Genomic DNA, 115343 nt, shown 5'->3' on the forward strand with positions numbered 1-115343 from the left:
GCATCCTCTGCGTCGGTCGCAGTGCCGAAGATGCGGTAGGCAACAGAGAACAGCAGGTTTCGGTGCTCATCGAACGCCTTCTGGTCAGCGTCCGGAATACGTTGCAGCACTGGCCGTCTCCTTGTCGGACCGTCGAGTGTACCGACCGCCGTGCGGCCAGAACGCCGTCGTCCGAGGGTATTTGGTCATCCTCCTGAAGGTCGGCCACGGGGACGAGGTCACTGTTTCCTTGTACCAGACGGCACGCCGTCCGGTGAGGTACATCCGCCGGGGTGTGTCGTCCGGCTTGGTGAACTGAACCACTGCGTCGCTGCGGCCGAGGCTCAACGGTATGTGGAAATACCCGAAGCGAAAAGGTTTGGGCTGTTTACCTTTCAACTCCCGCAGGATGGATACGGCCGCGTGCACACCGGTCGGCATACCACCCTGACACGTGCCGTGCATCGTTCCGTAGCCCTGCACTATCGAGGCGGCGTCGCCAACGGCGTAGACGTCGGGATGCGATACGGATCGCAGGGCGTGATCGGTGACGATACGACCGTGGTCGTCGACGGTCAGTCCGGCCGCTGCAGCGATGGGCGAGACCCGCACGCCGCTGGTCCACAGCACGACGTCGGCCGCGACAGTGTCGCCGCCGGCGAGAGTGACGGCATCGGTGCGCACCTTCACAATCTCGACTCCGCTCACGATGCCTACGCCGAGACGGTCCAGAACGGTACGCAGATGGGCCTGCGCCCCCGTGCTCAGGTGCGCACCGGGCTCTCCCCTGCCGACGAGCACGACGGCAAGTCCCGGATATTGTTCGGCGATCTCTGCCGCGGCCTCGACCCCGGTGAGTCCGCTACCGCCTATCACCACTGTTCCGGTGTCCAGCCGATCGAGGTGCGCGGCGAACGACTCCGCGTCGCGGGCACTGTCGAGGGTGTAGGCGTGATCCTCGACTCCCGCGACCGTTGCGGTGTCGGCCACGCTGCCCAACCCGTAGATCAGCGTGTCGTAGGAAAGGGTTCGTCTGTCGTCGATGCGCACGGTCCTGGCATCCGCATCGACCGCGGTGACCCAACCGCACACCAACTCGACTCCTGTGTCCGCCAACAACTCCCGCAGATCGAACTCGGCAAGTTGCTGACCAGTCGCCGTCATGTGCAGCCGCAGCCGTTCGGTGAAACGTACTCCGGCATTGACCAACGTGATCTGCACATCGTCGCGACGCCTGGTCCTACCTGCGGCAAACGCTGCCGCGGCCAGACCGGCATAACCGGCGCCGAGGACGACGATGCGGTGCGGCGTCCGAGGCTCGATGTTCGCTGTCTCGTTCATGGTGAGTGTCCTTTCGAATAATGCTGACACCCACCGGACGTAAACAAGCTCACCATTCGTGACATGCAGCGAGCGTGACCCACGTCATATTGCAGCTATGGTCGAGGTACGGTCCGTCCGCGGCCGGTGAACAGAAGGAACTGCATGTCCACGTACAAGGTCGGCTACCTGATCGGAAGCCTTTCCGCAGATTCGCTCAATCGAAAGCTCGCCAACGCTTTGATCCGCGTCGCACCGTCCGATCTCGAGTTCGTGGAGATCGAGATCAAAGACCTGCCGCTGTACAACAGCGATCTCGACGACGATTATCCCCCAGCAGGTGTCGCGTTGAAGGAGGCAATCGCAGCCGTACAAGCTCTGCTGTTCGTGACTCCCGAGTACAACCGGTCGATACCTGGAGCTCTGAAGAACGCGATCGACTGGGCGAGCAGGCCATGGGGCAAAAACTCGTTCAACCACGTGCCGGCAGCGGTAATCGGCGCGTCACCCGGAGCCATCGGCACCGCGCTGGCACAGCAGAGCCTGCGCGGTGTGCTGAGCTATTGCAATGCCCGCCAGATGACGTCGCCCGAGGCCTACATTCAGGTCACGCCCGGCCTCATCACCGACGATGGCGAGATCACGAAGCCGGATACCGAAAAATTCCTCACCGAATTCATGCAGGAGTTCCGCGACCACACGTGCCGGGTGCTCACGGTCTTGCCGCGTTAGGTCCGCAGGCCGCGCCTATGTTGCCGTGGCCAGCAGATTGTTCATTCGCCGCTGCACGGCTGCGATCTCACGGACCCCATCGCTGAGCAGGCTGCGGTTGAGGGGCGAAAGCTCCGACATCGTGACGATGTCGCCCGGGGTATGTCCTGCGGCGATCTGATCGACCTGATGTGCCATGCGCAGCCCCTGCAGCACCGCGAACACCTCGGTCAAGATCTTCGAGTCGGCCTCGGACAACAGCCCGTTGCCCGCGGCCGCTTCGAGGCGGGCAGGGGTCGACGCAGACGCTATGCCGACCGTCAGACCACCCCACCGCGCGAGATTGACGATCGGCGTCAACGCATGCGCCTTGAGGTCGAACGTGCCGCCCCGTCGCGAAAGGACATCGCGCAGCGACCACATTCGGGCCTTGTCGGACAACGCATTCAGTAGTTGCAGCCGCAGAGCGTTGGGATGGTCGGCACGCATCGTCCGATAGGCGGCGGGCACCGTGTGCAGAGCGTTGTCGCCCCACACAACCCGACCGTCCACGAGCAACGACGACATGATCAGCCCACGATTCTTCAGTGGGTCGTCGAGCCATTCTTCAGTGGCACTTGTCCATTCGCCTGCAGACCGCGCGAACAACGGCTTAGCGGCAACGGCGCCGTTGCTGTCACCTGGGAGGCCACACGCATCGAGAATGGTGTGCACACGCCCGGCCATCCGAAGAAACCGCCCCTTCTCCGCGGTGAGTTCGTCCGCCCACGACAGAGCGCTGTCGACGTCGGAACTCGGCATCGCTTCACGACGAGCGATACTCCCGAGGGTCAGCCAAGCGAACTTCGACGGCGCTATCCCGACCGAATTGGCAAGCGCGAGTTCGAGAGCACGCCTGACGACACTGTCGATGACGACCGAAAGTATGCCGCTCGTCGCGGACGCGTCCGTTCCGCCACGGAAGAGGTCGACCGCAAGATCGGTGATGCCAGCCGTAACAGCCTCCAGCTCGCCGGCGTTGGCCGCCAGTCCGATCGCACGGCGCAGCACGAAACTCTGGCGCGTCGATGCTGCGAGCAGGTCGGCATCCTCGAGGACACCGAGCACCCGACCGTGGTGGGTCAGCACCGGCATGTGCCGAAGACCCATCTCCAGCATGTCCATGAGCACGGTCGCTGCAAGACGGTCCGCGGTGACACATTTGGCAGGAGCACTCATCACCTGCCGAATCGGAACGTCGATACCGACACCCGCGGCAACGACTCGGGTACGCAGGTCCCGATCGGTGAAGATGCCGTAGTCGCCGTCGCGAAGCGGAATCAACACGTACGACGTCCGTTGCGCCGTCATGTGTTTGACCGCATCACGAACCGTCGTGTCCGGTGTGGTGAAGACGGGCTCGGCCCTCACCAGATCGCCGACGGGGCGACGCGACGCGGCTTGCTCGACCGCGTTCGTTCTGCCGGACATCGAGTTCCACGCCGACGTCGCGAGAAAGGCAAGTCCAGGGGGCTTCGCGAAGATCGGGCGAACCAGGTTGCCAGGCAACCGAACAACGACACTCGGCTCGCTCGCGCGCGCCGTGAACTTGACGTCGCCGTCGGTCAACAGTGCAAAGAACCCGAAGATACCGCCGGGAGCGACGGTATCGATCGGTTCGGCGGTGCTGACTTCCGCACCCACCGGTAGCAGGACCACCTGACCGGTCTGCACCATCCAGATCTCTTCAGGCACATGAGCGCCGTAATCGACAACGATCGTGCCGGTCTCGAAAGAGTGGACCGTCGCCGCACCGGCGAGCTCGTCCAACTCGTCGGGCCCCAACGACTGGAACGGTGGGTGCTCGACCAGAAACGACGCCAGATCCGTCAAAGGTGGTCGCAATCAGGCGATTCGCGGGGCGGCATCGTGCTCATACTCCCCTGATCAGATCTGCACACTTCTCCGCCATCGTCATCACCGTGATGTTCGGATTGATCGCAGGCAGTTTCGGCATCGCCGAGGCATCGACGACGCGTAGCCGCGTCACCCCTTTCACCCGGAGTTCGGGATCGAGCACCGCCATCGGATCGTCGACCGCACCCATCCGAGCGGTTCCCGCAGGGTGATAGACGGTGTTGTGGGTCTTGTGGATGTAGTCCAGAAGGTCTTCGTCGGTCGTCGCGTCCGGACCGGGCGCGAGTTCGCGGGCGATCCAGTCCCGCAACGGTTCCTGTTCGGCGATCCTGCGTGCCAACCGGATCCCCGCCAGCATCACAGCTTCGTCGTGGCCGTCCGGGTCGGTGAAGTAGCGCGGATCGACCTTTGCTCGATCACGGAAGTCGCGGGAGCGCAGCCGCACCGTCCCGCGCGATCGGCCCTGAGTCACGTTGGGCGTCAAGCAGAATCCGTTGTCGGTGGTCGGATAGCCCCAACGCAGCGTGTTCATGTCGAACGGCACGCTGCCGTAGTGCATCATCAGATCGGGTTGGTCGAGACCGTCGACGGTTGTCGCGAAAAGACCGATCTCCCACCACTGCGTCGATGTCGTCACCATCGGCCGTGAAGCCTCGTAGAACACAAGCCCTTCCACGTGGTCGTCGAGATTCTCACCGACGCCCGGCGAATCGACTCGAACCGTGATGCCGTGCTCACGCAGGTGCGCGGCTGGACCGATCCCTGACAGCATCAGCAACTTCGGGGTGTCGATCGCACCGGCGGTCACGACGACCTCCCGACGGGCGCTCACCGTGTCGTAGCCGGTGAGGTCGGGGCGTTGATACCGAACTCCCGTCGCTGCAAGCGACTCGTCGATCAGAATCTCGCTGACCCAATAACCGGTACGCACTTCGAGGTTCGGACGCTGACCGATGATCGGGTGCAGGTAGGCGTGCGACGTCGACATACGTAAGCCGTCTTCACCCGCGTTGATCTGAAACCAGCCTGCACCGTTGAGAACGGTTGTGCCACGGTTGAACTGAACAGTCGGAAGCCCCACCTTCGCCGCGGCATCGATGACAGCCTGACCGCAGGGATCGTTCGGCGGGATGTCTCTGAGCCGAACCGGACCACTGTGACCATGCAGATCGCCTGGTGCATCGTTGTTTTCGAGCCGTGTGACGTACTTCAGCACGTCGCGCGCACCCCAGCCGGTGGCGCCCATTGCCTCCCACTCGTCGAGGCCCTCCGCAGGCGGCCAGAACGCGATGCACGAATTGTGCGACGAACATCCGCCGAGAACCTTGGCCCTGGCGTGCCGCATGAAGCTGTTGCCCTTCTCCTGCGGTTCGATCGGGTAGTCCCAGTCGTAGCCCGAATCCAGCAGATGCATCCATTCCGACAGCACCAGAATGTTGTCGTCGCCGACGTCGGATGGTCCGGCCTCGATGAGACACACCGTCACCGACGGGTCCTCGCTCAACCGTGCAGCAAGCGCACACCCTGCGGTACCGCCGCCTGCGATCACATAGTCGAAGGTGTCTTTGGAAGCGACGTCAGACATCGGCCACGTCTTTGCTCTCCGGGGCTACCTTGGCAGGCGCTGCGTGCGACGCCAGGGTGCCGATGTGGTTGCGGCCCTTCAGTCCGTACCAGAGCAGGCCGAGCCCGAGGATCCCGCCGATGTAGACGAACGCACCCCACTGGTTGTACCAAGGCGTGCCGTAGACGGCGGTGCGCGGCCACGCGAGGTTGATCGCCATACCGGCGCCCCACACCACGGCAAGGATGTTCACCGGGAGGCCCCAGCGGCCCATGGTGAAGTAACCGCCCGCTTTCAGGTCCTTCGGGGGCCAGGTGCCCTGCAAGCGCTTCTTGAGCAGCGGACCTGTGACCATCAGGTAGGCGAGGTAGATCATGATGATCGCGATCGAGGTGAGAACCGTAAAGATCTGCGGCTGACCGATGTTCACGACGAGGATCAAAATTGCGATAACGCCGATCACGATGGCCGGAACAACAGGAGTCTGGGTTTTGGGATGCACGCGGGCCAGCTTCTCGCCGAACGGCAGCGCGTTGTCGCGTGCCATGGCGAACGTGAGCCGGATCGCCGCCGTATGGACCGCCAGCGAGCAGACTGTGACGGCAACGACGATGCAGCACAGGAAGATCGTGCCGAGCGGGCCCCACATGACTGCTTCGACGATGTACTGCAGACTTCCGTCCGGGCTACCGAGCTTCGGGTCTTCGAGGTCCGGCGCAGCCATCACGGCGAAGACGAGAATCGCGCCACCGATGACGAACGACGCGAGGATCGCGCGCAGGATCGCCTTCGGCGCCGTGCGTCGCGGCTCGACAGTTTCCTCACCGAGCGAACTGGCTGTGTCGAAGCCGTACATCACGTAACCGGAGGCAAGCGAGGCCACGAGGAATGCACTGAGATAGCCGCCGGTCTCGCCAGCACCGTAGCCGTGTGTGGAGAAGAAGACGTCGGGTCCACGAGTAATGTTGGCTGCCAGCAGGATAGCGATCATAACCGCGGCAATGAGCTCGATGAAAACGCCTGCACTGTTGATCATTGCCATAAGGCGAACGCCGAGGGCATTGATGGTCGTGGTGAACACGATCATGATCGTGCCGAGCAACACCGCGTTGGCAGCGAAGTCCTTCGAGCCGGTGCCGTCACCGATCAACTGGAATCCGCTCCACAGCCGCGGCAGGTTGAGCTGCAGCGCCAGCACGACCGCCGCCAGCGTCACGATCGACGCCGTGAGCATCAGCCAGCCCGATACCCAGCCGACGATCTTGCTACCGAGGATCTTCGACCAGTTGTAGACGGCGCCCGCAATCGGATACTTGGCAGCCAACTCCATGAAGCACAGTGCGACGGCCATCTGACCGATGAACACTGCAGGCCACGACCACAGATACGCGGGGCCTGCGGTGCCGAACCCGAAGTAGAACAGCTGAAACGTCCCGGTCAGAATCGAGATATAGCTGACGCCCGCCGCGAAACTGGCGAACTTGCCGATACTTCGGTCGAGGGATTCCTTGTAGCCGAAATCCTCCATCCCGTTGTCGCCCGGCACATTGTCGGTGTTGATTGCCATGGTCTGCCTCTCTTGCGGCGTGCGAGGCCGGGACTGAACGGTTCCGACCGAGAAGATGTTTTCCGATCCTTCTGGAACATTCGTGGAGCGCTCGTGGTGCGCCGGGAAACGGTCAGTCGCCCTTGAACCAGCCCGCTGGCTTCGGTGCGGTGTTGTGCCAGATATGTTTCATCTCTTGGTATTCCGCGAGTCCCGCCGGTCCGAGCTCGCGCCCGTTGCCCGACTTCTTGAACCCGCCCCACTCTGCGGCCGCCGTGTAGTAGCCGAAGTCGTTCAACCAGACCGTGCCGTGCCGCAGCGCACGGACTACCCGCTCACCACGCGCGGCGTCCGATGTCCGAACACCTGCTGCAAGACCGTATTCGGTGTCGTTGCCGAGCATGATCGCCTCCTCTTCCGTCGTGAACCGCTCGACGGTGAGAATGGGTCCGAACGTCTCTTCGGTGACGATGCGCATGGTGCGGTCGCATCGATCGAAGATCGTCGGTGGATAGAAACTCCCGGTCGCGAAGGTCGGATCGGTCGGGCGTTCGCCACCGACCACCAGCTTCGCTCCCTCGGAAATACCAAGAGCCACATATGCTTCGACCTTCTCGCGGTGTTGCTCGGACACCAGTGGTCCGGTCTCGCTCGCGGGGTCGAGGCCGTTGCCGAACTTGATCTTCGCGGCTCGCTTCGCCAGTTCGGCAACGAAGTCGTCTGCGATGGATTCTTCGACGATCAACCTGGTTCCCGACGAGCACACTTGACCCGAATGCAGGAACACTCCCGTCAACACCTGATCGACCGAACTTTCCCACTCGGCGTCGGCGAACACGATGTGCGGATTCTTTCCACCGAGCTCGACGGCAGCCTTGGTCACGCGTCGGGCTGCTATCTCGGCGATCCGACGTCCCGTCGCGAGGCCTCCGGTGAACGAGATCAGGTCGACGTCGTCGGTATCGGTAAGTGCTGCACCGAGAACCGCGCCACTACCCTGCACGAGATTCAGCACACCCGGAGGCACGCCTGCTTCTTCGGCGAGGCGGACGAACGCGATCGTGGACAGCGGCGTGACCTCGCTCGGCTTCGCCACCATCGTGCAACCCGCTGCCAACGCGGGTGCGATCTTCCAGGAGATCTGCAGCAGTGGATAGTTCCACGGCGCGATGAGAACGCACACGCCGATCGGCTCGCGAACCACCCTGCTGATCACCGTTGGGTCGCCGACGTCGACGAGCCGGTCCGACGACACCGCAATCAACTCGGCGTAGTACCTGAACACCGAGACGACGTCGTCGATGTCGATTCGGCTCTCCACCAACGTCTTGCCGGTGTCGTCGGTTTCGATCCGCGCCAGCAACTCCTTGTCGCGAACGAGTAGATCGGCGATGCGGGTCAGCAGCGCGGCGCGCTCCGACACAGGTGTTGCGGGCCACGATCCCTCGTCGAACGTGGCTCGAGCAGCTGCGACCGCGCGGGTTGCGTCGTCCGATGTCGCCTCGTCGACAACGGCGACGACGCTGCCGTCGGCGGGATTGATCAACTCGCGCTTACCGCCGTCCGACGAGTGCACCCATGCACCGCCGATATACAGATCCGGGAGGTCACCGCTCACACTCATTCGCCACCTTCGTTGCCCGAATTGCCCAGCTTGCCGACTATCCAGTTGTGGAACTCGGCGATGTGATGCTCGGCGGGGACGAGCACACCCCCATGACGGTATGCCCGTGACGACATTGCCGGTTGAGTTCGCTCACATGCGTCGAAATCTTGTTCGTTGACGCGGTGAAAAAGCTCGACGGACCGCGAGACGTCGCGTCCTTCGGCAATCACATCCTCGGTGTACAACCAGTCGCATTCGACGATCGTGCGATCGTGCGCCATGGGATACATGCGGTGAAAGATGATGTGGTCGGGCACGAGGTTCACGAACACCGTCGGCCTTACCGTGATTGCGTAGTACTTACGATCCTGTTCCGGTGCGACGCCGGGCAGCGTCTCGAAGCCCGCCGAGCCGTCGATCGTGAATCCGGATACGTCGCTACCGAACTCGGCACCGTGGCCGACGAAGTACTGCGCGGCAAGCCCGTCCTTGAATTCCGGCAGCACCTCGGTCAGTTCGGGGTGGATGGTGGCGCAGTGATAGCACTCCATGAAGTTCTCGACGATGAGCTTCCAGTTCGCAGCGACGTCGTAGACAACCCGCCGGCCGACCTCCAGCTGGTCGATCCGATAGTTGTCGATCGCTGTCGGGTCGCCGAGCCGCTCGGTGATCGCACCCATCACCTCGGCCTCGAACGACGGCGGGTCGTCGGCGAGGCACACCCAGGCGTAGCCGAGCCATTCGCGCAGTGCCACAGGAACGAGACCGAATTCGACGCGGTCGATATCGCGTCCGGAAGCATCCTTGAGGGACGCCATGTTGGGCGCTGCAACAAGTTTGCCGTCGAGGCCGTAGGTCCAGGCGTGGTAGGGACACCGCAGATTTCTCCGCACCTGACCTTCGTCCTCGGTACACAACATCGCGCCGCGATGCCGACACACGTTGAGGAAAGCCCGTAGCTCGTGATCGCGGCCGCGGACGACGAGCACGCTCTCCCTGCCGACCTGAATCTTTCTGAATGCACCGGGATGTGCCAGGTCCCCAGCGCGGACCGCGCAGAACCACATCGCCTCGAAGACGTGCTCCTGTTCCGCTTCGAAGATGGCGGGGCTGGTATAGCTTTCGCCGCCCAACGTCCGGATCAGGGCTGGTCCGGGGGCGGGGTCGACAGTGTCGGGCAGGTCGGTTGTCGTCATTGCCCGTTACCTCCGAATCCTGGTCATGTCGGGGTCGACGACGGGTTCGGTGTGTACGACCGCGGCCCGAGTGGTCCCCAGGTACTCGACAGTCACCACATCGCCGGGTTCCACTGTCGCGGGCAGCCAGGCGTAGGCGATGCAGCGCCCGATGGTCGCCGAGTATGCGGCGCTCGTGACATAGCCGACCGGGGCACCGTCGATCAGCACCGGTTCCTTGCCGAGCACGATTGCGGCTGGATCGTCGAAGACGATGCTGCGCAACATCGTCCGTGGTTCGTCGGCGGACTCGAGCGCCGCTTTTCCGATGAACTCACCTTTCGCCGGGCGCACCGCAAAATCGACACCGGCCGCTTTCGGTGTGTGCTCGGCGGTCATGTCGGCGCCCCACGAGCGATAACCCTTTTCGATTCGCAGACTGTTGAACGCGATCCGGCCTGCTGCTATGACGCCATGATCGCGGCCGGCCTGCCACAGCAGATCCCACAGTGCGGCACCGTGTTCGGCGGTCGTGTAGATCTCCCAACCGAGCTCTCCGACGTAGGAGACGCGCATCATCGTGACCGGGATCGCTCCGAGGTAGGTCTGCAAGGAACGGAAGTACTTCAAGCCCGGATGAGAAATATCGTCGGGACACAGGGGCTGCACCAGATCACGTGCTGCCGGACCCCAGACGCCGATACAACACGTGCCGCCGGTGATGTCGCGCAGTGTCACCGAGCCGTCGTCGGGTAGCTGCCGGGTGATCCAGTCGAAATCGAGTGGCCCGTTCGCGCCTACTTGAAAGCTCGTCGGGCTCAGCCGCGCAACGGTCAGATCGCTGCGGATGCCGCCGGTCTCGTCGAGCATCAGCGTGTAGGTCACCGACCCGACCGACTTGTCGAGATTGTTCGTCGTCAGACGTTGCAGCAACTCGAGCGCCCCTGGCCCCGCGACCTCGTAGCGGGTCAGCGGTGTCATGTCGTACATCGCGACGTGCTCGCGGGTCCACACCGATTCCGCGATCGAGATCGGCGAGTAGAACTTCGCCGACCATGGTTCGCGTTCCGGGATATGCGTACCCCGATCTCGAAGCTGCTGCAGCAGTGGTGCATTGGACTCGTACCAGGCCGGTCGCTCCCAACACCCGCCCTCGAAGAAGAAGGCGCCGAGTTCCTGCTCGCGGGTGTAGAACGGGCTCGTCCGCAGCCCGCGCAACTTCTCCCGGAACTGATGGGGGTGGACGATGTCGTAGACCTCGACGAAGGCCTGCGAACTGGTTTCGAGAATGAAATCTGCACTGAGCGCAGGCTTTTCAAACCTGTACAGATCGCATTCGTGGACATCGGTGCGTGGTGCACCCTCGATGATCCACTCCGCCATAGCTTTTGCGACGCCGGCCGAATGTGTCACCCACACTGCCTCGGCAACCCAGAAGCCGGACAGGTCGCGATGCTCCCCCATGATCGACATACCGTCGGGGGTGAAGGAGAAGATCCCGTTGAAACCCTCCTCGATCTTCGAATCACCCAGTGTGGGCAGCAATTGCAGACTTTCCCGCCAGGCAGGCGCGAAGTCGTCGTCGGTGAACGGCAGCATCGACGGCATCTGCTCGCCGGCGGTATCGGTCAGCAGCGTTGCCATGTCGACTGGCATCGGTTTGTGTCCGTAGTACCCGATGCCGATGCGATCGCCATGCTCGCGGTAATACAGATCCTGATCCTGATGACGAAGGATCGGCAGACCGGCTTCGGCAATGTCGCTGTTGCGGCCGACCAGTTCGGCCACCTGCCCCGTCTTGACGTATTGATGCGCCATCGGGACGAGCGGAATCGTCAGTCCGACGGTCTTGCCGAGCTGGGCACCCCAGAAACCGGCGGCACACACGACGACGTCCGCGTCGACGACGCCGTCGGCTGTCCGGACACCTGTCACTCGGCCACCGGTGCTCAGCACTTCGACCACATCCTGATGTGGTCGAAACTGTGCTCCCCGTGCGATCGCGCGGTTGGCTTGCGCCTCCGCGGCGCGCAGTGACTTGGCCAGACCGTCTGCGGGGGTGTGGAATCCGCCGAGTATCCGGTCGGCATCGAGAAGCGGGTGCAGTGTCGCGCATTCGGCGGCGTCGAGCAGGCGACCTTGGATGCCCCAGGATTGCGCCCAACCCGACTTGCGGTGCAACTCGGTCAGTCGCTGCGGAGTCGTCGCGACCTCGAGCCCACCGACCGGATTGAAGCACCACCCGCCGGGATGCTCGAGGGACCCGAACTTGGTCGCGGTGTAGCGCGCGAACTCGCTCATCGTCTTCGACGGATTGGTCTGAAAAACCAATCCTGGCGCGTGCGAGGTCGACCCGCCGGTCGCGAACAGTGGGCCGCGATCGAGGACGGTTACGTCCGTCCAACCGCGAGCGGTGATCTCGTCGGCCAACGACGTGCCGACGATCCCGGCCCCGATGATGACGACTTTCGGCTGAGCCACAAGAGCCTCCAGTTGTTGCGCAGCACGCAACATGGTGTGCAGTACGCAACAAAGCGTGAACCTCGAAAAGCCCCTTGTCAACCAGTGTGAGCAGACGAAATCAGCCCGACACAGATTGGTTACTCGGGCGGCGGAATGTCAGCGACGAGACAGGCGGGGTAGGTACCCGAGGCGCGCACTGATTTCAGCTCCGACGTCGACTGCCCGTGCCGCGAGATCGTCGAATCGGGCTGCGGGCATCCGATAGGCCGGACCCGAAATTGTCAGCGCACCAACAATTTTCGAGGTGTGATCGCGAACGGGAGCCGCCAGCGCGTGCAGTCCCGTCTCCAGTTCCTCCACTGCGACGATCCAGCCTTGCTCGCGCGCCTGAGCCAAATTACGTTCGAGTGCCGGATATGTCGTGATCGTGTTGTCCGTATATTTTTCGAGCTTCGCACCGAGGCGTTCGCGCAACTCCTGTGCAGACAGTTCACTGATCAACATCTTGCCGCTCGACGTCGCGTGCGCCGGACTCGCCTGGCCGACCCAGGTTCGCAGCGAGACGCCTGCCGCACCTGCGGCCTCGACGATGTTGATCGCCCGATCGCCCTCGAGGATCGCGAGGTTGACGGTCTCGCCCACCTCCTCAGCAAGGGCGTCGCAGCGCGCTTGCGATGCCTTCGAAAGATCCTGACCCGCAACCGTGGCACCCGCGAGTCGCACGACCGTGAACCCGAGGCGGTACTTGCCCCGATCGCTCAGCTGCTCCACGAACCCACGCTTTTCGAGGACACCGACGAGACGCGAGACCGTGGACTTGTGTACACCCAGCTCATCGGCGATTTCGGTGATGCCTGCCGAACCTTGCGCGGCAAGTATTTCCAGGACGAGCAACGCACGATCGACCGACTGCACGGCAGCGCCCGAACGCCGGTCCGCGTCGTTGCCGTCGATCTGTTCGCGATCGCTCATGTGGCCAACGTTAGTCCGACCGGCGTTCGATGTCCGATTCTCGTCTTGACGGGCGGGGCGAAACAAGGCACCCTGTTGCATATAGCGCGCCTGTTGCGTTATAAGCAACTCGCTAAGGATTCAGATGACTGGTACAGCGACTTCCGTCACCGCCTCGACCGTCCGCGTCTGCCGCCTCGACGAACTACCCGTCGGAGAGGTCCACACAGCCAAGATTCCCGGCCGTGCAGCGATCTCGATCTTTCACACGGACGAGGGCCTGTTTGCGATCGACGACACGTGCACCCATCAGGATGCGTCGCTTGCCGACGGCTGGGTCGAAGACTGCACCGTCGAATGTCCTTTGCACGAATCATGTTTCGATTTGCGCACCGGCCTGGTTTCGGGCCCACCCGCGAAGGTTGCAGTGCAGACCTACGGCGTCGCTGTCAGCGACGGCGACGTGTACCTGGAACTTCCGACAACGCCATGAATCCGCCGGATTCCGTTGCCGTAGTCGGCGCATCGCTCGCTGGTCTGTCCGCGGTGTGCATTGCGCGCCGAGGGCTACAGCGGGGCGATCACTGTTGTCGGCGACGAGGTGCACCTGCCCTACGACCGCCCACCCCTTTCGAAGGAATTTCTGCACGGCAACGACCACAACGTGCCGCTGGTCGAACCCGGCAGCGACGATGCTGACCAACTCGACGTCACTTGGCTGCTCGGCCGCAGGGCGATCGGCCTCACAGCACGGCCGGACTCCCGCCACGAACTTCTTCTCGCCGACGGTTCGGCCGTCACTGCCGATCAGGTTGTCATCGCAACGGGCGCGCGTGCCCGGACCCTTCCGAACCTGGCCGAACTCGATGGGGTGCACACGCTACGCACACTCGACGACGCCAGAGCACTGCGGGATTCGCTTGCATCGTCGCTGCGTCTCGTTGTGATCGGCGCAGGGTTCATCGGTGCCGAGGTCGCGTCGTCGGCCGCTGCACTCGGCCTCGATGTGACGATCGTCGAAGCCTCACCAACTCCCCTTGCCGGCATTCTCGGCGCAGAACTCGGCGCACTGTGCGTCGCCAAGCACAGCGCCAACGGAGTCCGGCTGCGCACGGGCGTCACAGTCGAGCGACTGCTCGGAGACAAGCGCATCTCCGGCGTCGAACTGAGCGACGGCTCCGTACTGCGGTGCGAAGCGCTCGTCGTTGGCATCGGGGCTGTGCCCAACGTCGAGTGGGCAGCGATGTCGGAGATCGACGTCGACAACGGCTTCCTGACCGATTCCCAGTGCAGGACTTCGATTTCGGGCATCTACGCGATCGGCGATTGCGCGCGCACCTACGTCGACGAACTCGGTACCCATCACCGAAGCGAGCACTGGACGAACGCGACCGCGCAGGCGCGCACCGTCGCTCGCACGATCATGGGAAGTACCGAAGCAACAGCGACCGCACCGTATTTCTGGTCCGATCAGTACGGCGCTCGTCTGCAGTTCGCTGGTCGCCGCCGGCCGGACGACGACGTGAAATTCGTCGACGGCAACGCGGATGCCGCGTCGTTCACGGTCGTCTACGAACGCTCGGGCGAGGTTGTCGCAGTGTTCGCACTCGACAATCCCCGCCTGTTCACTCGCTACCGCAAGCAGATCGAACGGGCTCGCTCACGCGTGTGACGGCAGCACCGCGAACAGCCAGCCCGCACCACCCGGATCCGACGTCGTCAACTCGGGATGGCGGCCGACCTCGTCGTTGACAATGGTGACTCGCCCGCTGACGGGTGAGAACAGCCCCGTTGTATTCGCAGCGGACGTCGCAGCACCACACTGCATTCCCGCTTCGACGAACGTCCCGACAGTTGGCAACTCGAGTGCCGTCACAGCACCGACCGACTTTGCGGCATCCGGCGACAGGCTGACCCGCACCGGCGATTCGAAGAAGTTTCTGCTGGTAGCAATCGTCAACCAGTCGTGTTCTACAGACATGGGCCGTGCCTCTCTTCGATCGATTCGGTTCTCAACGAAATACGACGGTGCTCGTGTCGTTCAGCAGTACTCGATGCTGGCAATGCCAGCGCACGGCTCGCGACAGCGCGATCGCTTCCGCGTCACTGCCGACCGTTGCGAGGCGCCCCGGATCGAAGGTGTGATCGATCCGAATCACCTCCTGCTCGATGATCGGACCCTCGTCCAGGTCGGGGGTCACGTAATGCGCTGTGGCGCCGACATACTTGACGCCGCGGTCGAACGCCTGGTGGTAGGGCTTCGCACCTTTGAACCCCGGCAGGAAGGAATGGTGAATGTTGATCGCGCGTCCGTGCAGCGCGCGGCACAGGTCGTCGGACAGCACCTGCATGTAGCGCGCAAGGACGACCAGGTCGACTTCGTACTCCGAGACGAGTTCCAGTAGCCGAACTTCGGCGTCGGCTTTGGTGTCCGGTGTCACCGGCACATGGATGTACGGCAGCCCGACCGCTTCTGCCATCGCCCGCAGGTCCTCGTGATTGGACACGACGGCGACGATTTCCGCGCCCAATGTGCCCGAGCGCCAACGGAAGATGAGGTCGTTGAGGCAGTGTCCGAGCTTGGACACCATCACGAGTATCCGCTGCGGTCGGTCGTCGGCGATCTCGAAGGAGGTACCGAGTTCGTTGGCAATCTCGTCGAATTGGGCGGCGAGGGTTTCGGTGTTCGATTCCTCTGCGGACACGAATGCCGTTCGCATGAAGAACGATCCGCGCCGGACGTCGTCGAACTGCTGATGCTCGACGATGTCGCAACCGTGCTGGAAGAGGAACGAACTGATCGAACCGACGATCCCCGGACGTTCCTTGCAGGTCAGTGTCAACGTGAAGTTGGTTGTCATCGTGATCCTTCGATGTCGATGAATTCTGTTGCGGCGTCGAGGATCCACGCCGCGAAATAGTGCGCGAACGACGATCGGACCAGGATTCGGTAGTTGGTTCCGGTGCCGTCCACTGCCATCAGCACGACACCCGCCTGACCGACCATGGTTTGCGCTGCGGTACCGGGAACGAACACACGTGGGTGTAGGTCGAGCGAGCAACCCTGCTCTAGCAGGTCGCGGGCGTTGGCACCCCGAAGCAACAGCGAGGTGCGTTGCGCCGAAACGTCCGTCGCGGTTCCGCCGAACGGGCCGACCAACTCGCGCAGTTCGGTTTCGAAGGTGACGCCGGCGTCGACCGTGCTGGTGATCAGCCATTCGTCGGGACCGAGCCAGATCGCCGCGATGTCACCACCGACCGTGTATGTGGATGCCGCAGTGGGCAATTGGAACCCGATACGAGCGGCCACCGCATCGGCACCCGCGGCGTCCGAACGCAGATCGATCATCGTCACACACGGTTCCTCGGTCACCTGCAGCGTCGCGGGCAACACAGCGAACCGCGGTGCCCAGCTCGCCAACGGACTTGTACGCACCAAGGTTTCAGCCATCGCGACGGGCCCCTTCCGGGTCTACGAGTACGGAGCCGGTTACTTCGACACGAACCAAGGTCGAGCCGATCGGCACGTGCAGAGTCTCACCGATTCGGGACCGCCCTGCCTGGACGAGAGCGAGGGCGAAGGACCGGCCGAGCTCGGCCGAACGGTAACTGGAGGTCACGTACCCGACCATGGGAACCGGTGGCGGCGGCAGAGTCTCGTCGTTGCGGAACTCGATGATCTGCGATCCTTCGGGAAGGACGACATCGCGATCGGTCGGCAGCAGCCCGACCAGCTGGCGGCGCAACGGATTCTGATTCTCGGTGCGTGCGAACGATCGCTTGCCGATGAAATCGAGCTTCTTCTTCGACACCGCCCAACCCATCCCGAGATCCTGCGGGGTGACTGTCCCGTCCGTGTCCTGACCGACGATCGGGTAACCCTTCTCGGCGCGCAGAACGTGCATGGTCTCGGTGCCGTACGGGGTGATCCCGTAGGGCTCCCCTGCCTCGATCAGGCGTTCCCACAACGGTTGTGCGTACCAGGAATTGACGTTGACCTCGTAGGCAAGCTCGCCGGAGAAGCTGATGCGTGCCACCCGGACGGGTACCTCTCCGATGCTGGTGTCGCGCCACGTCATAAACGGGAACGATTCGTTCGCGACGTCGAGATCAGGGAACACAGCGGCGACCACGTCGCGCGAGCGCGGACCGACAACGGGGAACGTCGACCAGTGTTCGGTGACCGAGGCGAGGCGAACCCGAAGGTCGGGCCATTCGGTCTGGACCCACTCCTCCATCCACTCCAAAATCTTCGCGGCACCACCGGTTGTGGTGAACACGATGAAGCGGTTCGCCTCCAGGCGCATGACGGTGCCGTCGTCGATGACCATCCCGTCGACGCCACACATCACGCCGTAGCGGACGCTGCCGACCTTCAGGTTGCTCATCATGTTGGTGTAGATCCGGTCGAGTAGTTCGCCCGCGTCCTCGCCCTGCACGTCGATCTTGCCGAGCGTCGAGCCGTCCAGAATGCCGACGGACGTTCTGACGGCGGCACATTCGCGCAGCACCGCGGCGTCCATGTCCTCGTTCGGTCGCGGGTAGTGCCGAGGTCGCTTCCACTGCCCGACGTCCTCGAAGACCGCGCCATGCTCCACGTGCCAATCATGCAGCGCCGTCGTGCGTTCCGGATCGAAGAGCGTGCCTCGGCCGCGCCCGGCGAGTGCTGCGAAGGCAACCGGTGTGTACGGCGGGCGGAAGGTGGTGGTGCCGAGGTCGGCGATCGGCACCCCGAGCAGGTCGGCCGTGATACCCGACGCGATGACACCCGACGTCTTGCCTTGATCGTGCGCGGTGCCGATTGTTGTGTAGCGCTTGATGTGTTCCATCGATCGCATCCCGGCACCGACGGCCCTGCGCAGGTCTGCGACGGTGGCATCACGTTGCAGATCGACGAACGAGGTGGCACCCGTGCTACCCGCTGCGGTATCGGCAACGTGCCACAGGACCAGCGGTTCGGCCTCGACCTGCGCGCCGGACGCTTCGGGGAGGGAGGCGTCGTCGCCCATTCCGGCGTCCGTCGCCGCACGCTTACCGTCGCGCAGGCAGCCTGCGAGGTCGAGCACACCGTTCGCGGACCCGGCTACCTGAACGCCGTCGAGACTCTCACCGGGAACGAACGCGCCCAGGCCGTCGTCGTAGCGCAGCTCTCCGCGAACCTGGCTGAACAGGTGCACAGCGGGATTCCAGCCGCCGCTGACCAGCAGGAGGTCGCACGGGATCGACTCGTCTCCGACCAGTGCGTGACTGATTCGGTCGGTCCCGGACGTTCCGCTGACCACGGCCCCGGAATGCACGGCAATACCGCGCCTGGCACATTCCTGTTGCAGCGCAGCGGGTCCGTCGGCGCGGGCGTCGACCACGGCGTTGATCGTGACGCCGGCGTCGGCGAGGTCGAACGCAGCGACGTACGCACTGTCGTTGGTCGTGAAGACGACAGCCTCGTTACCCGCACGCACTCCGTAGCGATGCAAGAACGTGCAGGCACCGTCGGCGAGCATGATGCCGGGGCGGTCGTTGTCTCCGAACACGATCGGACGCTCGTGCGCGCCGGACGCGATCACGGTGTGGCGCGCCCGAATTCGCCATACTCGTTGGCGCGAAACATTTTTCGGTGCATCGAAGCCGAGATGGTCGGTGCGACGTTCGAGTGCGAGGACGAAGCCGTCGTCATAATTGCCGAAAGCTGTTGTGCGCTGCAGGTGCCGCACCTCGGGGAAGGTCGCCAACTCCGCGACCACGTCGCGCACCCAGGCTGTGGCAGGTGCACCGTCGATCGAGTCGGCGCTACCGAGCAGAGACCCGCCCGCTTCGGATTGCTCGTCGATCAGGACAACCCGGGCGCCACTTCGAGCAGCCGTCAGTGCAGCGATCAAGCCGGCGGGTCCCGCCCCGACCACAAGCACATCGGTATGCAGATGTCGTGCATCGTAACGACTTTCATCGGCCGAGTCGGCCAACCTGCCGCGACCGGGAATACCGTTGGCGACCAATCCGTCGTAGAGCTCGACGGTGCTGGCAAGCAACATCGCCTCGGGAAAGGGCGCCTCGATCTGCACGAGGCCGCCGGTGTCTTCTGCCCACGCCGCGGTGATGCCGCGCGGGCGCCCGAATTTGATGCTGGTGGTGATCTTTCCGATGCCGTGTGCAAGCAATGCAGAAGCAAGGGTGTCACCCCGGTAGCCGGTCAGCGGCTGGCCGTCGAAGATGAAGCTGTACGGGGTGTTTCGGTCGATTCGTCCGCCGCTAGTGCGAAAGGGCTCTGTCATGACAATGTCGGCTTCTGCTCGGTCGGCTTCGGATCGGAGGGGCGGTAGACACTCTGGAAGCGATACGTCGCAGTGTCGCGTACCGCGTTGAACCAGCGGCGGCATCCGGCTGCGTGGTACCACCGCTCCGCGAAGGCGCCCTTCGGATTCGAACGGAAGAACACGTAGTGGGCCCACTGCTCGTCGGTCAGCGCAGCAGGGTCACTCGGGTATGCGACGTGCGCTTGGCCGCCGTAGTGATACTCGGTTTCTTCACGCGAGCCGCACCAGGGGCATTCGATGAGTTGCATGTTGTGCCCTTCTAGTGCGCGACGGCTGCGGCGCCGTGTTCGTCGACCAACGCGCCAGTGACGAACCGATCCAGACTGAAGGGCGCGATGTACGGATGGGGTTCGTCGTAGGCGAGGGTCTGAGCAAGGCACCAGCCGAGACCGGGCGTTGCCTTGAAACCGCCTGTCCCCCAGCCACAGTTGAGGAACACGTTGTCGTAGGGCGTGCGGCCGACGATCGGCGATGCGTCCGGGCACACGTCCACGATGCCGCCCCAACTTCGGAGCAGGTGCGCGCGCGCGAAGATCGGAAACAGCTCGACCGCCGCTGCCATCTGCCGCTCGATGATGTGGAATGCGCCGCGCTGACCGAAGCCGTTGTAGGAGTCGATACCCGCCCCCATCACCAACTCTCCCTTGTGCGCCTGGGAGACGTAGACGTGCACGGCATTCGACATGACGACGGTCGGGTGCACAGGCTCGAGTAGCTCGGAGACCAATGCCTGCAGTGGATGGCTTTGCACGGGAACGGCTATGCCGAGCATGTCGGTCAGCACCGACGTGTGCCCGGCCGCGCACAGCGCGACTTTGCCTGCGCCGATCGTGCCGCGATTGGTCCGGACACCCGTCACGCGGTTTCCGTCGGTCTCGAACCCGACAACCTCGCAACCCTGGATGATGTCGATGCCGGCAGCGTCGGCTCGGCGTGCGAAACCCCATGCGACGTAGTCGTGTTTCGCGATGCCCGCGCGCGGTTGGTAGGTCGCTCCCAGGACCGGATAGCGGATGTCGTCGGAGACGTTGACGATCGGGCACAGCTCCTTGACGCCGTCGGGCCCGACCCACTCCGCGTCGATGCCGTTGAGCCTGTTGGCTTCTACACGTCGCACACTGTCGCGCACGTCCTGCAGGCTGTGCGCGAGGTTCAGCACGCCTCGCTGACTGAACAGGATCGGATACCCGAGATCTTCTTCGAGCCCCTCCCAGAGTTTGAGCGAGTGTTCGTAGATCGCCGAACTCTCGTCCCACAGATAGTTCGATCGAATAACCGTCGTGTTGCGGGCCATGTTGCCGCCCGCGAGCCAACCCTTCTCCAGCACAGCAACATTGGTGATGCCGTGGTTCTGGGCAAGGTAGTGGGCCGTTGCAAGTCCGTGCCCGCCGCCGCCGATGATCACGACGTCGTAGGTCCGCCGCGGTTCGGGGTTGCGCCACAGAAAGTCAGGGTGTTCCAGCTGTTCGGCGCCAGGACCCATCTGGTCGGTTCGGTACATCCAACCGTCTCCTGTCGAACAGTCATCGCGAACTGATATATCAGTGTGTGTCGTTAGAGTAGAGTGCGTGTAGGTCGTGGTCAACAGGTCGTAGAAATATTCGTCGGAACACTCACAGGAGGCACCGTGAGCCTTGCACCGCTGCTCACCGAGAGCGCGCCGACCGATGCGGATCGCGCCTACGAACTCATCCGCGAGCGCCTCGTCCTGCTCGACATCCGCCCGAACGAGCCGATCAACGACGATGTCGTCGCGCGGTCGCTCGGGTTCGGCCGCACGCCGGTCCGCGAAGCGCTGAAACGACTCGAGCGCGATCGCCTCGTCGTCGCCTTCCCGCGGCGCGGCACCTTCGCAACGACGGTCGACATCACCGACCTCGCGCACATCTCGGAGATCCGCAAACAATTGGAGCCGCTCGCCGCCGCGCGGGCAGCGAGCAGTGCGGGCGCGGCGACAAAGCTCCGCCTGACCGATCTCGCCGAGGAGATTTCCCAGATCGCCCCTACCGACCACGACAATCGCGCACTACTGCAGATCGACGTGCGCGTGCACCGGGAGATCTACCGCGCCTCGGGCAATCCGTACCTGGAGGATGTGCTCGTCTGCCAGGACGCACACGCGACGCGAATCTGGTGCCTTTTCCTCGACCGCCTACCCGACGTCGCAAGCCATGTTCGCGAACATATTCCGCTGCTGCACGCCATCATCGACGGCGACGCGGACAAAGCCGCCGAATTGACGATCGAACACGTCGTCGGTTTCGAGAATGCGATCCGCGCCCTGCTCTGATGCGAGCCGGTTGACACTCGCCGTGAGTGCGACCACACTTGAGGCATGAACCTGTCAGACAGCCGGACAGCTGCGCCCCAGCCGATGACGGCTGTCCCCCAGTTCCGCATCGAACACGACCTCCTCGGCGACCGTGAGGTCCCCGCCGACGCGTACTGGGGTATCCACACCCTGCGCGCACGAGAGAACTTCCCGATCACCGGACGAACGATAGGTTCCAACCCTCACCTCATCGCCGGACTTGCCGCAGTCAAATGGGCTGCGGCAGCGGCGAACTGCGAACTCGGACTCCTCGACGAGGTCCGCGGCGACGCCATCCGTAAGGCCTGCAGGGAAATACTCGACGGCGCCTGGCACGACCAGTTCATCGTCGACGTAATCCAAGGCGGTGCCGGTACGTCGACGAACATGAACGCCAACGAGGTCATCGCCAATCGCGCGCTCGAACTCCTCGGCCGGCCACGGGGCGACTACAACTATCTCCATCCGAACGAACACGTCAACCTCAGCCAGTCGACGAACGACGTCTATCCGACCGCCGTCAACGTGTCGACGGTGTTCGCGATTCGCGAGCTGCTCGACGCGATGCGGGTGCTTCGCGAAGCGTTCGTCGCCAAGGCAACAGAGTTCCGGACCGTCGTGAAGATGGGCCGCACCCAACTGCAGGATGCGGTCCCGATGACGCTCGGGCAGGAATTCGGAACCTACGCCGTCACGATGACCGAAGACAGCGCACGGCTCGAAGAAGCGTCTCTGCTGGTCCACGAAATCAATTTGGGCGCAACAGCAATCGGCACCGGCCTCAACGCCGATCCGCGCTACTCGGCCCTTGCCTGTCGCTACCTGCGGGAGATCACAGGCCTACCACTCGTCACCGCAACGGATTTGGTCGAGGCAACACAGGACGTCGGCCAGTTCGTCCATCTGTCCGGCGTGCTCAAGCGCGTCGCCGTCAAACTCTCGAAAATCTGCAACGATCTTCGGCTGCTCTCCTCCGGCCCCCGCGCAGGCTTCGGCGAGATCAATCTTCCTGCAGTGCAGGCAGGTTCGTCGATCATGCCTGGCAAGGTGAACCCCGTCATCCCCGAGGTCGTCAACCAGGTCGCCTACGAGGTGATCGGCAACGACGTAACCATCACCATGGCGGCGGAAGCCGGGCAATTGCAGCTCAACGCCTTCGAGCCGATCATCGTCACGTCGTTGACGGACAGCATGACTCACCTCGGTGCCGCCTGCCGTACGTTGGCCGAACGCTGCGTCGTCGGGATCACCGCAAACGCCGACCACCTCCGCGAGTCGGTCTCCAACTCGATCGGCTTGGTCACCGCCCTCAACCCATACATCGGCTACCCGGCCGCGACCCTGATCGCCCAGGAAGCACTGCTGACCGGACGCAACGTCGCAGAGCTCGTGCTGGAGAAGGGCCTGCTCGATCCCGCCGAACTCGATCGGATACTGCAGCCCGAACACCTTGCGAATCTCGACACCTCCGCGCACCTGCCTCCTAAATCCACATAGGGTTTCGACATGCGCGACGTAGCAACCAAAACCATCGTGGTGGTCACGACCGGCGGCACCATCGCAGGCACGGCCAGCCCGGACGGGGCCATCCATCCGACTGTGGACGGCAGCGCATTCATCGCCAACGCCAAGGCCCCCGCCGACGTCGACCTGCGACTGCACGACCTGATGTCCACCGACAGCGCCCGTATGTCGTTCGTCGAGATGGATTCGATTGCAGCAGCGGTTGCAACGGCGATGGCGGAGGAGTCGACCGACGGTGTTGTCATCCTGCACGGCACCGACACGATGCAGGAAACGGCGATGCTCGTCGACCTGCAGCACGACGACCCACGTCCTGTCGTCTTCACCGGCGCGCAACGCCCGGCCGATCACAACGAACCCGACGGTCCTGGCAATCTCACCGCGGCAATAGCATTGGCAGCCGATGTCGACTCCCGCGGACGCGGAGTGCTGATCAGCTTCGGCGACGAGGTCGTACCCGCGCGCGGCGCCCGCAAGGTGCACACAACCGACCTCCGCGGCTTCGAGGGCGCCGCGGCTGCCCGAAAGGTGCTGGGCAGGTGCTCGATTGCCGGCACTCGCGTCGACATAGTCACGCTGTACCCGGGTGTCGACGCGACAGCAATCGACGCCTACGTCGCTGCGGGTGCTTCCGGCTTGGTCCTGGAAGCAATGGGCAGCGGCAACGCGAACCCGACGGTCGTCGACGCTGTACGTCGGAGCGTCGCCGCGGGAGTGACCGTCGTTGTGACCTCACGTGTACACGAAGGTCCGGTAGCAGCGACATACGGAGGTGGCGGCGGCGGTGTCGATCTCGTTGCCGCCGGCGCACTGGTATCGACGAACCTGCGCGCGAGTCAGTCCCGAATCCTGTTGGCGGCGCTGCTCGCCCACAAGACACCCCAGGCCGATATAGCCGATTGGTTTTCGGCGCGCTGAACCATCGCCACGTTCGGGTCGTCACCCTGACCGGCTGGTAGTAGACAGTTCCTATGCCTGATCGCACACCACGCCATCTCCCCCGCTGGTCCGAACTGCAACCACTGCTCGGCGCCCGCAAACCGATAGGCAATCCCGTCGACAGGCGACTTGCCCGGGCGCACACGATCGCGGATCTCCGCGACATCGCCCGTCGTCGTTCGCCCCGTTCGGTTTTCGACTATGTCGACGGCGCGGCGGAAAGCGAGGTCGGGATCGGCCGCGCTCGGGACGCGTATCGCCGCATCGAGTTCAACCCAAGGGTGCTGCGGGACGTGACGACTGTCGATACGTCGCGAACCATCCTGGGTAAGCGCGCCGCACTACCGTTGATCCTCGCGCCGACCGGATTCACCAAGATGATGCAACACGAAGCCGAACCTGCTGTGTTTCGAGCGGCCGCCGATGCCGATGTCCCCTATGCCCTCTCGACGATGGGCACCACCGGCATCGAGGAACTCGCCGCCGTGGCGCCGAACGGTCGACGGTGGTTTCAGCTGTACCTCTGGAAAGACCGTGCAGCGAGTATGGAACTCGTCGACCGGGCGCGCGACAGCGGCTACGACACGCTGCTGGTGACAGTCGACACCCCTGTCGCCGGAGCGCGTCTGCGCGACGTCCGCAATGGTCTGACCATCCCTCCGCAACTGACGTTCTCGACGTTGGCCGACATGTCTCGGCATCCGTCATGGTGGTTCAACCTGCTCACCACCGGACCGCTGGAGTTCGCGTCGTTCAACTCCTTCGACGGAACCGTCGCCGAGTTGATTGCCAAGATGTTCGATCCGTCTGCGACGCTGGACGATCTTGCTTCCATCCGCGCGGCGTGGCCACACAGGTTGGTGGTCAAGGGAATTCAGAACACCGACGACGCAAAGGCCGTAGTCGACCATGGTGCCGACGCGGTTGTCGTCTCCAATCACGGCGGACGCCAACTCGATCGAGCGCCGACGCCTCTCGAGCTGCTACCGAGCGTCGTCGAGGCGGTCGACGCTCGCGCGGAGGTGTTCGTCGACACCGGCATCATGCACGGCGGTGACTTGGTTGCTGCGGTCGGACTCGGTGCAACCGCCGGCATGGTCGGTCGCGCGTATCTGTACGGCCTGATGGCAGGCGGCGAGCGCGGCGTCGCCCGCGCACTCGAAATCCTGCACACCGAGACGACTCGGACGCTGCAGCTCCTTGGTGTAACCAGCATCGACGACGTCGGCCCCGAGCACGTCCGCCTGCGAACCTAGGCGGCGCTTGTGTCCCGGGGACTAGCGTTGACACCGACCGACCGATTCACCGCTCCCGGAGGCACACTTGCGCACCGTTGCACGCATCCTGCTACTCGTCCTCGCCGTTGCGTGCGGCACGATGCCGATGCTGCCCCTCGCCTCAGCCGCACCGTCGGCTGCGACGATCGACGACGCGACCTCCAGCAGGATCGACGAACTGCTCGCAGTCCGAAACGGCGCCGGCGCAGTGTCCAAAGGTGAGCTGACGGAGCTGCTGTCACGACAATTTCTCGGTACGCCCTATGTCGCCGATGTGCTGGTCGGTTCGGCAACGCAACCCGAACAGCTGGTCGTCGACTTCAACCGCCTCGATTGCTTCACCTATCTCGACTACGTCGAAGCTCTCAGCAGATCCGCTGACCGAGATCAGTTCGCGGCCAACCTGATCGCCACACGCTACGTCGACAGTCGCGTCGACTTCACCCAACGCAAACACTTCTTCAGCGACTGGTCGCATTCTCCCCGCATTGCAGCCACCGATATCACCGCTGCACTGACCGCTGCGGCCGTCACCGTCGACAAGCAACTCAACGCCAAAGGCGATGGCGGGAACTACCTTCCGGGAATTCCTGTCGTCGATCGCGCCATCACCTACATTCCGAGCGGGTCCGTAAACGACGACGTCGTGGGCCAACTGCGGACCGGCGACTACATCGGCGCCTACGCCGACCTGCCAGGCCTCGACGTCACCCACGTCGGCATCTTCGTCGCGACCCCCAGCGGTCCGGTGTTTCGCAACGCGTCGTCCATCCCGGGCGTCGACAAGGTCGTCGACTCCCCCTTTGCCGAATACGTCCGATCGACGCCGGGCATCGTCGTGCTTCGGGCTCAGTGAGGCGCTCCGCGCTCGTGAGTCCTTTCGGAGGGCAGAACCTCCAAAAGGACTCACGAGCGGCGGAGCCGCCTTACTGGATCAGCGACTCCTTCTTCAGCCAGTCGTAGGCGACGTCTGCTGGGTCTTCGCCGTCGATGTCGACCTTGCCGTTCAGTTCCTGCATCAGGTCATCGGTGAGACGCTCGGACACCTTGGCGATGAGATCGCCGATCTCCGGGTACTCCTCGATAATCTCGGCGCGCACAACGGCAGAGCCGCTGTAGGGCAGGAAGAACTTGCGATCGTCCTCGAGGACCGTGAGGTTCAGATTCTTCACGCGACCGTCGGTGGTGTAGACCATGCCGAAGTTGCATGGCGCGCTTCTGGCGGTCGAGGTGTAGACGACACCCGCATCCATCCTGGTGACGTTGTTCGACGGCACACCGCCCGGCGCGTTGAGCGCGATACCGTACGTCTCGAGCATCGGTACGAATCCGTCTGCACGGCTGAAGAATTCGTCGTCGACGCAGAAGGTACGGTCGGACTCCGGCAACTTCGCAACGTCCGAGAGTGTCTTCACACCGAGCCGTTCGGCCGTCCCTGCCGATGCGGCGAACGCGTACGTGTCGTTGAAGTTCGCCGGCGGCAACCACTCCAGATTGTGGTCCCGCTTCTCGACCTCGTAGACGCGCTTCCAGAGTTCGTCGGGATCGGAGATCACCTCGGTCTCACCGTGATAGTTCACCCAGCCGGTGCCCGTGTACTCCCACAGAATGTCGGCGTCGCCGTTGAGTTGCGCCTGCCGCGACGACGCGGACCCAGGTGCACCGGTCAGGTCGGTGACCTTTGCGCCGGCCGCGGCCAGGTACGTCGCGGTGATCTTTCCGAGGAGCACACCTTCGGTGAAGCTCTTCGAGGTGACGACGATCGGCGCACCGTCCAACGGCTTTTCTCCGCCGGGCAGCGACGCGTCGTGGAAGGTGCCCGACGAGCTGACCAACCCGCAGCCCGCTGCCGCAACAGCAGCGAGAGTCACTGCAGCCAAACGCAACCGGCGGATCATGCCACTCCTCGTGGGGTTGCGACCAACTCGACCAACCGGCCGAGCCAATCGATCGTCAACGCGAGCAGCCCGACCAGAATGGCACCGGAGATGAGCAGTTTCGGCAGGAACAGCGTCACGCCCGTTGTGATGAGAGTGCCGAGGCTGGTCGCGCCGATGAAGGTGCTGAGCGTTGCGGTGCCGACCAGAATCACCAGTGCGGTCCGGACACCGTTGAGGATGACCGGGACCGCGAGCGGCAACTCGACCTGCACGAGGGTGCGGACGCCCGAGTAGCCGATGCCCCGCGACGCCTCGATGGTCCGTTTGTCGACCTGATCGATACCGACGATGGTGTTCTGCAGAATCGGCAGGATTGCGTAGACGACGAGTCCCACTACCGCAGTGCGGAATCCGGTACCGAGCCACATGGTGAGCAGCACGATGAGCCCGACCGCCGGTGCGGCTTGCCCGACGTTCGCGATGTTCACCGCGATCGGCTTGAAGGACTTCGCCTTCTCTCGCGTGAGCAGGATGCCGAGCGGTATGGCGATCACGACGACTATGAGCGTGGCTGTCAGGGTCAAGACGATGTGATCGACGATCGTGGACCGGAGGTTGCTCCAGCCGAGTGACGCAGCCTCGGTTGCCGTCAACGTGGTCGAGCGGTACCAGAGGATGTATCCGGTTCCGAGGACGACGATGATCAGCGGCTCGAACCACACGTCGATCGGCGTGCGACGAAGTCGATTCATGCCGTCTGGCCCTCGGTGTAGGCCGCATAGGACACCTGGTCGTCGCCTGCGCGCGCGTCGGACAGTTGGCCGCGGATCACCGACATGATCGTCGCGATCGTGAGTGCGCCGGTCACCGCTCCCCTGCCGTCGGTGACGAGCACGCCACCCTGGCTTGCGGCGAGCATGGAGTCGAGGGCGTCGTTGAGTGTCGACGACGGTGCCACGGTCGGTAGCCGATTGTCGATGTAGTCGGTGATTCGATCCTTGGTGGCTACTTCCTCCAGCGACGGCCACGAGCGTGCCCGACCGTGTTCGTCGACGACGACGATCCACGTCGCGCCCTTGGAGCGCGCTCGAGCGATAACTTCCTGCGACGAGTCCCCGACTCGCGCGGTCACAACCGAATCGTGCGCGACGTCTTTGACTCGCGACAGGGTCAGGTGCGCGAGCGTCGCGCCCGAACCGATGAACTCTTCGACGAAGGGGGTGGCCGGTTTCGCGAGGATCTCTTCCGGGGTTGCGTACTGCTCGATATGGCCGCCCTCGGACAGGATCAGCACCTTGTCGCCGAGCTTTGTGGCCTCTTCGAAATCGTGTGTGACGATCACGATCGTCTTGCCGAGCTCGTGCTGGATCGCGATCAGCTTGTCCTGCAGACGAACTCGGGTGATCGGGTCGACAGCACCGAACGGCTCGTCCATCAGAAGCACCGGTGGATCAGCGGCGAGTGCGCGCGCAACGCCGACTCTCTGCTGCTGTCCGCCCGACATGTCCTTCGGGAGCCGGTCCCGGAAGTCGTTCGCGTCGAGACCGACGAGATCGAGCAGGTACTCGGTGCGATCGGCGATGCGCTTGGCGTCCCACCCGAGAACCCGCGGAATGGCGCCGATGTTCTTGGCGACCGACCAGTGCGGGAACAGGCCACCGGACTGGATGACGTAGCCGATCGACTGCCGCAGTTTGTCCGGGTCTTCGCCGGTGACGTCGCGGTCGCCGATGAAGATGCGACCCTCGCTCGGCTCGATCAACCGATTGATCATCTTGAGCGTCGTCGTCTTACCGCAACCGGACGGTCCGACGAAAGCGACGATGTCACCTGCTTCGATCTCGAGGTCGATCTTCTGCACGGCGGGCTTCTTCTGTCCGCGGTACTGCTTGACCACTCCGTCGAGCCGAATGGCGGCACCGGTGACAGTTCGCTCTGCCTTCGAAGCACTCTCGGCCGCGGCTCCGATCGATTCGTCGGTCATGACAATCCCTTCGCGATGGTGAGGCGCCCGAGGAGGACGAGCAGGGCGTCGAACACCAAAGCGATGACGACGATGAGGACAGTTCCGGTGACGGCCATCTCGACGGAATTGGTACCGCCCAGTCGGGACAGGCCGTTGAAAATCAGTGAGCCGAGACCGGGTCCGAGGACGTAGGCGACGATCGCTGCGACACCGACGACCATCTGCGTCGAGACCCGAATTCCGGTGAGGATGACCGGCCAAGCCATGGGCAGAGACACCGAGAACAAGATGCGGCGGCGCGAAAGCCCGATTCCTTTGGCGGATTCGATGACGGAATCCGGCACCGACCGCAAACCGACAATCGCGTTTCCGATCACCGGCATCGCCGCGAAGAAGGCCAGCATGATGAACGACGGAACTACGCCGAGACCGAACGGAACGATCAGCAATGCCAGCAATGCAAGCGACGGAATGGTCAACGCCACGCGGCTGGTCGTGAGGGTCAACGCAGAGAACAACGGGAAACGATATACCGCTATTGCGATGACGATCGCGACGAGCGTTCCGACGAGCACGGTCTGGAAAGCAAGCGACGCATGCTGATACGTCAGAAACGCAAGAAATTCCCCCCGTCCGTCGAGGTAATTCCAGATACTCACGAAACGTCCTCCCGCGGCCACCTTGTTCGTGGTGCACCGGTTTCCGGTACATCGGACGGCGACGTTACCGCTGGACTGCGAATCGCGTCGGCGTTTCGGTAGCTCGATCGGCTCTCGTAAAACGGTCGGCTACATCGATACCTGGTACAACAAAGCAACCCTGGACGGGTAAACCTTTGGAATCAGGGCGATTTTAAGTGCGCGGATTTGGACGGCCGCTCAGGAGACCGGTCCGGAGAACTCCAAGACATCGTCGTGAATACTGCCGCTGCGCAAGTTGACTCGGTCGACGAAGAAATTCATCTTCAGCTTCCAAGGCGCCTCGGAACCTTGCTTCGGGAACTTGTCGACGGTCCGCAGAACATAATTCGCAGCGAAGTCCAGGAACGGTTCTTCCCCAACATTCGGATCGCGACGCGGCACCATTACCGTCTTGCCGTTCTTCTTCATGTGCTTCAGCAATCGAACGGTGTACTCGCACACCAGATCAGCCTTCAGCGTCCACGACGCGTTGGTGTATCCGATGACGAAGACGAAGTTGGGAATGCCGCTGAGCATCATGCCCTTGTATGCCATCGTCGATGGGAGATCGATATCCTTGCCGTCGACAGCGAGTTGCACTCCACCGAACACGTGGAGGTTGAGACCCGTTGCCGTGACGACGATGTCGGCGTCGATCTCCTTGCCGGACTGCAGCCGGATCCCGGTCTCGGTGAAGGTGTCGATGTGGTCGGTCACGATGTCGACCGTGTGTTTGCGGAGCGCTTTGAACAGATCCCCGCTCGGCACGAGACAGAGCCGCTGGTCCCACGGGTCGTATTTCGGCTTGAAGTGAGTGTCGAAATCGACGTCGTCGGGAAGTTGGCGTTCGAGCAACTTGCGCAGCAGCAACCGTGCCTCGTTCGGGCGACGTCGGCAGAATTCGTAGAACCCGATGCTGATGGCCAGGTAGCGACCCCGCACGGCCTTCGACGCGTACCGCGACGGGAGTCGCTTGATCAGCTGCTCGGCGATGGGGTCCGTCGTCGGCTGGCTGATGATGTAGGTCGGCGACCGCTGCAACATCGTCACGTGCGCGGCTTCCTTCGCGAGATTAGGAATGAGCGTCACCGCGGTCGCGCCCGACCCGATCACAACGGCACGCTTACCCGCGAAGTCGAGATCTTCCGGCCAATGCTGCGGATGAACGATCTGTCCCTTGAAGTCGCTCAGCCCGGCAAAGTCCGGCGTGAAACCCTCGTCGTAGCGGTAATAGCCCGATGTCGACATCAGGAAACTGCACGTGAGCTGCGACGTCTCGCCGGTATCGGTGTGCTCGATGTTGACCGTCCACCGTTCGTCGACGCTCGACCACTCGGCGCGCACAACCTTGCTGTTGTAGCGGATGTGGTCGAGGACCCCGTTTTCCGTTGCCGCTTCCTCTATGTAGGCGCGGATATCGGCGCCGTCGGCGATCGCCTTCCGTCCGGTCCACGGCTTGAACCGGTAACCGAGGGTGTACATGTCCGAATCGGATCGAACCCCCGGGTAGCGGAAGAGGTCCCACGTTCCACCGAGCGTGTGACGTGATTCGAGCACAACATACGACCGTTCGGGGAAGCCCTTACCGAGATGAACAGCGGCGCCGATGCCCGACAGTCCAGCTCCGACGATGATGTGATCGAAATGCTCGGTCAACTTCGACTCCTGAGGGTTGGGTGCGCCACGATGCGCGTTCAGTGAGTCTATTCATTGCCGTTTATTGCCGTAACAGATACGCCCGAACACTGACGGTTGACCGCTGGATCATCGTGGACACGCTCAGATCACCGGCTGTCGAATCGAGGTGGCGCATGTTGCTCGTCCACCTCGGGTCGCCGGGGGCGGCGCAACACTTTCATTCCTGCTGCGCGCAACTCGTTGGCGACGCCGCCTTCTGGACGACGATCTCGTCTATGACATCTATTGCTCCGAAGACTGCCGCGAGCGGGACTGCCGATTCCGAGTTGGACGCGATTTTCGCACCGATCTTCGATCGGATTGCCGTCGGCGCCGTGACGCGCGAGGTCGACCGCCAGTTGCCGTACGACGAGGTCGGCTGGCTGAAGGAGGCCAAGTTCGGCGCACTACGCGTGCCGGTCGAGCACGGCGGCTACGGCGTCACCGTTCGGCAGTTGTTCCGCCTTCTCATCGACCTGGCTGCAGCCGAATCCAATCTTCCACAGGCGCTGCGCGTCCATTTCGTCTTCGTCGAGGATCAGTTGCTGGCCGAGCAGGGAACCGCGCGTGACGGCTGGTTGCGCGCCGTCAGCGCCGGCACGCTTGTAGGTAACGCGATCACAGAGCCCGGCGTCGGCGCGGTCGACCGCTACCGGACGACTCTGACTCCTGCGGGCGACGCGTGGGTGCTCAACGGCGTGAAGTCCTACAGCACCGGCTCGCTGTACGCCGACCACATCCTGGTCGCCGCCGACCGCGACGGTGAACGTCTCGGCGTCCTGGTCGATGCGAACGCCGAGGGCGTCCGTCAGCACGACGACTGGGACGGCTTCGGTCAGCGGCTGACAGCTAGTGGCACAACCGAATTCACGAACGTTGCCGTCGCCGACGACCGGATCCTCGGACCCGGCTACGGCGGTGCCGGACCGACCTATTCGACGTCGTACCTGCAACTGTTCCAGCTCGCGGTGCTTGCCGGCATCGCGCAGCGAGCCGAACGCGATGTTCGCGAGTGGGTTTCGGCCCGCACCCGCACCTTCACCCACGCATCCGCTGATCTGCCGCGCGAAGATCCCCTCGTGCAGCAGGTGATCGGACGGTTGTCGGCGGCATCGTTCGCTGCCCGTGCCAGCGTCCTCGCGGTCGCAGACGTGTTGGACGGCGTCCTCGACAGTGGCGCGACCGACGAAAAGGGTCTCGTCGCAGCAGAACTCGCAGCAGGCCAAGCTCAGCTAGGCGTGATCGACACGGTCCTCGCCGCCACCAGCCAGATCTTCGAACTCGGTGGTGCATCGATCGTTTCGGAACGCCTTCGGTTCGACCGGCATTGGCGCAACGCTCGCACCATCTCGGTGCACAATCCCGCGATCTTCAAAGCGCGGTCGATCGGCGACCACCTGCTCAACGGTACGGACCTGCCTTTTGCGTGGAGCGCAGGCGAGCGCAAGACACCACAGGAAGCCACCCGATGAGTCGCCGAATCAGGTTCAACGCCTTCGACATGAACTGCGTTGCACACCAGTCACCGGGGCTATGGCGTCACCCCGATGACCAGTCGCATCGGTACAAGGATCTCGACTACTGGATCGAACTGGCAAAGCTGTTGGAGCAGGGCCGATTCGACGGCATCTTCATCGCCGACGTACTCGGCACCTACGACGTCTACGGCGGCGACGACACCGAGGCGATCCGGCAGGGTGCACAGATTCCCGTCTCCGACCCGTTGCTGCTCGTTTCGGCGATGGCGGCAGCGACACGCCATCTCGGGTTCGGAATCACGACCGGCACCGGATTCGAGCATCCGTATCCGTTCGCCAGACGACTCTCGACCTTGGATCACCTCACCAAAGGCAGGCTCGGCTGGAACGTCGTCACCGGCTATCTGCCATCGGCCGCAAGGAATTTCGGCGCCGCCGACCAACTCGACCACGACGCTCGCTACGACCACGCGGACGAGTACCTCGAGGTGCTCTACAAGCTGTGGGAAGGTTCGTGGGAAGACGACGCGGTCGTTCGCGATTCGGCGAGCGGCGTCTTCGTCGACCCCGCCAAGGTCCACCACATCGGACACAAGGGAACACATTTCACCGTTCCCGGCGTCCATCTGGCCGAGCCCTCACCGCAGCGCACCCCGGTTATCTATCAAGCAGGTGCATCACCTCGTGGCGTCCGATTCGCGGCAGAGAATGCCGAGGCGATCTTCGTCGCGGGGCCGTCCAAGCGTGTTCTGGCACAGACCGTGTCGCGAATTCGCGACGCGTTGGAAGCTGCCGGCCGCGACCGTTACGCGGCCAGAATCTACGCCCTGGCAACCATCGTCACCGACGCGACCGACGACGCGGCACAACGCAAACACGAGGAGTATCTGTCCTACGCGAGCGTCGAAGGCGGGCTCGTGTTCATGTCGGGTTGGATGGGAATCGACCTGTCCACCTACGATCTCGACGATCCCATCGGGCAGGTCGAGAGCAACGCGATCCAGTCGGCAGTCGCGGCGTTCCAAGAATTCGACGACGACGGCCGCGAGTGGACCGTGCGCGACATCGGACGCTGGGCGGGTATCGGCGGCATGGGTCCGGTGTTCGTCGGATCCGGTGAGACCGTCGCGGACGAGTTGCAAGATTGGGTCGAAGAGACCGATCTCGACGGCTTCAACCTGGCGTACGCGATTACGCCGGGATCGTTCGAAGACATTGTCACCCACGTCGTTCCGGTCCTGACCGAACGTGGTGTCTACGCATCGGAGTACGAGGCGGGCACGCTGCGCAACAAGTTGCTCGGCGCTGGTGACCGAGTGCCCGACAATCACCGCGGCGCGAACTACCGCATCGGGGCGCCCGGTTCGACCGCACTGCCGGACTCGGAAGTTCGGGCGACTGCGTTGACTATTTAGGTCGGGCGAGCGCCGAGGGATTCCAAGAAGACCTCGGCGATCGCTTCGAGCCCGATCCGGTCGGCATCGTCGAAACGGTTGGGCAGTGGGCTGTCCAGGTCCAACACACCGATTAGTGCGCCCGCCCGCACCAGCGGAACGACGATCTCGGACCTGGTGTCTGCGTCGCAGGCGATGTGCCCGGCGAAGGCGTGCACGTCCGGGACCACCTGGGTCTGCCGTGTCGTTGCCGCGGTTCCACACACTCCGACGCCCAGGGCGATTCGGATGCAGGCAGGTTTGCCCTGGAACGGGCCGACGACCAGTTCGTGGCCGTCGAAGAGATAGAAGCCAACCCAGTTCACATCCAAGAGTGTGTGAAATAGCAGGGCAGACACATTCGCCGCGTTGGCGATTCGGTCGTGCTCCCCCGCTGTCAGCGCCTCTGCCTGCGCAGCCAGCTGCACGTATTGTTCGGCGCTGTCTCCGACAAGTTCGGCGACTGTGAAAGACATTGCGCAATGATAGTCAGTCGCACATGCTGTGCACGCCATCCATTCGCCGTGATCGCAACTGTGCCGAACCACGCACGGCGACGGAACAATTCGAGCATGACCAACCAAAACCCCAATTCCTCCTCCGCCCGTAAGGCCGCCGTGATCGGCGCAGGCCAGACCGGAGTGACCGCTGCACTCGGTTTGCTCGACGCCGGCTTCGCCGTCACCCTCTACAGCGACCGAGACCAGCGCTCGTTGCGCAACGACGTACCTGCCGCAGGCACCGCGCTGGAGTTCGGTGAGACGCAGCAGGCCGAGATCGCGCTCGGACTGGACCCCTACACTTCCCGCGCCCCAAGGCATTCCGGCTTGAGTGTGCGTATCGCCGGGGAGCAGAACGCCGAATTGATCGCATTCGACGGCAACTTCGACGGGTACGTCGGCGTCGCTGTCGACACCCGACTCAAGGCAGACGAGCGCCTCACCACGTTCCAGGAGCGTGGCGGCCGCTTCGTCGTCGAGCCGGTCACGCCCGAGACGCTCGACGCAATTGCCGGCGCGAACGACCTCACGCTCGTTGCAACCGGACGCGGCGGCCTGTCCAATCTCTTCGCCGTCGATCCCGTCCGCTCCGTTTACGATGCGCCGCAACGCAAATTGCTCACCGTCACGGTTACCGGGCTCGGCTTCGACGAGGGCGTCTTCGCGCATCGCAGCCCGGCCGGTGGCGGACACAGCGGCTTCTCTATCTTCGCCGAACAGGGCGAGGGCTGGTGGGGTCCGTACCTGCACAAGGACGCCGGCCCGAGCTGGGCGTTCCTCGGCTGGGCACGCCCAGGCAGCGACTGGGAAACCCGTTTCGCCGCTGCCGATTCCGCGGAGTCGGCGTTGGCAATCGTCAAGAACCTCTACCGCGACTACATCGACTGGGATCTGCCCGAGGTGCTCGCAACCGAGAACATCATCGAGGATCCGCATTCCTGGTTGAAGGGTGCGGTTACGCCGGTCGTCCGCGAGGGCGTCGGCCGCACCGCGAGTGGCCACGTCGTCGCCGCGCTCGGTGACACCGCCGTCGCGTACGACCCCATCGCCGGCCAGGGCGCGCAGGGTGGACTGATCCAGGCGCAACGCCTCGTTGCCGCCGCGACCATTCACGACGGGGCATTCGACGAAGCGTGGCTGGCAGGTCAGTATGCGGACTTCCTCGCCGCTCGTTCCGACGCTGCGAACAAGGTCACGCGCCTGTTCCTCAGCGATCCGGAATTCGCTGACATCGGCGGTCAGTTCTTCGCAACCGCAGCGGTCGATCCGCGGTTCGCGTCCGCGTTGGTCGCTCTGCTGCATCGTCCGCAGCCGTTCCTCGCCATCGACTCCGTCGAAGCAGCAGGTGCCTACATCCAGCAGGTCACCGGCGAGGATCCGGCTGAACTGCTGGCTCGCTTCGCACCCGCAGGCAGGTTCGCGAGGTCCACCTTCGCTCCTGCACTCGTCTAGCTCACGGCGCTACCAACGGGATCGACCTGCACGCCTTCGGTGCAGGTCGGTCCCGTTTCAGCGCGCCGCATTCGGAGTGAGTGCGCCCCTCACCCCATCCAGCGACGTCAATGTGACCCTCATACCGCGTCCGCACGCCAAAACACCGGAGCCAATGTCACAGTCGTACCTCTATGCGGGACGAATGCCACATCCGCTCCACCAAACGTGGAGTGACCCTCACCCCACCATCGGCGCGAACTTCTCGGCCAGTGCGGCCTTGATCTCGATGTGGCGCAACAGAAAAGCGCGCTCATCGAGCCGCTTGCGACGTAGCCATGCCGTCACTTCGTCGTTGCATTTGCTCGCGTTGCAGGAACCACACGCGGGTGCGATGTTGTCGAGCGTGTACCGACCGCCGCGCGAAATCGCTTGCACGCAATCACGCTGCAGCGGCTTGTCGACCGCTCCGCAGTAGGCGCAGCCACCCCACGCTTCTTTGAGCGCCGCCCATTGCGCGTCGCTCAAATCATGCTCGACCAAGCCCATACGACGTTTACGCCTGCGAGCGATGCGTGCCTTGCGAGTCCGGTTCACCACCACGGACTGAGCGTAAGCAGATCGGCTCGCTTATTCTTCGCGACTCGCCTCAGCGACTCTGCAACTCCACGCTTTCGATGTAGGCACGCCGCTTCTCGATGTCAGCCTTGGCCACGGTGTCGTGCCCGCCCAGAAGTCGCGAGATCCGGTTCCGCAGATCTTCAGGAAGCGGGAACAGCAATTTCGCCGCGAGCCCTGTGCTGGTCGGCACTATCCGCTGCCCACCTCGGCCGCTGGCGACAGCGTCGAGGATCGAGTCGGCAACATCGCCCGGCTCGATGAAGCCGATGCGTCGAGCCAGCCAGTTCGGTGAAAGTCCATCGATCAGTTCGGTATTGACGAAGGACGGGCAGATCGTCGACACCGCTACGCCTAGCGGTTCGAGTTCCTGATGCAGTGCCTCGCCGAGCCCGACGACCGCATGCTTGGTCGCGCAGTACGTCGCTGCTCCCGGCGGACTGAGCAGTCCGAGGATCGACGCGACGTTGACGATGTGTCCGTTACCGCGTTCGGCGAAACGTCGTCCCGCGAGCTTGGACCCGATGATCACGCCACGGGTGTTGATGGCGAGCTGCCTGTCTGCCAACTCGATCGACTCGTCGAGGAAGCTGCCTGTCGGCATGATGCCCGCGTTGTTCACGAGTGCATCGAGTTCACCGAACTCCTCCGAGGAGGTGTCCAAGAAGGCCTCGAACGAGGCGACGTCGGTGACGTCGAGCGCCAAGCCGAGCACCTGCGCGCCGGATGTCTCGGCGATCGCCGCTGCCGTCTTCTCTACCTGCACGGCATCGATGTCACCGATCACGACCGATGCACCTGCGGCCGCGAAGGCTTCGGCGGTCGAGCGGCCGATCCCGCGCGCACCGCCGGTGATCGCAATCCGTTTGCCTGCCAATGTTTTACGCATCTGCGGACACACTGCCGATCTCGTACGCGTCGAAGTCGACCTTGCTGGTCGCACGAGCGTAGGCAATGTGCGAACCAGGCCAGACGGCGACGACTTTGCCGTCCTCGGTGTGATACCAGCCGGGGCATCCGCTCGTGAAGACCGTGCCGGACAACTTGCGTTGAATCTCCTCGTTGAACGCGTCCTGGACGTCCTGACGAACGTCGATCCAACCCCCGTCCTTGGCAATCCGCTGAATTGCCTCACGTGCGTAACGGGCCTGCTTCTCCAACAGGAAGATGATCGTGTTCGTCAGCGAACCCGTGTTCGGGCCGTAGATCATAAACAGATTCGGGTAGCCGGAGACCGTGATCCCGAGGTAGGCCTCCGGACCGTTCTTCCACTCGGTGTGCAGTTTTCGGCCGTCGCGACCGGTGATGTCGATCGGCGCGAGGTACTCGGTGGCGGTGAATCCGGTGCACCAGATGATCACGTCCGCATCGACTTCCGTGCCGTCGTCGAGAACAAGCCCAGCAGGCGTCACCCGAGCGACGGCCTTAGCATGCAAGGTGGTCTGGTCACGATCGAGCGCCGGATACCACTCGTTCGACAGCAGGACCCTGTTGCAGCCGACCTTGTAGTTCGGGGTCACTGCCTTGCGCAGATCCGGATCCTTGATCTCACGACGGATCTTGTACTTCAGCCACTCGTGCAGTCCGCCGCGCAGCGGGTCGAACTGATCGAAGATGATCGGCACGCGCGCTTCGTACCAAGCCCATTCCACGTTGTGCTGCAGCCGCGACAAACCGGGAACGTTGCGCATCAGCCACTTGACGCGGCGGTTCGAGCGGTGATTCCACTTGTTGCCGACCCAGTTCGGCGACCGTTGGATCACGTGGAGCTCGGAAACCTGGTCGACGATTGCCGGGACCAATTGCACTGCGCTGGCACCGCTTCCGACGACTGCCACCTTCTTTCCGGTCAGGTCGACACTGTGATCCCAACGCGCAGAGTGGAAGTGATCGCCCTCGAAGGTGCCCATACCGTCGAGGTCCGGAATCTTGGGCCGCGACAGCTGGCCGGTCGCGCAGATCAATGCGTCGAACCACACCTTCTCGCCACCTTCGATTTCGAGTTCCCACCGTCCGGTCGACTCGTCGAAACGGGCGGCGACGATCTCGGTGTCGAACCGAGCTTTCTGGAGTACGCCGTACTTCTCGGCGCAGCGTTCGAGGTAGGCCTTGATCTCAGGCTGCGACCCGAACCTCGCCGACCATTCGGTTTCCAGCTCGTAGGAGTAGGAGTACGTCGGCGACGGCACGTCGCATGCCGCCCCCGGGTAGGTGTTGTCACGCCAGACGCCGCCGACACCGCTACCGCGGTCGAAGACGGTGTAGTTGTCGATTCCGTTGCGCTCGAGTTCGATCGCGGCGCCGAGGCCGCCGAATCCGCATCCGATGATGGCCACCGAGGGTGTCTTGTCAGGCATAGCTCGAAAGGTACTGAAGCGACTCGTCCGTTCCCATGTCCGCGCCGGGCAGGGTATTGTCATTTTCGGACATGACGACCATCGCAAGCCGCACCGACGCTCCCGCGTGGGACCACCCTCGCGGGACGGCGGCTGCCCGCATTCTGGTCGAACTGGGCGTCGACCGCGGCGTCAATCGATCGGACCTGCTTGCGGGTACAGGCTTACTGCCGACCGAACTTGCCGATCCTGCATTCGAGGTCGAAGCCGGCCAAGAACTCGCCATCGCACGCAATTTGTTACGTGCTCTGGAGCATCCCTCCGGTCTTGGGATCGACGCGGGAATGCGTTACACGATCGGACATTTCGGCATCTGGGCGTACGCGATGCTGTCGAGCCCGACGTTGCGTGAGCTCGTCCGGATAGGTGTGCGATACACCGGACTTTCGTTCGCCTTCATCAGACCGTTCTTCGAAGAGGACCGTAACGAGGGACGAGTCGTGCTCGCCGACAACGAGATTCCCGACGATGTGCGCACGTTCTTCGTCGAACGGGAGTTGACCAAACTCGCGATCATGATGCCGATCGCGCTCGGAGCGCGCCAGGGTGCCGTGCGCTACGAGACAAGTCTCGATGGAGCAGAGGCCGCCGCGTTGCGCGACCGCCTGCCCCACATCACGTTGCTCACAGGACGCGACCAGCACATCCTGGCTTTCGATCGCGCGATGCTCGATGCTCCGCTCCCCCAGGCTGATCCGATCACCGCGCAGATCCTGGAAAAGCAATGTGCCGACCTACTTCAGGCTCGACGCAATCGGCGTGGGGTTGCCGGCCACGTCCGCTCACTTATTCTCGCTCGCCTCGACCAGTCACCGAGCATGGAACAGATTGCGGGTGAGTTGCATGTCGACCCGCGAACCTTGCGGAGGCAACTGCACGCCGACGGGACCTCGTTCCGGGAGCTGATCGACGAAGTCCGCGAGACGATCGCCGACGAATTGCTCGGCACCGCCGGACTCACGGTTGGAGACGTCGCGAGCCGCCTCGGCTATCACGACGCTGCGGGATTCACACGCGCGTACCGCCGCTGGACGGGTACGACACCTGGCCGCGGCCGCGGCGTCGCGGACGTCGGATAGGTGATCCCGATGCGCCACCGGGCGCTGATCGGATATGTTCGCGGATGGCGAGGGCTACAAGCCCCGGCGGCATTCGAACCGCTCTAGAACCAACGAACCTTCTGACGTCGGGAGAACGAAAAAAATGACTGCCAAGCAGCCGACCATCATCTACACGCTTACCGACGAGGCGCCGCGACTCGCGACCTACGCCTTCCTGCCGATCATTCGTGCATTCACCGACCCGGCAGGCATCGAAATCGAAACAAGCGACATTTCCGTCGCTGCACGCATTCTGGCCGAGTTCCCCGACTACCTCACCGAAGAGCAGCGGATTCCGGACAACCTGGCCGCGCTCGGCGCACTGACGCAGTTGCCCGAGACCAACATCATCAAGCTGCCGAACATCAGCGCCTCGGTGCCCCAGCTTGTAAACGCGATCAAAGAGTTGCAGGACAAGGGCTACGCGCTGCCCGACTATCCGCAGAATCCGAAGACCGACGAAGACAAAGAACTTCGCACTCGCTACGGGAAGCTCCTCGGCAGTGCCGTCAATCCGGTTCTCCGCGAAGGCAACTCGGACCGTCGGGCGCCGAAGGCGGTCAAGGAGTACGTACGCAAGCATCCGCACAGCATGGGCGAATGGTCCATGGCCTCGCGCACCCATGTCGCGCATATGAAGCACGGCGACTTCTACCACGGCGAGAAGTCGATGACTCTGGACCGTGCGCGCAATCTGAAGATGGAACTGAACACCGACAGTGGCGAAACGATCGTGCTCAAGCCCGAAGTTCCGATGGGCGAGGGCGACGTCATCGACAGCATGTTCATGAGCCGCAAAGCTCTGCTCGAGTTCTACGAGGAGCAGATGGAAGACGCCCGCAAGAGCGGCGTCATGTTCTCGCTCCACGTGAAGGCGACGATGATGAAGGTCTCGCACCCCATCGTCTTCGGCCACGCTGTCCGCGTCTTCTACAAGGACGCGTTCGCGAAGCATCAGGCCCTGTTCGACGAGTTGGGCATCAACGTCAACAACGGACTCGGCGACCTCTACGACAAGATCGAGTCGCTGCCCAGCTCGCAACGGGACGAGATCAGCAAAGATCTGCACGACTGCCACGAACATCGCCCCGAGTTGGCGATGGTCGATTCGGCACGCGGCATCACGAACTTCCATTCGCCGAGCGATGTGATCGTGGACGCCTCGATGCCCGCGATGATCCGTTCCGGCGGCAAGATGTACGGCGCCGACGGACGCACCAAGGACACCAAGGCCGTGATGCCGGAGTCCACGTTCGCGCGCATCTACCAGGAGATCATCAACTTCTGTAAGACCAACGGCGCCTTCGATCCCGCGACGATGGGGACTGTGCCGAACGTCGGCCTCATGGCGCAGAAGGCCGAGGAGTACGGCAGCCACGACAAGACCTTCGAGATTCCCGCGGACGGCGACGCCAACATCGTCGACCTCGACACCGGTGAAGTGCTGCTGACCCAACACGTCGAAGCAGGCGACATCTGGCGTATGTGCACCGTCAAGGACGCGCCGATCCGCGACTGGGTCAAACTGGCCGTCACGCGTGCTCGCGACTCCGGCACTCCCGTGCTGTTCTGGCTGGACCCGTACCGTCCGCACGAGAACGAGCTGATCAAGAAGGTGCGCCTGTACCTGAAGGATCACGACACCGAGGGCCTCGACATCCAGATCATGTCGCAGGTGCGGTCCATGCGATACACGCTGGAGCGGGCGATGCGTGGTCTCGACACCATCGCCGCGACCGGCAACATCCTCCGCGACTACCTGACCGACCTGTTCCCGATCCTGGAACTCGGCACGAGCGCCAAGATGCTCTCCGTCGTGCCTTTGATGGCCGGTGGCGGATTGTACGAAACGGGAGCAGGCGGTTCGGCGCCCAAACACGTCACGCAGTTGGTCGAAGAAGACCATCTGCGCTGGGATTCACTCGGCGAATTCCTCGCTCTCGCGGTAAGTCTCGAAGACCTCGGCCGCAAGACCGACAACAAGCGCGCGACCATCTTGGCGACGACGCTGGACGCTGCGACCGGCAAGCTGCTGGAAAACAACAAGAACCCGTCGCGCAAGACAGGCGAGATCGACAACCGCGGAAGCCAGTTCTATCTCGCGCTGTATTGGGCCGAAGAACTCGCCGCGCAGACCGACGACCCTGAGTTGGCCGAGAAGTTCGCGACGCTCGCCAAGACTCTGAGCGAAAACGAGCAGAAGATCATCGACGAACTCGCCGAGGTGCAGGGCAACCCGGTCGACATCGGCGGGTACTACCTTCCCGACGACGACAAGACCGTCAAGGTGATGCGGCCGAGCGAAACGTTCAACGCCGCATTGTCGGGGTAGCAGTCGGTTAGCGGAACAGTGTGGCGATGCTCTCGGATACCGAGAGCAATCGCGCACTTTCCGGCGATCAACATTGACGCTCGCTTGACGGTGGCGGCACGCCCGACGTCGCACTCTGGTCCGATACAGATCCCGAAGTATCCGGACAGGAGCGTCCCATGACTACTACCGCACCACAGGCTTCCCAAGCTGACGTCGAGGCATTCCTCGGCCGATTCGTCGTCGACTTCGGCGCAGCGCTGGCGTCCGCCGGGGTCATTCTCGGCGACCGACTCGGTCTCTATCGGGCTCTCGCCGAGCTCGGGTCCGCCACTGCCGATGAACTCGCGGAGCGAACCGACACCGACCCCCGCTATGTTCGGGAATGGTTGTCGGGCCAGGCCGCAGGCGGCTACGTCGACTTCGACGGCGAAAGCAACTTCTCGCTGACACCCGCCCAGATCGTGTGTCTCGCAGACTCGCACAGCCCAACATTTCTACCGGGCGCGTTCGAAATTGCGGCGTCGGTATACAAGGACGCCGACACGATCATCGAGGCCTTTCGAACCGGTCGTGGCGTCGGCTGGCACGAGCACCACCACGAACTGTTCGCAGGTACGGAACGATTCTTCCGTCCGGGCTACGCCGCCAACCTCATCGACAATTGGATTCCGGCGCTGCGGGGTGTCGAGGCGAAACTGCTGAGCGGTGCGAGGGTTGCCGACGTCGGATGCGGGCACGGTGCGTCGACGATCATCATGGCCCAAGGCTTTCCGCGGTCGACATTCGTCGGCTACGACTATCACGAAGCGTCCATCGTCCAAGCACGCACGGCAGCGGACGTTGCCGGCGTATCCGACAGAGTGCGGTTCGAGGTCGCAGGAGCCGCTGACTACGCAGGAACCGATTTCGACCTTGTCACGATGTTCGACTGCCTGCACGATATGGGCGATCCGGTCGGTGCCGCTCGTCACGTCCGGGAGTCGCTCAATTCCGACGGCACACTGTTGTTGGTCGAACCGATGGCAGGGAACTCGTTGGCAGAGAACCTGAATCCTGTTGGTCGAGTGTTCTATTCGGCGTCGACGTTCATCTGCACGCCCGCCTCACGGGCGCAGGACGTCGGCGCTTGCCTCGGCGCGCAAGCAGGAGAGAAGCGGCTCGAAGAGGTCGCGAGGGAGGCCGGTTTCACCCAATTTCGACGCGCAGCAGAGACACCGTTCAACATGGTTCTCGAAGCCAAACCGTAGTTCGGACAACACTATCCGTGTGAGGCGACCTCGGCGAGTCGCCGTAGCGAGGACGAGATCACACCTTGCTGGGTCGCAAGGCGATGTGCTTCGGCCTCGGGTATTTCGACGTGGACCGAGATGCGGGTCCCTGTTTCCACGGGTTCGAGTCGCCAGTCGAAGGCAAGGTCGGACACCGTGCAGGTCACCGTCACGCGCAGGTCGTCGCTGCGCGACTGCACGAGTTGTGGCATCGGGAAATCCGGGTAGCCATCGGGGTAGATGGTGATGTCCGCGGTCCCTCCCAGTTCGTCGCCCGAGACTGCGGACTCGATCCCGGTCCACCATTCCGGAAACCGCAGCGGGTCGTAGAGAGTCAGCCACACATCCTCCGGAGAGGCTGCACATTCTGTCGAGTCATCGAAGGTCGGCATTGTTCGCTCCTTGCTTGTTGTCGTGATCGAGGGCAGCGTGATCGAGCGTGGCGATGTCGGCAAGAACCGAACGCAATTCCTCAGCGGGAGAAACCAATCCGATCACCGGTCGGCCGAGGTCGGCGATCGTGGCGACGAGACGGTCGCCGAGGTCGACCGCACCTGTCCTTCTACGCCAACCTGTTTCAGCGCGTCCGAACTCGATTCGCGCTCTTTCGACGTCGCCGCGTCCGGCCGCAATCAACCCGCGGATCGACGACATGCGGGCAACCAACATGTCCGGCCAGTCCCCCGCGTGCACCGGTTCGAGCGCAGTCGCTCGCAACTCGACTGCTGCGTCGTCGTGGCGCCCCAACCGTGCCAGGGCTTCTGCTCGTTGCAAGCGCGCGAGTGGTCGACAGATCGAGGCAGACGCCACGTCGAGCGCCCGCTGCAGCCGCGACTCGGCGTCCTCGTACGCGCCAGCGCGCAGCAGGGCACGTCCGATCTCGGCGTCGGCTCTCGCGCACAATTCCTTGGTGCCCAAGGTGTCTGCGAGGCGCCGTGCCGCCAAGGTGTCGCGGAGCGCATCGTCGTGTCGCTCGAGCCTGGACAGTACCCATGCGCGCGACATCAGCATCTCGGCGGCGATAGCTATCGAGGATTCTTGTTCCTCGGCTTCGAGAGCCTCGTCGAGTACGCCGAGCGCAGCATCGTGATAGCCCCCCGCCGCGAGTCCAGCGGAGGCATTGAGAAGTGCGAGGTACACCAGATCGGTTCGCCCGATCGACCGGGCAATCGCAGCGCCGTGCCGAGCAGGCTCGGCTGCTTCGGTGAATCGTCCGCGTCGCAGGAGGACCAGCGATCGGGCGTTGCCGATTCTGACAGCCAACAAAGGGTCTGCCAGCGAACCGACCTGTCCGCCCGAAGCTTGCGCGATCAACTCGTCGCAGGTGTCGGGGTCACCGGCCACGGCCTCGCACCACGCAAGTGACGCCAACAGGTGAACGCGCAGTTCGTGTGGTGACTCCGCTGCGCGGTCGAGTACCTCCAGTGCGGTTCGCAACGATCGCAAAGCCAATCGCGGCCGGCACAGCGGACCGGTGTTCCACTCTGCGCGCAGGATGTGCGCCCTGGCTACCGCTACCCGGTCACCCCTGGCCTCGGTCGTTCGCACCGCCGTCTCGAAATGCCGGTCGCATTCTTGGCGGCGCCCACGGTACGCGGACACCTCGGCCAACGCCATCGGCACGTCGGGATCGTTGGGCAGCAGGTCCGCAGCTTCGACGAGTAATTCGTGGGCGCGTTCGAAGGCACCGAGCGATCGAGCGTGTCCAGCGGCCTGGATCAGCAATCGGCCCGCACCGCCGCGATCCCCCGCCCGCCGACTGTGTCGCGCCGCCTCGCCCGCGCGCTCCAGACCACCGGTCTCGGCAAGATCGAGCGCAGCCGACGCATGTATCCGGGCTCGCTCGAGTTCCGGCAACTCGGCATAAAACGCATCGCGTAACAGCGCGTGGCAGAAGTCGAGACGCCCGCCGGTCACGCCGACCAGACCCGCGTCTTCGGCAAGCCGGACTGCGTCGTCCAACCGGGCATCGGGTGCCAACTCGGGCAACCTGCGCCGCACTTCGTCGACCGTCAGAAATCTTCCGGCCACTGCGAGCGTCGCGCACAGGTCTCGGGCGTTCCCGGGAAGATTCGCGGTCCTGGCCCGAATCGTGCCGCGCAGGCCCTCCGGCAGGGATCGGTCGCCGATCAGAACGGTCCGCGTCGACTCCACCGCGAGCAGGGCGTTACCGTCGCTCGCTGACACGACGCACTGGAGATCGTCGTCGGACAGCCGACCGATCGTGCTGGCAAGTTCTGCGATCGATCGCGGATCGAGCCGGCCGACGGCCACCTCGGTCATCGGAATCTGCAGGTGTCGGTTCTGGTGCTCCGCATCGGCAAGTGCCGGCCTGATGGGTCGATCACGCCGCGTCCAGACGATCAGCACCGGCATTCCGCACAACCTACGACCGGCGCGGGCAAGCACGGCAGCGCTCGAATCGTCACAGTCGTGCATGTCCTCCAGGACCGCAAGCAGGGGTCCTCGTGACGCGGCGTACTCGACGAGAGCCAGTAGTCCCTCGGTCAGTCGCGCCGCTTCGAGTTCCGGCGGTCCGGGAGTGGCCTGCGCGATCATCGTCGGCAGTAGCGGGGCAAGCGCCGTGGTGAACAGTTCTCCGGTTGGCACACCACCGATGCCGTGCAGTATCGCTCGGGCAAGATCGGCCCACGGTGCGAACGGCGCACCGAGATTCGTTGCCGTACCGATCGCTGTCAACGACCCCTCGGTGGCAGCGGTCTCGACGAGGTCGGCGACGAGTCGGGTCTTCCCGATGCCTGCTTCGCCGTGAACTACGGCAAGTCCGCCTCGACCTGCCTTCGCCGAATGCCATGCCCCCAGCAAATGTTGCCGCTCGCCGGCACGGCCGACCATCGGTCCCTGTGACATAGGACGAAGCTGCCGTTTCGGTGCCGAGGGTGCCTGCGGTGCCAGCCGGATGTTTCTGATTCTCTCTGCGAGCCGCCAGGTCTCTTCCGACGGCGCGATCCGCAATTCACGCCTGAGCCGGTCGACGAGTTTCGAGTAGACCGCAAGCGCGACGGGCCGGTCGCCCGATTCCTCGTAGCGGCACATAAGTACACGCGCGCACGATTCCGACAGCGGGTTCAGTGCGGCCGCCTGTCTTGCTCGCTCGAGTGCGGTGACCGTATCGCCGTCCGTCGCGGCCTGCTTCGAGCGCGCGGTCAACAGGTGAATCACTTTGTCTCTGTATGTATCCCGCGCAACGAGAGCCCACTCCTCGTCAAGTCCGACCAGTATTTCGCCTGCAGCGACGGCAAGTGCTTCGTCAGGTAGGTCCCGATCGACGAGATCCTCGAAGCGCCACAGATCCACGTCGACGTTGCACAGCGTGATCCGATCGCGGGAGGTGTCCAGAACTGTGTCGGCGTGCACGCCGAGCGCGCGCCGCAACGACCAGAGCGCGCTCCGAACACTCTGCCTAGCGCTGGCGTCTGGAACATCCGGCCACAGCGCCGCCGCAACCTCACGACGCGGATGCGGACCGGGATTGATTGCCAGCCAACCGAGCAGTGCACGTGATCGCAGGCTGTCGGGAAGGGCGACAGGAACACCGCCGACGTGGAGCGCAAGATCGCCGAACACGCGCACGGAAATCACCCCGTCGCGCGTCTTCGCCGACATAGCGTCTCCATCGCAGAAATGGCCGAAGCCAGACTCAGATTACGCCAGGTCAAAGCCCTCGTACGTGACGATTTTGTAGCCGAGGCATTTCGATAACCCCTAGTTGGCCTCCCGTACACCTACGCGGGGCTTACTAGCTGGCGACTTGTCCAGCCAAGGTGGACGCCAGCCGAACGACGAGGAGACGTCGTGTTCGTATCTCGAACTCGCTTCGCAACACTCACAACAACGGTTGCAGTCGCGTGCGCCGTTCTCACCGCGTGCGGTTCCGCGCCCGACAGCTCCAGTTCTTCGGCAGACGGCACCGACGCTCGCACCGCTACCTCCGTTGCCGATTTCGGCGGGATGGACAAGCTTGTGGAGGCTGCCAAGAAAGAAGGCACGCTCCACACGATCACACTGCCGCCGGACTGGGCGAACTACGGCGAAATCATGAAGACGTTCGAAACGAAGTACGGCATCAAGATCGAGAACGAGAACCCCGACGGCTCCAGTTCCGACGAGATCAACGCCGTGAAGACACGCAAGGGGCAGGATCGGGCACCGGATGTCCTCGACCTCGGGCAATCCTTCGCCAACAGCGGCGCCCAAGAAGGTCTGTTCGCGCCGTACAAGGTCGCGACCTGGGACAGCATTCCCGCAGGGCAGAAGGACCCGGAAGGCAAGTGGGTCAACGACTACGGCGGCTACGTCTCGATCGGTTGTGACGCCGCGAAGATCGCGGTGTGCCCCCAGACCTTCGCTGATCTGCTCAAGCCCGAATACAAGGGCAAGGTCGCGCTGAACGGAAACCCGACCAAGTCCGGTTCCGCCTACGCTGGTGTGTTCGCAGCGGCGCTCGCGAACGGCGGGTCGTTCGACGACATCGGACCTGGCATCGAATTCTTCGGAAAGCTCAAGGCCGCAGGCAATTTCAATCCGGTCGAATCGACTCCCGCGACGATCGAAAAGGGCGAGACCCCGATCAGTATCGACTGGGATTACCTGAACGTCGGATACGCCGATAAGTACGCAGGCAAGGGAGTCGACTGGAAGGTCGCCGTCCCGACCGACGGAATCTTCGCGCAGTTCTACTCCCAGGCCATCAACAAGGACGCCCCGCACCCAGCCGCAGCGCGACTGTGGCAGGAGTTCCTCTTCAGCACCGAGGGCCAGAACCTGTGGCTGAAGGGCTACGCGCGACCGGTGACGCTGGCCGCAATCACCGAAAATGGCAGCGTCGACGGTGCCGCCGTCGCCAAGCTGCCGAAGGTCGACGGCACCCCGACGTTCCCCGACGAGGCGCAGGCCGCCAAAGCCAAGGAGGCCCTTGCCAACGGCTGGGCCACCGCCATGGCCGGCTGATTCAACCCATGACGACCGCTATACCAACGCTTGCGCCCGGTCCGGCATCCACCTCCGGACCGGCGCGCAAGAAATCGGCACAGACATCCCGCTCGTGGCTTGCCGCACTGCCACTGCTGACCTTTCTGGCATTGGCATTCGGCATCCCCGCGATAGCAGTGCTGGTTTCGGCATTCACCGTCGAGGATCCCACATCGGGTACGTCGTACCTCGGCATCGACAACATGACCGAAAGCCTGCAGGGCGCGTACCGCACCGCGCTCTGGTCCAGTGTGAAACTGGCCGCGTTGGTTGCAGTCGTCGGCGCGATACTCGGCACCATCCTTGCCCAGGCTGTCGTGACCTCACGCGGTACCTTTTTGCGCGAGGCCGTTCTCACCGCGTCCGGCGTCCTTGCCAACTTCGGTGGTGTCCCGCTCGCCTTCGCCTGGATCGCGACACTCGGCAACGCCGGACTTCTGACCACCATGTTCGGTCTGGGCGACAAGGGCTGGAGTCTGTATACGTTCTCCGGCCTTGCGATTGTCTACCTGTATTTCTCGATCCCACTGATGGTGCTGGTGATCACCCCTGCCCTCGACGGTCTCCGGCCGCATTGGCGCGAAGCAGCTCTCAACAACGGTGCGACGACGTGGCAGTACTGGCGCCACGTGGGCGTGCCGGTGCTTTTACCGTCCCTGATCGGCGGCATGGTGCTGCTGTTCGGTGGAGCGTTCGCCGCCTATGCGACCGCCGCCGCAATGGTCGGTGCGACCGTGCCCCTCGTCACCCTGCAGATCGCCGACGCGCTTTCAGGGAATGTGCTTGTCGGAAAAGAGAATCTGGCACTTGCGCTGAGTCTCGACATGGTTATCGTCGCTGCCCTTGTCATGGCCGTCTATCTGCCGCTGCGGAAGAGGAGTTCGCGATGGCTGGACTGACGAAGATCGAGCGGCCACGCCTCGGGCGGACCGCGGTACTCGCGATTGCCGCGCTGTATTTCCTACTCCCCCTTGCTGCGTCGTTCTGGTTCACCATCTATACCGACGCCGAGGGTTTCTCGTTCGCAACCTACGGCAACATCCTCTCCGCTGAGGGATTCACCAAATCACTCTTTATGTCGTTGGGATTGGGCGTCGTCACCATCGTGGTGGTACTCGCCCTGATGTTGCCCGCGATGCTCGCCGTTCGGCTCGGCGCACCGAAGCTCGGCCAGGTGCTCGAAGTGGTCTGCACGCTACCGCTCGTCGTGCCGCCGATCACCTTCGTCGCCGGTATCAGCACCGTATTACGTTGGGGTCCTGAGCATCTGGCAAACACCCCGTTCTGGCAAACGCTGATCGCAATCCAGAAGCCCAACTTCCCCATCGTGCTCGTACTCGCCTACGTCGTGCTGGCAACGCCCTATGTCTACCGCTCACTCGACGCGGGTCTGCGCGCCATCGACGTTCGCACCCTCGTCGAAGCCTCACGCAATCTCGGCGCGGGCTGGCTCACGGTAATGTTCCGGACCATTTTGCCCAACCTGCGCACATCAATCGCGAGCGCTGCATTCCTCACGCTTGCACTGGTTCTCGGTGAATACACGATCGCGGTCCTGCTCGGATTCCAGCCCTTCGCGGTCTGGATCGTGACGATCTCCGGCGCGAATGCCCAACTCTCCGTCGCTGTCTCGTTGCTCAGCCTGATCGTCACCTGGGCGCTGCTACTCGTCGTATCCGGCGTTGGAAGGAAACGAAAATGACCTCACGGGTGGAGTTACGAAACCTCCGTCGCACCTTCGGCTCGACCGTCGCGCTCGACGATCTCGATCTCACGATCGAATCGGGCGAGCTGGTCGCTCTGCTCGGCCCGTCCGGCTGCGGCAAGACCACCGCGCTGCGCTGCGTCGCCGGTTTCGAACGACCGGACAGCGGAGCCGTGATCGTCAACGGTGAGGACATCACCAAGGTTCCCGCCAACCGGCGCGACGCAGGCATGGTGTTCCAGTCCTACAGCCTCTTCCCGCACCTGAGCGCCCGAGACAACGTCAGTTTCGGCATGCGAATCCGCAAAGTGGCAGCAGCCAAACGACATTCACGCGCGGAAGAACTGCTCGAGCTTGTCGGCCTCCCCAGCGTCGGCGACCGCTACCCACACCAACTTTCCGGTGGACAGCAACAACGTGTCGCACTTGCACGCGCGCTCGCAATGGAACCAAGTGTGCTCCTGCTCGACGAACCGTTGTCGGCGCTCGACGCGAAAGTACGTGTCAGCCTTCGCGAAGAGATCCGCCGACTCCAGATCGACCTCGGCGTCACGACACTGTTCGTCACGCACGATCAGGAAGAGGCTCTGTCGATGGCAGACCGCGTCGCCGTCCTACGCGGCGGAAGGCTCGAACAGGTCGGCACCCCGGACCGAATCTACGAACACCCTGCGACGGCGTTCGTCGCCGAGTTCATAGGCTCGATGAACCACATTCCGGGTGTGATCGACGGCGACCGCGTTGCGGTCCTCGGACAATTCCTACCGATCGACGGTGAGGTTCCCGGAGATCCGGAGGTGGACGTTCTCGTTCGCCCCGAAGCAATTCGCCTGCAAGCCGCCACCGACGGCGCCGGCCTGGTTACCAGGTCGTCGTTCCGAGGTGCGACAGCGCGTCTCCATGTCGACCTCGCTGGTCTCGAACTACAAGCCGACGTGCCAGGTCACGACGCGGCTGTCCTCGCGCCAGGCGCGCGTGTCGCGGTGTCGCTTGTCCAACGCCCAGCCCTCGTCACCGAACGTACGGCGTCGTTCCAACCCGACGTTCGTGCGGCCGAGTCCGTCGGTTGACGATTCGACCGAAGTTCAGGGTTGTCCCTGATGTGGCCGTCCGCTACAGCCGCCTACTGTCCACACCTATGAGAGCGATCGTTCAAACCCATTACGGTCCACCGGATTCCCTCACGATGCAGGAGGTCGAGCGGCCGGTTCCGGGCGAGGACGAGGTGTTGGTGCGAGTGCATGCCGCGTCGATCAATGCGCGCGACTGGCACGTGATGCGAGGAGACCCGCGCATCGCACGCTGGATGGATACAAAGATCTTCGGGCGGCGAGGTCCCAAGCAACCGATTCACGGCGTCGACTTCGCCGGAACGGTCGAGGCGGTCGGTTCGGGTGTCCGCGATCTGCTGCCAGGTGAGGCTGTCTACGGCGAAGCGGCCGCAGGCGCCTTCGCGGACTACGTGTGCGCGCCACGGGCCAACCTCGACCGAAAGCCCGAGAATCTGACTTTCGAGCAAGCGGCGGCCGTACCGCTCGCCGCAGTCACGGCGATAACGCTCTTGCGTCACGTAACCGCAGGCGACCGGGTGCTGATCAACGGCGCTTCTGGCGGCGTAGGCACATTTGCCGTGCAGATCGCAGCTGCCAAAGGCGCCGAGGTTACCGCGGTGTGCAGCACAAGGAATGTAGACCTGGTTCGTTCGATCGGCGCGAAGCACGTCGTCGATTACACCCGCGACGACGTCGTCGGCCGCTTCGATACCGTGCTCGACCTCGTCGGAAACCGACGCCTGAAAGACCTGCGGGGCCTGCTCGAACCGAAGGGAACCCTCATACTGTCCGGCGGTGGAACGTACGAAGGCGGCAGCTTCCTCGGTCCGCTCTCGCTTATCGTCGGCGGCCAAATCCGCGGCCTGTTCGTCAAGCAGTCCATTCGGGCACCTACCGCCAAACCGAGCAGCGAGACGTTGGTCGAACTGCGAGATCTCATCGAGTCCGGCAAGGTAACACCAATCATCGACCGGACGTACCCACTCGCCGAGACGCCAGCGGCACTCGAATACCTGGAGAGCGAGCACGCGCGGGCGAAGGTCGTGATTTCTGTCGTCTAGACGCGAAAGTCACGGCTTGACAAGAATTTTGACGTTCTCCTCCTTGTTCGAGATCAGCTCCTCGAAACCGCTCTTCACGATGTCGTCGAGAGCGATCCTGCCGGTGATGAATTGGTACGGATCGACCCGACCGCTCGCGACCATCTCGATCGTCGCCGGATGATCGTTCGCGTAGGCGAGGCTGCCGAGCACGTTGATTTCGCGGAACACCAAGTCGTTCATCGCAACTCGTGCTTCGTGACCCCAGATCGCAACGTTCACGCAGGTGCCGCCCGCTCTGGTGGAACGGATTGCGGACGAGAGCACGGCGTCGATCCCTGCGCACTCGAACGAGACGTCCGCTCCCCTGCCGTCCGTGAGGTCGAGGAGTTGCTCGACTACATCACCAGCGGTGGGGTCGAGAACATGTGCTGCGCCCGCGATTTCAGCTTTCGCCTTTCGTACAGCTGCACGCTCGACGACGATCACCTGCTCGATATCGGCCGCTCGCAGAGACGCCGTCGTCACGAGTCCGATTGGGCCTGCACCGAATACAACAGCGCTGTGCGACGGCTTCGCGCCCGATAGGCGCACCGCGTGGTAAGCGACAGCGAGCGGTTCGATGAGCGCGCCGACGTCTGTCGCCAATTCGCCGAGCGGGTGAATCCAGCGTCGCTCCGCGACGACGAACTGCGAGAAGCCGCCACCGTAGCCGGACAACCCCACGAAGCCGAGCGATTGGCAGACGTTGTAGCGGCCGTTCCTACACGCATCGCAGCGTCCGCAGATAATGTACGGCTCGACCACGACTCGGTCTCCGATTCGTACGTCGTCGACACCGTCGCCGACCTCGGCAACAACACCTGCGAATTCGTGGCCGAGTGTGATCGGAACCGTCTCACCAGTCAGCGGATGCGGCGCGTCTGCCGGTGGAGCGAAGATCGGTCCGTCGAGATATTCGTGAAGGTCGGTGCCGCAGATGCCACACCACTCCACCTCGACTTTGACAGTCCCCGGTCGGGTGGCCGGCTCCGGAATGTCGTCGATCCTGATGTCGTTTCGACCGTAGAACCTGGCTGCCTTCATGGTGTGTTCCTCGCGTCGCGTTGGGTGGTTGTCACCACACGTGGTGCAACTCAGCACACTCCGATACAACCGGCGCCGACAGGGTTGCATCGCATTGCACAGTAGATGCCCACCTCTACGGTTACCGACGGAACAACTTCAGGCACATGAGCGACTTCATCAGACCGTCCAGACTGCGCGGATCCCAGCCGGTCAACTGCGCCCAGCGGTCGAGTCGGTAAGCGAGCGAGTTCGCGTGCAGGTGAATTTCCCTGGCCGCGGCGCTGATCGAAAATCCGGATCGAGCAAACGCAAGTACAGCCTCCGCGAGATGAGGGTGCTCGGCTGCGATAGCTGTCCCTGCCTCCAAAAGCGCCGCGAGCTCGTCCCGGTGGGCAGCAAGGGTCGCCGCGAACCAGTCGTCGGCGAATCTGACAACTGCACCCGACGCGGCCGCAAGTGCAAGTGCCCGCTCGGCATCCGTAATGCTGTTGGCGGCGCCGACAAGTCCGACTCGCGACATTCCGACGCCAATCGACACTTCACTATGGTCGCGCACGGTGGCGCCGATGACGTCATCGATGAACCCTCGCTGGCACAAGACGATCACGTGGGAGCCATGCCGACTGCATTGGGCGGCGATAGGTGTGGCATCGAGGTCGCGCTGCAGCCGCTCTACCTCGGGTTCGGACCATTCGTCCGCGGCGACGCACAGGGCCTGGAAAGAATGTTGGGGATCGAAGCCGAGCGACTGCGCCAGGCCACGCATCTCGAGGTTCTCGACATCTGTTGCGATGCATAGTCTTTCGAAGAATCGGTAGCGAACGCCCGCGCGGATGGCCTGCGCACTTCGCGTCGCTTCGGTGTGACCGACCGCGACCGCGCTCGTCGCTGCGTGCACGAGGTCCCACAGTTTGCCGCCAGCGTGCAGCAGCTCGCGAGTCGGCTCATGCGACCGGTCGACCATCGTGTTCCATAATTCGCGCGAAGCAATGTGATAGGTCTCTATGACGTCCGAGAGCGGCAATCCTTGCATCGCTCGCCGGCGACCAAGGTCTCGGGAACGTTCTGCGTCGTCTTCCGGGAGCGGCTCGTTTTCGGCTACGGCCCGCAGCATTACGGACAGTTGCTTCTGGATGTAGGCCCGCTGCTCGTCGATCGGCACCACGGTGTAGGCCGGTAGCTCGCTGCGTATCTGCTGTACAGCTCGATCGGTCAGCTGCTCGATCTCGCGGGCGACCACGCGCCACAGCTCGCGGATCGCGTTCTCATCGGAGCCATCGGACACGTGCACCAGCATTCCCTTATCGAAGCCCCCAGATTCCCGATTCCCGTGAAATTCACGAACGACCGTTGCGACTTCCGGGATTCGCACGTGGCGGCGACGCAGTGACCGGGACCACACTGAGTCCACGTCGCAGATGAAAGAACCCCGAATGCCGCAACGGCACCACGAAAATCTACGTAGGAGAACACCAGTCATGTCCAACGAGGCAAAAAGCGCGATGCTTGCGATCGGTGTGCCGTTCGTCGGTGTGCTCGCCGGCATCGTCCTTCTCTCCGGTTCCGGGGCCACGGTCTTCGGATTCCCCATCGTGTTCGCCTGGCTGTTCTTGTGGATGCCGTTGACATCGCTGTGTCTCCATTTCGCGTGGACACTTTTCGACAGAGAAGAATTCGAAGCAGCTGAACGTGCGGACCTCGCCAACAGCGCGAGCGGAGACCGCAAATGATCGCCCTCACGTTCACCCTCGTCCTGCTCCTCGCACTCGGCGCCGGCATCCTTTCCCGACGCGGAAGCAAGAAGGAGATCTCCGACTACCTGGTCGGTGGGCGGTCCTTCGGTCCGGTGTTGGTGTTCATTCTTGGGGCGGGTGAGGCATACAGCATCGGCACCCTCATCGGCTTTCCCGGCGGCGTGTACGCGCACGGGGCGAGCTACGGGGTGTGGTTCATCGGCTACATCCTGTTGGCCTACCCGATCGGATACTTCTTCGCGCCGTACTTGTGGCGCGCCGGCAAGCGGTACAACGCCATGACCCTTCCCGACGTTGCCGGGCGGCACTTCCGCTCGCGCGGCCTGGAGTTGACGATCGCGGTCGCCTCGGTGGTTTTCCTGATTCCATGGGGTCAACTCCAACTCGCCGGGCTGCAAGTCGCGCTCAGTGGTCTCGGGATAACCATCAACCCGACCGTCGCGGTATTCGCCGGCGCCGCACTGGCATTGCTGTTCCTGCTGCTCTCGGGGGTGCGGGCGCCTGCGTTCGTGTCCTACGTCAAAGATGCTGCTCTGCTTCTCGGCGCGATCCTCATCGGTCTCGCCGCGACAGCGAAGTCGGGTGGACTCACCGCACTGTTCGCCGACGCGGCATCCCATGGCGCCGAGCAGTCGTCGCATTCCACCTTTTCAGGGGCATCGCTGACCTTCGTCATGACGACGATCGTGTTCCAGTCGCTCGGCTTCTTCGTCTTCCCTTTCATCGTGCAGGCTGTGCTCGCGGCGAAGTCGGAGGCAACGCTCAAGCGCGTCGCTCGCTTCAACCCGCTGTACATGCTTATGTATCCGTTCCTCGTCGCCGCGGCCTTCGGCGCGATCTCGTTGCTGCCCAACAAGTTGGAGGGAGCGGAGTCCAACGAGGTCCTTCTGCAGCTTTCCCGACTTGTGCTGCCCGATTGGCTGACCGGAGTTGTTGCAGGCGGTGCCGCTCTGTGTGCGATCGTCGTGCTGTGCGGATCGGCGTTGGGGATCGGCTCGATCGTCTCGCGCAACATCGTTCCCGGGATACCTGAGACGAGCCAACGACTTTGGGTGCGCGGAGTCATCGTCGCCTACCTCGGCATCTCGCTGCTCCTGACGCTCGCGGCACCGCAACTGCTGCTGACCTTGGTGAATACGGCCTACTACGGAGTCACCCAGGCAGTGGTGGTATTCGCGACGATGATCTTCGGCTGGAAGCTGCGTCCTGCGGCACTTGCGATGGGCGTCGTGATCGGCGACCTCGTGGTGCTGTGGTTGTACGTCGACAAGCATGGCGCCGTCTCTTCGTGGTTGTCCGAGCACGGCATCAACATCGGCGCCGCCGCTCTCGTGCTCAACGTGCTGTTCGTGCTGGGCACCCGATTGCTATGGCCCGCAGACAATCCGGTGCGCGGCTTACGAACAGAAGGTCGATCGGCGACGGCCGGCAGCACTTCCGATACAACCGAGAAGGCCGGTGCCCGATGAGAAGGACATTGCTCACCGCAGATCGCATCTTCACGCAAGACACGACGAATTCGATCGTCGAGGCGCTTGTCATCGACGGCGACCGGGTGCTTGCGGGCGGCACCCGCAAAGACATGGCAGACCGTGCCGGGCCGGGTATCCGACATCTCGATTTGCCTGGCGCAACAGTGATTCCGGGCCTGATCGAGTCTCATATCCATCCCACGTACGCCGGACTGACCGACGGATGGGCCGATTGCCGGACGCCCCCGTGCTCGTCGATCGTCGACATTCAACGCGCCCTCCGCGGCGTTGCCCCCAGCGCTGGCTGGATCCGCGGGTGGGGGTACGACGACACCCAGGTTCGGGAGTGCCGACATCTGACACGAGACGACCTCGACGCGGTGAGCACAGTGCGGCCGGTAATCGTTCTCCACATCTCCGGACATTTCGCGGTCGCGAACACCGTCGCGCTCGCAACAGCAGGCATCGACGAAAGCACCGTGGACCCGGGTGACCCGCAGTTTCCGCGTACGGCGGACGGACGCCTCACCGGGATGGCGTGGGAGATCGACGCGGTGGCACGACTGAGCGCCGCGATTCCGAACATCACGGACGCGGAGGTTCGTGCCGCACTGCTACGCAGTTTGGAGTTGGCGCGGTCTCGGGGCATCACCACCGTGCACGACCTGGGCGTCGGCCTGTCGGCCGGCATGCAGGAGTTGGCCGCTTATCGCGCACTCGACAACAATCGTGAATTGCCTGTGCACACCGTTGGATTTCTGCGCGGTGACCTCACGACCGATGCGCTGGACAACGGCGGGATCGGCTTCGCAGCAACAGCATCCCCCGGTTCGCGATTTCGATTGGCCGGCGCGAAGTTCTGGGCCGACGGATCTATTCAGGGCCTGTCCGCAGCGCTTCGAGCGCCGTACACCTGCAGCCCCGACCATCACGGCGACCTGCTGTATCCGCAAGAGCAACTCGATGCGATGGTTCTCCGAGTCCACCGCGCGGGTGGTCAGGTTGCGGTGCACGCCAACGGCGACGCGGCTGTCGGCGCCGCCATCTCTGCCCTGCGGAGCGCACAGGCCAGCGACGGTCGTCGGGCCCGTCATCGCATCGAGCATTGCCAGGTGACCGACTCGACGGACCTCGCGGCCATTCGCAAAGCCGAACTCGGCGTGAGCTTCTTCGTCAATCACGTTCTGCACTGGGGAGATCGACACCGCGATCGTTTTCTCGGACCGGAGCGGGCCGCCGACCTCGACCCTCTGGCCTGTGCCGCAGCCCTCGGCTTGCGATTCGGTCTGCACTCGGACTGCCCCATCACCCCGATGGATCCGCTACAGACCATCAGGACCGCGGTAACCCGGCTGACCAAAGGTGGTTCGGTGCTCGGCGCCGACCAACGGATCGGAGTGCACAGGGCAATCCAGGCAATGACGACCGACAGTGCCTACCTGGTCCATGACGAGCATCAGGCAGGCACCTTGGCACCGGGGCAGCGCGCGGATCTTGTTGCGTTGGACGGCGATCTGACGGCCCTCGCCGATGGTGCGGCGGAGATCCCCCGCCCCGCACTCGTCATGATCGATGGGCGCTGGGCGGCGTAAGACCCTCTCACCCGACCGATTGTGCCGCGACGCTGATGGTGTCGGCAACGACGCCAGGCTGCGAGACGAGCGAGGCATGGGAAGCGTCGATCTCGGTTACACGGCCGGGCGCCGCTCGGGCCGCCATAAATCGTTGTGCGGCAGGCGGTATCACGCGGTCCCGCTTGGATACCAAGTACCAACTGGGTGTGCTCGCCCACGTCGGTGGACCGCTGGGTTCCAGGTTCGCCAACAGTGATACAGAGTGCTGATGGGCGTACATCGTCGCGGCAGTCCGAACGCTGACGTCCGCGGCGAACAGATTGTGGAAATACGGTTCGGCGATATAGCCGTCGAGTCCGGTGCCCACCACTTTCAGTTGCAACGCCGGTGGGAGTAATCCGCTGCCTGGGAATCGAATTGGGTCGAGCAGCAGCTGAACGAACTCACCCTGTGCTGGCGCGAATGCCGCGATGTAGACGTTCGCCTTGACCTTCGGGTCACGAGTGTTGGTGATCACGGCGCCGCCATAGGAATGGCCCACGAGGACGGCAGACCCGTCGATCGTGTCCAACACGCGTTGCACGGCTCGGGCGTCGTTGGTCGGGCCGCGGAGCGGGTTGTCAACGGTTACAACGTTATATCCGCGAGAGCGAAGTTCGGCGGCGACGCCGTCCCAGCTGGTGGCATCGGCAAACGCACCGTGGACGAGAACGATCGTCGGCATATTCGGCGCTGCAGTCGCAGTGGCGGGCAGCAGCGGTACAGAGATCGCGAACACGGTGATGGCGACTGCGAGCAGATATCGCAGCCGGACTATGAAGCGGCGTTTTTGCATTGGAGCAAACCTTTCCGATTGGCGTCAGGACTGCCGCGACGGCGACGTCGTGGCATGCTGCAACGCCCAGCCGAGGGCGTAGTCGGCAATCTCTTCCCAGCCCTGCTGGCTGACGAGGCGATGGGTGCGGTCCGCGAACTCGACACGCTCCACGAGTGCGGTGCCCTTGGCGTATTTGCTCAGTGCGGCTTTCTGGATGGCGGGCGGCGCAACGTGATCCTTCGCACCGGAGATGAGAAGCAGCGGCGCCCGGTCGGGTTTGAGGTAGTCGACTTTCGTCGTTCCGGTCTTCGTCTTCGGCAGCGACAGAACACCTTCGAAGAACACGCGGTTGTAGGAATTGATCGCGCTGGCCTCCCATTCACGATCGGAGTCGGCGCGGCTGAGATCGTTGCCGAACGTGTAGTGGAAATGACCTTTCGAGAATTTGCTTGCGCTACGAGAACCGAACGGATTCGACAGAATCGGGAACCCGGTCCGCAACGTCGAGAACGGCAGGGTAAGCACACCCGCAGGCTGACCCGGGGCAACGCCGACGCCGGCTACTCCGAGGCCGCGATCGAGCAGCATCTGGGTGAAAATGCCGCCGAACGAATGCCCCATGATGATCGGCTGTTCGCGCATAGGACGGATTACGTCGTCGTAGGAGTCGACAATCTCCGTGATGCCAACACCTTTGAGTGCGCTCGGATCGGCGCGGACTTCGGCAGGTGTCCGATCGCCGATACCCGGCCAGCCCGGTGCGATGACCTCGTGACCGAGTTCGCGGAATCGCCCAGCCCAGGTGTCCCAACTGGACGGGGTCATCCACAGACCATGCACCAGAACGATCGGCGGCTTACCACCCGATTTGTTGTTCGTCATTGTCATTCTCTCCGTTATCTTTCGGTGGACGGTCAGGCGACCCGTTCGAGGTTGTTGGCAGTCAGGAACTCCAGGACGCGATCGGCTATCTCTACCCAACCGCTGTCGATCGACATGGAGTGGCCGCGGTCGTCGTAGACAACCAATTCGGTGACAGCGGAGTTTCGGGACTGGCGTCGGTAGGCAGCCCGAACGACGACCTCTGGTGCGGTCCGATCGTGTCGACCACCCACGATCAGCAACGGTCCGCGCGCAGCGCGCGTATCTACGGCAGCAGCACCGCCGACGGTCAGATTCGCGAACCCGACTTCGAGCAATGGACGTAGTGCGGCAGGGACGGCGTAGTCGTTGTAAATGCGGTCCGCGTCGACGCGATCGACCGTCGTTGCGACCTGGTGGTGAAACTGCTCCGGCGTCGGCATCCACGTGCGCTGCCACCATGACGGGTGACTCAATACGGTTCCAGCGGTACGCAATTGATCTCGTGACAGCTGCCAGATACCCCGGAACGGTGCCGGCGCGATTGCGATGGCGGCCCGCGCGAACCCGCGGGCGAGCAAACGCTGCGCAACGAGACCGCCGAAACAATGCCCCACGACAACCGGGGTGGCCGGTAGGTCGGCGATGATCGCCTCGTAGTGATCGGTGATCGCAGCCAGGCCGATCTTGTTCAGGTCGTCGGCATTGCTTCGCGTCAATGACGCGGTATCCGCCTCGCCGGGCCAACCCGGTGCAATCGTCGCGTAACCGCGCTGCTCGAACAATCGTCGCCACGGTTCCCAGACCGCTGCGTGCAACCACATTCCGTGCACGAACACGACAGGCATCGCAGGCGGGTCAGCACGCCTGGCGAATCGCTCGTTTCTCGCTGGCTCGAACATCGCGTCCCAACCTAGGCGGGCGACGATGGGTCGAATTGTCTGTTTCTGCAGAGTTGTTGCCTGACAGTGCACAGTCCTGACAGCCGCACTGGTCGGCCAGCTCGGATGGGTCGAAATTTTGTGTCACCGGCGGTAGCGTCGCGAGTCATGGCGGTAGCGTTCGACACCGACGCGCTCGATCTGCGCGAGCGGATGGACGCTGTCGTGTCGGTCTTCCAGGACGTGTCCGCACCTGCGCACGTCGCCCGGGAGCAACGCGACGTCGATCCTCGCGTCCGCATGGATCTCTGGGATCTCGGCGATGTCGAGCTTTTCCGGGGCGAGATGGGCGGAATCCGTTTGCGCCGCACGATGACCCAGATTGCACGCGCGCCCGCTGGCGTGCTCGCCATCGCACTGCAAGAAGCGGGCACTGGGCGTCACGAGCAGCGCGACATTCAGCGGGTTCTCAATCGGGGCGATCTACTGATCACTCACCTCGACAGCCCGTACGACCACCTCTTCACAGGACACGGCGCCTGCCAAGTTCTGCACATCGGGGTCGAGCAACTCGATCTGCCCTTCGAACTCGTCTATCGGGTTGCGGTCGACCCTCGAATCAGTCCCCTCGCCCGCACGATGGCCCAGCACATCACCGACACCGCCGCAGCGTCAACCGGATCAGCCCGTTCGCCGCAGCCCAACTCGGCACTGCCACAGTCGAACTCGCTCGTGCGCTGTTTCTCACCGCGTCCAGCGACGAACGCGCCAGTCGCGACGCGCTCGCGACAATTCTGCCAACTCGCATCCATACCTATATCAAGCAACATTTGACCGACACCGAACTCAGCGCGGAGACGATCGCCGCAGCGCACAACATCTCGGTGCGCTACCTGTACAAGATCACTGCAAACGCCGAATTCACTCTCGCGCAATGGATCACCAATCAGCGCCTGCTCGCCGCACGCGCCGAACTAGCGAATCCGACCAGCGCATACCGATCGGTCGCGATGATCGCTCGCACGTGGGGCTTCACCAATCCAGCCCATTTCAGCAGACGCTTCCGCGACGCCTTCGGCAGCACACCACGCGAATGGCGGACGCTTGCGCTTGGCGACAGAGCATCGGACACGAACGATTTGTGACGTCACCAATGTCCACCTGTCACACAGGTGCATCCTTCGCTCGGCAGACCGACGCGACGGCGTCGGCAAGAATTCCGAGGCCGAGTTCCAGTTCGTCGTCGGCAATCGTCAGTGGCGGTAGCAATTTCACCACCTGATCCGACGGCCCCGAGGTCTCTACGAGCAGCCCGTTGTCGTACGCAATCTGACTGACCTTCCCCGCTTGCGACGCGTCGGCGAAGGCAAGGCCCTGGACGAGGCCGCGCCCCCGCGTGCTCAGACCGTCGAATTGTTCTGTCAGTCCGACGAACCTCGTATGAATTCGGTCGCCCAACTCGAGCGTCGAGGTTTCGAGTCGATCGTCGGACCAATAGTGTTCGAGCGCGACCTGCGCAGTCACGAAAGCGGGATTGTTTCCCCTGAAGGTGCCGTTGTGTTCCCCCGGCGCCCAGATATCGAATTCGGGTTTGAACAAGGTCAACGCCAGCGGCAAACCGTACCCACCAATCGATTTCGACAAAGTGACGATATCCGGTTCGATACCCGCGACTTCGAAGGAAAAGAACGGTCCAGTCCTGCCGCAGCCCATCTGAACGTCGTCGACGATCAACAGGATCTCGCGCCGAGCACACAGATCGGCAAGTGCGCGCAACCACTCCGGTCGTGCGACGTTCACGCCGCCTTCGCCCTGAACAGTCTCGACGATCACTGCGGCGGGTCGATTGATCCCGGAACCGGAATCGTCGAGAGCCCGTGCGAACCACTGAAAATCTGCGGTTCCTCCGTCGAAATAGTTGTCGAACGGCATCGGTGTCGCATGCACAAGCGGAATTCCTGCGCCCGCTCGCTTCATCGAATTGCCGGTCACCGAAAGCGAACCGAGGGTCATGCCGTGAAAAGCGTTGGTAAAACTGATGATCGACTGCCGACCTGTGACCTTGCGAGCAAGCTTCAAAGCTGCTTCGACCGCATTGGTGCCGGTCGGACCCGGAAACTGCACCTTGTAGGTCAGGTTTCTCGGCCCAAGAATTCGATCCCTGAAGGTCTCGAGCAAGCGGCGTTTCGCAACGGTCGCCATGTCGAGACCATGGGTGATCCCATTGCCGACGATGTAGTCGATCAGCGCCCGCTTGAGTACCGGATTGTTGTGTCCGTAGTTGAGTGCCCCGGCACCTGCGAAGAAGTCGAGGTACTCCTTGCCGTTTTCGTCCCGAAGCCACGCTCCCTTGGCAGTGTCGAAAACGGTCGGCCACATCCTGCTGTAACTCCGAACGTCCGACTCGAGCTGCTCGAAAACTGTGGTCGTAGTGGCGGTCATACCTTTCAGGCTTGTGCGCGCATATTGAGCTGACCGCGTCGACTTCTTTGCGGTTCTGTTACGAACGCCACGATCGCTCGAATCGTCCCGATCCCGAAACGCGTGCTCCGCCACTCACTCGTCCGCGCACTGTCACGCAATCGCAATGTAGCTGACCCAGCCTTCTCAACAAGTGTGCGAAAACATCGAAACCGAGGCCGAACCGCGCCGGCAGAGCTTTGCCCGAACGAACGCGGTCGGTAGTACCGATTTCGCGCCCCTGGATGGTGAATGAGTTCGTCGAACGAGTTTCACAAGATCGTCGATGCTGTGCGCCGAGACGTCGACCGAATTGCGATCACAGCCGCGATCGCGACCCTGTCGGCGCCATGCTTCCGTGGCGCGGCCGAGGAGTGCGCCTCACGCGAGTACGTCAGAATCGTTCGCGAAAAGACACCGCTGAGGTTGCTCCACCTGAACGTGCCCGGACGAACTGTTCCGAGCGTGGCTGCCCAGCTCGCCGACCTCGATCCCACGGTGTCAGCCGTTTTGGTGACGGGCTCGATCGTGCCCGAAGACACGACGGCGCTGCGGGCCGAAGTCGCTGCGTTGAACGGTCCGACGGTGTTGTTCGAGTTGGACCTGCTCACTGCAACACTCACCGCGGCCGCAATCGGAGTGCTGCGCTCGCGTGATGTGCCGCCTCGAGCCGGAAGGATCGTGATTGCCGGCGCGGAGCGTGCGCCGCTTCTCACGCCGGCACTGACTGCGTCGCGCTGCGCCACCGTCGTACATTGGGGCGTCGACGACCGATCGGTGGAGTCCCTGCAGAATCTGATGCGCACCAACGATGTTCTGATCGCGCTGGACGATCGAGTACCTCGCGATCTTGCTCCCGCGCAGACGGTCCGACCGCCGACCGATCCGACCGCGCAGTGCTCACTCGTCCTTCCCGGTCTGCTCAGCGCGATGTGCGGATTCGGTGGCGCCACAGTCACGCCTCAATTGCTCATGGCGAGCGGGGTTGCGCTTACAGTGCTTTCAGGACATGACGAACTACTTCCCGATTCCGATGATCCGCTTCTTGTGGCCGCGGTTGCCCGTTTCGCGACCCGAGCACTCTTCGAATGAGGGCCGGCGCGGTACCCCGAACGACCGGGATCCTTGCGGCATGCGCCGCGCTCGGCGCGACTGCTGGATGTTTCGGTCCGAGCAAGCCCACCGATTTCGGCATCGGTGCCGAACTCTGCTCGATCGTGGCCACGACTGAATTCGACAGCTCGTTGGAGATCACCGAACCAGGTGAGCCCCAACGTATCTGGGGAATCGATTCGGGCGTGTGTCGATGGCGAAGCCCTGATTTCGAGAACACCGTAACGCTGACCGTCAGCACCGAGCCGCGGGGAGTCGAGGCGGCGCAGGCCTCCAGGCGCCCAGGCCGGCCAGCTCCGTCCGTCGGACCCGATGCCGTGATCGACGAAGGCGTCAACCGGCTCGGCTGGACAGTCCGAGTGTCGGGGTGGATCGGAGGCGCAAACACCTTCGAACTCGACATGAAGACCGACACGCGCCTGGCACTCGACTCTGTGGAGCGCCTTGCCGCGCAGATCGCGGACCGGCTACGCGCCAATCCTGTCGTCGCCGCGGCGGACGGAGAATGATTCCTCGCGCGCAGTGCGGAGACTGAGACACAGGGCGCTGCCCACAGACGTGATCACAATGTCGCCGTGCGAATAACGTTGCAGCGCTTCGGTGATGCGGCAGAAGTCGCGTTTCGCATATGGAATGACCGCCAGCGATGCGCTGTCGATGACCTGGATGGCCGCAACGTCCGAGATGCGGGTACAGGAAGCCAATTCGACAGCAAGGTTGTAGATCTCGTTCTCCAGCCGGGTTACAGCACTCATGTCGCTTCTCCTTGCTCGGTCCACTATTCGAGGATGGCTCGACCTTGTTGAGGATGAGTCGCCAGGTTCTTTGCGGTTGTGTGACGATCGGCGTCGCAGTTCGCAACCGATTCACGACGCCCGGCATCGATGTACCCCGCGATTGCGAGAGCTGAAATCAACACGCCTACCACCACGTCGTTGCCGACTGCGAACGTAGAGCCGGAAGTCAGTCCGTAGTCGACTCCGAGCGGCGCAACGACAAGAGCCATGCCCGACACGCAGCCGAATACGGTCGCGTGCACGACGCTGACTCGCCGAATCAACCGAAGCAGGCCGAGCACAACGACTCCCGACCCGATGGCCATGTCGAACAGCGGATCTTGCAGCGACGGAACCGACCATGTTCTACGCAGCAGAATTGGGCCGACTACAAGCCAAATGCCAAGTACGAGAGTGCATGTGCTGATCATGCCCGGAACTTGCGGACCCGGAACTCGCCGGTGCCACCGCTCGCGTCGGTTCGGGAACGACGCGGCACCGTCATCGGGGCCTGAGACAGCACGAATGCCGCCTGTGACGTCGAGACCCGACGGGTGTGCCGTCTGTGCTCGATCCTGTGAGCTCACACGATCGCCCCTCAGTGCGGAATGGTGACTACCACCTTGGTCGCTACACGTTGAGGACACTCGTTCGGTTTCTTTGCGGTTGCATGACGACACCGCTGCCGCGGCCACCGTTGCACTCCTCCGGTGGAAGGATGGACGGATGGCCGCCAGGCTCCTCATCGTCGAAGACGACGACCGCGTACGCATGGCGCTTCGCCTTGCCCTCGAGGACGAAGGTTACGACGTCGACGAGGCCGCCGACGCCGAGACGGCACTGAGCGATCTGCGTCGACACGGCGCGCCCGACGTCATCATCGTCGATTTGATGTTGGGAGAGATGGACGGCTTCACCTGCATTCGGGAGATTCGCCGACACCTCGACGTACCGATCGTTGTCGTCAGCGCCCGTGACGACACCCACGATGTCGTCGCGGCACTCGAAGCCGGTGCCGACGACTATGTGAAGAAGCCTTTCGAGATCAAGGAGATCACCGCACGCATCCGTGCGCTGCGTCGACGCGCGAGCGGACCCGCCATACGTGACGCGACGAGCGACATCGTTCTCGACGCGGACCGGAATGCCCCACTCATCCTGTCCCCTGGAAGCGGAACGGTGCGACGCGCGCGCGACGAGCTGCATCTGACACTCACCGAGTTTCGATTGCTGTGCGAACTCGCCGAGGTGCCGGGGCGCGTGCTCAGCCGCAGCTCACTGCTCGAACGAGTATGGGACCGTGGCTACTTCGGCGACGAGCGAATAGTCGACGTACACGTCCGGCGCCTGCGAACGAAGATCGAACTCGATCCATCCGATCCCCGCATCGTCGTCACGGTTCGCGGACTTGGATACCGACTCGATGTCAACCGCTGAGAAAGCGCAGCGAAGAACGCTCGGGTTGCGCCCGCGTGTCATTCTCTTCTTCGCCGTCGGGGCCGGTTTGGTGTCGCTTGCGCTGGCGGTGTCCGTGTTTGCCATCAGCCGTGGGTACATGGTCGAACAACGCGAACGGTCTGCGGAACGTCAGGCAAGCAGCCACGTCGACCTGGTCCGAAACTCGCTCGCCATTCCGGGCACTGCACCGCGGGCCGTTCTCGATTCGCTCGATCCCCCTGTCGATACGGTGCTGCTGCTCCGCTGGGACGGCGAGTGGTACAGCTCGACACCGGACCTAGGTCCGCAGTCGCTTCCAGACGGGTTGCTCGAACAAGTCAGGGAGTCGACGCACGCAGTCGAGACAACGTTTCGAGACGGACCGGTACTGGCTGTCGGCATCGAACTCAACGACAGCGGCGACGCGCTGTTCGAATTCGCTCCCCTCACCGAGTTGCGATCCACACTGACCGTATTGCGAACGGTGTTGACCGCGTGCGCGATCTGCGCCACGATCGCAGGCGCGGTGGTCGGCTGGTGGGCGAGCCGCCGGGTCCTCACTCCGCTCCATCAAGTCGCGGCGGCAGCAGCACAAATTTCCGGCGGCGAGATAGATACCCGACTGCCCGATACGCGGGACCACGACTTGGCCACCATCGTCACGTCCTTCAACACGATGGTCGACTCGTTGCAAAAGCGGATCGAACGAGAACGCCAGTTCTTCGGCGACGTAAGTCACGAACTTCGGACCCCGCTGACGACGCTGGTGACAAGCGTCGGCGTATTGGTTCGCCACCAAGCTGAACTGCCGCCGCGATCGCGCCTTGCACTCGATCTGATCTCCGCCGAACTCGACCATCTGCGCCGGTTGCTCGACGATCTTCTTGCGTTGGCTCGAACCGAAGCAGGCCTGCATCAGGATGCGTTGGAGCCCATGCTGCTCTCCGACCTCCTCACCCACACACTCGCCGACTCCAAACGCCCTCCCGAACTTCTCGACGTCGCCGACGACAGCACGATCTGCGGTCGGAAGCCTGCGCTAGAACGCGCGCTTCTCAATCTCATGGACAATGCGGACAGTCACGGTGGCGGACTCACCGGGATCACACTTCGACGCGACGACACCGACGCCGTTATCGTGATCGACGATGCTGGACCTGGTGTGGCACCGGCCGATCGCGCGCGGATCTTCGATCGCTTCGTCACGACGCATGCCGGCCGAAAGTCGCCGACGGGGTCCGGCACCGGCCTCGGTCTCGCGCTTGTCGCCGAGACCGTCGGAGCTCACCACGGAAGCGTGCGGTGCGATGAAAACCCGAGTGGCGGTGCACGGTTCGTCGTGCGAATCCCACTGGCCCGACCTGCGTGATCGGCCTGCTGGACGATCAGCCCTCGAGAGTCGGTAACGGTCCAGTGCAGATCTCGCGCGCTTCGTCCGCGGGGATTCCGAACATACGCAGTAGGTCTTCGGCCAGCTGATCGCTTGCCTCGCCGTCGTCCCGCTCCGGCTGGTCGTGCAGCAACTGGCCGAGACACAGCACTGCGCCGGCTGCGGCGACGAGCGCAAGCTCGGGATCGCGGACGGTGAATCTGCCTGCCTCGATGGCGGCGAGGATGTCGCGTTTTGCACGCGGTGCAAGCCCGCGGTCGGACGATATGAGAGCGGCCCCCGAGCGCAAGAGAACCCGGCTGATTTCCGGGGCCTTCCGGTGCAATCGCCCTGTCAGCCGGAAGCTTTCGGCGAACACCTCCGCCGGGTCCGAGAGCCCCTCTGTGAGTGAGTCGAGCAACGCACCGTGGACGTCGAGCGCTTCGTTGACGGCTGCCTGAAACAGGTCTTCTTTGCTCTCGAAGTGGTTGTAGAACGAGCCCATTCCGACGTCGGCAGCCTGTGTTATCTCGAGAACGGGCGCATTCAGTCGGCCGTCGCCGATCATCGTCTGAGCGGCACGGATCAGAGCCGCCCGTGTCCGCATCTTGCGTCGTTCGAGACGGTTTTCCGGCGTCGTATCGGCTGCCACTGGCACACCATAGCAGCGCTCATCATTTATGACGATTTCGTCAGATTCCCTTGACTGAGGAAATCCGCGTATGTGACGATATCGTCAGTAACTACGAAAGGGCGGTCGATGACCGATCACGACGGCGCGCACAACAACCTGCACAGCGAACGCGGTGCGCTGGCGGGTGAACACCCCGGCCGCGTGCGAAACCCGATCGTGAAGGTGCACGACATTGCGTGGCTCGAGTTCGAGAAGCCTGACCTCGATCGAGCCGAAATGTTCGGTCGCGCGTTCGGGTTCAGCCCGACACTGCGGACAGCTGACGAACTGCATTTGCGTGGAACGGATCCGGGCGCACCCTGCTTGGTAGTGACGAAGGGTGTGAAGACCCGATTTGCAGGCACATCGTTCCGAGCCGCGACGGGTGCCGATGTGGTGCGTCTGGCCGAAGCGACCGGACGAAGTGTGCGGAGGTTGCCCGACACCCTCGGTGGCGTTTGTGTCGACCTCACCGATCCGGCAGGAGCCACCGTCCGTGTCGTCGCAGAACAGCATCGGTTGCCGGCACTGCCTGCGCAGACACCGCTAACGTACAACTCGGGACACAATATGTTGCGGGTCAATACGACACAGCGCCCGCCCCGACAGCCAGCCCTCGTGCAACGGCTCGGACATGTGGTCCTGCAGACGACGAAGTATCGCGAGACGCTGGACTGGTATCTCCAGCATCTCGGACTGATCGTCAGCGACTTCCTCTACTACGCAGGCCAGCGCGAACGCGGGCCGGTGATGAGCTTCATCCGCTGCGACCGTGGTGTTACGCCGACCGATCATCACACTCTTGCGCTCACCCTCGGGCCCTCGAACCGGTACGTGCACAGCGCCTTTCAAGTCGCCGACCTCGACGCAATGGCGGCCGGTGGGGAGTACCTGCGCGAACAGGGATATCGACGCTCCTGGGGCATCGGCCGCCACATCCAGGGCAGCCAGATCTTCGACTACTGGCGCGACCCGGACGGCTTTCTGGTCGAGCACTTCAGCGACGGTGACATGTTCGATTCCACGCTCGAAGCCGGTTGGGCTCAGATGACCGCATCCGGGCTAGCCCAGTGGGGTCCACCGGTGACCAAGGACTTCCTCGGAATCGCTCCCGGTCGCGACTCGATACACGAGGCCAGATCCATCATCGGCGCTCTCCGCGACGACAACGAGTTCGACTTCCCACGACTGCGTGGACTGCTGAAGGTCGCCAGTTCGTAAGCACACCAGTATCTTTCGACCGCTTCCCTGCCACGAAAGGCTCACCCTCATGTCCGTCTCCGTTCTCCGCACCGCCGACGCCTGGTGGGTCGCCACCGCCACCGGCGCCGCCAGGATCGACACCACCGCCACGACTACCGCAGACCTACTGGCCGACCGCGCTGCGATCGAGCACGCGGCACAGACGCGCGACACAGTGCCGATCGACTCGCTTGCCCTGCTCTCCCCCGTCACCGCGCCGTGCCGTGTCGTGGCGCAGATGACGAATTTCGCGTCGCACGTCAAGGACGCCGGAATGAATCCCGACAAAGTTCCGATGACGTTCTTCCGCAAGGCTTCCGGATCGATCAGTGGCCCCAACGACGACATCGTCAGACCCGCACATGTGACACTCCTCGACTACGAAGTGGAGATCGGCATCGTGTTCGGTCGCGAGGTTCCGGTTGGCACCGAAATCACCGAGGACAACCTGGCCGACTATGTCGCCGGTCTCGTCATCACCAACGACGTGTCCGCGCGCGACGTCCAGTTGCCGAAAACCCAATTCTACGAAGCGAAGTCGTACCCGACCTTCACCCCGACCGGGCCAGCGCTGGTCCTGTTGGACCGAGACGAGTTGAAGCGATTCACCGATCTGCGACTCCAACTGTGGGTCCAGGGCGAACTCCGTCAGAACATGGTCGTAGCCGACGACATGATCTATCGGCCGGTCCAAGCGTTGAACGAACTGACGCGATTCCAGCGCCTCGACGCCGGCGACCTCCTGTTGACCGGAACCCCGGCGGGCACTGCCCTCACTGCACCGCCGAAGCCGATCGAAATCATCGGGTCGCTCCTACCGCCGGCGACCAAATGGAGGCTGTTCTTCAAACGCCAAGCCGCCAATCCGAAGTACCTGCACGACGGCGACGTCGTCGAACTACGGATCACCACCGACGACGGCGCAATCGACCTCGGTAAGCAGCGCACGGTCGTCCGGTACACGCAAAAGCCATGACCACCAACCCCTTCCCCGTCGCCATCGTCGGCGCCGGACCGACTGGAGTGACCGCGGCAACACTGCTCGGCCAATACGGCATCGAATGTCTTCTCTTGGACCGTTGGACCGATGTCTACCCGCAACCGCGCGCCGTGCACCTCGACGACGAAATCTGCCGAATCCTTGCGCGCCTCGGTGTTTACGAAGACTTCGTCGCGATATCGCGGCCGGCGAACGGCCTTCGCCTGCTGGACTCGCACATGCGACTTCTTGCCGAATTCCGTCGCGACACCGCCTGCAGCGAGCACGGCTACGCCAAAGCGAACATGTTCGATCAGCCCGACCTGGAAGCAGTGTTGCGATCCAATCTCGGTCGGTATCGCTCGGTCACTCTGCGCGGCAACAGCGAAGTCGTCGGAATGGCTCGAAACGGCGACCTGACAACGGTTGTGTTTGCCGACCGTGCGACGGGTGAACAGCACCGGGTGACCGCGCGCTATGTGCTCGGTTGCGACGGGGCCAACAGCGTTGTCCGCGCGGCGATCGGTTCGACCATGCGCGACCTCAAGTTCGAGCAGCGATGGCTGGTCGTCGACATCGCCACCGTCGCAGAGCTGAATCAGTGGGAGGGGGTGCACCAGGTGTGCGACCCGATCCGCGCAGCCACCTACATGCGGATCGGCGCCACCCGCTATCGCTGGGAGTTTCGTTTGCTCCCACATGAATCCGCTGCGGACTACTCCGACATCGCAGCGCTGCAGCCGCTCATCGCGCCCTGGACCGGTCGGGTCCTTGCCGATCAGCTCACACTGATCCGCGTCGCGGAGTACACCTTCCGCGCCCAACTCGCCGACCAGTGGCGTTCCGACAACATCTTCCTGCTCGGCGACGCCGCCCATCTCACACCGCCTTTCATCGGTCAGGGCATGGGTGCCGGGTTGCGCGACGCGATGAACCTGTCGTGGAAACTCGCGGGAGTTCTGGCAGGAACACTTCCCGCTTCCGCCCTCGACACCTACGAGACGGAGCGGAAACCCCACGCTCGCACAATGATTCTGCTGGCACGCACCATCGGCACAGCGATGACGGCGGGTGGACGGCCCGGCGAAGTCCTACGCAGGGCGATCGCCCCACGGTTACGCCACGTGCCCGGCTTGAAATCGAAGATCGTCGACGGGGCCACACCAGCCCTGTCGCATACCGATCTGGTCCTCAAACCGTATCTGCCGCTGCAGCTTGCCGGAACGCTGTGCCCGAACCCGGAGTTGGACGGTCGGCGTTTCGACGCCGTCGTCAGGGGTCGGTTCGCAGTCGTGACCGCACAGCGTCCGTCAGACGCCCAACGCCGCGACCTCGAGCAACGCGGCGCCGTCGTCGTTACTGCCGGCCGCGGGTCCGACTTGGATACCTGGCTGCAGAGTCGACGAGCCACCGTTGCGATCGTGCGCCCCGACCACACCGTCATGTGGGCAGGACGTGATCTCCACACCCTGAGTGCCCGCCTCCCAACGTTTGTTGTCGGAGACCACGCTCCGACCCCAACCAACGCCCAAGGACGGCCTCAGTGAGTACAGCGGGCCACAACTCGAGTACAGCGGGCCACAACTCGCAGACGAGGCGAGGAGCACCCGTCGTCGACCTGGACCTGTATGGCGGCAACGCCATTCGCGACCCGCAACCGACCTACCGCGCGATACGCGAAGCTGGACCGCTGGTGTGGTTGCCGCGGCAGCGACTCTGGGCGATGGGGCGATATGACGACGTGCGCGCCGCGCTGCGTGACGACGTCACCTTCCGCAGCGGTCGTGGTGTTGCTGCAAATCCGATCGCCAACGTGCTCGGTCGCTACACAACGTTGTCCAGCGACGACCGGACACATCTGACTCGCCGGCGAATCCTTATGCAGTCGTTGACTTCTCGCGCGCTAGCACCCTCCGTCGAGACATTCGAGCAGGAAGCGAGGGCGACGGTCGAACGGCTGCTGGAGCAGGAATCGTTCGAGGCGATTGCAGACTTCGCGTCCCGCCTCCCGGTGCAGGCCGTTGCCGAACTGGTGGGACTGAAGCAGCCACCGACGCAGTTGCTCAGCTGGGCCGGGGCGACGTTCGACGGACTTGGACCCGCGAATCAACGCGCCCTGTTCACCGCCCGCAGTTCGCTCGGATTGTTCCTGTACACGTTGCGGCTCAATAGAAACAGCGTCATAGCTGGTGGTTGGGCGGCGACGGTCTTCGACGCCGTCGACCGCGGCGAGGTCACGAGGCTCGAAGCCAAGAACATGGTCATCGACTTCGTCGCACCGAGTCTGGACACCACCATCCTTGCTACCGCACAGCTGCTGTGGAGCCTCGGCACCAATCCCGATGTCTGGCAGCAACTGAAGGACGATCCGTCCAACGTTCCATCCGCGGTGGTCGAAGCGGTACGGCTCGCCTCTCCCATCCGCGGATTCACGCGCACCATCGCAACCGACAGCACCGTGCACGGCGTTCCGCTGCGAAAGGGCGAACGCGTCGTGCTGCTCTACGCGGCAGCCAACATGGACGAACGCCATTTCCACGAGCCGGAGCAGTTCATGTTGCACCGACGCGGCAGCAATCTCGGCTGGGGCCACGGGATCCACACCTGTGTCGGAATGCAATTGGCCAAACTCGAGATGCAGACCTTGCTGCACACCATGATTCCCCGCGTCGACTCGATTGCCGTATCCGACCCGGAGCCGTTGACCAACAACTGCCTTCAGGGTTTCGCATCGTTCACAGCTCGGTTCGCCTGACAACGAGTACCTCCGTTACAGGGTCACGCGCGGCCACTACTCTGCAAGCAGAGGTAAGGAGCTGATGCAGATGGTGGACCTCAACGCCGATGTCGGAGAGGGGTACGGCCGGTGGGAGTGCGGCCCTGATGCCGACGTGTTGACGATCGTCACAAGCGCGAATATCGCCTGCGGATTTCATGCCGGAGACCCGTCGACGCTGCGCGCAACAACTGCAATCGCCGCGACCAACCACGTCGCGATCGGCGCGCATGTGGGCTATCCCGACCTGCTCGGTTTCGGACGGCGATTTATGGACCTCTCCCCCGCCGAACTCACCGACGCCGTCGTCTTCCAGATCGGCGCGCTCGACGGCTTCAGCCGCATTGCCGGCGAACGAATCAGGTACGTCAAACCGCATGGCGCGCTGTACAACGCGGTCGTCGACAACACCGGGCAAGCCGACGCTCTTGTCGCGGCCGTTTCCGAATACGACCCCACACTGACGATCCTCGGTATGGGAGGGTCCGCATTGTTCAATGCTGCCGAGCGCGCCGGACTGGCCACTGCCACAGAGGCTTTCCCCGATCGCGGCTACACACCCGACGGGCGTCTTGCAAGCAGAAAGCTGCCGGGCGCGGTGATCGGCGATCCGGCTATCGTTGCTCGCCGCGCGCTACGGATGGTTCTCGATCACGAGGTGGAGGCGATCGACGGAACGATCGTGACGCTGCACGCCGATTCGCTGTGCATCCATGGCGATTCGCCGACCGCCGCCATTGCCGCACAACAACTTCGTTCTGCATTGACCGAAGCAGGAGTCACCATCGAAGCATTCACAGCATGAAGATCTTGCCGTGTGGCGAGGCCGCTCTGCTGCTCGAACTTTCCGATCTCGCCGACGTAGGGGCCATGCACGCGAAAGTCCTGGCTGCCGATCCTCACGGTGTGGTCGACCTGGTGCCTGCCGAGCGCACACTGCTTGTCACGATCGACACGCGTCAACGCACACTGACCTCACTGCGCGAACAACTTCTGACTCTGCATTCGACACGTCCCGCTCAGGCGGCCTCACCCTCGGCCGGCACTACCCCGCGCAAGATCCCTGTGCGCTACGACGGCGAAGATCTGCAGGCCGTCGCCGACCTCCTCAATCTTTCTGTGCCCGAGCTCATCACGCGACATCAGAGTCATACGTGGTCGGTCGCGTTCACGGGATTCGCGCCGGGCTTCGCCTATCTGACTGCGCCGGGTTGGACCGTCGCCGTTCCACGTCTACCCGAGTCACGTCCAGCTGTTGCGTCCGGTTCGGTTGCACTTGCCGGCTCGTACTGTGGCATCTATCCGAGGACATCGCCCGGCGGTTGGCGGATCATCGGGCACACAGATGTGCCGCTATGGGACGAGGACCTGCAGCCTCCGGCCCTGCTTCCCCCGGGGAGCGCCGTCGAATTCGTGGAACACACGTGAACGGCTTCACCGTCGAAACGCCGGGTCCGCTCACCACAATTCAGGACCATGGACGGGCAGGTTTCGCGTCGCTCGGGGTCGGATCATCAGGTGCCGCCGACACTCGAAGCTACGATCTCGCGAATCGTCTGGTCGGCAACCTCGACGGTGCACCAGCGCTGGAGATCACCCTCGGGGGGCTATCGGTTCGCTTCGACGCCACCCACGAGATCGTGCTGACCGGCGCTCCCGCTAGCGCCACGATCAACGGAATTCCTTTCGGCCACAACAGCCGCATCGTCGTGCACGAGGGCGATCTCCTGCAAGTGAGCACACCGACGATCGGCCTGCGCACGTATCTGGCAATCCGCGGTGGTATCGACGTGCCGATGGTGCTGGGATCCGCGTCGACGGACACCCTTGCCGATCTCGGCCCCGGACGACTCGTGAGCGGACAGCGCATCGCGGTCGGTGACCGGCGCGGACCCTATCCGCCAATCGATTTCGCTCCGGCGGCTCAACCGACGGACCGACTGTCGACGCTCGGCATCCGGCTCGGCCCACGCGACACCTGGTTCACCTCGGAGTCGATTCGCACGCTGCTGGACAGCACCTGGACTGTCACCACTCGTGCCGATCGCATCGGCGCGGAACTCGACGGACCACTACTCGAGCGGATTCACAGCGTCGAGCTGCCAAGCGAAGGCGTCGTCACCGGGGCATTGCAGGTCCCGCCGAGTGGTAGACCGACACTCTTTCTCTCCGATCACCCGGTAACCGGCGGCTATCCGGTCATCGCCGTCGCCTCGCGGCGAAGCATCGACCTCGCAGCCCAAGCGCGCCCGGGTCAGCAGCTTAGATTTGTGCTCGACAAGTAACACGATCCATTGTCGAGACGTCGAATACTGCTACACAGCAGTACTATTCGGCGTCCGGCGCTCCAGGAACACCGTGTCGCGCCACTGCCCGTCGACTTGCCCGATTCGTTCGCGCACACCGACCGTGCGGAATCCGGCCGAGTGGTGCAACGCGATGCCCGCCCGATTCTCCGGGAAAATCGACGTTTGCACCGTCCAGATTCCTGCTTCGTCGGCGGCGATCACCTGCCTGCGCAACAACGCCTTGCCGACTCCTCGGCTGCGCATTCCTTCCGCGACGAACAGGGAGTTCTCGACGACACCGTTCGAGCCGGATTGCCCCGACGCCGAGCGCAGCGCCGCCCACCCGACCACGGTTCCGTCGATCTCCGCGACCCATCGATGTTCGGGTAGCCACTGCGATTCCAGGTGAGCACGAGTGGGGACTTCGGTCTCGAATGTCGCTGTCCTGGTTGCGATTCCCTCGGCGTAGATGCGCTCCACAGCGATCCAGTCAGCGTCACGCATCGCCCTGACCGTGACATCGGTCGGTAGATCGTCCGGGCAGCACGGCCGCGGCGACAGCACACCCATCACCACGTCTGCCGCATGCGGGAGTCCGGTGCAACAGGCTGGGTTCACCACAACGACGGTGCTGGTGCCGTCCTTGTGCACGTTCACGAACCCAACCTCGGCGAGCTTGCGAACGTGATGCGAGATCGTCGGCTGCCCGATTCCGAGGGCCTCGGCCAACTCACCGATCGTGATCCCAGCGGGCGACCCGGCGACCCTGTGCAGCAGCCGCACACGCGTCGGATCCGACAACGACGCGAACCACGAGGCGTAGGTCGACGCTTCGGTCACCGACATCGTCGACGGCTCGCGCGGCACTACTTCCAGCTCGATGCGTGAACGCACCAACGGCGATTCCAGCGAGGTCATGACAACGACTATATCGATATGGATCGATGGTTGCATTCATCGATAGGTATCGATACAGTTTCGACCAGAGGATCGATGATCATCGATGAATGATTGCACACGAAAGGCATCGAAATGAGTGAGCTACCCGTCGTCGTTGTTGGAGCCGGACCGATCGGTCTTGCGGCAGCCGCCGAACTGCGAGAACGAGGACTGACGCCACTTGTCTTGGAACGCGGACCCGCCGCAGGCGCAGCGGTCGCTCAGTGGAATCACGTCCGCCTTTTCTCGCGGTGGTCCGAGCTCGTGGACCCGGCAGCCCGTCGACTGCTGGACACGACCGGGTGGACCAGCCCCGGCGACAACGGCTACCCCACCGGACGCGACTGGGTCGGCAAGTACCTGATTCCACTTGCCGAAGCACTCGGTGAAGCAGTCCAGTTCGATACCGAAGTTGTGGGGGTCGCGCGACGCGGTCGTGATCGTGTGGTCGACTCCGGTCGCGACACCGAACCGTTGTCCGTACACGTCCGTCGCGCTGACGGCAGCGAGGACCGCATCCTCGCGAGAGCCGTCATCGACGCCTCCGGCACCTGGACGACTCCGAACCCGCTCGGCGGCGACGGCCTACCGGCACTCGGCGAGAAGGCGGCTTCCGACGCCATCTTCTACCGAGTCCCTGACCTCGAAAACGCCGACACCCGTTCACGTTTCGCGGGCCGGCACACCGTCATCGCAGGCAGTGGGCATTCGGCCCTCACCGCGATCGTGGCACTCGCAGATCTCGAAGAGGATGCACCTGATACACGGATCACATGGATACTTCGTCGCGGCGACGTCGGCGCAACCTTCGGCGGTGGCGACGCCGACGAACTTCCCGCCCGCGGCGCCCTCGGGTTGCGCGCCAAGAAAGCCGTCGACGCCGGGCTGCTCCGTGTAGTCACCGGATTCCGCACCAACACAGTCGAACTCAGCGACAAGAACCAGCTCACCGTCGAGTCCGATGCAGGCACGCGGATCGAGGGCGTCGACCAGATCGTCGTGCTGACCGGCTTCCGACCCGACCTGTCATGGCTCTCCGAGATCCGGCTCGAACTCGATCCGGTACTGCAGGCACCCGTGCAACTTGCACCGCTGATCGACCCCAACGTGCACTCCTGCGGCACCGTCTACCCGCACGGAGTCAAGGAACTCGCACACCCCGAAGCAGGTGTGTTCCTGGCCGGGATGAAGAGCTACGGCCGCGCCCCGACGTTCCTCGCGATGACCGGTTACGAACAGGTCCGTAGTATCGCCGCCTCGCTGGCAGGCGATCAGGAAAGCGCCGAACGAGTCGAACTGACTCTGCCCGACACCGGGGTCTGTGGCGGCGCCGGCGTCTTCGACGACCCCGATGCCGCCGCCGCCAACGAAGGCGGCGGATGCTGCGGCGCGCCAGCAAAACCGACCGAACTGGTTGCACCGCAACTGATCAGCCTGTCTTCGGCACGCGCCAACTAACAGGTCGATGACAGCAACGACGGCCCAACCGGAGCCCGGCCACCTCGATAGGGCTGGTCTCCGGCGGGTCCTCACGGTTCTGTGCGTCACCGAAATCACCAGCTGGGGAATCCTCTACTACGCCTTCCCGGTGCTCGCGGTGTCGATTGCGACTACCACGGGCTGGTCGATGCCGACGATCGTCGCAGCGTTTTCGCTCAGCCAGCTCGTGGCCGCATTCACGGGAATTCCTGTCGGACGAATAATCGACCGGACAGGCCCACGCGTGGTGATGACCGCGGGGTCCGTTCTTGCAGTGCCGTCGCTGATCGTCGTCGCAACCGCCCCGACTCTGCCGATCTTCTACGCAGGCTGGCTTGCAACCGGCGTCGCGATGGGCGCCGTGCTGTACCCACCCGCGTTCGCGGCGCTGACTCGTTGGCACGGCGAAGGCCGCGTCAAAGCGCTGATGATCCTCACCCTCGCCGCCGGGCTCGCCTCGACAGTTTTCGCGCCGCTTACCGGTGTGCTTGTCGAACAACTCGATTGGCGAACGACGTACCTCGCGCTCGCCGCAATCCTCGCTGCGGTCACCATTCCCACACACTGGTGGGGGCTGCGCGGTCCGTGGCCGCACCCAGCTGGAAACGATGGCATCGACAGCGACGATCATCGCGCCGTGGTGCGCAGCCCTGCCTTCGCAACGTTGGTCGTCGCCCTCAGCCTCGCCGCTTTCGCCGCCTTCGCGGGCGTCTTCAACCTCGTCCCGCTGCTGATGGAACGCGGCTTCTCGCCGAGCCTTGCAGCGGTGACTCTCGGACTCGGCGGTGCGGGACAAGTTCTCGGCCGCCTCGGCTACCTTCCACTCGCCGCGAGAACCAGCGCCCGGTCGCGCCTCGTCGGCGTCATCGTCGTCATCGCCGGCACTACTGCGGTGCTCGGAATCTCCTCTGCCGCAGCAGCACTGATCGCGATATCGATCGGCGCAGGCCTGGCCCGCGGCATCTTCACCCTTGTCCAAGCGACCGCGATCACCGACCGATGGGGCACCACCCACTACGGTCGCCTCAACGGACTTGTGTCCGCTCCGATTGTGATCGTCATGGCCCTCGCGCCATGGGCGGGAACGGCGCTATCCGGCGCGACCGGAAGTTACGCGCACACCTATCTGATTCTGGCCGGAATCGCATTGCTCGGCTCGGCGGTCGCTGCGGCGAGTGTCCCTCGCAAAGGGAGCGCCGAGTGGGCTATCGCTGCGGCAACGGTCGAGTAGCTTTCTCAGTGGTTGCCCACTCGGCGCGTCTATTCAATCCCGAATGAGCTCTTACTCCTCATACAACCGCTGTTCAAAGGCCGTTGCTCACATCGCTCGGGCCCGAATCGGGTCGAGCAATCGGTTCAGGAGCGGCTGGAACCCATGGCTTGAGCGGTTGCAATACCGATGCGTAAAACTTGTCTGCGCTCTCGGTGACACTTGCGATAAAGCCTGCGGCTGACCCCGAGCGCCGGCTCCCCATGGGGACCACCGATGTAAGGGTGAACGAGGTGATGTCGCCCTGCCTGCCCACGATCAACGACTTCGCATCGTCTCGCACGGTCGATAGCTTTTCGCACGAAACTTGGCTTGCATCCGTGAATACAGCCTCGACAAGAAGATCGGCCGGCGCGTCTTTCAGTTGCCGCAACAGCCAAGTCACCCGACGAAGGGCGGTGCCCTCCGTTGGTGCAATGATGCGGGCGCGGCTTTGCACTTTGTTCGTTCGCAAATCCGCTTCGACAACCAGATCCCCGGCCGTGTCCGGAATCCGTAGCGTCGCTTCGAGGAGACCCGAAGTCGCCAATCGCTCGACGATATATTGATTTCGGGACTCAGGGTCATTCGCCAGTCTGCGCGGCAGCTGTTGCTTGACGACTACGCCAAGCGCTGCGGTGAACCGCATCGCCAGATGTCGAGAAAGCGCCAACCATGTCGTAGCGACCGAGGTCGCTTTCGCGTCACCCGCGCGCAGCGTTCCCGCAGACACCGAGTCACGCACAGCTACCCAATGTCTTCCCATATCGACGAATTCTGTTGCGCCAGACTTGGGATGGGTCAGATACCGAATGAACTCACTCAGAATCCAGCTCTGCAGCGGGTCCGTGATCGCACCGTGGGCAAGGGTCATTCGCGCTTCATGGATTACTTCCGACCACGAGATGTGTCGTAGCGCAACCTTTGTCAGCTTCTGCCGGTTGACCTGGACCGGAACCTCTCCGACGGACGCTGGGATGTCGTTCGAAATACTGAGAACGACTTCGTATTTCAGTCGCTTAGCTACATCGAGGTAGTTCTCGAGCTGTTCTTTGTGCAGTCTTCCGCTTCCTGTCTTGACTTCGAGAAGCGCAGTCCATGTGTGACCCGCGCGCGCGACTCGAAGCACACCATCCGGGATTACTTTTCCTTCGCCCTTTACGAATGGAACTTCCAGGTAGCCCTCGAACAGTCCCGCCGGCGCGCCGGCGCGAGCACAAATCGCGCGCGCAAACGGGCGGACAGCTTGCATCGTCGCCAACAGACTCGACGTTGCTCGCTTCTCCTGCTCCTCCCCTGTACCGACACCTGATATCGAGAACAGGCGTGCTGGCTGCCAACCTTCACCGCCTGCGAGAATTAGTTCCGGTACCGCGACCTTCTTCGGCACCGGCTTCTTTGTCCGCACACCCCGCTTAGGTCGCTCGACCTTGAGTCCAACCTCGACGTCGGCTCCATCAGCATCCGTCACATGTGTATTCGCTGCCGTCCTTTGTGCGACAACGACCTCATCGGCGACTTCGCCCGTGTCTGCGTCATCGACATCCACGCCGTAGTCCGTCGCCAGACCCGCAAGGCCAGATGCCCATCCTTGGCCGACGGCACGCAACTTCCACACGCCGGACCGACGGTAGATCTCGCCGAATACGAAGGCGCGCTTACTCGTCGCATCCGCTGTGAGGAATTCGCCGAGCACTGCACCTGTCCCGTCTTGTACCTGAAGCGCCAGCTTCCCGCACTCTCCCAAGGCCCGCTCACCCGAACTGCCTGCGATGACTACCTTCATCACGTCGTCCGGAATGGCAGCGAGATCGATGGAGAGGCGTTCTTGTTGACCCTCCTCGGTAATACTTTTGCCGAGGTAGCGCACTGAGGCATCGGCAGACTCTGGCTGGTTGTAGAACACGAAATCGGCATCGCCTCGCACGCGATCGTCTGCACCCAACAACAGAGCTGATGCGTCCAGGTCGAGATCTGCGTCCCCCCATGTAATCAACACATCCAGCGACGCAACGTCGTTTGGCAGGGCAACATTCTGACCTTTGGCCAACATCGATGAAGGCATATGTACTCCCCCTGCTAAAGATCTGCTCGAATCCCGCTCACGACACCGTAAACGTTCCTGCCCCACCATTGCACCAACTCGGCAGATGCCGAGTGGGCTATCGCTGCGGCAACGGTCGAGTAGCTTCCTCAGCGGTTGCCCACTCGGCGCGACTCGCAAAGCCCCACAAAGCCACACTCAGCACAATCCCGATCCACAACCAGGTTGCGAACGCCGCGATCAATCCCGTGAGGAAGAAGCCGAGCACGAGCGCGACGATCCAGGTCACTCCGATCGCAACGAGTGCACCGAAGATCATGGCCACGAACCGGATCGGCGATCGCCGCAGCGGCGCGAACCCAGCCGCCACGGGATTCGATGCGCCTGCCGCCGCCGGGGGAAGGACGATCAAACCGAGGAGCAGCACAACTGGCGTAGCCCATATTGCAAACAGTGCGACGACCACCGACAACACCACGATCCCTGCCGACCAGGCCAGACCTGCCCGCCAATGTTTCAGTCCCCCAACGGCGATGTGAACGGTCAACCACAACGCGGCTATCAGACCCAGCAGAGAAAGCACGGCGAGGACCGCGAAGCCCCACTTCGCCTCGGGAATCGGGTCCGCAGCGAGGAGCGCCGTCTGAAGGGCTGCACTACCCACGGTGACCGGCACGAACATTCGGTAGCCGCGAAACCAACCTGCGTTCACGGCCGTGGCCTCGCATTCGCGTCGATGACATCGTTCAGAGAGCCGTCATAGATGGTGCGCGACCCAACGGTGACGTCGAGCGAGTCGCCCTCGGATGTCACGTTTATCGCCTCGCCGCCGACCGTGGCGCCTTGGCACTTCACCGAATCTCCCGTCGCTTCACACACCGGCGCGGACAAGATCTCCACCTTTTGCTCGACCAACAGATCGTTCGCGGCGAAGCGCACGATTGCCAGTTGGTCGCCTCCGACCGGCGCCAACGCGTCCACCTGTGAGCAGCCGACGAGCGCAAACCCGAGGAGCACAAGAGCCAGAGTTTTCATCGCGGCCCCCTTTCGGCGTGTCCGACGACTCGTGCACGCTCGGTGAGGTGCTGCGCCTCTAGTTCGGCGTCGGTGATGAGTTCCATGTCGAACGGTGCGGGCAGCAACAACTCCGTATTGCGGTCCAGCGGTGACCCTCGACGCATCAGGGGCGTCTCCGCCCAGTCGTTGGCTGCGAGTTCGCGGCTCTGCGAAGCCAAGTCGAGGTAGCCACCGCTGGCTCCCGGGGTGACGGGTGACGCGTGATCGAGCACCGTCGTGAAGAGCGACAGGGTGCCGTCGCGGTTGTCGACGATCTCGACCACCTGCTGCTGTTGCGGAAAGTCGATGCACGACGCGGTTGTGATCTCCCAGAATCCGCCGGTCGCATTCGTGTGCGCGAGGATCTGGTTGAGGTGGGTGTGGCCGTTTAGCCAGCCGACCACCACCGGATATTTCAGCAGTAGATCCACGAATTCATCTGCGCCGTGCAGCTTTTGGTCGTGCCCAGGCTTGGTCGCGCGGTTCTCGAGGGTGAGGCTGTTGTGGTGGCTGAGCACGATGACCAAACGTTTCTCGGCCTGCGCGATTTCGAGTTCGTCTGCCAACCAACGGAATTGGTCGTCAGGTACGGCTCCGTCCGGTCCGGCGACGTGGTTGCAGGTGTCAAGACCGAAGGCCCGTACCCGCGGCGACCAATCGGCCTTCCACCACGTCTCCCCGGTGTCCAGGTTGCGTTGCGTGAAACCGTGCCCGATCGGGCCAGGAGTCGGGGCGGTCCGAAAATGCTCCGCCATAAATGTGTGTTGCTCGAACAGGTAGCGCGCTTGGTCCGCGGGCACGTCGCGGAACCCCGACCGGCCACCGAGTTGCACACCCAGGGCATCGATCGCTCGGCCGAGCACGCTGCCGGTCGCCGCGTAGCCGTTCAGGGCGGATGACGCCGTCGCCTCGAGCGTGTACGCCTTCCGGCCGCCGGTTGCCAACGCGCGAAGCTGCGAATTGAGGCCGAAAGTGCCGAGCAGCAAAGTGTCATGGTTGCCGTAGACCGCGTACCAGGGGACGGGCATTCCGACCGATTCGACGGTCTGCGCCGTTGCCTGCTCGAGCAGATCGGGTAGGCGAGGGAATCCGTAGTCACCGAACGAGCCACCGGCGGGATCGCCAGGCCGGTAAGCCCATTCGGCCTCCGACCATGCTTGCACGCCCTCGAAGGCGGAGCCGGATCCGCTGGTCGGCCGCACGCCGATGCCATCGAGAATGTCTATGTACCAACGCAATTCCAGATGCGAGTGCATGTCGGCACTGTCGCCGGTCACGATTGCAACGCCCATCGGAGCACCGGTCAGCGGGCTGAACCGAAGGTCGGCAAACGATTTCACCATCGCCGCCGTCACGTGCACAGTCAACGGGTCCTGCGGATGGAAAGCCGAACCCCACGCCGCATGGTCCTGTTCGATCATCGGCTCGATTCGCCCCGGTGATTGAGCATCGATCACGTGGAGGTCGGAGAGGTGGCCGAGATAAAGCAGCGAGCGACGGGACGAGGATCTCGCCGCATTCGGTGATCGCCGAAGCACATCCAAACGCGGGATATAGGGCTCACCCGGTCCCGCGGCAAGCACGCGGTAGCTTTTCGAACCACGCGTGCCCTGCAGGATTGTCTGCGTGAGGGTGCTCGGTCCGTCGAAAGGTTCGTCTGCTGCCGCGAGCGCGGCGCCGAGGATCGTCAGGTCGACGCCGGTGAGGGCCGCGAGAGCTGTTGCCCGAGTGAGAAACTGACGTCGCGAAAGGCCGCTCACTCGCTATCCTCACCGACGGCACGCTCGTCGAGTGGGTTGTTGCGGGTGACGATGAGCGGATCCGTGGTCGTCAACGGGAAGTTTGGGAGATCGTCGATGTGAACGTCGAACGTGGCCGCAAGCACGGCACGTGAGTACGCACTCGCCGACGCGCGATAGCCGATGTCGCCCGGCGTCGGTTGGTCGAAGAAGATCGGGAAGTGCAGGTCCGGCGCGTCGACGACCTCGATGTGGTGGGGGTACGCGCGTGGGATGAAGTACACGTCGCCCTCCTGCATGTACCAGGTGTCCAGCGAACCGTCGGGGTCCATGACCGTCATCCGCGCGGAACCCTTGTGGACGTAACCCAATTCGGCGGTGACCGGATGCCAATGCGGCTCTCGCATACCGTCTTCGCGGATGCGCAGCGAGTACATCGAGAGATCCTTCAGCGCGGGCCAGAACTGCAGGCGCGCAAGGTGTGCCGATCCGACTGCGAGGTTGATCGTCGGGCTGAGTTCCTCGACGGCGAACTTGTGTGGATTCGAAAAGTGAGCGGACGCGGGAACCTCCGCCTCACCGGTCCTTGCAGCCAACACCCGATCGGTTGTGGTCCGCCGCATGGCAGCGAAATCGGCCGCATCCAGGTCGTAGGTGTTGCCGAGAACCGCATCCGTCATCGCTCCGAACGCTGCTGCGAGGCCGAACTCTTCGGGGCGATCACTGCGCAGCGCCGTGACGAACTCTGCAACGTCGGCGCCGACGTTCTCGATGTGATGCAGCGAGCCCGAATCGATGTGGAACATTTCGCCCGCGCTGACCGTGAACGTCGAAAAGACGCTGTAGGTGTCGAGCACCGAGACGAGTGCCGTACCGGAGATGCAGTAGGTCAGGGCATTCGCATTCGCATTCCAGTGTGGTGTCCGCATTGCGCCGGGATTGACCAGAATTCGCTTGATCGACATGCCGCGCAGAATCGGCAGACTATCCGCAGTCACCCGAGTGATCGAGCCGAGATCCGATTCGACGACGACCTCACCGCCGGACAAAGTTGTGCTGTGCGCGCGTTGGCCTCGGCTCATCGAAGACCTTCCTGATCGACCACTTCGACAATGCTGAAGCCTAGCCCCGTCCGCCGCCAAGACAAGGTTAGAAAGCGATGACTTGCTTCGAGTTTTCCCTCCTGACAGCCATTCTCATGTTGCTCACCGCTGCATTTGCGCCCCAGGTCCCGCCCGCAGATTCAATTCTCGCGCATCATTCTGCTTTGGAACAGTTCGATTAGATTGCCGGCGGGGTCGGCAAGCAAGATTTGGCGTCCGCCGGGGCCGCTGATTACGTCGCTGCTGAACTCGATTCCGGCAGCGGCGAGACGCCTGATTTCTTCATCCAGGTCGTCGACGACGAGGTGGATACGGTTGCCGCCCTTGCCGATACCGGCCGGTGTCGCGCGATATCCCGAACTCGCCGGACCGGACAGCAGAAGCCGCAGCGAGCCGCGGACAACGTCAGCGAACGCGGGGGCCGCATTCGTGCGCAGAGTGAAGTCGAGTCGGGTGATGTAAAAATCGACAGCTTCCTCGACATCGGATACCAGGTATCGAACGCTGACAAATTCGCGAAGCGTTGCCATCTTTTGTCTCCTCTAGACAGATGCCGACATCAGGACGGGAAGCAAGTAACGGATTCGAGCTTCGATCTCGGCGGCCGTGGCCCGAAACAACGAGTAGTTGGCCTGGCCAGTCTCACCCGAAGCCGAGGGATCGGCGATACTCCAATGAATTAGCCGGGAATTGTCACCGAACTCAGGGCAGACTTCGCGAGCCTTGTCGCACAGGGTGATCACCGCGTCGAACCGCCTGTCGGCAAGCGAATCGATGTGCCGAGGGCGCTGACCCGAGATGTCGATCCCAAAGTCCTCCAACAGCACCCGCACGGTGTTGGGCTGCATCGACGGTTTCGGATGGCTGCCGGCACTCACAGCGTCGACCCGCCCCCCGCCAACCTGGCGGAAAAGTGCCTCCGCAATCGCGGAGCGAGCACTGTTACCGGTGCATATGAAGAGCACTGACAACTGCCCGAGCGAGCCGAACTCCATTGGCGCAGGATCGAACCGAAGCGCTGGATGCAATGCTCGACCGATGCCTGCAAGCTCGGCCGCGCAGCGATCCAAATCGAGGTGGTAGTACGTGTCGCGACCATCGAAGCTGCTGCGAGTCGTGGTCAGCAGACCTCCGGCGCGTAGCAACCGCAGATGGTAGGACACCAGGTTCTGCGACTCGCCGACCAATGCCTCGAGCTCACGGACTCGGTAGTCGCTGTGTGCGAGTTCCGCCATGAGGCGCCACCGCAACGGATGCGCACCCAGCTGCACAAAAGGCGGTACTACGCGACCATACGGCACCATTCAACGATACCACCAGATGCATCAAACCAAATTGATGTTTTGCGCGTTGCCATGCGGCGAAAATCCAAGCTGAGTGACGAACGCTATGCGGTGAGGGAGCGCACGCTCTCGATGAACGCAAGCTGGTCGTCCGAGCCGCCACCGACTGTCTGTTGAATGGCGAGCAGATCGAGGACACTCCCGTCGATGGTTATGTCCCCCTTCATAAACGACTGCAAGGCAGAGTTCGGGTCGCCTTCGACAATCAGATTCTTGGCGACGCTGAACGGCATCGACACCGTCGTCGAAACGTCATCCGCGAGACCGCGATCGAATCGACCTCCCACGACGTGCATGCCGACATCTCCGTCCGGCGCATCGCGAACGACGACATTGATTCGATGCTCGGACGCGGCTGACAGCAGACCGGGCGCCTCGGCTCGTAGCGCCTCGACAGCGTCGAACCACTGTTGCGACAGAAATACGTAACGCACCTGTGCCCCTGTCCTAGTTCTGAACGCCGATGGCGTTCTCAGATCCTATGCCAGATCGGTGTGGCTCGAGACTTGCTGTCTTGCCGACCATCCGGTGCACGGCCTTCGCCGCTGCGCAGCGTGACCATCCGTCGATCTGCCTAGCCTCTGGTTCGAAGGCGCGTCGTGCCGGTCGAGGAGCATTCTTCGGTGGATTGAGAAAATCTACAGTCGCCGCACTAGACTTTTCGGCAAGGCTGATGTAACTTAGGTGTCGCACGAAGAGCAAGTCGAAGAAGAGCAAGACCCGAAGCTGGGTGTGCCGAGACCAGCAGTACTAGTAGGACGAAGTACGAGTTAGTCGCAACACCAGCAAGTGCAGTACCCGTAAGTCGCAACACCAGCAAGTGCAGTACCCGTAAGTCGCAACACCAGTAAGTAGGTCTCGGCACATCCGTTCCAACGCCCGGGTATCGCGCCCCGGGTGATGTAAGTAAGTAGGTCAGATGTCCACCAGGGCCCCGGCGCCGCAACTTGCGCCGGGGCCCCCGTCTTTTTCGGGCCGGACATCGAAGTCGAAGCAGAAAGGTGCTGGACACATTCCCAGCCAAGTTCCATCGAACAGCCCTGATCACGATCTCGACGACAGACTCGGCGACGAGGACTACCCCGCCTACAGCATGGGACACGCCGCTGAAATTCTCGGTGTCACACAAGCATTCCTACGCAGCCTCGACGCTGCTCGACTGCTGACTCCGGGACGCTCCGAAGGCGGTCATCGCCGCTACTCCCGCTACCAGTTGCGCCTGGCAGCTCGGGCACGCGAACTCGTCGACGCCGGCACTGCACTCGACTCTGCCTGCCGCATCATCATTCTCGAAGACCAGCTCGCAGAAGCACGCCGCATCAACGACACCCTTCGCCGCGAAGATCTATCGTGAAGAGTTGCGCCCCCTGCAGGGGGTGCAACTCTTCACGATCTGGACTCGGAACTGGTGACTAGGAACCGAGTTTCTCGTGCCACGGTGGGGTTTTCATGGACGCGCCGCCGTACATGGGAAGCCGGATCGACCCGCCATGGCGGGCCACCTGGTCCCATGGTCGGTTGATGCCCATCGTGCCGAACGTGCGTGCCATGGTGACGGCGTCAAGATCGAGGACGTCGATCAGCACTTCCTCACCCTCCCCCGCTTGTTGGCGGATCGTTCCCTCAGGATCGACGATCACACTCGCGCCAACTGCGGACGGGCTGGCGCCATTGACGTTGACGACGTACACCTGGTTGGTCCAGGCGTTGGCGCGCGCGCAGACGAGCTCCATGTCGCGGTCGCAGGTCGGCGTCAGTGTCGGTTGGATAATGACCTCGGCCCCAAGCCAGGCGAGTTGCCGAGCTGTCTCGGGAAACGACCCGTCGTAGCAGATCGCGAGTCCGACCCGACCGATCTCGGGGATGTCGAAGACGACGAATTCGTCTCCTGGGGTGGATGTTTCGTATGGTTGCCACGGAAAGATCTTGCGGTAGGTCGCGATGATCTCGCCTTGCGGCGACACGGCGAGAGCGGTGTTGTAGATCTGCTGATCCACTCCGCGCTCGTACACACTTCCCGGCACGAGCCACAGGCCGGTTTCCTTTGCCAGCGCACAGATTCGGTCGGTGTCGGGACTCGGTATCGAGATCGCGGTCTGCTCCATCCAGCCGTCGCGCGCTTGCAGGAGTGACCCCTCCGCCATCAGCATCAACTCGGGAACGACGACCAATTGGACGTGCGAGAAAGTGTTGCGAACAGCGCGAACCTGCTGCGCGTACAACTCCCAGGTAGCGTCCTGATCGAAAGCAATTGGTGCAGTTTGGATTACGGCGATTGCAAGTGTGCGCATGACTCAGGCCTCGATCTGGGTTGATGTGATGACGGCGGTGCGGCCGTCGCGAAAGAAGGAGCGGAAACGGGTTCTGACGATCACCATCACGACAGCGCCGACGACGATCGAGCCGATACCGAGCAAGAACACGCCACCGACGCCGTGGAAGGAGGTGACGCCGTATGCGGGGTCGAGCATGTCGTGTGCGCTGCGAGCAAACGCAGCAAGCATCAGGACTCCCCCCGTCGCAGGCAACACTCCCTTCAGAAGCAGGTCCCGCATCGAGCCGCGAAGTTGGTTACGGAAATACCACACGCATGCGAAGCCGGTGACGCCGTAGTACAGCGCGATGAGCAGTCCGATCGACAGGATCGCATCGCCGAGGAAGTTGCCCGAAAGGAGCGTGAGCAACGCGAGGAGTGCGGTGGCAAAGATGCCGTAGAACAGAGTGCCGAACGCAGGTGTGCCGTACACGGGATGAATTTTGGTGAACGCCTTGGGAAGTGCGCCGTGGCTGCTCATGGAAAGAGTCGTGCGTGGACTCGCAATCATGCAGGTGAGCAGGGCTGACACCGCGGAGACGCAGATCGCGACCTGCACGACCGTCGCCAGTGCCGACCCGAGTACCGGAGTACCAAGGGCCGCAAGCACATCCGCGGCGTTGTCGGCGTTGCCGAGGCCCAAACCGTCCGTTCCGGTCCCTGCGAAGCTGAGCGCGGCAAAGGCTGTGAACAGGTACGAACCAAGGAGCACAAGCGTCGAGATGACTGCGGCTTTACCGGGAATGCGGTCGCTGTCCTCGGTTTCCTCGTTGACCGTGATCAACGCATCCCAACCCCAATAGATGAACAGGCAGAGCAGCACAGCTTCGGCGAACGGGCCGAAGCCGCCCATCGCGAAAGGGTTGAGCCACGAGAGGCTCGGAGCGGAGGCTCCGTCACGGGCGAACGCCGCGATGCCGAAGCCGAGTAGGGCGACGAACTGAATTCCGACGAGCACGTACTGCACCGATGCTGCGAGTTGGAGACCGCGATACGCGACCGTCGTGACGGCGGCGAGAATAAGCATGGCTGTGACGAGTACGGCAATATCGTTGGTAGCCAACGAATCCAGACCGACGAGGTCGAGTAGATAGGTCGCGCCTACGCGGGAGAGCGCGGTCATTGCGATGAGTGTCGCGATCTGCGGGACCCAGCCACCGGAGAGCCATCCTGGCAGTGGTCCGAAGGCCCTTGTCGTCCAGACGAAGGTCGTACCGCAGTCCGGCATCTCGCGATTGAGTTCTCGAAATGCAAAGGCGGTCAGCAGAATCGGCACGAATCCCAGCAGCAGTGCCGCCGGAGCGAGGTCGCCGACCACCATCACGACGAATCCGAGGCTGACGGCGAGGCTGTAGGCAGGCGCAACGCTGGACAGGCCGAGCGTCACCGCAGCCAACAAGCCGACAGTGTTGCCGCGTAGACCCTTTCCGGTGCGGGTGGGCGGAGCGCCGAGGCTGGCCCCAGCTTCGATTGGGTTGGTTGCCACGGTAAGCTCCTAGATTTCGAAGAAGTTGTTAAATAGAAATTTAAGAGATCGTTAGCCAATAGGTCAATAGCTGCGGAGATATCTGTTAAATTTATTTTTATCGAACTAGCTGAGGAGAGACCAGATGGCGCGCAAGGCGAGTCGAGACGAACGCCGAGCAGAGCTGAGCGACGCAGTCGAGCGCGCCGTATTCGCGCGCGGACTCGAGGGCGTTCGGTTGCGAGACGTCGCAGAGCAGGCCGGGATCACACCGGCCGCCGTCCTCTACTACGGCGATCTCGACGCCTTGATCTACGAGACCTACCAGAAGGCCATCGAGCGCTACAGCCAGCTGCGCGAAGACACAGCGGATAAGTTCCCCGACCCACGCGAGAAGCTACGCGTCTGCATCGACCAGGGTGTCGCCACAGGTCCGGACGACACGCTCACGCGAATGCTGTTCGAATGCTGGCCGAGATGCTTGCGCGACGCCAGGGCAGCAGCACTCGACAGTGCGCTCACCGAGCGCCAGATAGCCGTCTACCAAGGGATTCTCGTTCTCGGACAGTCCAAGGGATACTTCGAGCTGTCCGAGAAGCCGCGAATGCTTGCAGCGAATTTCGTCGCCATGGAAGACGGCTATCAGATGGAAGTGCTTGCCGGCCGCCGCACCCGCAGCGAAGTGATCGACGCGCTGCACTCCTATGCGCGATCGGCGACCGGATACAACCCCGCGTCCTGACCAAGCTACGACCCGTCAGGCAAGGCCCGCGTCTGCGATGTCGAGAGCAGCGTCGATGATCGCAAGGCCGGCTCGCGCCTCCTCGTCGGTCACGGTGCACGGCGGCACCACGTGAACGCGGTTGAAGTTGGCAAACGGAAGTAATCCTTGTGCTTTGCAGGAGGCAACCACGGCGTTCATCGCCGGACTGGAAGCACCGTAGGGAGCAAGTGGTTCGCGGGTGACCTGATCCTTCACCAACTCGATTGCCCAGAAGACACCCAGCCCACGGATCTCACCGATGCTCGGGTGTCTGGTCGCAAGCTCGCGCAATCCCGGCCCGATGACCTCCGCGCCGACGCGCGCAGCGTTGTCGACAATGCCCTCCTCGCTCATCACTGTGATCGCTGCTGCGGCCGCAGCCGTCGCCAGCGGGTGACCCGAGTAGGTGAGACCACCCGGATACGGCCTATCGGCAAATGTTTCGGCGATCGTTGGGCTGATGGCTACTCCCCCGAGCGGCACGTATCCGGAGTTGACGCCTTTCGCGAAGGTCAACAGGTCGGGCGTGACGTCGAAATGATCTACGGCGAACCACTTTCCGGTGCGACCGAAACCAGCCATCACCTCGTCGGCGATCAAGACGATGCCGTACCGGTCGCACAATTCCCGCACACCCATCAGGTATCCGGGTGGCGGGACCATGATACCGGCGGTGCCCGGCACTGATTCGAGCACGATCGCGGCGATGGTCGACGGACCCTCCAGCGCGATCACCGACTCGAGGTGCGCGAGCGCACGTTCGCATTCTTCCGCTTCCGTGGTCGCGTTGAAATGCGAGCGGTAGAGGAACGGGCCGAAGAAGTGCACGACGCCGCTGTTGCCGTAGTCGTTCGGCCAGCGGCGAGGGTCGCCTGTGAGATTGATCGCCGTGTCGGTACCGCCGTGGTACGAGCGGTATCGAGCCAATACCTTGTAGCGGCCTGTGTGCAGCCGTGCCATGCGCACGGCATGCTCGTTGGCATCGGCGCCACCGTTGGTGAAGAAGATCTTGTTCAGGTCGCCAGGCGTGCGCTCGGCTATGAGATGTGCAGCCTCCGAGCGAGCAGCATTCGCATGTTGCGGGGCGATGGTGCACAGCGTCGCCGCCTGGGCTTGGATCGCGGCGACGACCTTCGGGTGCTGGTGACCGATGTTGACGTTGACCAGCTGAGACGAGAAGTCGAGCAGCCGATTGCCGTCGCCGTCCCAGACGTAGGAGCCTGCCGCGGCCGTGATCGTCATCGGGCTGATCTGCGCCTGCGCCGACCAGGAATGGAACACGTGGGCGCGGTCCAAATCGTAGGTCCGTTCGGCTTCGGTACGTATGGCGGTGGTGAGTGTCATAGCGAAATCCGTTCTCGTTCAGGCGTTCTGCGGGAAGCCGAGTTCGATGCCGCCGTGGCTGGGATCGAGCCACCGACTCGTGACTGCCTTACCTCTTGTGAAGAACTGCACACCTTCGGTGCCGTGCGCGTGGGTGTCGCCGAAGAGCGAATTCTTCCAACCGCCGAAGCTGTAGTACGCCATGGGAACTGGGATGGGTACGTTGATTCCGACCATGCCGACCTCGACCTCGTTCTGGAACCGGCGAGCAGCACCACCGTCGTTGGTGAAGATGGCGGTTCCGTTGCCGTAGGCATTGGAGTTGACGAGATCCATTGCCTCGCCGTAGGACTCGACGCGGACCACCGCGAGCACAGGTCCGAAGATTTCGTCGGTGTAGATCGACATCTGCGCGGTGACATGGTCGATCAGGGTGGGGCCGAGCCAGAAGCCGTCTGCACCGCCGTCTGCCTGGACGGCGCGCCCGTCGACGACGATCGTGGCGCCGTCCGCTTCCCCTGCATCGACGTAGGAGGCGACCCTGTCGCGATGTGCTTTCGTCACCAGCGGACCCATGTCCGCATCGCCGGTACCGTCGCCAGTCTTGATAGTGCGAGTCCGCTGGGCAATCTTTGCCACCAGATCGTCGGCGATCGCGCCGACCGCAACACACACCGAGATCGCCATGCATCGTTCGCCCGCCGAACCGAAGCCTGCATTGACCATGGCATCGGCGGCGAGGTCTAGGTCGGCGTCTGGCAGCACGATCGCATGATTCTTGGCGCCGCCGAGTGCCTGAACGCGTTTACCCGCTGCAGTTCCGGTCGCGTATACGTACTGCGCGATCGGAGTCGAGCCGACGAAGCTGATCGCTTTGATCTTCGAGTTGGTCAGCAGTTCGTCGACCGCGATCTTGTCGCCCTGCAACACGTTGAAGACACCGGCGGGGAGTCCTGCGTCGGCCCACAGTTGCGCCATCCACAACGCCGCCGACGGGTCCTTCTCGCTGGGTTTGAGAACGACAGTGTTGCCCGCGGCAATCGCGATCGGGAAGAACCACATGGGCACCATCGCAGGAAAGTTGAACGGACTGATGATGGCGACCGGCCCGAGAGGCTGGCGGATCGAATAGACGTCCACGCTGGTCGACGCATTCTCGGTGAAGCCGCCTTTGAGCAGATGTGCTATCCCGCAGGCGAACTCGACAACCTCCTGGCCGCGGGTCACCTCACCGAGCGCGTCGGCGAGCACCTTGCCGTGTTCGTGGGTGATGATCTCCGCCAACTCGCCCTTGCGAGCATTGAGCAGTTCCCGAAATGCGAACAGGACTTGGGTTCGCTTGGCGACCGAGGTGTCGCGCCACTCCGAAAACGCGGCCGCGGCGCCATCGATGACGTGCTCGGCGTCCTCGATGCTCGCGAGTGCCACCTCCGCGGTGACCTCACCAGTCGCCGGATTCGTGATGATCGCGGTCCTACCGGATTCGCCGGTAAATACTTTCCCGTCACACCAATGCTGCACTGTTTCGGTCATCGAGGAGACCCCTTTCGGGAGGTGGTTGATCAAATGGCGGTACGACCACCCTCCTCTGAGATACACATCCACGGACCGAGCACTATGTATGCAATTGGCCGCCTCGACATACACTTCGTAAATGGCCATGACCGTAGCGGAGATCATCGATTTGCCAGTGGTACAGGCTGGTAAGCCCAAGGTGTTGAGCTCTTACGGTCTCGATACGCCGGTGCGTTGGGTGCACGTGAGCGACGTTTCGGACCTGTCCGATCTTCTGCAAGGCGGCGAGCTGGTCCTCACCACCGGCGCGGCGCTGCGTCGGTCCCCACGGCACTACCTCGCGGGGCTCTCCCGGGAACGAGCCGTAGGCGTCGTCGTCGAACTCGGAGCGCCCGATGCGCCGCTCCCAGCCGATGCAGGTTCCATCGCGGCGGAACTCGGACTCGCACTGATCGCTCTGCATCGGGTGATCCGCTTCGTCGACGTCACAGAACAGGTCCATCGTGCGATCGTCGCCGAACAGTTCGCGGAAGTTGCGTTCGCACGCAGGACCCACGAGATGTTCACCGACTTGGGTATGCAGCGTGGGTCACCGACCGACATCGTCGACGCGACAGCTCAACTGCTGGACACGCCGATCGTGCTGGAAGACCTCGCACATCAAGCCGTGGCGGTGGCCGCCGCAGGCCATGTCACCGCAGAACTACTGCGGGACTGGGAACGTCGATCGCGCCTGCACGTCGGCCCAGGCACGGCCTCGGCGGATACGCAGGATTGGATATCCGCGCCCGTCGGGCGACACGGCGAAGAATGGGGCCGACTGATCGCTCTTCGCGCGTTGCCGATTCCGCGCGTCACGATGGTCCTCGAACGAGCAGCCCAGGCGTTGGTGTTGCACAGAATGGCCGAACGTGACCGCTTCGACATCGAACACCAGGCACAAGCAGGACTGTTGGAAGACGTTCTGCAAGAACGAATTCGAAACAAGGACGACATCACTGCTCGCGCATTCGCACTCGGCCTACGACCGGTGGAGTCCTACGTACCTGCAACGGTCCGCTGCCGCGACTGGCCGCACGACGCAGACCCGGTCGCGGCCCTGCGGCGTAGTACTCAGCTGCTCGATGCGGTGGTCCATGCGGTGAAAGCGAATGGCCACACCGGTTTGTTCTCCATTCGCGGCTCCGGTGAAGTCGGAATGGTGCTCTCACTTCGGGGCGTTCGAGGGCGTACTCAGCACGAGGTACTCGACTCACTGGCCATCGCACTCCATACCGGTGCGCGACGCCAAAGCGACTCGAAAGAAATGGTTTTCGGTATCGCAACGCCCCAACACGATCTCGTCGAGGCGATCCGCCGAATCGGCGAAGCCGGGCACGTCGCCGAGGTCGCGCTGTCGATGCCATCGAACGGACGAATCTGTTTCCGAGTCAACGACATCCGGATACGTGGACTCGTGTCCCTGCTACGTGGCGACCCTCGCGTACAGCGCTTCGCGGAGGCCGAGTTGCGAGTACTGATCCTGCACGACATCGTGTCCGGCGATCGCTACGTCGAAATTTTGCGCGGCTACGTCGAACTCGCCGGCAACAAATCAGCTCTCGCCAACCGGCTGCACATGAGCAGGCCCGCGCTGTACGCCAAACTAGCTCGAATACAAGACATTCTCGGCGTCGACCTCGCCGACGGTGAATCGATGACCTCGCTGCACGTCGCACTGTTGGTATCGGAAGCACAGTCGGGGTCGTGATCACCGTTGCCGCAGACCCCTGCTATCAGCGAAGTATCAATGGTCTGCCGATGGGTGTGAGGGTTCCGTCAAGAAGTCGTCGACCCCGACGCGCGGTTACGACACGTGGCACTGCTGCCGGCTGAGCACAAGGCTCGGCCGCATCGAGCAGGAGTTCGCGGTGCCACTGCACCGCTCGACAAGGTCCCAGCAGCACAATCACCCCAGAAAACCCTTGTACGCGTAACCCCTCACGGTAGGCACGATCGCACGCGTGGTCGAGTTGCCTGGCCTCGCTTGCGTCGGTGTGCGCCGCGATGCGGCACCGACCTGACCCGACGACTGTTGTGTCCGTCGCTACGGCCAGGTGCGACAGGATCTCTGAGAACGTTCCGCGGCTCCGCCGCTCGTGCGTCTTTTCGGCGCGCCCGACCTCCGAAAAGACTCACGAGGCGCAGGCCCCTCAGCCGGTGACAATCCCTACGACCAGGTTGATGGTTGTGGCAAGAATGACGGTGCCGAACGTATAGGACAGCAGGCAATGCCGAAGTGCGACTGCACGAATCACTGAACTCGAGACCGATGTGTCGGACACCTGGTAGGTCATGCCGAGGTTGTAGCTGAAATAGAAGAAGTCCCGATAGGCCGGCGGTTCGTCGGAATTGAAGTCGATGCCGCCGGGAACATCCGCGTAGTAGAGGTAGGCGTATCGCGCGGCGTACATCAGGTGCAGACCCGCCCACGACATCGCCACCGCCCCGACTGCGATGGCGGCAGATGCACGGCTGTCGGTGTCGCGCCCGGACACAAGCAGCAACACGACGGCGACCAAGCCGCCCAACGCCGCACCGACGACGATCAGTTCGTCGACCGCCGGCCGAAAGTTCTCTCGTCCCGCATGGCGACGGGTGCTGTCGGCGTTCATGGGCCACAGCACCAGCCACCCGGCTACCGCGAACAGTGCTGCAGTCGATGCGATACCGGCGAGAACACCGACGAGCCCGTTTGCCAACCAACCGACGCCGACGCCGATCACCGTTCCGCAGATCATCGCCGTGCAGAGTCGTCCGATCGCCGAAGCAGGAACCATGTGCTCAATTCTTACGTCAGTCTCGACCGGATGCGCCGTTCCTATCCAACCAATGCGCGGCTAAATGTGCCGGATTCCGGGACACATACACAGCAACTAGGGCATTATCCAGCACGTTTCTGAGTCCAGTTTCCGGTATTCGTCTTGTTCTCCATGCCCCGCTGGGCTGAGGATTGCGTCACATCCCGATCCGGCGGCAAGGAGACACTCAGTGTCTGAACAAACTCACCACACCTCGGCGCATCTTCGTCGAGAGTTCACGATCTGGTCTGCCGGCGCCGTCGCGTTTGCATTCATCTCACCGATCGTCGCCTTGTACTCGATCTTCGCGTTGGTCATCACAGCGAGCGGCGCCCGCGGCTGGTGGGCCTTTCCCATCGGCTTAGCCGGACAGATCCTCGTCGTTCTCGTATTCGGCGAACTGGCTTCCCGGTGGCCGATCGAAGGCAGTGTCTACCAATGGGTTCGCCGGTTGGCCCCGACCTGGCTCGGCTGGATGACGGGCTGGCTCTACGCCTGGACACTCACCATTTCCACCGCAGCGGTCGCATACGGAACTGCGACCTTTCTGCCGCCCGCCGTGGGTCTGCAGCCATTCGACACTTGGACGACAATCGCCGTCGCGATCGGCATCGTCGCGCTGGTGACGGCCGTCAATGCGGCGGGTCGATCCGTAGTGAAGTACCTCGTTTGGGCGGCGTTGGTCGCCGAACTCGTCGGCAGCGTCGCCATCGGCGTCTACCTGATCGCCTTCCACAAGATGCAACCGCTCTCCGTGCTTTTCAACGGTGCGGCCAGCAACGGAACAGACAGCAGCTGGTCCGGGCTCCTCGCCGCCGTCGCGTTCGTGGGATGGTCGTTCGTCGGCTTCGAAGCTGCAAGCTCGATCAGCGAGGAAGTGCGTAACCCCGAACGCGCCGTTCCGAAAGCCATGATCGTTTCCCTTCTTTCGGTCGCGCTCGTCGTCAGCTTCTCCGCACTGTCGATCATTCTTGCCACACCCGACCTGGCAGCTGGCTCGACATCCGGGTCCGGCGACCTCGTCATCGACGTTCTCACCGCGAGGTTGGGCAGCACCATCGCCCAACCGGTGTTCGTACTTCTACTCGTCGCCTTCTTCGCGACGCTGGTCGCCGTTCAGGCATCGGCCTCGAGATTGGTCTTCGCGTTGGCACGGGATCGGGCACTCCCCTGCGCCGCCAGCGTCGCGAAGCTGTCGCTCAAGCACGGCCTGCCAGTTACCGCACTGCTCGTCGTCGGCGTCGCTTCGACACTGATCTTGATCACCAGCAGCATCGGCGACGTCTACACCACCCTGATCGGCTTCACCGTCGGCGGATTCTTCATCACCTTCTCGCTGGTCTTGTCGGCACGCACCGTCTATCAATTTCGCCACGGCTGGCCTAGGTCGACCTTCAGCCTCGGCCGGCTCAGCTTCCCCATTGCGGTCTTCGCAACCGTGTGGAGCGTCTTCCAAACCGTCAACATCGCGTGGCCCCGAATAGCGGAAGCGCCTTGGTACGAACGCTATTCGGTGCCGTTGATGTTGCTGATTCTCACCATCGTCGGACTGGTCGTCTACGCCACCCGCCGCACCTCGATCACCCCGATCACAGACCTGAGTCCGACCACACCCACCGATATCGCTCACGACACCCAGCACAACCCACTCGAAACAGGAGCAGCACGATGACCGCACACATCCGCCCGACCAACTTCGCCGCAATCACCAGTGGCATCCTCTCGGTTCTCGGCGCGCCGCACGTCCCCCCGTCCCAACTCGAAGGATCCGGCGCAAAGGCCGCGTTTCTCGGATTCCCGTTCGACGGCGCCAACGCTGCAATCGAACGACCCGGCTCCGCCAACGGACCCCGCGGCCTCCGCATCGCGTCCAACATGTGCTTCCCGTGGTCCTTCGAATGGGACATCGACCTGTTCGAAGCCTTCGGCCTTGTCGACTGCGGCGACAGTCCGCTCGCCATCGGAAACGCTGTGCGCACACACGAACTCGTCCAACACGAAATCGACACCATCCTCGCTGCAGGCGCCATTCCCATCACCGTCGGCGGCGACCACTCGGTGTGCGTACCCGGCGCGCGGGCCCTGTCCGAGCATCTCGGTCCCGACAAGAAGATGGGATATCTCCACCTCGACGCCCATCTCGACGCAGGCGAGGAAATCGGCGGCGAGTTTCAAACCAACTGCAGTGGCCTCGTGCGCGCGGGCGACCTCCCCAACGTCGACCACAAGAACATCGTCGCGATCGGAGCCCGCGGGACGATCAACGTCCCCGACTGGTGGACCGCGGTACGCAACCGCAACATTGCGGTCTACACGATGCGCGACATCCGCAACAACGACTTCGAGACCATCCTCAACGAGGCGCTCGACCGCGCCTGGGACGGTGTCGACGGCGTGTACGTCTCCTTCGACACCGACGTTATCGATTCGGCCTACGCGCCCGGCACCACAGGACCCGAACCCGCGGGATTCACCGGACCTGAAATCATCCGACTTGGCCAAATGATCGGTGAGCGTGGACTTTCCGCGGTCGACAACTGCGAACTCGCGCCGATCTACGACCCGAGCGGCATCACAGCGCGCCTGGTGTGGGAAGTCCTGTCCCAAATGCTCTACGCCCACGCAAAATACAATCTGCCCATTTAGGAGACCGTGGTGTTGCAAGGTATGAGCATGCCAGAGGATTCCGGCGCCGCCCGAGCACTAGAACCGATCGATGCGATCGAACGCCAGATCTTGTCGTGCCTCAGCGAAGACGGCCGAATGCCCAGTTCCGTTATCGCAGAACGACTGCAGATCTCGGAGAAGACCGTCAGGCGACGCCTGAAACGGCTCACCGACGTCCACGGTATGAAGGTCGTGCCGGTCATCGACCCCGATCGCGTCGGGCTCGACACGTGCCTGTTCATCGGCATATCGGTGGACAAGCATCGCCTGCTCGAAGTCGCGGCTCTGGTGCGCGCCATGCCCGAGGTCAGGTATCTCGCCCTGACCACCGGGCAATGGGACCTTCTTGCCGAAGCCTTTGTCGGCTCGCGCGAGCACATGGCGAGCTTCCTGATCAACACCATCGGACAACTGCCCGGCGTGCACGACGCCGACACCTTCAATGTCCTGCGAATCGTGAAATTCGGCTACGAATGGGAGATTCCGCAGGTCGTCCGCTCAGCGACGCCCGCGGTCAGCATCGCTCACCCCGACCGTCGCCGACCCCCACCACGTAGATAGTCCGACCGCTTTCAGGTCAGCGTGCGTGCACTACCTGCGGCTGCGCGGGGTGGGCGCTGCGTTGGACCATCAGGTAGTCGCGAGCCTTGAACGAGCGCATCTGTGAGAGGTACTGGGTCGCGAATCCCGGGTACATCGAGGCGTTGTAGCCGTCGGCGGTGAGATACCAACTCCGGCAACCGGTCATCCACGTCGTGTGCTTCAGGCGCTTCTGAATCTGCGCGTTGTACTTCCGTTCGACGTCTTCGCGGACGTCGAGGTAGTGCAGATCCATGTCGACGATCGTCTTGATGCTTCGAACCGCGTAGTCGATCTGTCCTTCGAGGTAGACCAGCAGCGAATTGTGCCCTGGTCCCGAGTTCGGTCCGTTGGTGAAAAACAAATTCGGAAACCCGTTGGTGTGGGCGCTCTTATACGCCGACGCGTGACCGTGCCATTTCTCTTCGAGTGTCCGGCCACCGCGGCCGGTGACCGCGAACGGCGGGCCGTCGAGATGGACGTCGTACCCGGTGGCGAACACGATGCAGTCGAACTGATGCTCTATGCCTTCCGCTGTACGGATCCCGTTTTCCGAGATGCGGGCGATCGGCCACGTGATGAGTTTGCAGTTCTCGGCTTGGAGTGCGGGATAGAAATCGCTGGATGCGATCAACCGTTTGCACCCGGCGCGAAATTCGGGGGTGAGTTGGCGGCGTAACCACGGATCCTTCACCTGCGCACGCAGATTGGCCATTGCGATCTTCTGGATCAGTGTAGTGATCGGCGAATTCCAGACCAGTCCGGTTGCGAGCGTTTCGTGGCCGTAGAACAGGGCCGTCCGAGACAGTCGCTGGGTGGCCGGGACCACTTCGTAGAGCTTTTGCAGCGCCTCGGGGACCGGGAAGTCCGGTCGCGGCAGGATCCAGCCGGGTGTTCGTTGAAACACCTTGACCGACTTGGCGGTCTTCACCAACTCCGGGACGATCTGCACCGCGCTGGCACCGGTGCCGATCACCGCGACGTGCTTGCCCGCCATGTCGTAATCGTGATCCCATTTGGAGCTGAGAATCTTGTGGCCTTGGAAGTCATCGATTCCCTTGATCTTCGGGAAGCTCGAATCCGACAGTGGTCCGCCTGCGCTGACAACCGTTCTGGCACGCAGCTTTTCACCCGCACGCGTCGTCACGATCCAGATTCCGTCGGCCTCGACGAATTCGAGGGCGACGACCTCTTCATTGAATCGAATCAGGCGTTTGACGTCGAAACGATCGGCAAGACCCTCGATGTGGCGGCGAATTTCGGGTCCAGGGGCGAACGTTCGCGACCATCGCGGGTTCGGTGCAAACGAGAAGGAATAGAGCATCGACGGAATATCAACGGCCGCACCGGGATAGGTGTTGTCTCGCCATGTCCCACCCAACCGCGAGGAGCGCTCCAGCAGGACGATGTCGTCGATTCCCGCTTGCTTGAGTTTGAATGCGGTGCCGAGGCCGCTGAACCCCGCGCCGATGATCAGCGTCGTGTAGGTGTGACTGTCGGCGCTTGTGTCCGTCGCCTTTTCGGTCATGCGACAGCCTCCTGATCTGCAGTGCCGACACTGACCGGCTCGTACGTGATTTCGCTGAACCAGGACGGGATCGCGGGGAACGCGCGACGCGGGATCCGATCACTCGCCCAGACCATCGAGTTGGCAAGCAGGTGGTAGGGATGCTTGACGTTGACCACCATGCCGGCGTGCCACTTGACCACCTGATACAGCGGTATGCGCGGGGCGAACCTACTGCGGTCGCCGAGCTTCTTGAATCGCTCCATCGCGGAGTACAGCCGTTCGGGATGAAAGCCCATCTCCGCGACTTCGTTGCGGGTCCGATTGAGCAACGGGATGTAGACCGCAGCGCCGACGATAAGGCTCGGTGACGCGACCGCGCCGATGAACTCGATCAACAACCGTCGCATCGAACCGTGGCCGAGCATGTCGAGAACTTCGAAACCGACTGCGATGTGACGTGATTCGTCGTTGTTGATCTTCGCGAACACCTGATCGCACACCGGGTCGTGCACCTCTTCGAGCAAGAACTTCAGCAAGGCGCCATCGAGTGCGACCTCGAGCATCGGGATCACCGTCCCGAGCGCACTCATCGACATGTCGTCGCCGTAGCGATCGAGCCAATCCATCGCCATGCGGATGTTGACGTTGGGCTCCGGCATCTCGCCCTCGTCGAGCATCCCCCACCGCTTCATCAGCGCGAGTTCGGCATTGGCGTGCCGCTGCTCTTCCGCATGGAAGTAGCGGTAGATCTCCCGCAACGTGTCGTTGGGGGCCTTCCTCGCCAAGGCCGCGAAGCCGCGCGTACCGACATTCTCGATCCACGCCAGATCGGCCATAAATGCTTTCAGCTTCGGCTTGAACTCCTCGCTGATGGTTTCCGCGCCGGGCGCGTCCCAGTCGATATCAGCGAGTGCCCATTGCCGTTCTTTGACTTTCGCGAGTGTGTCTTCGAGATCCAGCGCCATTGCAGGCCTCCGTGTTCTTGTCGCCGAGATACTCGAAGCCCACCACCAACTGTGCCAGTTGTCAATGGCGTATTACTTCCGCGAGCGGGCCACCAGTGCCACAAACAGCGCCGGAACGGTGCCCTGACAGCCCGTTCGCCGCAGTCAGCGTCGCGTCAGCTGGCGAGCTCGGTTGATCGCGTTGACCCACAGCAGTTTCGATCCTGCGGCCGCTTCGGAGGCAAGTTCGCGGGCAGGGACCAGCTGAGTGGTCAGAACGACGGCACGAGCTTTGGTCGTGACGGATGCCTTGCTGAGGTGACCACTGTCGAACGGGGGCTGCGGGTCGTACTCGATCAGCAGTTGCGCGGCCTCAGCGCGCTCGCGGCCCGCAATTTCGCCGACGAGCCACAAACCGAGGTCCAGCCCGGCCGACACCCCGGCAGCGGTGATGATCTTCCCCTCCCGGACGATTCGCTGCTTGCCGTTCGGCGTCACGCCATACGACTTCAACACCGGAAGCGCAGCCCAATGACTGGTCGCGGTCATGCCGGCGAGAACACCGGCTGCTGCCAGCAACACCGATCCGCTGCACACGGACACCGTCCACGTCGAGGTCGTGTGCGCCCGTTGCAACCAATTCAGAAGCCGCTCGTCGCCTGCGGTCTGCATGGTGGACGTGAGCGATCCCCCGACCAAGATCAGGTCCGGCGCGGGTGTCTCCTCGAACGAATGGGTGGCCGCGAGAATCAGTACGCCGCTGTCGGTGACGATCGGTCCTGGTTCGTGCCAGACGAATCGGATCTCCGGATCGGGAAGCGTGCGCAGCAGCTCGAAAGGGCCGACGGCATCGAGAGCCGTCATGCCGGGATAGACGACGATGGCGATCTGCACAGTGACGGGTCCTTCGTAGGGGTGGCGACAGTGAATTATTCAGTCGTCGAACGTGATTCGAACTGTGATCGGCGTGGTCTGCACGCTGCGAACCGCAGACGCGCTGAGTGCCGAGGCGACGGGGTTCGAGCCGAACGATCGGGCGCGGGCGACCACGTCGTCAGTGTGGTCGAACACCGCAGTGCCGGTCCGCCATGCCTTTCCCTGCCGGATTCGCACCCGTGGATGTGTCGTGATGTTCGCACCCCAACCGGATCTGGTGCCGTGTTGAGAAATGACCCAAGCCCCGGCATCGTCGAATTTCGCGGTCACGACGACGGACCGCAGCAGGCCGGTCTTGCGACCGGTGGTCTCCAGCTCGGTGGCGTAGCGCGACCGGATTCCGGCATGACGCATGGCGATCACGACCGGATTGACAGCGCGTTCCAGCGCTCGTTCGATGCGAAACTTGCGTTCGAACGCGCGGGTTTCATTGCGTGCACTACTCATGTTCGATCCCCTCGTCAGACGTACCAGTGGGCCGTGCGGAACCAGCCATAGATCGAGCCGAACACTCGGGAGTCGACTCCCCGATAGCGGTCGATCGCGGCAGGTCGTGCGTGCAACCGTGCGGCGAGACGTAGTACCACGTTGTCCCGAAACCCAGTGTGGAAGCGTTCCATTCGGTCGATGCCAGCGTCGATCGAGTGATGTAGCGGATCCACGGGCCGCCACAACTGTGGGAGCGGCGCGGGCAGCCGTCCAATGTACTCAGTGATCTGCTGGCGAAAGTGCGGCTGGGACATCGTCGGTTCTCCTCGGTGTTGTGGGGGGTTGCCGTACGACGCGAGCGTCCAGGCATGGGGTAGCGCAAAATCGACTCTCGCTGTGCTACTTCGTCGGTAACGCAGCGTCCATTCCGCCGACGTCTGTAACTTGCCAGTCGGAGTCCTGGTCGATCGTGATCGTGTACGTAACCGTCGTCTGTGCGCCGTCCGGGTTTTGGGCGTTGGTGGAGTTGACGTCGAGGAAGACGTCGACCTGACGGGTCCCGCCTGATTCTGAAATGACCTTGGCGGCAATAGGTGTCGCAGTCGACGTCCACTTCAGCGGGGTAAGAATCTCCTGCAGCTTGGGCGCTGTCGCGGCGAACTTGTCGGCGAGGGCAGGGGCGGTGTTCGTCTTCAGCCGGCCGACCCAGGCGTCGAAGTCGTCGAACCGGACCGTCGCCGCACCGACCGCATAATCGGTGGCGACCTGCTCGGCTCTATTGGCATCGGCGGCGGCGGAATCACGCTGCGCGATGTCGCGTCGACTGGAGATGGCAATAACGGCCAGCACGACCACCGCTACTACCAAGGCGGCCGTGGCGGCACCCCAAGCAAGGGTGGACCACGAGAACGACACCGTGCGTTTGGGTGCACGCACAGGGCTGTCGGTTACGGTCGGCTCTTCGGTCATCGTCATCGATGCCTCCGGTTCGGAGCGAGAAACCATGTCTCGCTGAGGTTTACACGTTGGCCCGCGGAGGCGATGCCAGCGTGCCGGCTGTCGCGTCCGATTGCAGACGGTGGAAATTTCTCCGCCGTTTCCATGGACAACGCCTTACGGATAATCTTATTATTCGGATAGTAGCGCTACGTTGCTGGATCATCAAGAGCGAAGAGAGACTGCGAGGACTGCCGATGCCACTCCAACGCACACCGATGACTCGGGCCGAGTCCCAACAGCGCACCCGCAAAGAGGTGCTCGACGCAGCGGAAGAACTGTTTCTTGCGCACGGTCTGCACGACACGACCGTCGCGAAGATCGCTGCCGCAGCCGGCCGCACCCAGGGCGCGATCTACGGCAACTTCACCAGCAAGGAGAACGTGTGCGCCGAAGTTCTCCTTCGGCGCGGCATGGCACTGCTGTCGCAGATGTGGACGACGATCGCCCAGTCACACCGGACCGTCGACGACGTGGTCGAAACCATGGTGACGTCGTGGGGAATCGCCGTACAGGATGAACAACTCGTCGCCCTCTTGGTCGAGTACGCGCTCGCGGTACACAAGAATCCTGAGCAACTCGAAGTGTCGCGGGGCCATCTCACGATGGGACTGACCGTTCTCGGAACGATGCTCGACGACGCCGTCCCGATCGAGGCATCAGCCGCCGATCGCGAAGAGGCGACCAAGGGAATCGCCAGCGCCGCAATAGGTCTCGCGCTGTCACAAACCTTCGACCTGCTCGCGGCTGAGGATGTTCCTCGCATACTCGATCGTACGATCCGGAACTGGATCGCCGACCTGAGTCGACCGTCCGGCGACGCCTCAGCCAGTTGAAAGATTCTAGAATACGGGGTTGCGTCGCTATCCAAAAACCCCTACTGTTCAAATAATACTATTATCTAGACCGACAAGGGAGTCGAACATGAGCCTGGCGGTTGTGACAGGTGCTGGCAGTGGCATAGGCCGCGCCAGCGCGATGCGATTCGCTCGCAAAGGTTCGATGGTCGTGGTCGCCGACATCAACACCCAAACCGGAGCCGAAACAGTCGCCTTGATCGAAAGCGCTGGTGGCCGTGCCGTTTTTCGTCGCCTCGATGTTGCCGACGCTGCCGAGTGGGACGTCTTCGCCACCTGGGTCTGCGCGAACCTCAAAGTTCCCGATGTCCTTGTGAACAACGCCGGAATCTTGATCACCGGAGGCTTCTTGGAGCAGACGGGCGCGGACTGGCGACGAATGATCGGCACCAACATGATGAGTCCGATGCTCGGGTCTCGTGTATTCGTGCAACGCATGGTCGACGCGGGTGTCCGCGGCCACATCGTCAATGTGTGTTCTGTCGGTGCATTTATGCCGACTCCCCTTTCACCTTCCTACGTCACCGCCAAAGCCGGCGCCTGGTTCGGCACCCAGGCCCTTCGTTCCGAATTCTCGAGCAGCGGAATCGGTGTGAGTGCCGTGTGCCCTGGCCTGATAAACACCGAACTGTCGGCGAACGGCACGCGCTCGGGCGCAGACGAACTCGACAACGCCGATTGGGCGACCAAACTCAGCCGGGCACAACACTTCTTCGGCCGATCGCCGGAGAACGTCGCCGATGCGATCGATCGTGCCGTCCGCTGGAACCTCGCGACCGTACCGGTCGGCATCGAGGCGTGGGCGGGTTGGTATCTCTACCGACTCTCCCCCGGACTATCCCGCGGACTCATGGGCCTGGTCGGAATGCCATTGGCCAACAACGTGATCGGCGTCGCCGACAAGGTTCTCGGAGGTAAGCGATGAGCACGGTTATCGTGACGGGCGGAGCTGCGGGGATCGGTTTGGAGACCGCTCGGCTGTTCGCCACGAAAGGCGATCGTGTGGTCATCGCCGATCTGGACGGACCTGGCGCGGAAGTTGCGGCAGCAGACATCGTGGCTGCCGGCGGCCGAGCACACTCCTACCGCCTCGACGTCTCCGATGAACAGCAGTGGGAAAACTTCGGCAAATGGGTCAACGACCAGTTCGGTGCGGCGGACGTCCTGATCAACAATGCGGGAATCATGGACCTCGGCGGCTTCACCGAGATGAGCGCCGCACAGTGGCAGCGAACGGTCGACATCGACCTTATGAGCGTGGTCTACGGCTGCCGCGTATTCGCCAAGCAGATGATCGATGCAGGCGTGCGCGGCCACATCGTCAACCTGTCGTCGGGTGCCGCGTACGCACCGTTCAAACTCGAGCCTGCCTACGGTGTCGCCAAAGCCGCCGTGTTGATGGCGTCGCAAGCGCTCCGTGTCGAATTACGTTCGCACGGAATCGGTGTCACAGCGATTTGTCCCGGCGCGATACGAACGGACCTGCTCGCGCACGGCGAACGGGCCGGACTCAGCGATGCCGAACAGGCGGCATGGCGTGACGACATCGGCAAGGCGCAATCGATGGCATTCGCCGGTCCCGACAAAGTCGCTCGCGTCATCGAACGCTCGGTGCGGAACAACTGGGCGATCGTTCCGGTGAACCCCGAATCCTGGCTTGGTTTCGTCATGTTCCGGCTCTCCCCCAGCCTTGTCCGCGTGACCCTTTCGCTCGCGTCGTTCGATCGCGCCGACGCTCTCCTCACACGTGTCCGCCCACTGCTGGCCCGCAACTCGAAATGAGACCGAACATGCCTGTAGCACCCCAACACGAAGTCGCGATCATCGGCGCCGGACCAGGCGGCATCGCTGCCGGCGTCAAGCTCCGCGCCGCAGGCATCGATGACTTCGTCGTGCTGGAAAGGTCCGACGACGTCGGCGGCAGCTGGCACGAAAACCATTACCCCGGCCTCGGCGTCGATATCCCGGCCATCGCGTACCAGTATTCGTTTGCGCGGAACGCCAAGTGGAGCAGAGTCTTCCCACGCGGCGCCGAAGTCAAGCAGTATCACGCCGATGTCGCGCGGCGCTTCGGCATCTACGAGCGCGTGCAGTTCGGCAGTACGGTCGAACGCGAGGAATGGGACGACGAGAGTCGGTTCTGGCGCCTGCATCTCGACGACGGGTCCTCGGTTACTGCCCGATACCTGATCAGCGCGGTCGGCGCCTTTGTTCGCCCCAAGGCGGACTCCGGGATCGCAGGCCAGGACTCGTTCAAGGGCAAGATTCAGCGGCCGAGCAGCTGGGACGACGACTACGACATGACTGGCAAGACCGTCGCGGTTATCGGCACAGGCGCGAGCGCGGTGCAACTCATTCCCGCCATCGCACCGGAGGTGCGGCAGCTCAACGTCTTCCAACGCACGCCGGTCTGGTCCATTCCGAAGCCCGACTTCACGGTGCCGCCCGCGATGCAGCGAGTACTCGGCATCCCGGGCGTCCAACCGGCCCTGCACGGAACCGCTTTGGTGGCAATCGATCTCCTACTTCGTGGTGTGATCAAGAGCCCGGGACGCGTCATCCACCCCGTCATGGACAGGTTCGACGCAGCATGCCTGGCGGGCTATCGTCGCTACCTGAAACGCGTTGTGACCGATGACGACACCCGCGAGAGGTTGACTCCCAACTTCGGGATTCTTGCCAAGCGTCCGACGATGTCGAACGCCTATCTGCGCGCATACAACCGAGACAACGTTTCGCTGGTCACGACGCCCATCGACAAAATCACCCCGACCGGCGTCAAAACCCGCGATGGCGTGCTGCACAAGGCAGACGTGATCGTGCTGGCCACCGGCTACGAGGTCTTCTCCGATCCAGAGACCTACCGCCCCGGAACCATAGTCGGCCGCAACGGATTCGATCTCGCGAAGTTCTACAACGAGGAAGGACTGCAGGCCTACCAGAGTGTGTCGGTCCACGGTCTGCCGAACCGGTGGACCCTCGTCGGGCCGTACTCCTGGACGGGGTCCGGCTGGCACGCTTTCGTCGAAATGACAGCGGGCCACGCGGTGCGTGCGATCACCGAGAGCCGCCAGCGCGGTGCTGTCGTATGCGAGATCCGCAAGGAAGCAGCAGATGCTTACCACGAACGGATCTACAGCCAAGGCGAGTCGTTGCGCTACTACCTCGCTGACCTGAACGGTCACGTCCCGACGTACTACCGCAACTCACAGGGCGACAGCACCTACGTCCGGCCGTCCAGTTTCTTCGAAGCGCGCCGCGGCAACAGCAAGTTCCCGCTCGACGACTACAAGTTCGAAGTCCAGGTAGCTGCCGAGGTGTCGGCATGACCGCGCCGCATGCGACTGTGCACGTCGAACTGGTCAACAGCGCTCGCCGGTCGACCCGGATCGCACATCGGATCGCTCGATCCACACTTCGCCCCGCAGCCGACACGATCGCAAAAATCGGTGCACACGGACCGTTCGCCGGCGCGCCTGCCTTCCGTGTCGCCAACGTTGCCGAGGTCCTCGCGGCGCCACTGCGCGCTCCGCGTGGCACCTTGCGCGAGCAAGTCCAGTTCGCGAACTTTCGCGCCGAATGGTTGTGGCACAACAGTATCGACGGGCCGAGCAAGCCCACCGGCGGAGCGATCGTGTATCTGCACGGGGGCGCGTTCGTCGCGGGCGGCCTGCACAGTCATCGCCGCCTCGCCGCGAAGATCGCAAGCGCAAGCGCTCTGCCGCTGCTCAACGTCGACTACCGGCAACTGCCGAAGGGACACATCACCGACTCTGTCGACGATGCAGTCCAGGCGTACCGATATCTGCTCGATCAAGGATTCGCCCCTGAAAAGATCATCCTTGCAGGCGATTCCGCCGGTGGCGGTCTTGCGTTCGCTGCGGCCCTCGCAATTCGCGACCGAGGACTCGCCACACCGGCCGCGATCGTCGCCATCGCCCCCTTTGCCGACTTCGATTCCACGCGTCGTGCGGCGCATCCGAACGACTCCATCGATCCGGTGATGTCTGCGTTCCTGCTGTCGGTTCCTGTGCTGCAGGGTTTCGCCACCGACGGCATAGTGGATCCGGCATGGTCGCCGGTGAACCATGACTTCACCGGCCTGCCACCCGTGTTGATTCAGGTCGGCTCCACGGAAGTACTGCGCGACGACGCCGAGCAGTTGGCACGACGCTGCGCCGAAGCGGGTGTGCCCTGCACCCTGCAGGTCTGGGACCACGCTATTCACGACTTCCACGTCGCAGCCGATGTGCTGCCCGACGCTCGTGCCGCCATCGCCGAAATCGGCAAGTTCGTGCACTCGATCACCGAAGGAAAGCAGGTAGGACAATGACGTCTCGAAACGGGTCGAACCCGGTTCCGCAGTACGAGGTGCTCGTGATCGGTGCAGGTTTCGGTGGTATCGGCACCGGAGTCGCGCTGCAAAAGGCCGGCGTCGACAACTTTCTGATCATCGACAAATGGCACAAGGTCGGCGGTACCTGGAACGCGAACACCTACCCCGGTGTCGCAGTGGACGTTCCCTCGCCGATCTACAACTTCTCGTTCCAGCAGCGGTCAAAATGGTCACGATTCTTCGCCCCGGGCAACGAGATTCAGCGCTATGCCGAGGAAGTCGTCGACAAGCAGGGCTTGCGCGGCAAGCTTCGGCTCGGCTGCGGGGCAGAGAAGGCAGTCTTCGACGACGCACACGACCTGTGGCGCATCACCACCGATGGCGGCGACGAGCTGACCGCGCGTTACCTCGTCAGTGCGGTCGGCGTTCTCGAGCAGCCCAAGCTGCCGCCCATCGACGGTATCGAAGACTACTCCGGCAAGATCATGCACACCGCACGGTGGGACCACTCCTACGACTATCGCGGCAAGCGTGTCGCCGTCATCGGCACTGGAGCCACTGCGCTGCAAGCGATTCCAGAGCTTGCCAAGCAGGTCGAGCAGCTGACCGTTTACCAGCGGACCGCAATCTGGGTCGCTCCCAAACCGGACTTCCCGATGGGTGACGGTTGGAACCGGGTTCTCGACGTTCCGCCGGTCCAGCAAGGGGTGCGACTGTTCGGCAACATTGCCGTCAACGCGTTTCTCGGGTTCGGCTTCGCACTATCGGACTATCCGCGGGCGACCTCCGCGGTCCTCGGTGTGGGCGAAAAAGCGCTGAAGGCGTACCTGTTCACCCAGATTCGCGACCGCGAGTTGCGCCACAAACTCATCCCGAGCTACCGGCTCGGCTGCAAACGTCCCTCGATTTCCAACGTGTACTTCAAGACCTACACCCAACCGCACGTAGACCTGATGACAACACCGATCGAGAAGTTCACGGAGACCGGCATAGTCACCTCGGACGGCGAGCATCGCGAGTTCGACATGGTGGTCACCGCCACCGGTTTCAAAGTCATGGACAAGGGTGCAACACCGCCGTACCCGGTCTACGGCTCCAACGGCGTCGAGTTGGGCCAGTTCTGGGACGAGAACCTCTACCAATCCTACGAGGGCGTCTCGGTTCCCAAGTATCCCAACATGTTCCACATCTTCGGTCCGTACGGCTACGCCCCGGGCTCGGTCATTCCACTGATCGAAGCGACGTCGGCGCACGCCGCACGCGTCATCGCCGAGTCACGCCGTCGCGGCGCCACTCGCGCCGAGATCCGCCAGGACCCGCACGACGAGTACTTCCAGCGGATGCTCGCTCGCAACGACAACACCTACCTGTTCGACCTCGGCTGCGCGGATTCGCGCACGTACTACATCAACTACCAGGGCCATGCTCCAGCGCTGCGGGCGACAACCCAGTTCGACATGTACTGGAGCAACAGGCATTTCCCGCTCGACCACTACCGCTACACCGCCACATTGCCCACCGCCGAGCACGCGGTACCCCTCGCGGCCGCCGCCTCGAATTAGCAGAGAACCCCAACAACACTGTCCGGTGCATCTTCGACGATCGAACACCGTCGAACTGCCGATACAAGCTAGGAGGCAACGATGCCCGACACAGTCGTTGGAGCGCTTCGCCGGAACGTGAGCCGCACGACGCTCTCGGCTCTGGAAACCCTCGGGCGTCTCGTAGCCTTGGCGATCGAGTCTGTACAAGGCGCGGTCGCTGACGTGGTCTCCCGCCGCTTTCAGTGGCGGGAGACCACACACCAAGCGTGGTACCTCATCACGGTCACCGCGATACCTGCTGTGCTGATGGCGATTCCGTTCGGCGTCGTCGTATCGATTCAGGTCGGCAACCTCATCAAGCAACTCGGCGCAGATTCGTTGCTCGGTGCGGCGGGTGGACTCGGTGTCATCCAGCAGGGCGCGCCGCTGGCGACCGGCCTGCTGCTCGGAGGTGCAGGCACAGCAACGATCGCCGCCGACCTGGGTGCCCGCACGATCCGCGAAGAGATCGATGCACTCCGCACGATGGGGATCAGTCCAGTGCACCGGCTCGTCATTCCCCGGATGGTGGCGATGTTGTTTGTCGCCCCACTGCTGAACATCTTGATCATCTTCGTCGGCGTGCTGTCGGGCTATCTGGTTGCGACTGCAGCCCAGGGAGTTACGCCTGGTAGCTACTGGGCGACCTTCGGAGCGTTCGCAACCTTGACCGATGTGGCGATATCGATCGTCAAAGCCGTGCTCTTCGGGTTTCTTGTCGTCATCATCGGTTGCCATCGCGGGCTGGAAGCCAAGGGCGGTCCACGCGGGGTGGCAGACGGTGTGAATGCGGCGGTCGTCTTGTCGGTCGTCGCTATCGCATTGGTCAATGTCGGTATCACACAGATTGTTTCGATGTTCTTTCCGACAAAGGTGGCGTGATGACAATCCCTCACCGTCTCAAACGCGGCACAGACCGCGCGATACGGCCGATCGAGTCGACCGGCTACGCGATGAGCTTCGTCTGGCACGCGTTGGCTGCGATCCCGTTGACGCTGCGCAGATATCGGGCCCAGACCATGCGGACCATCACCGACATGACCTGGGGCCGCGGCTCCGTGATCGTCGGCGGCGGGACCGTACCCGTGCTGGTCATCCTCGGCGTTGCGATCGGTGCCGGAGTCGGCATCCAGGGCTACACGACACTCAATCTTGTTGGCCTCGGCCCGCTCACCGGCATCGTCTCCGCCTTCGCCAATACCCGTGAACTTGCGCCGATTGCAGCCGCGATCGGGTTCGCTGCCCAAGCCGGCTGCCGAATGACGGCCGAGATCGGGTCGATGCGGATCTCCGAGGAGATCGACGCCTTGGAATCGCTTGGCCTGAAATCGATCCCGTTCGTCGTCACGACCCGCGTGATCGCCGGCGCGGTCACGATCGTCCCGACCTTCCTCGTCGCACTTGTACTGAGTTACTTCTCGTGCTCGGCGATCGTGTTGATCGTCCATGGTCAGTCACCGGGTGTGTACGGCCACTACTTCTTTCAATTCGTGAACCTCTACGACATCGGTGCGGCGACTCTGAAGATCCTGGTGTTCGGTGTCGCGGTCATTCTCATCCACTGCTATCACGGCTTCGTCGCAACCGGCGGGCCCGAAGGCGTCGGTGTCGCGAGCGGCCGGGCGGTGCGCGCGAGCTTCATCGCGATCATCGGACTGGACATGGTCCTGACGCTCCTGCTGTGGGGCATCAATTCACCGATCACGTTCTCGGGGTGATGTGATGCCTCTCTACGGAATGCCCGGTGTGCCAACGACTCGACGCACGTCGCTGCTGGTCGGTGTGGCCACACTGGTTGTGGTCCTGACCGTCGGTCTGGTGTGGCATTCGATCGCGACCGCACCCGACGAGAACGCGATCCAGGTCCAGCTGCGGACCGATGTGACGGGCGACGGCGTCGCCGACGGCACCGGCGTCCGGCTCAACGGCACGCAGATCGGCCACGTCACCGCCGTCGACAGCGACTCGGGCGGCACACAGGTGCTCACACTCGGCTTGGACCGCGCTGCACTCGTCGGGCTCACGGACAATCTGCGGATCGAGTACGCACCGGCCAACCTCTTCGGTATCAGCGAGGTCGTACTACTGCGTGGCGATGGTGGCACACCGCTCGCCGATGGCGACGAAGTCGACCTTACCGGGGGCGAACGCGTCCGAGACTCCACGATGGGCACCATGCTGCGGTCGCTGTCGCAAACGACGACGACAGTCCTCACTCCCCAGCTCACCGAGATTCTCACCCAGGTCGGCAACGATGTCGACGCCTTCGCGCCGTTCATCGAAGCCCTCGTCAGTGTGAGTCGCGCTGTTGCGGACTCGCAGCGGTATCCGACGTCATTCCTCATCGAGCAGTACGCGTCCTTCTTCAACGGGGTCGCGGTATTCGGTAGTGGATTCGTCGAACTGATCGACCGGATCTACAACATCGACGTGTTGCGCAACGACCGCGAGCGCTTCGACATCGGAGTCTCACTCGTCGTCGACCAGCTCTTCCCGTTGATCCGCGATGTGCTCGGAACCGCCCGCGGATCCCTTGGCGGCTACAGCGACACCCTCGCCGTGGTGCTCGGCCAACTTGCCCGGACGGTGCCCGACCCGAACCGGTCGCACACCGAACTCACCGAACTGATCGACCGGCTGGACCGCACCTTCCGAACGACCCCGAACGGTCCACAGGTCGACGTTGACGTG

Annotated in this window: 107 protein-coding genes (2 of these 107 cut by a window edge); 52 read left to right on the top strand and 55 right to left on the bottom strand. The window is 63.0% G+C overall.

Going from position 1 to position 115343, the window contains the following annotated elements; genetic code table 11:
• A protein-coding gene (locus tag JGU71_RS23765) for an RNA polymerase sigma-70 factor (RefSeq protein ID WP_307829829.1) crosses the window boundary here: on the bottom strand, window positions 1–110 show its beginning. Its footprint begins 814 nt before the window's first position; only the first 110 of its 924 coding nucleotides appear in the window; it begins with the start codon at window positions 108–110; the stop codon falls past the left edge of the window.
• Window positions 85–1320 (bottom strand): NAD(P)/FAD-dependent oxidoreductase, encoded by a 1236-nt coding sequence (locus JGU71_RS23770; protein ID WP_199707019.1) that lies wholly within the window; start codon window positions 1318–1320, stop codon window positions 85–87. Before JGU71_RS23770 ends, JGU71_RS23765 begins: the two co-directional genes overlap by 26 nt.
• 144 nt (window positions 1321–1464) lie before the next feature.
• Between JGU71_RS23770 and JGU71_RS23775 the strand changes: the two genes are divergently transcribed.
• A complete protein-coding gene (locus tag JGU71_RS23775) occupies window positions 1465–2031 on the top strand; it encodes an NADPH-dependent FMN reductase (RefSeq protein ID WP_199707020.1) in 567 nt (188 codons plus the stop codon).
• 15 nt (window positions 2032–2046) lie between these two features.
• Here JGU71_RS23775 and JGU71_RS23780 read toward each other — a convergent pair whose 3' ends face one another.
• From JGU71_RS23780 to JGU71_RS23810, 7 genes are all read right to left on the bottom strand, one after another.
• Window positions 2047–3882 (bottom strand): putative nucleotidyltransferase substrate binding domain-containing protein, encoded by a 1836-nt coding sequence (locus JGU71_RS23780; RefSeq protein WP_199707021.1) that lies wholly within the window; start codon window positions 3880–3882, stop codon window positions 2047–2049.
• Between the two features lie 40 nt (window positions 3883–3922).
• A complete protein-coding gene (locus JGU71_RS23785) occupies window positions 3923–5491 on the bottom strand; it encodes a GMC family oxidoreductase (RefSeq protein WP_199707022.1) in 1569 nt (522 codons plus the stop codon).
• Window positions 5484–7037 carry an APC family permease gene (locus JGU71_RS23790; RefSeq protein WP_199707024.1) on the bottom strand — a complete coding sequence of 518 codons (1554 nt, stop codon included), beginning with the start codon at window positions 7035–7037 and terminating at the stop codon, window positions 5484–5486. Before JGU71_RS23790 ends, JGU71_RS23785 begins: the two co-directional genes overlap by 8 nt.
• Before the next feature lie 112 nt (window positions 7038–7149).
• Entirely contained in the window at window positions 7150–8640 is a 1491-nt protein-coding gene (locus JGU71_RS23795) for an aldehyde dehydrogenase family protein (RefSeq protein ID WP_199707025.1), read from the bottom strand.
• Entirely contained in the window at window positions 8637–9818 is a 1182-nt protein-coding gene (locus tag JGU71_RS23800; RefSeq protein ID WP_199707027.1) for an aromatic ring-hydroxylating oxygenase subunit alpha, read from the bottom strand. Before JGU71_RS23800 ends, JGU71_RS23795 begins: the two co-directional genes overlap by 4 nt.
• 6 nt (window positions 9819–9824) lie before the next feature.
• Window positions 9825–12278: a GcvT family protein gene (locus tag JGU71_RS23805; RefSeq protein WP_372433223.1), complete on the bottom strand. Its 2454-nt coding sequence runs from the start codon at window positions 12276–12278 to the stop codon at window positions 9825–9827.
• A 138-nt stretch (window positions 12279–12416) separates the two neighbouring features.
• The gene (locus tag JGU71_RS23810; RefSeq protein WP_199707031.1) at window positions 12417–13232 is read right to left on the bottom strand and encodes an IclR family transcriptional regulator; all 816 of its coding nucleotides are present in this window, start codon (window positions 13230–13232) and stop codon (window positions 12417–12419) included.
• Window positions 13233–13356: 124 nt separating this feature from the next.
• Here JGU71_RS23810 and JGU71_RS23815 point away from each other — a divergent pair, with 124 nt between their 5' ends.
• Both JGU71_RS23815 and JGU71_RS23820 read left to right on the top strand, forming a co-directional pair.
• Window positions 13357–13704 carry a bifunctional 3-phenylpropionate/cinnamic acid dioxygenase ferredoxin subunit gene (locus JGU71_RS23815; RefSeq protein ID WP_199707033.1) on the top strand — a complete coding sequence of 116 codons (348 nt, stop codon included), beginning with the start codon at window positions 13357–13359 and terminating at the stop codon, window positions 13702–13704.
• Between the two features lie 60 nt (window positions 13705–13764).
• Window positions 13765–14883 carry an NAD(P)/FAD-dependent oxidoreductase gene (locus tag JGU71_RS23820; protein ID WP_233530028.1) on the top strand — a complete coding sequence of 373 codons (1119 nt, stop codon included), beginning with the start codon at window positions 13765–13767 and terminating at the stop codon, window positions 14881–14883.
• Here the strand turns inward: JGU71_RS23820 and JGU71_RS23825 are convergent.
• Genes JGU71_RS23825 through JGU71_RS23850 form a run of 6 tightly spaced genes read right to left on the bottom strand, consistent with a single transcriptional unit; the run spans window position 14872 to window position 21023 of the window.
• On the bottom strand, window positions 14872–15192 hold the full coding sequence (locus tag JGU71_RS23825; protein ID WP_199707035.1) for a glycine cleavage system H family protein: 321 nt from the start codon (window positions 15190–15192) through the stop codon (window positions 14872–14874). The two genes, JGU71_RS23820 and JGU71_RS23825, sit on opposite strands and share 12 nt — an antisense overlap.
• 31 nt (window positions 15193–15223) lie before the next feature.
• The gene (purU, locus tag JGU71_RS23830) at window positions 15224–16072 is read right to left on the bottom strand and encodes a formyltetrahydrofolate deformylase (RefSeq protein WP_199707037.1); all 849 of its coding nucleotides are present in this window, start codon (window positions 16070–16072) and stop codon (window positions 15224–15226) included.
• Complete coding sequence (locus JGU71_RS23835) at window positions 16069–16662, bottom strand: sarcosine oxidase subunit gamma (protein WP_199707039.1); 594 nt, start codon at window positions 16660–16662, stop codon at window positions 16069–16071. Before JGU71_RS23835 ends, purU begins: the two co-directional genes overlap by 4 nt.
• The gene (locus tag JGU71_RS23840) at window positions 16655–19480 is read right to left on the bottom strand and encodes a glycine cleavage T C-terminal barrel domain-containing protein (protein ID WP_199707041.1); all 2826 of its coding nucleotides are present in this window, start codon (window positions 19478–19480) and stop codon (window positions 16655–16657) included. The genes JGU71_RS23835 and JGU71_RS23840 overlap by 8 nt, the downstream gene beginning before the upstream one ends.
• Window positions 19477–19770, bottom strand: coding sequence for a sarcosine oxidase subunit delta (locus JGU71_RS23845; protein ID WP_199707043.1), 294 nt, complete (start codon window positions 19768–19770; stop codon window positions 19477–19479). Before JGU71_RS23845 ends, JGU71_RS23840 begins: the two co-directional genes overlap by 4 nt.
• An 11-nt stretch (window positions 19771–19781) precedes the next feature.
• Window positions 19782–21023, bottom strand: coding sequence for a sarcosine oxidase subunit beta family protein (locus tag JGU71_RS23850; protein WP_233530029.1), 1242 nt, complete (start codon window positions 21021–21023; stop codon window positions 19782–19784).
• 126 nt (window positions 21024–21149) lie between these two features.
• Between JGU71_RS23850 and JGU71_RS23855 the strand changes: the two genes are divergently transcribed.
• From JGU71_RS23855 to JGU71_RS23875, 5 genes are all read left to right on the top strand, one after another.
• Entirely contained in the window at window positions 21150–21812 is a 663-nt protein-coding gene (locus JGU71_RS23855; protein WP_199707045.1) for a GntR family transcriptional regulator, read from the top strand.
• Window positions 21813–21896: 84 nt separating this feature from the next.
• Window positions 21897–23330 (top strand): aspartate ammonia-lyase, encoded by a 1434-nt coding sequence (aspA, locus tag JGU71_RS23860; RefSeq protein ID WP_199707372.1) that lies wholly within the window; start codon window positions 21897–21899, stop codon window positions 23328–23330.
• Window positions 23331–23339: 9 nt separating this feature from the next.
• On the top strand, window positions 23340–24275 hold the full coding sequence (locus JGU71_RS23865; protein ID WP_199707047.1) for an asparaginase: 936 nt from the start codon (window positions 23340–23342) through the stop codon (window positions 24273–24275).
• 53 nt (window positions 24276–24328) lie between these two features.
• Window positions 24329–25552 carry an alpha-hydroxy acid oxidase gene (locus JGU71_RS23870; protein ID WP_199707049.1) on the top strand — a complete coding sequence of 408 codons (1224 nt, stop codon included), beginning with the start codon at window positions 24329–24331 and terminating at the stop codon, window positions 25550–25552.
• Window positions 25553–25673: 121 nt separating this feature from the next.
• Complete coding sequence (locus JGU71_RS23875) at window positions 25674–26429, top strand: N-acetylmuramoyl-L-alanine amidase-like domain-containing protein (RefSeq protein WP_443624202.1); 756 nt, start codon at window positions 25674–25676, stop codon at window positions 26427–26429.
• 70 nt (window positions 26430–26499) lie between these two features.
• On the opposite strand, the gene JGU71_RS23880 is transcribed toward JGU71_RS23875, so the two are convergent.
• The 5 genes from JGU71_RS23880 to JGU71_RS23900 all read right to left on the bottom strand — a co-directional run bounded on the left by JGU71_RS23880 (window position 26500) and on the right by JGU71_RS23900 (window position 31755).
• Window positions 26500–27471 carry a glycine betaine ABC transporter substrate-binding protein gene (locus JGU71_RS23880; protein WP_199707050.1) on the bottom strand — a complete coding sequence of 324 codons (972 nt, stop codon included), beginning with the start codon at window positions 27469–27471 and terminating at the stop codon, window positions 26500–26502.
• Window positions 27468–28205: an ABC transporter permease gene (locus JGU71_RS23885; protein WP_199707052.1), complete on the bottom strand. Its 738-nt coding sequence runs from the start codon at window positions 28203–28205 to the stop codon at window positions 27468–27470. The genes JGU71_RS23880 and JGU71_RS23885 overlap by 4 nt, the downstream gene beginning before the upstream one ends.
• The gene (locus JGU71_RS23890) at window positions 28202–29437 is read right to left on the bottom strand and encodes an ABC transporter ATP-binding protein (protein ID WP_199707054.1); all 1236 of its coding nucleotides are present in this window, start codon (window positions 29435–29437) and stop codon (window positions 28202–28204) included. The genes JGU71_RS23885 and JGU71_RS23890 overlap by 4 nt, the downstream gene beginning before the upstream one ends.
• Entirely contained in the window at window positions 29434–30078 is a 645-nt protein-coding gene (locus JGU71_RS23895) for an ABC transporter permease (protein WP_199707056.1), read from the bottom strand. The genes JGU71_RS23890 and JGU71_RS23895 overlap by 4 nt, the downstream gene beginning before the upstream one ends.
• A gap of 219 nt (window positions 30079–30297) precedes the next feature.
• Entirely contained in the window at window positions 30298–31755 is a 1458-nt protein-coding gene (locus JGU71_RS23900) for a flavin-containing monooxygenase (RefSeq protein ID WP_199707058.1), read from the bottom strand.
• Between the two features lie 257 nt (window positions 31756–32012).
• On the opposite strand from JGU71_RS23900, the gene JGU71_RS23905 reads away from it, so the two are divergent.
• Together JGU71_RS23905 and JGU71_RS23910 are read left to right on the top strand one after the other, a co-directional pair.
• Complete coding sequence (locus JGU71_RS23905) at window positions 32013–33248, top strand: acyl-CoA dehydrogenase family protein (RefSeq protein ID WP_199707060.1); 1236 nt, start codon at window positions 32013–32015, stop codon at window positions 33246–33248.
• The gene (locus tag JGU71_RS23910; protein WP_199707062.1) at window positions 33245–34669 is read left to right on the top strand and encodes an LLM class flavin-dependent oxidoreductase; all 1425 of its coding nucleotides are present in this window, start codon (window positions 33245–33247) and stop codon (window positions 34667–34669) included. The genes JGU71_RS23905 and JGU71_RS23910 overlap by 4 nt, the downstream gene beginning before the upstream one ends.
• Here the strand turns inward: JGU71_RS23910 and msrC are convergent.
• A complete protein-coding gene (gene msrC / locus JGU71_RS23915) occupies window positions 34666–35163 on the bottom strand; it encodes a free L-methionine (R)-S-oxide reductase MsrC (RefSeq protein ID WP_199707063.1) in 498 nt (165 codons plus the stop codon). The two genes, JGU71_RS23910 and msrC, sit on opposite strands and share 4 nt — an antisense overlap.
• A 96-nt stretch (window positions 35164–35259) precedes the next feature.
• On the opposite strand from msrC, the gene JGU71_RS23920 reads away from it, so the two are divergent.
• A complete protein-coding gene (locus JGU71_RS23920; protein WP_199707065.1) occupies window positions 35260–36639 on the top strand; it encodes a styrene monooxygenase/indole monooxygenase family protein in 1380 nt (459 codons plus the stop codon).
• A 219-nt stretch (window positions 36640–36858) separates the two neighbouring features.
• Here JGU71_RS23920 and JGU71_RS23925 read toward each other — a convergent pair whose 3' ends face one another.
• The 3 genes from JGU71_RS23925 to JGU71_RS23935 form a co-directional block, all read right to left on the bottom strand.
• Entirely contained in the window at window positions 36859–37167 is a 309-nt protein-coding gene (locus tag JGU71_RS23925) for an HNH endonuclease (protein WP_199707376.1), read from the bottom strand.
• A 100-nt stretch (window positions 37168–37267) separates the two neighbouring features.
• The gene (locus JGU71_RS23930; RefSeq protein WP_199707067.1) at window positions 37268–38125 is read right to left on the bottom strand and encodes an SDR family NAD(P)-dependent oxidoreductase; all 858 of its coding nucleotides are present in this window, start codon (window positions 38123–38125) and stop codon (window positions 37268–37270) included.
• Window positions 38118–39593, bottom strand: coding sequence for a flavin-containing monooxygenase (locus JGU71_RS23935; RefSeq protein ID WP_199707068.1), 1476 nt, complete (start codon window positions 39591–39593; stop codon window positions 38118–38120). The genes JGU71_RS23930 and JGU71_RS23935 overlap by 8 nt, the downstream gene beginning before the upstream one ends.
• Before the next feature lie 71 nt (window positions 39594–39664).
• Here JGU71_RS23935 and JGU71_RS23940 point away from each other — a divergent pair, with 71 nt between their 5' ends.
• The 3 genes from JGU71_RS23940 to JGU71_RS23950 all read left to right on the top strand — a co-directional run bounded on the left by JGU71_RS23940 (window position 39665) and on the right by JGU71_RS23950 (window position 44293).
• Window positions 39665–40711, top strand: coding sequence for an AraC family transcriptional regulator (locus JGU71_RS23940; protein ID WP_199707070.1), 1047 nt, complete (start codon window positions 39665–39667; stop codon window positions 40709–40711).
• 124 nt (window positions 40712–40835) lie between these two features.
• Window positions 40836–43064 carry an NADP-dependent isocitrate dehydrogenase gene (locus JGU71_RS23945; protein ID WP_199707072.1) on the top strand — a complete coding sequence of 743 codons (2229 nt, stop codon included), beginning with the start codon at window positions 40836–40838 and terminating at the stop codon, window positions 43062–43064.
• Between the two features lie 158 nt (window positions 43065–43222).
• On the top strand, window positions 43223–44293 hold the full coding sequence (locus JGU71_RS23950) for a class I SAM-dependent methyltransferase (RefSeq protein WP_199707074.1): 1071 nt from the start codon (window positions 43223–43225) through the stop codon (window positions 44291–44293).
• 11 nt (window positions 44294–44304) lie between these two features.
• On the opposite strand, the gene JGU71_RS23955 is transcribed toward JGU71_RS23950, so the two are convergent.
• Entirely contained in the window at window positions 44305–44706 is a 402-nt protein-coding gene (locus JGU71_RS23955) for an SRPBCC family protein (protein WP_199707076.1), read from the bottom strand.
• Window positions 44690–47941 (bottom strand): ATP-binding protein, encoded by a 3252-nt coding sequence (locus tag JGU71_RS23960; RefSeq protein ID WP_199707078.1) that lies wholly within the window; start codon window positions 47939–47941, stop codon window positions 44690–44692. Before JGU71_RS23960 ends, JGU71_RS23955 begins: the two co-directional genes overlap by 17 nt.
• A 189-nt stretch (window positions 47942–48130) precedes the next feature.
• Here JGU71_RS23960 and JGU71_RS23965 point away from each other — a divergent pair, with 189 nt between their 5' ends.
• From JGU71_RS23965 to JGU71_RS23985, 5 genes are all read left to right on the top strand, one after another.
• Window positions 48131–49285: an ABC transporter substrate-binding protein gene (locus JGU71_RS23965; protein ID WP_307829831.1), complete on the top strand. Its 1155-nt coding sequence runs from the start codon at window positions 48131–48133 to the stop codon at window positions 49283–49285.
• An 8-nt stretch (window positions 49286–49293) separates the two neighbouring features.
• The gene (locus JGU71_RS23970) at window positions 49294–50205 is read left to right on the top strand and encodes an ABC transporter permease (RefSeq protein ID WP_199707080.1); all 912 of its coding nucleotides are present in this window, start codon (window positions 49294–49296) and stop codon (window positions 50203–50205) included.
• Complete coding sequence (locus JGU71_RS23975) at window positions 50193–51008, top strand: ABC transporter permease (protein ID WP_199707081.1); 816 nt, start codon at window positions 50193–50195, stop codon at window positions 51006–51008. Before JGU71_RS23970 ends, JGU71_RS23975 begins: the two co-directional genes overlap by 13 nt.
• Window positions 51005–52081: an ABC transporter ATP-binding protein gene (locus JGU71_RS23980; RefSeq protein ID WP_199707083.1), complete on the top strand. Its 1077-nt coding sequence runs from the start codon at window positions 51005–51007 to the stop codon at window positions 52079–52081. Before JGU71_RS23975 ends, JGU71_RS23980 begins: the two co-directional genes overlap by 4 nt.
• Before the next feature lie 68 nt (window positions 52082–52149).
• On the top strand, window positions 52150–53124 hold the full coding sequence (locus JGU71_RS23985; protein ID WP_199707085.1) for an NAD(P)-dependent alcohol dehydrogenase: 975 nt from the start codon (window positions 52150–52152) through the stop codon (window positions 53122–53124).
• Window positions 53125–53133: 9 nt separating this feature from the next.
• Here the strand turns inward: JGU71_RS23985 and JGU71_RS23990 are convergent, their stop codons facing one another.
• Window positions 53134–54189: a 2,3-butanediol dehydrogenase gene (locus tag JGU71_RS23990; protein ID WP_199707087.1), complete on the bottom strand. Its 1056-nt coding sequence runs from the start codon at window positions 54187–54189 to the stop codon at window positions 53134–53136.
• Window positions 54190–54310: 121 nt separating this feature from the next.
• The gene (locus tag JGU71_RS23995) at window positions 54311–55468 is read right to left on the bottom strand and encodes a PucR family transcriptional regulator (RefSeq protein ID WP_199707089.1); all 1158 of its coding nucleotides are present in this window, start codon (window positions 55466–55468) and stop codon (window positions 54311–54313) included.
• A 181-nt stretch (window positions 55469–55649) separates the two neighbouring features.
• On the opposite strand from JGU71_RS23995, the gene JGU71_RS24000 reads away from it, so the two are divergent.
• From JGU71_RS24000 to JGU71_RS24010, 3 genes are read left to right on the top strand one after another with little or no spacing between them, the layout of a single operon-like run.
• Entirely contained in the window at window positions 55650–55901 is a 252-nt protein-coding gene (locus JGU71_RS24000; protein ID WP_199707091.1) for a DUF3311 domain-containing protein, read from the top strand.
• Window positions 55898–57394, top strand: a complete 1497-nt coding sequence (locus JGU71_RS24005; protein WP_199707093.1) for a sodium:solute symporter family protein — start codon at window positions 55898–55900, stop codon at window positions 57392–57394. The genes JGU71_RS24000 and JGU71_RS24005 overlap by 4 nt, the downstream gene beginning before the upstream one ends.
• Window positions 57391–58989, top strand: a complete 1599-nt coding sequence (locus JGU71_RS24010) for an amidohydrolase (RefSeq protein WP_199707094.1) — start codon at window positions 57391–57393, stop codon at window positions 58987–58989. The genes JGU71_RS24005 and JGU71_RS24010 overlap by 4 nt, the downstream gene beginning before the upstream one ends.
• A gap of 7 nt (window positions 58990–58996) precedes the next feature.
• On the opposite strand, the gene JGU71_RS24015 is transcribed toward JGU71_RS24010, so the two are convergent.
• Genes JGU71_RS24015 through JGU71_RS24025 form a run of 3 tightly spaced genes read right to left on the bottom strand, consistent with a single transcriptional unit; the run spans window position 58997 to window position 61551 of the window.
• A complete protein-coding gene (locus tag JGU71_RS24015; protein ID WP_199707096.1) occupies window positions 58997–59806 on the bottom strand; it encodes an alpha/beta fold hydrolase in 810 nt (269 codons plus the stop codon).
• Between the two features lie 24 nt (window positions 59807–59830).
• Window positions 59831–60670, bottom strand: coding sequence for an alpha/beta hydrolase (locus JGU71_RS24020; RefSeq protein ID WP_199707098.1), 840 nt, complete (start codon window positions 60668–60670; stop codon window positions 59831–59833).
• A 32-nt stretch (window positions 60671–60702) separates the two neighbouring features.
• Window positions 60703–61551 carry an alpha/beta hydrolase gene (locus JGU71_RS24025; RefSeq protein WP_199707099.1) on the bottom strand — a complete coding sequence of 283 codons (849 nt, stop codon included), beginning with the start codon at window positions 61549–61551 and terminating at the stop codon, window positions 60703–60705.
• Between the two features lie 147 nt (window positions 61552–61698).
• Here JGU71_RS24025 and JGU71_RS24030 point away from each other — a divergent pair, with 147 nt between their 5' ends.
• Window positions 61699–62364, top strand: a complete 666-nt coding sequence (locus JGU71_RS24030) for an AraC-like ligand-binding domain-containing protein (RefSeq protein WP_199707102.1) — start codon at window positions 61699–61701, stop codon at window positions 62362–62364.
• On the top strand, window positions 62361–62675 hold the full coding sequence (locus JGU71_RS24035) for a helix-turn-helix domain-containing protein (RefSeq protein WP_199707104.1): 315 nt from the start codon (window positions 62361–62363) through the stop codon (window positions 62673–62675). The genes JGU71_RS24030 and JGU71_RS24035 overlap by 4 nt, the downstream gene beginning before the upstream one ends.
• A gap of 19 nt (window positions 62676–62694) precedes the next feature.
• On the opposite strand, the gene ectB is transcribed toward JGU71_RS24035, so the two are convergent.
• The gene (gene ectB / locus JGU71_RS24040; RefSeq protein ID WP_199707106.1) at window positions 62695–63972 is read right to left on the bottom strand and encodes a diaminobutyrate--2-oxoglutarate transaminase; all 1278 of its coding nucleotides are present in this window, start codon (window positions 63970–63972) and stop codon (window positions 62695–62697) included.
• 270 nt (window positions 63973–64242) lie between these two features.
• Between ectB and JGU71_RS24045 the strand changes: the two genes are divergently transcribed.
• Window positions 64243–65082, top strand: a complete 840-nt coding sequence (locus tag JGU71_RS24045; protein WP_199707108.1) for a hypothetical protein — start codon at window positions 64243–64245, stop codon at window positions 65080–65082.
• Window positions 65079–65612: a hypothetical protein gene (locus JGU71_RS24050; RefSeq protein ID WP_199707110.1), complete on the top strand. Its 534-nt coding sequence runs from the start codon at window positions 65079–65081 to the stop codon at window positions 65610–65612. The genes JGU71_RS24045 and JGU71_RS24050 overlap by 4 nt, the downstream gene beginning before the upstream one ends.
• On the opposite strand, the gene JGU71_RS24055 is transcribed toward JGU71_RS24050, so the two are convergent.
• Both JGU71_RS24055 and JGU71_RS24060 read right to left on the bottom strand, forming a co-directional pair.
• Complete coding sequence (locus JGU71_RS24055) at window positions 65571–65858, bottom strand: hypothetical protein (RefSeq protein WP_199707112.1); 288 nt, start codon at window positions 65856–65858, stop codon at window positions 65571–65573. The genes JGU71_RS24050 and JGU71_RS24055 overlap by 42 nt on opposite strands.
• Window positions 65859–65881: 23 nt before the next feature.
• On the bottom strand, window positions 65882–66466 hold the full coding sequence (locus JGU71_RS24060) for an SPW repeat domain-containing protein (protein WP_199707114.1): 585 nt from the start codon (window positions 66464–66466) through the stop codon (window positions 65882–65884).
• A gap of 139 nt (window positions 66467–66605) precedes the next feature.
• On the opposite strand from JGU71_RS24060, the gene JGU71_RS24065 reads away from it, so the two are divergent.
• Both JGU71_RS24065 and JGU71_RS24070 read left to right on the top strand, forming a co-directional pair.
• The gene (locus JGU71_RS24065) at window positions 66606–67316 is read left to right on the top strand and encodes a response regulator (RefSeq protein WP_199707116.1); all 711 of its coding nucleotides are present in this window, start codon (window positions 66606–66608) and stop codon (window positions 67314–67316) included.
• Window positions 67303–68685 (top strand): HAMP domain-containing sensor histidine kinase, encoded by a 1383-nt coding sequence (locus JGU71_RS24070; RefSeq protein ID WP_199707118.1) that lies wholly within the window; start codon window positions 67303–67305, stop codon window positions 68683–68685. The genes JGU71_RS24065 and JGU71_RS24070 overlap by 14 nt, the downstream gene beginning before the upstream one ends.
• 16 nt (window positions 68686–68701) lie before the next feature.
• On the opposite strand, the gene JGU71_RS24075 is transcribed toward JGU71_RS24070, so the two are convergent.
• Window positions 68702–69292, bottom strand: coding sequence for a TetR/AcrR family transcriptional regulator (locus tag JGU71_RS24075; RefSeq protein WP_199707380.1), 591 nt, complete (start codon window positions 69290–69292; stop codon window positions 68702–68704).
• Between the two features lie 153 nt (window positions 69293–69445).
• On the opposite strand from JGU71_RS24075, the gene JGU71_RS24080 reads away from it, so the two are divergent.
• The 7 genes from JGU71_RS24080 (at window position 69446) to JGU71_RS24110 (ending at window position 76640) form a co-directional block, all read left to right on the top strand.
• Window positions 69446–70579 carry a VOC family protein gene (locus tag JGU71_RS24080; protein WP_199707120.1) on the top strand — a complete coding sequence of 378 codons (1134 nt, stop codon included), beginning with the start codon at window positions 69446–69448 and terminating at the stop codon, window positions 70577–70579.
• 49 nt (window positions 70580–70628) lie between these two features.
• Complete coding sequence (locus JGU71_RS24085) at window positions 70629–71576, top strand: fumarylacetoacetate hydrolase family protein (RefSeq protein ID WP_199707122.1); 948 nt, start codon at window positions 70629–70631, stop codon at window positions 71574–71576.
• On the top strand, window positions 71573–73126 hold the full coding sequence (mhpA, locus tag JGU71_RS24090; RefSeq protein ID WP_199707124.1) for a bifunctional 3-(3-hydroxy-phenyl)propionate/3-hydroxycinnamic acid hydroxylase MhpA: 1554 nt from the start codon (window positions 71573–71575) through the stop codon (window positions 73124–73126). The genes JGU71_RS24085 and mhpA overlap by 4 nt, the downstream gene beginning before the upstream one ends.
• Window positions 73123–74334 carry a cytochrome P450 gene (locus JGU71_RS24095; protein WP_199707126.1) on the top strand — a complete coding sequence of 404 codons (1212 nt, stop codon included), beginning with the start codon at window positions 73123–73125 and terminating at the stop codon, window positions 74332–74334. The genes mhpA and JGU71_RS24095 overlap by 4 nt, the downstream gene beginning before the upstream one ends.
• A gap of 64 nt (window positions 74335–74398) precedes the next feature.
• Window positions 74399–75160, top strand: coding sequence for a LamB/YcsF family protein (locus JGU71_RS24100; RefSeq protein ID WP_199707128.1), 762 nt, complete (start codon window positions 74399–74401; stop codon window positions 75158–75160).
• Window positions 75157–75783, top strand: coding sequence for a 5-oxoprolinase subunit B family protein (locus JGU71_RS24105; protein ID WP_233530032.1), 627 nt, complete (start codon window positions 75157–75159; stop codon window positions 75781–75783). Before JGU71_RS24100 ends, JGU71_RS24105 begins: the two co-directional genes overlap by 4 nt.
• Window positions 75780–76640, top strand: coding sequence for a 5-oxoprolinase subunit C family protein (locus JGU71_RS24110; RefSeq protein ID WP_307829833.1), 861 nt, complete (start codon window positions 75780–75782; stop codon window positions 76638–76640). Before JGU71_RS24105 ends, JGU71_RS24110 begins: the two co-directional genes overlap by 4 nt.
• Window positions 76641–76670: 30 nt before the next feature.
• On the opposite strand, the gene JGU71_RS24115 is transcribed toward JGU71_RS24110, so the two are convergent.
• A complete protein-coding gene (locus tag JGU71_RS24115) occupies window positions 76671–77489 on the bottom strand; it encodes a helix-turn-helix domain-containing GNAT family N-acetyltransferase (RefSeq protein WP_372433224.1) in 819 nt (272 codons plus the stop codon).
• A 186-nt stretch (window positions 77490–77675) separates the two neighbouring features.
• On the opposite strand from JGU71_RS24115, the gene JGU71_RS24120 reads away from it, so the two are divergent.
• Window positions 77676–79040: an FAD-dependent oxidoreductase gene (locus tag JGU71_RS24120; RefSeq protein WP_199707133.1), complete on the top strand. Its 1365-nt coding sequence runs from the start codon at window positions 77676–77678 to the stop codon at window positions 79038–79040.
• Between the two features lie 7 nt (window positions 79041–79047).
• Entirely contained in the window at window positions 79048–80292 is a 1245-nt protein-coding gene (locus JGU71_RS24125; RefSeq protein ID WP_199707135.1) for an MFS transporter, read from the top strand.
• 73 nt (window positions 80293–80365) lie between these two features.
• Here JGU71_RS24125 and JGU71_RS24130 read toward each other — a convergent pair whose 3' ends face one another.
• The 8 genes from JGU71_RS24130 to JGU71_RS24165 form a co-directional block, all read right to left on the bottom strand.
• Window positions 80366–82375, bottom strand: coding sequence for a TerD family protein (locus tag JGU71_RS24130; RefSeq protein ID WP_199707137.1), 2010 nt, complete (start codon window positions 82373–82375; stop codon window positions 80366–80368).
• A gap of 97 nt (window positions 82376–82472) precedes the next feature.
• Complete coding sequence (locus JGU71_RS24135; protein WP_199707139.1) at window positions 82473–83030, bottom strand: hypothetical protein; 558 nt, start codon at window positions 83028–83030, stop codon at window positions 82473–82475.
• Window positions 83031–83062: 32 nt separating this feature from the next.
• The gene (locus JGU71_RS24140) at window positions 83063–83389 is read right to left on the bottom strand and encodes a hypothetical protein (RefSeq protein WP_199707141.1); all 327 of its coding nucleotides are present in this window, start codon (window positions 83387–83389) and stop codon (window positions 83063–83065) included.
• Window positions 83386–85170, bottom strand: a complete 1785-nt coding sequence (locus JGU71_RS24145; RefSeq protein WP_199707143.1) for a TIGR03767 family metallophosphoesterase — start codon at window positions 85168–85170, stop codon at window positions 83386–83388. The genes JGU71_RS24140 and JGU71_RS24145 overlap by 4 nt, the downstream gene beginning before the upstream one ends.
• Window positions 85167–86231: a cupin domain-containing protein gene (locus JGU71_RS24150; RefSeq protein ID WP_199707145.1), complete on the bottom strand. Its 1065-nt coding sequence runs from the start codon at window positions 86229–86231 to the stop codon at window positions 85167–85169. Before JGU71_RS24150 ends, JGU71_RS24145 begins: the two co-directional genes overlap by 4 nt.
• 161 nt (window positions 86232–86392) lie before the next feature.
• Window positions 86393–86782, bottom strand: coding sequence for a VOC family protein (locus JGU71_RS24155; RefSeq protein WP_199707147.1), 390 nt, complete (start codon window positions 86780–86782; stop codon window positions 86393–86395).
• 12 nt (window positions 86783–86794) lie between these two features.
• A complete protein-coding gene (locus tag JGU71_RS24160; protein ID WP_199707149.1) occupies window positions 86795–87556 on the bottom strand; it encodes an arsenate reductase ArsC in 762 nt (253 codons plus the stop codon).
• An 83-nt stretch (window positions 87557–87639) separates the two neighbouring features.
• Window positions 87640–88029: a hypothetical protein gene (locus tag JGU71_RS24165; protein ID WP_199707151.1), complete on the bottom strand. Its 390-nt coding sequence runs from the start codon at window positions 88027–88029 to the stop codon at window positions 87640–87642.
• A gap of 659 nt (window positions 88030–88688) precedes the next feature.
• Between JGU71_RS24165 and JGU71_RS30620 the strand changes: the two genes are divergently transcribed.
• Window positions 88689–88949 (top strand): MerR family transcriptional regulator, encoded by a 261-nt coding sequence (locus JGU71_RS30620; protein WP_233530055.1) that lies wholly within the window; start codon window positions 88689–88691, stop codon window positions 88947–88949.
• Window positions 88950–89007: 58 nt separating this feature from the next.
• Here the strand turns inward: JGU71_RS30620 and JGU71_RS24175 are convergent, their stop codons facing one another.
• Window positions 89008–89886, bottom strand: a complete 879-nt coding sequence (locus JGU71_RS24175) for a carbon-nitrogen hydrolase family protein (protein WP_199707153.1) — start codon at window positions 89884–89886, stop codon at window positions 89008–89010.
• A gap of 3 nt (window positions 89887–89889) precedes the next feature.
• Window positions 89890–91395, bottom strand: a complete 1506-nt coding sequence (locus tag JGU71_RS24180) for an APC family permease (RefSeq protein ID WP_199707155.1) — start codon at window positions 91393–91395, stop codon at window positions 89890–89892.
• A gap of 124 nt (window positions 91396–91519) precedes the next feature.
• Between JGU71_RS24180 and JGU71_RS24185 the strand changes: the two genes are divergently transcribed.
• The gene (locus tag JGU71_RS24185; protein WP_199707157.1) at window positions 91520–92116 is read left to right on the top strand and encodes a TetR/AcrR family transcriptional regulator; all 597 of its coding nucleotides are present in this window, start codon (window positions 91520–91522) and stop codon (window positions 92114–92116) included.
• A gap of 15 nt (window positions 92117–92131) precedes the next feature.
• Here the strand turns inward: JGU71_RS24185 and JGU71_RS24190 are convergent, their stop codons facing one another.
• Window positions 92132–93481, bottom strand: coding sequence for an aspartate aminotransferase family protein (locus JGU71_RS24190; RefSeq protein WP_199707159.1), 1350 nt, complete (start codon window positions 93479–93481; stop codon window positions 92132–92134).
• A gap of 18 nt (window positions 93482–93499) precedes the next feature.
• Window positions 93500–94993 carry a CoA-acylating methylmalonate-semialdehyde dehydrogenase gene (locus JGU71_RS24195; RefSeq protein ID WP_199707161.1) on the bottom strand — a complete coding sequence of 498 codons (1494 nt, stop codon included), beginning with the start codon at window positions 94991–94993 and terminating at the stop codon, window positions 93500–93502.
• Between the two features lie 121 nt (window positions 94994–95114).
• Between JGU71_RS24195 and JGU71_RS24200 the strand changes: the two genes are divergently transcribed.
• The gene (locus tag JGU71_RS24200; protein ID WP_199707162.1) at window positions 95115–96725 is read left to right on the top strand and encodes a PucR family transcriptional regulator; all 1611 of its coding nucleotides are present in this window, start codon (window positions 95115–95117) and stop codon (window positions 96723–96725) included.
• A 442-nt stretch (window positions 96726–97167) separates the two neighbouring features.
• On the opposite strand, the gene JGU71_RS24205 is transcribed toward JGU71_RS24200, so the two are convergent.
• Window positions 97168–97794: a DUF1345 domain-containing protein gene (locus JGU71_RS24205; protein WP_199707164.1), complete on the bottom strand. Its 627-nt coding sequence runs from the start codon at window positions 97792–97794 to the stop codon at window positions 97168–97170.
• A gap of 211 nt (window positions 97795–98005) precedes the next feature.
• Here JGU71_RS24205 and JGU71_RS24210 point away from each other — a divergent pair, with 211 nt between their 5' ends.
• Genes JGU71_RS24210 through JGU71_RS24220 form a run of 3 tightly spaced genes read left to right on the top strand, consistent with a single transcriptional unit; the run spans window position 98006 to window position 101043 of the window.
• A complete protein-coding gene (locus tag JGU71_RS24210; RefSeq protein WP_199707166.1) occupies window positions 98006–99487 on the top strand; it encodes an APC family permease in 1482 nt (493 codons plus the stop codon).
• On the top strand, window positions 99484–100461 hold the full coding sequence (locus tag JGU71_RS24215) for an agmatinase family protein (protein WP_199707167.1): 978 nt from the start codon (window positions 99484–99486) through the stop codon (window positions 100459–100461). The genes JGU71_RS24210 and JGU71_RS24215 overlap by 4 nt, the downstream gene beginning before the upstream one ends.
• Window positions 100462–100488: 27 nt before the next feature.
• Window positions 100489–101043, top strand: a complete 555-nt coding sequence (locus JGU71_RS24220) for an Lrp/AsnC family transcriptional regulator (protein WP_199707169.1) — start codon at window positions 100489–100491, stop codon at window positions 101041–101043.
• A 16-nt stretch (window positions 101044–101059) separates the two neighbouring features.
• Here JGU71_RS24220 and JGU71_RS24225 read toward each other — a convergent pair whose 3' ends face one another.
• The 6 genes from JGU71_RS24225 to JGU71_RS24250 form a co-directional block, all read right to left on the bottom strand.
• Window positions 101060–102589, bottom strand: a complete 1530-nt coding sequence (locus tag JGU71_RS24225) for a flavin-containing monooxygenase (RefSeq protein WP_199707171.1) — start codon at window positions 102587–102589, stop codon at window positions 101060–101062.
• Window positions 102586–103536, bottom strand: a complete 951-nt coding sequence (locus tag JGU71_RS24230) for a ferritin-like domain-containing protein (protein WP_199707172.1) — start codon at window positions 103534–103536, stop codon at window positions 102586–102588. Before JGU71_RS24230 ends, JGU71_RS24225 begins: the two co-directional genes overlap by 4 nt.
• A gap of 144 nt (window positions 103537–103680) precedes the next feature.
• Window positions 103681–104409, bottom strand: coding sequence for a DJ-1/PfpI family protein (locus JGU71_RS24235; RefSeq protein ID WP_199707174.1), 729 nt, complete (start codon window positions 104407–104409; stop codon window positions 103681–103683).
• Window positions 104410–104448: 39 nt separating this feature from the next.
• Window positions 104449–104898 (bottom strand): nitroreductase family deazaflavin-dependent oxidoreductase, encoded by a 450-nt coding sequence (locus JGU71_RS24240; RefSeq protein ID WP_199707176.1) that lies wholly within the window; start codon window positions 104896–104898, stop codon window positions 104449–104451.
• A gap of 14 nt (window positions 104899–104912) precedes the next feature.
• Entirely contained in the window at window positions 104913–105194 is a 282-nt protein-coding gene (locus JGU71_RS24245; protein ID WP_199707178.1) for a hypothetical protein, read from the bottom strand.
• Window positions 105195–105279: 85 nt separating this feature from the next.
• The gene (locus tag JGU71_RS24250; RefSeq protein ID WP_199707180.1) at window positions 105280–105855 is read right to left on the bottom strand and encodes a hypothetical protein; all 576 of its coding nucleotides are present in this window, start codon (window positions 105853–105855) and stop codon (window positions 105280–105282) included.
• A 218-nt stretch (window positions 105856–106073) separates the two neighbouring features.
• Here JGU71_RS24250 and JGU71_RS24255 point away from each other — a divergent pair, with 218 nt between their 5' ends.
• The 9 genes from JGU71_RS24255 to JGU71_RS24295 all read left to right on the top strand — a co-directional run.
• Window positions 106074–106712: a TetR/AcrR family transcriptional regulator gene (locus tag JGU71_RS24255; protein WP_199707182.1), complete on the top strand. Its 639-nt coding sequence runs from the start codon at window positions 106074–106076 to the stop codon at window positions 106710–106712.
• A gap of 88 nt (window positions 106713–106800) precedes the next feature.
• On the top strand, window positions 106801–107658 hold the full coding sequence (locus tag JGU71_RS24260) for an SDR family NAD(P)-dependent oxidoreductase (protein ID WP_199707184.1): 858 nt from the start codon (window positions 106801–106803) through the stop codon (window positions 107656–107658).
• A complete protein-coding gene (locus tag JGU71_RS24265; protein WP_199707185.1) occupies window positions 107655–108515 on the top strand; it encodes an SDR family NAD(P)-dependent oxidoreductase in 861 nt (286 codons plus the stop codon). Before JGU71_RS24260 ends, JGU71_RS24265 begins: the two co-directional genes overlap by 4 nt.
• Window positions 108516–108523: 8 nt before the next feature.
• On the top strand, window positions 108524–110062 hold the full coding sequence (locus JGU71_RS24270; RefSeq protein WP_199707187.1) for a flavin-containing monooxygenase: 1539 nt from the start codon (window positions 108524–108526) through the stop codon (window positions 110060–110062).
• Window positions 110059–111066, top strand: a complete 1008-nt coding sequence (locus JGU71_RS24275; RefSeq protein ID WP_199707189.1) for an alpha/beta hydrolase — start codon at window positions 110059–110061, stop codon at window positions 111064–111066. Before JGU71_RS24270 ends, JGU71_RS24275 begins: the two co-directional genes overlap by 4 nt.
• Window positions 111063–112631, top strand: a complete 1569-nt coding sequence (locus tag JGU71_RS24280; protein WP_199707191.1) for a flavin-containing monooxygenase — start codon at window positions 111063–111065, stop codon at window positions 112629–112631. The genes JGU71_RS24275 and JGU71_RS24280 overlap by 4 nt, the downstream gene beginning before the upstream one ends.
• Window positions 112632–112712: 81 nt before the next feature.
• Window positions 112713–113534 carry an MlaE family ABC transporter permease gene (locus JGU71_RS24285; RefSeq protein ID WP_199707193.1) on the top strand — a complete coding sequence of 274 codons (822 nt, stop codon included), beginning with the start codon at window positions 112713–112715 and terminating at the stop codon, window positions 113532–113534.
• Complete coding sequence (locus JGU71_RS24290) at window positions 113534–114370, top strand: ABC transporter permease (RefSeq protein WP_199707195.1); 837 nt, start codon at window positions 113534–113536, stop codon at window positions 114368–114370. Before JGU71_RS24285 ends, JGU71_RS24290 begins: the two co-directional genes overlap by 1 nt.
• Window positions 114371–114374: 4 nt before the next feature.
• On the top strand, window positions 114375–115343 hold the 5' portion of the coding sequence (locus tag JGU71_RS24295; RefSeq protein ID WP_199707197.1) for an MlaD family protein. It continues 72 nt past the right edge of the window; only the first 969 of its 1041 coding nucleotides appear in the window; its start codon is at window positions 114375–114377; the stop codon falls past the right edge of the window.

It is taken from the genome of Antrihabitans stalagmiti (assembly GCF_016482825.1).
In the GTDB taxonomy this organism is placed as follows: domain Bacteria; phylum Actinomycetota; class Actinomycetes; order Mycobacteriales; family Mycobacteriaceae; genus Antrihabitans; species Antrihabitans stalagmiti.

Coding starts and splice junctions, on each gene's coding strand:
- JGU71_RS23875 (WP_443624202.1), top strand. CDS start 25,674: ATGCCGATGCTGCCCCTCGCCTCAGCCGCACCGTCGGCTGCGACGATC.
- JGU71_RS24280 (WP_199707191.1), top strand. CDS start 111,063: ATGACGTCTCGAAACGGGTCGAACCCGGTTCCGCAGTACGAGGTGCTC.
- JGU71_RS23910 (WP_199707062.1), top strand. CDS start 33,245: ATGAGTCGCCGAATCAGGTTCAACGCCTTCGACATGAACTGCGTTGCA.
- JGU71_RS23945 (WP_199707072.1), top strand. CDS start 40,836: ATGACTGCCAAGCAGCCGACCATCATCTACACGCTTACCGACGAGGCG.
- JGU71_RS23890 (WP_199707054.1), bottom strand. CDS start 29,437: ATGACCGACGAATCGATCGGAGCCGCGGCCGAGAGTGCTTCGAAGGCA.
- JGU71_RS24075 (WP_199707380.1), bottom strand. CDS start 69,292: ATGCGGACACGGGCGGCTCTGATCCGTGCCGCTCAGACGATGATCGGC.
- purU (WP_199707037.1), bottom strand. CDS start 16,072: ATGACAACCAACTTCACGTTGACACTGACCTGCAAGGAACGTCCGGGG.
- JGU71_RS24220 (WP_199707169.1), top strand. CDS start 100,489: ATGCCAGAGGATTCCGGCGCCGCCCGAGCACTAGAACCGATCGATGCG.
- JGU71_RS23810 (WP_199707031.1), bottom strand. CDS start 13,232: ATGAGCGATCGCGAACAGATCGACGGCAACGACGCGGACCGGCGTTCG.
- JGU71_RS23835 (WP_199707039.1), bottom strand. CDS start 16,662: ATGGCTGAAACCTTGGTGCGTACAAGTCCGTTGGCGAGCTGGGCACCG.
- JGU71_RS24005 (WP_199707093.1), top strand. CDS start 55,898: ATGATCGCCCTCACGTTCACCCTCGTCCTGCTCCTCGCACTCGGCGCC.
- JGU71_RS23825 (WP_199707035.1), bottom strand. CDS start 15,192: ATGTCTGTAGAACACGACTGGTTGACGATTGCTACCAGCAGAAACTTC.
- JGU71_RS23930 (WP_199707067.1), bottom strand. CDS start 38,125: ATGCGTAAAACATTGGCAGGCAAACGGATTGCGATCACCGGCGGTGCG.
- JGU71_RS24085 (WP_199707122.1), top strand. CDS start 70,629: ATGTCCGTCTCCGTTCTCCGCACCGCCGACGCCTGGTGGGTCGCCACC.
- JGU71_RS24185 (WP_199707157.1), top strand. CDS start 91,520: ATGGCGCGCAAGGCGAGTCGAGACGAACGCCGAGCAGAGCTGAGCGAC.
- JGU71_RS23790 (WP_199707024.1), bottom strand. CDS start 7,037: ATGGCAATCAACACCGACAATGTGCCGGGCGACAACGGGATGGAGGAT.
- JGU71_RS24270 (WP_199707187.1), top strand. CDS start 108,524: ATGCCTGTAGCACCCCAACACGAAGTCGCGATCATCGGCGCCGGACCA.
- JGU71_RS24155 (WP_199707147.1), bottom strand. CDS start 86,782: ATGGCAACGCTTCGCGAATTTGTCAGCGTTCGATACCTGGTATCCGAT.
- JGU71_RS23970 (WP_199707080.1), top strand. CDS start 49,294: ATGACGACCGCTATACCAACGCTTGCGCCCGGTCCGGCATCCACCTCC.
- JGU71_RS23885 (WP_199707052.1), bottom strand. CDS start 28,205: ATGAATCGACTTCGTCGCACGCCGATCGACGTGTGGTTCGAGCCGCTG.
- JGU71_RS24260 (WP_199707184.1), top strand. CDS start 106,801: ATGAGCCTGGCGGTTGTGACAGGTGCTGGCAGTGGCATAGGCCGCGCC.
- JGU71_RS24055 (WP_199707112.1), bottom strand. CDS start 65,858: ATGAGTGCTGTAACCCGGCTGGAGAACGAGATCTACAACCTTGCTGTC.
- JGU71_RS23850 (WP_233530029.1), bottom strand. CDS start 21,023: ATGTACCGAACCGACCAGATGGGTCCTGGCGCCGAACAGCTGGAACAC.
- JGU71_RS23925 (WP_199707376.1), bottom strand. CDS start 37,167: ATGGGCTTGGTCGAGCATGATTTGAGCGACGCGCAATGGGCGGCGCTC.
- JGU71_RS23800 (WP_199707027.1), bottom strand. CDS start 9,818: ATGACGACAACCGACCTGCCCGACACTGTCGACCCCGCCCCCGGACCA.
- JGU71_RS23775 (WP_199707020.1), top strand. CDS start 1,465: ATGTCCACGTACAAGGTCGGCTACCTGATCGGAAGCCTTTCCGCAGAT.
- JGU71_RS24230 (WP_199707172.1), bottom strand. CDS start 103,536: ATGGCGCTGGATCTCGAAGACACACTCGCGAAAGTCAAAGAACGGCAA.
- JGU71_RS23960 (WP_199707078.1), bottom strand. CDS start 47,941: ATGTCGGCGAAGACGCGCGACGGGGTGATTTCCGTGCGCGTGTTCGGC.
- JGU71_RS24275 (WP_199707189.1), top strand. CDS start 110,059: ATGACCGCGCCGCATGCGACTGTGCACGTCGAACTGGTCAACAGCGCT.
- JGU71_RS23950 (WP_199707074.1), top strand. CDS start 43,223: ATGACTACTACCGCACCACAGGCTTCCCAAGCTGACGTCGAGGCATTC.
- JGU71_RS24070 (WP_199707118.1), top strand. CDS start 67,303: ATGTCAACCGCTGAGAAAGCGCAGCGAAGAACGCTCGGGTTGCGCCCG.
- JGU71_RS24175 (WP_199707153.1), bottom strand. CDS start 89,886: ATGCGCACACTTGCAATCGCCGTAATCCAAACTGCACCAATTGCTTTC.
- JGU71_RS24080 (WP_199707120.1), top strand. CDS start 69,446: ATGACCGATCACGACGGCGCGCACAACAACCTGCACAGCGAACGCGGT.
- msrC (WP_199707063.1), bottom strand. CDS start 35,163: ATGTCTTTCACAGTCGCCGAACTTGTCGGAGACAGCGCCGAACAATAC.
- JGU71_RS24100 (WP_199707128.1), top strand. CDS start 74,399: ATGCAGATGGTGGACCTCAACGCCGATGTCGGAGAGGGGTACGGCCGG.
- JGU71_RS24015 (WP_199707096.1), bottom strand. CDS start 59,806: ATGCAAAAACGCCGCTTCATAGTCCGGCTGCGATATCTGCTCGCAGTC.
- JGU71_RS23840 (WP_199707041.1), bottom strand. CDS start 19,480: ATGACAGAGCCCTTTCGCACTAGCGGCGGACGAATCGACCGAAACACC.
- JGU71_RS23985 (WP_199707085.1), top strand. CDS start 52,150: ATGAGAGCGATCGTTCAAACCCATTACGGTCCACCGGATTCCCTCACG.
- JGU71_RS24200 (WP_199707162.1), top strand. CDS start 95,115: ATGGCCATGACCGTAGCGGAGATCATCGATTTGCCAGTGGTACAGGCT.
- JGU71_RS23995 (WP_199707089.1), bottom strand. CDS start 55,468: ATGCTGGTGCACGTGTCCGATGGCTCCGATGAGAACGCGATCCGCGAG.
- JGU71_RS24050 (WP_199707110.1), top strand. CDS start 65,079: ATGAGGGCCGGCGCGGTACCCCGAACGACCGGGATCCTTGCGGCATGC.
- JGU71_RS24190 (WP_199707159.1), bottom strand. CDS start 93,481: ATGACACTCACCACCGCCATACGTACCGAAGCCGAACGGACCTACGAT.
- JGU71_RS24255 (WP_199707182.1), top strand. CDS start 106,074: ATGCCACTCCAACGCACACCGATGACTCGGGCCGAGTCCCAACAGCGC.
- JGU71_RS24130 (WP_199707137.1), bottom strand. CDS start 82,375: ATGCCTTCATCGATGTTGGCCAAAGGTCAGAATGTTGCCCTGCCAAAC.
- JGU71_RS24250 (WP_199707180.1), bottom strand. CDS start 105,855: ATGACGATGACCGAAGAGCCGACCGTAACCGACAGCCCTGTGCGTGCA.
- JGU71_RS24030 (WP_199707102.1), top strand. CDS start 61,699: ATGGCGGTAGCGTTCGACACCGACGCGCTCGATCTGCGCGAGCGGATG.
- JGU71_RS24125 (WP_199707135.1), top strand. CDS start 79,048: ATGACAGCAACGACGGCCCAACCGGAGCCCGGCCACCTCGATAGGGCT.
- JGU71_RS23935 (WP_199707068.1), bottom strand. CDS start 39,593: ATGCCTGACAAGACACCCTCGGTGGCCATCATCGGATGCGGATTCGGC.
- JGU71_RS24140 (WP_199707141.1), bottom strand. CDS start 83,389: ATGAAAACTCTGGCTCTTGTGCTCCTCGGGTTTGCGCTCGTCGGCTGC.
- JGU71_RS23770 (WP_199707019.1), bottom strand. CDS start 1,320: ATGAACGAGACAGCGAACATCGAGCCTCGGACGCCGCACCGCATCGTC.
- JGU71_RS23865 (WP_199707047.1), top strand. CDS start 23,340: ATGCGCGACGTAGCAACCAAAACCATCGTGGTGGTCACGACCGGCGGC.
- JGU71_RS24105 (WP_233530032.1), top strand. CDS start 75,157: ATGAAGATCTTGCCGTGTGGCGAGGCCGCTCTGCTGCTCGAACTTTCC.
- JGU71_RS23815 (WP_199707033.1), top strand. CDS start 13,357: ATGACTGGTACAGCGACTTCCGTCACCGCCTCGACCGTCCGCGTCTGC.
- aspA (WP_199707372.1), top strand. CDS start 21,897: ATGACGGCTGTCCCCCAGTTCCGCATCGAACACGACCTCCTCGGCGAC.
- JGU71_RS24265 (WP_199707185.1), top strand. CDS start 107,655: ATGAGCACGGTTATCGTGACGGGCGGAGCTGCGGGGATCGGTTTGGAG.
- JGU71_RS23870 (WP_199707049.1), top strand. CDS start 24,329: ATGCCTGATCGCACACCACGCCATCTCCCCCGCTGGTCCGAACTGCAA.
- JGU71_RS24025 (WP_199707099.1), bottom strand. CDS start 61,551: ATGTTCGAGCCAGCGAGAAACGAGCGATTCGCCAGGCGTGCTGACCCG.
- JGU71_RS23955 (WP_199707076.1), bottom strand. CDS start 44,706: ATGCCGACCTTCGATGACTCGACAGAATGTGCAGCCTCTCCGGAGGAT.
- JGU71_RS24225 (WP_199707171.1), bottom strand. CDS start 102,589: ATGACCGAAAAGGCGACGGACACAAGCGCCGACAGTCACACCTACACG.
- JGU71_RS24010 (WP_199707094.1), top strand. CDS start 57,391: ATGAGAAGGACATTGCTCACCGCAGATCGCATCTTCACGCAAGACACG.
- JGU71_RS23990 (WP_199707087.1), bottom strand. CDS start 54,189: ATGAAGGCAGCCAGGTTCTACGGTCGAAACGACATCAGGATCGACGAC.
- JGU71_RS23980 (WP_199707083.1), top strand. CDS start 51,005: ATGACCTCACGGGTGGAGTTACGAAACCTCCGTCGCACCTTCGGCTCG.
- JGU71_RS24205 (WP_199707164.1), bottom strand. CDS start 97,794: ATGGTTCCTGCTTCGGCGATCGGACGACTCTGCACGGCGATGATCTGC.
- JGU71_RS24290 (WP_199707195.1), top strand. CDS start 113,534: ATGACAATCCCTCACCGTCTCAAACGCGGCACAGACCGCGCGATACGG.
- JGU71_RS24160 (WP_199707149.1), bottom strand. CDS start 87,556: ATGGTGCCGTATGGTCGCGTAGTACCGCCTTTTGTGCAGCTGGGTGCG.
- JGU71_RS23920 (WP_199707065.1), top strand. CDS start 35,260: ATGACCAACCAAAACCCCAATTCCTCCTCCGCCCGTAAGGCCGCCGTG.
- JGU71_RS23795 (WP_199707025.1), bottom strand. CDS start 8,640: ATGAGTGTGAGCGGTGACCTCCCGGATCTGTATATCGGCGGTGCATGG.
- JGU71_RS23845 (WP_199707043.1), bottom strand. CDS start 19,770: ATGCAACTCATCGAATGCCCCTGGTGCGGCTCGCGTGAAGAAACCGAG.
- JGU71_RS24150 (WP_199707145.1), bottom strand. CDS start 86,231: ATGAGCCGAGGCCAACGCGCGCACAGCACAACTTTGTCCGGCGGTGAG.
- JGU71_RS23785 (WP_199707022.1), bottom strand. CDS start 5,491: ATGTCTGACGTCGCTTCCAAAGACACCTTCGACTATGTGATCGCAGGC.
- JGU71_RS23940 (WP_199707070.1), top strand. CDS start 39,665: ATGACGACCATCGCAAGCCGCACCGACGCTCCCGCGTGGGACCACCCT.
- JGU71_RS24240 (WP_199707176.1), bottom strand. CDS start 104,898: ATGAGTAGTGCACGCAATGAAACCCGCGCGTTCGAACGCAAGTTTCGC.
- JGU71_RS23880 (WP_199707050.1), bottom strand. CDS start 27,471: ATGATCCGCCGGTTGCGTTTGGCTGCAGTGACTCTCGCTGCTGTTGCG.
- JGU71_RS24045 (WP_199707108.1), top strand. CDS start 64,243: ATGAGTTCGTCGAACGAGTTTCACAAGATCGTCGATGCTGTGCGCCGA.
- JGU71_RS24020 (WP_199707098.1), bottom strand. CDS start 60,670: ATGACGAACAACAAATCGGGTGGTAAGCCGCCGATCGTTCTGGTGCAT.
- JGU71_RS24115 (WP_372433224.1), bottom strand. CDS start 77,489: ATGTCGGTGACCGAAGCGTCGACCTACGCCTCGTGGTTCGCGTCGTTG.
- JGU71_RS23905 (WP_199707060.1), top strand. CDS start 32,013: ATGACATCTATTGCTCCGAAGACTGCCGCGAGCGGGACTGCCGATTCC.
- JGU71_RS24065 (WP_199707116.1), top strand. CDS start 66,606: ATGGCCGCCAGGCTCCTCATCGTCGAAGACGACGACCGCGTACGCATG.
- JGU71_RS24195 (WP_199707161.1), bottom strand. CDS start 94,993: ATGACCGAAACAGTGCAGCATTGGTGTGACGGGAAAGTATTTACCGGC.
- JGU71_RS24285 (WP_199707193.1), top strand. CDS start 112,713: ATGCCCGACACAGTCGTTGGAGCGCTTCGCCGGAACGTGAGCCGCACG.
- ectB (WP_199707106.1), bottom strand. CDS start 63,972: ATGACCGCCACTACGACCACAGTTTTCGAGCAGCTCGAGTCGGACGTT.
- JGU71_RS23975 (WP_199707081.1), top strand. CDS start 50,193: ATGGCTGGACTGACGAAGATCGAGCGGCCACGCCTCGGGCGGACCGCG.
- JGU71_RS30620 (WP_233530055.1), top strand. CDS start 88,689: ATGGGACACGCCGCTGAAATTCTCGGTGTCACACAAGCATTCCTACGC.
- JGU71_RS24245 (WP_199707178.1), bottom strand. CDS start 105,194: ATGTCCCAGCCGCACTTTCGCCAGCAGATCACTGAGTACATTGGACGG.
- JGU71_RS24215 (WP_199707167.1), top strand. CDS start 99,484: ATGACCGCACACATCCGCCCGACCAACTTCGCCGCAATCACCAGTGGC.
- JGU71_RS24120 (WP_199707133.1), top strand. CDS start 77,676: ATGAGTGAGCTACCCGTCGTCGTTGTTGGAGCCGGACCGATCGGTCTT.
- JGU71_RS24000 (WP_199707091.1), top strand. CDS start 55,650: ATGTCCAACGAGGCAAAAAGCGCGATGCTTGCGATCGGTGTGCCGTTC.
- mhpA (WP_199707124.1), top strand. CDS start 71,573: ATGACCACCAACCCCTTCCCCGTCGCCATCGTCGGCGCCGGACCGACT.